100 protein-coding genes, 4 tRNA genes and 2 pseudogenes (1 of these 106 running past the window's edge) are annotated in these 115,343 nt (G+C 67.4%); 34 read left to right on the forward strand and 72 right to left on the reverse strand.

Going from position 1 to position 115,343, the window contains the following annotated elements; all coding sequences use genetic code 11:
* Positions 1–74: 74 nt before the first annotated feature.
* A complete protein-coding gene (locus GOAMR_RS12310) occupies positions 75–1,730 on the reverse strand; it encodes an AMP-binding protein (protein WP_005187905.1) in 1,656 nt (551 codons plus the stop codon).
* A 331-nt stretch (positions 1,731–2,061) separates the two neighbouring features.
* Here GOAMR_RS12310 and GOAMR_RS12315 point away from each other — a divergent pair, with 331 nt between their 5' ends.
* Positions 2,062–5,691 (forward strand): indolepyruvate ferredoxin oxidoreductase family protein, encoded by a 3,630-nt coding sequence (locus GOAMR_RS12315; protein WP_005187909.1) that lies wholly within the window; start codon positions 2,062–2,064, stop codon positions 5,689–5,691.
* Positions 5,692–5,856: 165 nt separating this feature from the next.
* Here GOAMR_RS12315 and atzF read toward each other — a convergent pair whose 3' ends face one another.
* From atzF to GOAMR_RS12340, 5 genes are read right to left on the reverse strand one after another with little or no spacing between them, the layout of a single operon-like run.
* Positions 5,857–7,563, reverse strand: coding sequence for an allophanate hydrolase (atzF, locus tag GOAMR_RS12320; RefSeq protein WP_005187910.1), 1,707 nt, complete (start codon positions 7,561–7,563; stop codon positions 5,857–5,859).
* Positions 7,560–9,608, reverse strand: coding sequence for a 5-oxoprolinase/urea amidolyase family protein (locus GOAMR_RS12325; protein WP_005187913.1), 2,049 nt, complete (start codon positions 9,606–9,608; stop codon positions 7,560–7,562). Before GOAMR_RS12325 ends, atzF begins: the two co-directional genes overlap by 4 nt.
* 2 nt (positions 9,609–9,610) lie before the next feature.
* On the reverse strand, positions 9,611–10,285 hold the full coding sequence (locus GOAMR_RS12330; RefSeq protein ID WP_005187916.1) for an urea amidolyase associated protein UAAP2: 675 nt from the start codon (positions 10,283–10,285) through the stop codon (positions 9,611–9,613).
* Positions 10,286–10,324: 39 nt separating this feature from the next.
* Positions 10,325–11,167 carry an urea amidolyase associated protein UAAP1 gene (locus GOAMR_RS12335; RefSeq protein WP_005187920.1) on the reverse strand — a complete coding sequence of 281 codons (843 nt, stop codon included), beginning with the start codon at positions 11,165–11,167 and terminating at the stop codon, positions 10,325–10,327.
* Positions 11,168–11,219: 52 nt separating this feature from the next.
* A complete protein-coding gene (locus GOAMR_RS12340; protein ID WP_040515137.1) occupies positions 11,220–12,809 on the reverse strand; it encodes an amino acid permease in 1,590 nt (529 codons plus the stop codon).
* A 181-nt stretch (positions 12,810–12,990) separates the two neighbouring features.
* Here GOAMR_RS12340 and GOAMR_RS12345 point away from each other — a divergent pair, with 181 nt between their 5' ends.
* The gene (locus GOAMR_RS12345; protein WP_005187926.1) at positions 12,991–13,629 is read left to right on the forward strand and encodes a TetR/AcrR family transcriptional regulator; all 639 of its coding nucleotides are present in this window, start codon (positions 12,991–12,993) and stop codon (positions 13,627–13,629) included.
* 20 nt (positions 13,630–13,649) lie between these two features.
* Here the strand turns inward: GOAMR_RS12345 and GOAMR_RS25360 are convergent, their stop codons facing one another.
* Positions 13,650–14,702: a DUF5336 domain-containing protein gene (locus GOAMR_RS25360; RefSeq protein ID WP_244427398.1), complete on the reverse strand. Its 1,053-nt coding sequence runs from the start codon at positions 14,700–14,702 to the stop codon at positions 13,650–13,652.
* A gap of 161 nt (positions 14,703–14,863) precedes the next feature.
* Here GOAMR_RS25360 and GOAMR_RS12355 point away from each other — a divergent pair, with 161 nt between their 5' ends.
* Positions 14,864–15,367: a MarR family transcriptional regulator gene (locus tag GOAMR_RS12355; protein WP_040515138.1), complete on the forward strand. Its 504-nt coding sequence runs from the start codon at positions 14,864–14,866 to the stop codon at positions 15,365–15,367.
* Positions 15,368–15,411: 44 nt separating this feature from the next.
* Here GOAMR_RS12355 and mmsB read toward each other — a convergent pair whose 3' ends face one another.
* The 3 genes from mmsB to GOAMR_RS12370 form a co-directional block, all read right to left on the reverse strand.
* Positions 15,412–16,281 carry a 3-hydroxyisobutyrate dehydrogenase gene (gene mmsB, locus GOAMR_RS12360; protein WP_005187934.1) on the reverse strand — a complete coding sequence of 290 codons (870 nt, stop codon included), beginning with the start codon at positions 16,279–16,281 and terminating at the stop codon, positions 15,412–15,414.
* Positions 16,282–16,494: 213 nt separating this feature from the next.
* Positions 16,495–17,664, reverse strand: a complete 1,170-nt coding sequence (locus GOAMR_RS12365; protein ID WP_005187936.1) for an acyl-CoA dehydrogenase family protein — start codon at positions 17,662–17,664, stop codon at positions 16,495–16,497.
* A 5-nt stretch (positions 17,665–17,669) separates the two neighbouring features.
* Positions 17,670–19,205 (reverse strand): CoA-acylating methylmalonate-semialdehyde dehydrogenase, encoded by a 1,536-nt coding sequence (locus tag GOAMR_RS12370; protein ID WP_005187940.1) that lies wholly within the window; start codon positions 19,203–19,205, stop codon positions 17,670–17,672.
* A gap of 238 nt (positions 19,206–19,443) precedes the next feature.
* Between GOAMR_RS12370 and GOAMR_RS12375 the strand changes: the two genes are divergently transcribed.
* From GOAMR_RS12375 to GOAMR_RS12395, 5 genes are all read left to right on the forward strand, one after another.
* On the forward strand, positions 19,444–19,899 hold the full coding sequence (locus GOAMR_RS12375) for a flavodoxin domain-containing protein (protein WP_005187942.1): 456 nt from the start codon (positions 19,444–19,446) through the stop codon (positions 19,897–19,899).
* A gap of 116 nt (positions 19,900–20,015) precedes the next feature.
* Positions 20,016–20,348, forward strand: coding sequence for a hypothetical protein (locus GOAMR_RS12380; protein WP_050942713.1), 333 nt, complete (start codon positions 20,016–20,018; stop codon positions 20,346–20,348).
* Positions 20,345–20,830 carry a SixA phosphatase family protein gene (locus GOAMR_RS12385; RefSeq protein WP_005187947.1) on the forward strand — a complete coding sequence of 162 codons (486 nt, stop codon included), beginning with the start codon at positions 20,345–20,347 and terminating at the stop codon, positions 20,828–20,830. Before GOAMR_RS12380 ends, GOAMR_RS12385 begins: the two co-directional genes overlap by 4 nt.
* Positions 20,831–21,054: 224 nt before the next feature.
* Positions 21,055–22,587, forward strand: coding sequence for a carboxylesterase/lipase family protein (locus GOAMR_RS12390; RefSeq protein WP_244427399.1), 1,533 nt, complete (start codon positions 21,055–21,057; stop codon positions 22,585–22,587).
* A complete protein-coding gene (locus tag GOAMR_RS12395; protein WP_244427400.1) occupies positions 22,584–23,096 on the forward strand; it encodes an SRPBCC family protein in 513 nt (170 codons plus the stop codon). The genes GOAMR_RS12390 and GOAMR_RS12395 overlap by 4 nt, the downstream gene beginning before the upstream one ends.
* A gap of 24 nt (positions 23,097–23,120) precedes the next feature.
* Here the strand turns inward: GOAMR_RS12395 and GOAMR_RS12400 are convergent, their stop codons facing one another.
* The 13 genes from GOAMR_RS12400 to GOAMR_RS12460 all read right to left on the reverse strand — a co-directional run bounded on the left by GOAMR_RS12400 (position 23,121) and on the right by GOAMR_RS12460 (position 36,058).
* Positions 23,121–24,071 (reverse strand): esterase/lipase family protein, encoded by a 951-nt coding sequence (locus GOAMR_RS12400; protein ID WP_005187955.1) that lies wholly within the window; start codon positions 24,069–24,071, stop codon positions 23,121–23,123.
* A 986-nt stretch (positions 24,072–25,057) separates the two neighbouring features.
* Positions 25,058–25,513, reverse strand: coding sequence for a hypothetical protein (locus GOAMR_RS12405; RefSeq protein ID WP_138943706.1), 456 nt, complete (start codon positions 25,511–25,513; stop codon positions 25,058–25,060).
* Between the two features lie 669 nt (positions 25,514–26,182).
* The gene (locus tag GOAMR_RS12410; protein WP_040515139.1) at positions 26,183–26,647 is read right to left on the reverse strand and encodes a hypothetical protein; all 465 of its coding nucleotides are present in this window, start codon (positions 26,645–26,647) and stop codon (positions 26,183–26,185) included.
* 155 nt (positions 26,648–26,802) lie between these two features.
* A complete protein-coding gene (locus GOAMR_RS12415) occupies positions 26,803–27,324 on the reverse strand; it encodes a hypothetical protein (protein WP_005187961.1) in 522 nt (173 codons plus the stop codon).
* Between the two features lie 130 nt (positions 27,325–27,454).
* On the reverse strand, positions 27,455–28,171 hold the full coding sequence (locus tag GOAMR_RS12420) for a hypothetical protein (RefSeq protein WP_005187962.1): 717 nt from the start codon (positions 28,169–28,171) through the stop codon (positions 27,455–27,457).
* Entirely contained in the window at positions 28,168–29,124 is a 957-nt protein-coding gene (locus tag GOAMR_RS12425) for an MlaD family protein (protein WP_005187963.1), read from the reverse strand. The genes GOAMR_RS12420 and GOAMR_RS12425 overlap by 4 nt, the downstream gene beginning before the upstream one ends.
* Positions 29,121–30,182 carry an MlaD family protein gene (locus GOAMR_RS12430; protein WP_005187964.1) on the reverse strand — a complete coding sequence of 354 codons (1,062 nt, stop codon included), beginning with the start codon at positions 30,180–30,182 and terminating at the stop codon, positions 29,121–29,123. The genes GOAMR_RS12425 and GOAMR_RS12430 overlap by 4 nt, the downstream gene beginning before the upstream one ends.
* Positions 30,182–31,291, reverse strand: coding sequence for an MlaD family protein (locus tag GOAMR_RS12435; protein ID WP_005187965.1), 1,110 nt, complete (start codon positions 31,289–31,291; stop codon positions 30,182–30,184). The genes GOAMR_RS12430 and GOAMR_RS12435 overlap by 1 nt, the downstream gene beginning before the upstream one ends.
* The gene (locus GOAMR_RS12440; protein ID WP_005187968.1) at positions 31,285–32,319 is read right to left on the reverse strand and encodes an MlaD family protein; all 1,035 of its coding nucleotides are present in this window, start codon (positions 32,317–32,319) and stop codon (positions 31,285–31,287) included. Before GOAMR_RS12440 ends, GOAMR_RS12435 begins: the two co-directional genes overlap by 7 nt.
* Entirely contained in the window at positions 32,307–33,362 is a 1,056-nt protein-coding gene (locus GOAMR_RS12445) for an MlaD family protein (RefSeq protein ID WP_005187973.1), read from the reverse strand. Before GOAMR_RS12445 ends, GOAMR_RS12440 begins: the two co-directional genes overlap by 13 nt.
* Positions 33,363–33,367: 5 nt before the next feature.
* Positions 33,368–34,354 (reverse strand): MlaD family protein, encoded by a 987-nt coding sequence (locus GOAMR_RS12450; RefSeq protein ID WP_244427401.1) that lies wholly within the window; start codon positions 34,352–34,354, stop codon positions 33,368–33,370.
* A gap of 68 nt (positions 34,355–34,422) precedes the next feature.
* The gene (locus GOAMR_RS12455; protein ID WP_005187981.1) at positions 34,423–35,280 is read right to left on the reverse strand and encodes an MlaE family ABC transporter permease; all 858 of its coding nucleotides are present in this window, start codon (positions 35,278–35,280) and stop codon (positions 34,423–34,425) included.
* A gap of 1 nt (position 35,281) precedes the next feature.
* On the reverse strand, positions 35,282–36,058 hold the full coding sequence (locus GOAMR_RS12460; protein ID WP_005187983.1) for an MlaE family ABC transporter permease: 777 nt from the start codon (positions 36,056–36,058) through the stop codon (positions 35,282–35,284).
* A gap of 178 nt (positions 36,059–36,236) precedes the next feature.
* On the opposite strand from GOAMR_RS12460, the gene GOAMR_RS12465 reads away from it, so the two are divergent.
* Together GOAMR_RS12465 and GOAMR_RS12470 are read left to right on the forward strand one after the other, a co-directional pair.
* Positions 36,237–36,845, forward strand: coding sequence for a TetR/AcrR family transcriptional regulator (locus GOAMR_RS12465; RefSeq protein WP_005187986.1), 609 nt, complete (start codon positions 36,237–36,239; stop codon positions 36,843–36,845).
* 148 nt (positions 36,846–36,993) lie between these two features.
* The gene (locus GOAMR_RS12470) at positions 36,994–38,085 is read left to right on the forward strand and encodes an NYN domain-containing protein (RefSeq protein ID WP_005188002.1); all 1,092 of its coding nucleotides are present in this window, start codon (positions 36,994–36,996) and stop codon (positions 38,083–38,085) included.
* A gap of 15 nt (positions 38,086–38,100) precedes the next feature.
* Here the strand turns inward: GOAMR_RS12470 and GOAMR_RS12475 are convergent, their stop codons facing one another.
* The 7 genes and pseudogenes from GOAMR_RS12475 to GOAMR_RS12500 all read right to left on the reverse strand — a co-directional run bounded on the left by GOAMR_RS12475 (position 38,101) and on the right by GOAMR_RS12500 (position 45,662).
* Complete coding sequence (locus tag GOAMR_RS12475) at positions 38,101–38,715, reverse strand: Uma2 family endonuclease (protein ID WP_050942704.1); 615 nt, start codon at positions 38,713–38,715, stop codon at positions 38,101–38,103.
* Positions 38,716–38,770: 55 nt separating this feature from the next.
* Positions 38,771–41,449, reverse strand: coding sequence for a branched-chain amino acid ABC transporter permease/ATP-binding protein (locus GOAMR_RS12480; protein ID WP_005188008.1), 2,679 nt, complete (start codon positions 41,447–41,449; stop codon positions 38,771–38,773).
* A gap of 23 nt (positions 41,450–41,472) precedes the next feature.
* The gene (locus tag GOAMR_RS12485; protein WP_050942705.1) at positions 41,473–42,552 is read right to left on the reverse strand and encodes an ABC transporter substrate-binding protein; all 1,080 of its coding nucleotides are present in this window, start codon (positions 42,550–42,552) and stop codon (positions 41,473–41,475) included.
* Positions 42,553–42,674: 122 nt separating this feature from the next.
* Positions 42,675–43,469: an SDR family NAD(P)-dependent oxidoreductase gene (locus GOAMR_RS12490; RefSeq protein ID WP_040515146.1), complete on the reverse strand. Its 795-nt coding sequence runs from the start codon at positions 43,467–43,469 to the stop codon at positions 42,675–42,677.
* Positions 43,470–43,620: 151 nt separating this feature from the next.
* Positions 43,621–44,481, reverse strand: a pseudogene (locus tag GOAMR_RS25590) (MmgE/PrpD family protein); the annotation flags it as partial.
* Positions 44,456–44,884, reverse strand: coding sequence for a carboxymuconolactone decarboxylase family protein (locus GOAMR_RS12495; RefSeq protein ID WP_005188017.1), 429 nt, complete (start codon positions 44,882–44,884; stop codon positions 44,456–44,458). The gene GOAMR_RS12495 and the pseudogene GOAMR_RS25590, both read right to left, overlap by 26 nt.
* A 61-nt stretch (positions 44,885–44,945) precedes the next feature.
* A complete protein-coding gene (locus GOAMR_RS12500) occupies positions 44,946–45,662 on the reverse strand; it encodes a cytochrome P450 (protein ID WP_005188021.1) in 717 nt (238 codons plus the stop codon).
* A 51-nt stretch (positions 45,663–45,713) separates the two neighbouring features.
* On the opposite strand from GOAMR_RS12500, the gene GOAMR_RS12505 reads away from it, so the two are divergent.
* On the forward strand, positions 45,714–46,025 hold the full coding sequence (locus GOAMR_RS12505; protein WP_005188024.1) for a hypothetical protein: 312 nt from the start codon (positions 45,714–45,716) through the stop codon (positions 46,023–46,025).
* 106 nt (positions 46,026–46,131) lie between these two features.
* Here GOAMR_RS12505 and GOAMR_RS12510 read toward each other — a convergent pair whose 3' ends face one another.
* The 15 genes from GOAMR_RS12510 to rplJ all read right to left on the reverse strand — a co-directional run bounded on the left by GOAMR_RS12510 (position 46,132) and on the right by rplJ (position 68,211).
* On the reverse strand, positions 46,132–50,088 hold the full coding sequence (locus GOAMR_RS12510; protein ID WP_005188026.1) for a DNA-directed RNA polymerase subunit beta': 3,957 nt from the start codon (positions 50,086–50,088) through the stop codon (positions 46,132–46,134).
* Between the two features lie 37 nt (positions 50,089–50,125).
* Positions 50,126–53,620 (reverse strand): DNA-directed RNA polymerase subunit beta, encoded by a 3,495-nt coding sequence (gene rpoB, locus GOAMR_RS12515; protein WP_005188028.1) that lies wholly within the window; start codon positions 53,618–53,620, stop codon positions 50,126–50,128.
* A 349-nt stretch (positions 53,621–53,969) separates the two neighbouring features.
* Positions 53,970–54,848, reverse strand: coding sequence for a hypothetical protein (locus GOAMR_RS23660; RefSeq protein WP_138943709.1), 879 nt, complete (start codon positions 54,846–54,848; stop codon positions 53,970–53,972).
* Positions 54,849–54,850: 2 nt separating this feature from the next.
* The gene (locus GOAMR_RS25365) at positions 54,851–55,843 is read right to left on the reverse strand and encodes an Rv1363c family protein (protein ID WP_005188033.1); all 993 of its coding nucleotides are present in this window, start codon (positions 55,841–55,843) and stop codon (positions 54,851–54,853) included.
* 181 nt (positions 55,844–56,024) lie between these two features.
* Positions 56,025–57,275 (reverse strand): MlaD family protein, encoded by a 1,251-nt coding sequence (locus GOAMR_RS12530; protein ID WP_005188035.1) that lies wholly within the window; start codon positions 57,273–57,275, stop codon positions 56,025–56,027.
* A complete protein-coding gene (locus GOAMR_RS12535) occupies positions 57,272–58,657 on the reverse strand; it encodes an MCE family protein (protein WP_005188038.1) in 1,386 nt (461 codons plus the stop codon). The genes GOAMR_RS12530 and GOAMR_RS12535 overlap by 4 nt, the downstream gene beginning before the upstream one ends.
* Positions 58,657–59,964: an MCE family protein gene (locus GOAMR_RS12540; protein ID WP_005188041.1), complete on the reverse strand. Its 1,308-nt coding sequence runs from the start codon at positions 59,962–59,964 to the stop codon at positions 58,657–58,659. The genes GOAMR_RS12535 and GOAMR_RS12540 overlap by 1 nt, the downstream gene beginning before the upstream one ends.
* A complete protein-coding gene (locus tag GOAMR_RS12545; RefSeq protein ID WP_040515149.1) occupies positions 59,964–61,052 on the reverse strand; it encodes an MCE family protein in 1,089 nt (362 codons plus the stop codon). Before GOAMR_RS12545 ends, GOAMR_RS12540 begins: the two co-directional genes overlap by 1 nt.
* A gap of 4 nt (positions 61,053–61,056) precedes the next feature.
* Positions 61,057–62,130 (reverse strand): MCE family protein, encoded by a 1,074-nt coding sequence (locus tag GOAMR_RS12550; RefSeq protein WP_005188046.1) that lies wholly within the window; start codon positions 62,128–62,130, stop codon positions 61,057–61,059.
* On the reverse strand, positions 62,127–63,488 hold the full coding sequence (locus GOAMR_RS12555) for an MCE family protein (RefSeq protein WP_005188048.1): 1,362 nt from the start codon (positions 63,486–63,488) through the stop codon (positions 62,127–62,129). The genes GOAMR_RS12550 and GOAMR_RS12555 overlap by 4 nt, the downstream gene beginning before the upstream one ends.
* 7 nt (positions 63,489–63,495) lie before the next feature.
* On the reverse strand, positions 63,496–64,377 hold the full coding sequence (locus tag GOAMR_RS12560; RefSeq protein WP_005188051.1) for an MlaE family ABC transporter permease: 882 nt from the start codon (positions 64,375–64,377) through the stop codon (positions 63,496–63,498).
* A gap of 4 nt (positions 64,378–64,381) precedes the next feature.
* Entirely contained in the window at positions 64,382–65,188 is an 807-nt protein-coding gene (locus tag GOAMR_RS12565; protein ID WP_005188054.1) for an MlaE family ABC transporter permease, read from the reverse strand.
* Between the two features lie 6 nt (positions 65,189–65,194).
* Complete coding sequence (locus GOAMR_RS12570; RefSeq protein ID WP_005188057.1) at positions 65,195–66,406, reverse strand: ABC transporter ATP-binding protein; 1,212 nt, start codon at positions 66,404–66,406, stop codon at positions 65,195–65,197.
* Positions 66,407–67,207: 801 nt separating this feature from the next.
* Positions 67,208–67,597 (reverse strand): 50S ribosomal protein L7/L12, encoded by a 390-nt coding sequence (rplL, locus tag GOAMR_RS12575; protein WP_005188058.1) that lies wholly within the window; start codon positions 67,595–67,597, stop codon positions 67,208–67,210.
* 89 nt (positions 67,598–67,686) lie between these two features.
* Positions 67,687–68,211, reverse strand: a complete 525-nt coding sequence (gene rplJ, locus GOAMR_RS12580; RefSeq protein WP_005188061.1) for a 50S ribosomal protein L10 — start codon at positions 68,209–68,211, stop codon at positions 67,687–67,689.
* Between the two features lie 403 nt (positions 68,212–68,614).
* Here rplJ and GOAMR_RS12585 point away from each other — a divergent pair, with 403 nt between their 5' ends.
* Together GOAMR_RS12585 and GOAMR_RS12590 are read left to right on the forward strand one after the other, a co-directional pair.
* Positions 68,615–69,835: a glycoside hydrolase family 76 protein gene (locus GOAMR_RS12585; protein WP_005188073.1), complete on the forward strand. Its 1,221-nt coding sequence runs from the start codon at positions 68,615–68,617 to the stop codon at positions 69,833–69,835.
* Positions 69,836–70,038: 203 nt separating this feature from the next.
* Entirely contained in the window at positions 70,039–72,093 is a 2,055-nt protein-coding gene (locus GOAMR_RS12590; protein ID WP_005188074.1) for a CocE/NonD family hydrolase, read from the forward strand.
* A gap of 66 nt (positions 72,094–72,159) precedes the next feature.
* On the opposite strand, the gene GOAMR_RS12595 is transcribed toward GOAMR_RS12590, so the two are convergent.
* The 3 genes from GOAMR_RS12595 to GOAMR_RS12605 form a co-directional block, all read right to left on the reverse strand.
* Positions 72,160–72,540, reverse strand: coding sequence for a hypothetical protein (locus GOAMR_RS12595; RefSeq protein ID WP_005188076.1), 381 nt, complete (start codon positions 72,538–72,540; stop codon positions 72,160–72,162).
* Positions 72,541–72,645: 105 nt separating this feature from the next.
* A complete protein-coding gene (locus GOAMR_RS12600) occupies positions 72,646–73,158 on the reverse strand; it encodes a TIGR04338 family metallohydrolase (RefSeq protein WP_005188080.1) in 513 nt (170 codons plus the stop codon).
* Between the two features lie 3 nt (positions 73,159–73,161).
* Positions 73,162–73,980, reverse strand: coding sequence for a DUF2786 domain-containing protein (locus GOAMR_RS12605; protein WP_005188083.1), 819 nt, complete (start codon positions 73,978–73,980; stop codon positions 73,162–73,164).
* Between the two features lie 243 nt (positions 73,981–74,223).
* Here GOAMR_RS12605 and GOAMR_RS12610 point away from each other — a divergent pair, with 243 nt between their 5' ends.
* Positions 74,224–74,739 (forward strand): hypothetical protein, encoded by a 516-nt coding sequence (locus tag GOAMR_RS12610; RefSeq protein WP_005188086.1) that lies wholly within the window; start codon positions 74,224–74,226, stop codon positions 74,737–74,739.
* Positions 74,740–74,771: 32 nt separating this feature from the next.
* Here GOAMR_RS12610 and GOAMR_RS12615 read toward each other — a convergent pair whose 3' ends face one another.
* Entirely contained in the window at positions 74,772–75,728 is a 957-nt protein-coding gene (locus tag GOAMR_RS12615) for an L-lactate dehydrogenase (RefSeq protein WP_005188088.1), read from the reverse strand.
* Between the two features lie 192 nt (positions 75,729–75,920).
* Between GOAMR_RS12615 and GOAMR_RS12620 the strand changes: the two genes are divergently transcribed.
* Positions 75,921–76,505 (forward strand): TetR/AcrR family transcriptional regulator, encoded by a 585-nt coding sequence (locus tag GOAMR_RS12620; RefSeq protein WP_244427402.1) that lies wholly within the window; start codon positions 75,921–75,923, stop codon positions 76,503–76,505.
* A gap of 125 nt (positions 76,506–76,630) precedes the next feature.
* Here GOAMR_RS12620 and rplA read toward each other — a convergent pair whose 3' ends face one another.
* From rplA to GOAMR_RS12675, 11 genes are all read right to left on the reverse strand, one after another.
* Complete coding sequence (rplA, locus tag GOAMR_RS12625) at positions 76,631–77,347, reverse strand: 50S ribosomal protein L1 (RefSeq protein WP_005188094.1); 717 nt, start codon at positions 77,345–77,347, stop codon at positions 76,631–76,633.
* Between the two features lie 94 nt (positions 77,348–77,441).
* Complete coding sequence (gene rplK, locus GOAMR_RS12630) at positions 77,442–77,876, reverse strand: 50S ribosomal protein L11 (RefSeq protein WP_005188097.1); 435 nt, start codon at positions 77,874–77,876, stop codon at positions 77,442–77,444.
* Between the two features lie 82 nt (positions 77,877–77,958).
* The gene (gene nusG / locus GOAMR_RS12635; RefSeq protein ID WP_005188098.1) at positions 77,959–78,780 is read right to left on the reverse strand and encodes a transcription termination/antitermination protein NusG; all 822 of its coding nucleotides are present in this window, start codon (positions 78,778–78,780) and stop codon (positions 77,959–77,961) included.
* Between the two features lie 108 nt (positions 78,781–78,888).
* Positions 78,889–79,293 carry a preprotein translocase subunit SecE gene (secE, locus tag GOAMR_RS12640; RefSeq protein ID WP_005188099.1) on the reverse strand — a complete coding sequence of 135 codons (405 nt, stop codon included), beginning with the start codon at positions 79,291–79,293 and terminating at the stop codon, positions 78,889–78,891.
* Between the two features lie 39 nt (positions 79,294–79,332).
* Positions 79,333–79,405 (reverse strand) — tRNA-Trp (locus tag GOAMR_RS12645).
* A 241-nt stretch (positions 79,406–79,646) separates the two neighbouring features.
* Complete coding sequence (locus tag GOAMR_RS12650) at positions 79,647–80,018, reverse strand: DUF4189 domain-containing protein (protein ID WP_083836945.1); 372 nt, start codon at positions 80,016–80,018, stop codon at positions 79,647–79,649.
* A 183-nt stretch (positions 80,019–80,201) separates the two neighbouring features.
* Positions 80,202–81,293 carry a fused (3R)-hydroxyacyl-ACP dehydratase subunits HadA/HadB gene (locus tag GOAMR_RS12655; RefSeq protein WP_005188101.1) on the reverse strand — a complete coding sequence of 364 codons (1,092 nt, stop codon included), beginning with the start codon at positions 81,291–81,293 and terminating at the stop codon, positions 80,202–80,204.
* Between the two features lie 107 nt (positions 81,294–81,400).
* Positions 81,401–81,568, reverse strand: a complete 168-nt coding sequence (gene rpmG / locus GOAMR_RS12660; RefSeq protein ID WP_005188102.1) for a 50S ribosomal protein L33 — start codon at positions 81,566–81,568, stop codon at positions 81,401–81,403.
* An 84-nt stretch (positions 81,569–81,652) separates the two neighbouring features.
* Positions 81,653–81,726: transfer RNA gene (locus GOAMR_RS12665), tRNA-Met, on the reverse strand.
* 23 nt (positions 81,727–81,749) lie between these two features.
* A tRNA-Thr gene (locus tag GOAMR_RS12670) sits at positions 81,750–81,822 on the reverse strand.
* A 128-nt stretch (positions 81,823–81,950) separates the two neighbouring features.
* Positions 81,951–82,031, reverse strand: a tRNA-Tyr gene (locus tag GOAMR_RS12675).
* 136 nt (positions 82,032–82,167) lie between these two features.
* Between GOAMR_RS12675 and GOAMR_RS12680 the strand changes: the two genes are divergently transcribed.
* Positions 82,168–82,659: a YajQ family cyclic di-GMP-binding protein gene (locus tag GOAMR_RS12680; protein ID WP_005188103.1), complete on the forward strand. Its 492-nt coding sequence runs from the start codon at positions 82,168–82,170 to the stop codon at positions 82,657–82,659.
* A 4-nt stretch (positions 82,660–82,663) separates the two neighbouring features.
* Here GOAMR_RS12680 and htpX read toward each other — a convergent pair whose 3' ends face one another.
* Both htpX and GOAMR_RS12690 read right to left on the reverse strand, forming a co-directional pair.
* Positions 82,664–83,512 carry a zinc metalloprotease HtpX gene (htpX, locus tag GOAMR_RS12685; protein WP_005188104.1) on the reverse strand — a complete coding sequence of 283 codons (849 nt, stop codon included), beginning with the start codon at positions 83,510–83,512 and terminating at the stop codon, positions 82,664–82,666.
* A gap of 168 nt (positions 83,513–83,680) precedes the next feature.
* Positions 83,681–84,697 (reverse strand): polyprenyl synthetase family protein, encoded by a 1,017-nt coding sequence (locus tag GOAMR_RS12690; RefSeq protein WP_040515150.1) that lies wholly within the window; start codon positions 84,695–84,697, stop codon positions 83,681–83,683.
* A gap of 101 nt (positions 84,698–84,798) precedes the next feature.
* Here GOAMR_RS12690 and GOAMR_RS12695 point away from each other — a divergent pair, with 101 nt between their 5' ends.
* Both GOAMR_RS12695 and GOAMR_RS12700 read left to right on the forward strand, forming a co-directional pair.
* Positions 84,799–86,034, forward strand: coding sequence for a geranylgeranyl reductase family protein (locus GOAMR_RS12695; protein ID WP_040515152.1), 1,236 nt, complete (start codon positions 84,799–84,801; stop codon positions 86,032–86,034).
* A 21-nt stretch (positions 86,035–86,055) separates the two neighbouring features.
* Positions 86,056–86,973 (forward strand): oxygenase MpaB family protein, encoded by a 918-nt coding sequence (locus tag GOAMR_RS12700; protein ID WP_005188109.1) that lies wholly within the window; start codon positions 86,056–86,058, stop codon positions 86,971–86,973.
* A gap of 62 nt (positions 86,974–87,035) precedes the next feature.
* On the opposite strand, the gene GOAMR_RS12705 is transcribed toward GOAMR_RS12700, so the two are convergent.
* From GOAMR_RS12705 to menD, 3 genes are read right to left on the reverse strand one after another with little or no spacing between them, the layout of a single operon-like run.
* On the reverse strand, positions 87,036–87,740 hold the full coding sequence (locus GOAMR_RS12705) for a demethylmenaquinone methyltransferase (RefSeq protein WP_005188111.1): 705 nt from the start codon (positions 87,738–87,740) through the stop codon (positions 87,036–87,038).
* A 10-nt stretch (positions 87,741–87,750) separates the two neighbouring features.
* Positions 87,751–88,251: a DUF3592 domain-containing protein gene (locus GOAMR_RS12710; RefSeq protein ID WP_005188112.1), complete on the reverse strand. Its 501-nt coding sequence runs from the start codon at positions 88,249–88,251 to the stop codon at positions 87,751–87,753.
* Positions 88,248–89,945 (reverse strand): 2-succinyl-5-enolpyruvyl-6-hydroxy-3-cyclohexene-1-carboxylic-acid synthase, encoded by a 1,698-nt coding sequence (gene menD, locus GOAMR_RS12715; RefSeq protein WP_005188116.1) that lies wholly within the window; start codon positions 89,943–89,945, stop codon positions 88,248–88,250. Before menD ends, GOAMR_RS12710 begins: the two co-directional genes overlap by 4 nt.
* A 55-nt stretch (positions 89,946–90,000) precedes the next feature.
* Here menD and GOAMR_RS12720 point away from each other — a divergent pair, with 55 nt between their 5' ends.
* A complete protein-coding gene (locus GOAMR_RS12720; RefSeq protein ID WP_005188117.1) occupies positions 90,001–91,266 on the forward strand; it encodes a saccharopine dehydrogenase family protein in 1,266 nt (421 codons plus the stop codon).
* Positions 91,267–91,426: 160 nt separating this feature from the next.
* Here the strand turns inward: GOAMR_RS12720 and GOAMR_RS24795 are convergent, their stop codons facing one another.
* Positions 91,427–91,612 carry a hypothetical protein gene (locus tag GOAMR_RS24795; protein ID WP_138943710.1) on the reverse strand — a complete coding sequence of 62 codons (186 nt, stop codon included), beginning with the start codon at positions 91,610–91,612 and terminating at the stop codon, positions 91,427–91,429.
* A gap of 223 nt (positions 91,613–91,835) precedes the next feature.
* Here GOAMR_RS24795 and GOAMR_RS25595 point away from each other — a divergent pair.
* Together GOAMR_RS25595 and GOAMR_RS12725 are read left to right on the forward strand one after the other, a co-directional pair.
* Positions 91,836–91,971 (forward strand): annotated as a pseudogene (locus tag GOAMR_RS25595) (1,4-dihydroxy-2-naphthoyl-CoA synthase); the annotation flags it as partial.
* Between the two features lie 108 nt (positions 91,972–92,079).
* Positions 92,080–93,108 (forward strand): glycosyltransferase family 4 protein, encoded by a 1,029-nt coding sequence (locus tag GOAMR_RS12725; RefSeq protein WP_005188119.1) that lies wholly within the window; start codon positions 92,080–92,082, stop codon positions 93,106–93,108.
* 26 nt (positions 93,109–93,134) lie between these two features.
* On the opposite strand, the gene GOAMR_RS12730 is transcribed toward GOAMR_RS12725, so the two are convergent.
* From GOAMR_RS12730 to GOAMR_RS12740, 3 genes are read right to left on the reverse strand one after another with little or no spacing between them, the layout of a single operon-like run.
* Positions 93,135–94,397 (reverse strand): lipase family protein, encoded by a 1,263-nt coding sequence (locus tag GOAMR_RS12730; protein WP_005188120.1) that lies wholly within the window; start codon positions 94,395–94,397, stop codon positions 93,135–93,137.
* Between the two features lie 5 nt (positions 94,398–94,402).
* Complete coding sequence (locus GOAMR_RS12735; RefSeq protein ID WP_005188121.1) at positions 94,403–95,746, reverse strand: alpha/beta hydrolase family protein; 1,344 nt, start codon at positions 95,744–95,746, stop codon at positions 94,403–94,405.
* A 3-nt stretch (positions 95,747–95,749) separates the two neighbouring features.
* Positions 95,750–97,069 carry a Wzz/FepE/Etk N-terminal domain-containing protein gene (locus GOAMR_RS12740; RefSeq protein ID WP_005188124.1) on the reverse strand — a complete coding sequence of 440 codons (1,320 nt, stop codon included), beginning with the start codon at positions 97,067–97,069 and terminating at the stop codon, positions 95,750–95,752.
* A gap of 410 nt (positions 97,070–97,479) precedes the next feature.
* Here GOAMR_RS12740 and GOAMR_RS12745 point away from each other — a divergent pair, with 410 nt between their 5' ends.
* From GOAMR_RS12745 to GOAMR_RS12800, 12 genes are all read left to right on the forward strand, one after another.
* Positions 97,480–98,466 carry a GDP-mannose 4,6-dehydratase gene (locus GOAMR_RS12745; protein WP_005188127.1) on the forward strand — a complete coding sequence of 329 codons (987 nt, stop codon included), beginning with the start codon at positions 97,480–97,482 and terminating at the stop codon, positions 98,464–98,466.
* A 9-nt stretch (positions 98,467–98,475) separates the two neighbouring features.
* Positions 98,476–99,489 carry a GDP-mannose 4,6-dehydratase gene (locus tag GOAMR_RS12750; protein ID WP_005188130.1) on the forward strand — a complete coding sequence of 338 codons (1,014 nt, stop codon included), beginning with the start codon at positions 98,476–98,478 and terminating at the stop codon, positions 99,487–99,489.
* Entirely contained in the window at positions 99,486–100,058 is a 573-nt protein-coding gene (locus GOAMR_RS12755) for an acyltransferase (protein ID WP_005188132.1), read from the forward strand. Before GOAMR_RS12750 ends, GOAMR_RS12755 begins: the two co-directional genes overlap by 4 nt.
* Positions 100,059–100,152: 94 nt before the next feature.
* The gene (locus GOAMR_RS12760) at positions 100,153–101,268 is read left to right on the forward strand and encodes a glycosyltransferase family protein (protein WP_005188134.1); all 1,116 of its coding nucleotides are present in this window, start codon (positions 100,153–100,155) and stop codon (positions 101,266–101,268) included.
* Positions 101,265–102,662 carry a lipopolysaccharide biosynthesis protein gene (locus GOAMR_RS12765; RefSeq protein ID WP_005188136.1) on the forward strand — a complete coding sequence of 466 codons (1,398 nt, stop codon included), beginning with the start codon at positions 101,265–101,267 and terminating at the stop codon, positions 102,660–102,662. The genes GOAMR_RS12760 and GOAMR_RS12765 overlap by 4 nt, the downstream gene beginning before the upstream one ends.
* The gene (locus tag GOAMR_RS12770) at positions 102,659–103,759 is read left to right on the forward strand and encodes a glycosyltransferase (RefSeq protein ID WP_005188138.1); all 1,101 of its coding nucleotides are present in this window, start codon (positions 102,659–102,661) and stop codon (positions 103,757–103,759) included. The genes GOAMR_RS12765 and GOAMR_RS12770 overlap by 4 nt, the downstream gene beginning before the upstream one ends.
* Positions 103,747–105,207 carry an O-antigen ligase family protein gene (locus GOAMR_RS12775; RefSeq protein WP_138943711.1) on the forward strand — a complete coding sequence of 487 codons (1,461 nt, stop codon included), beginning with the start codon at positions 103,747–103,749 and terminating at the stop codon, positions 105,205–105,207. Before GOAMR_RS12770 ends, GOAMR_RS12775 begins: the two co-directional genes overlap by 13 nt.
* The gene (locus GOAMR_RS12780) at positions 105,197–106,570 is read left to right on the forward strand and encodes an acyltransferase family protein (RefSeq protein ID WP_005188143.1); all 1,374 of its coding nucleotides are present in this window, start codon (positions 105,197–105,199) and stop codon (positions 106,568–106,570) included. Before GOAMR_RS12775 ends, GOAMR_RS12780 begins: the two co-directional genes overlap by 11 nt.
* Entirely contained in the window at positions 106,551–107,639 is a 1,089-nt protein-coding gene (locus tag GOAMR_RS12785; protein ID WP_005188146.1) for a glycoside hydrolase 5 family protein, read from the forward strand. Before GOAMR_RS12780 ends, GOAMR_RS12785 begins: the two co-directional genes overlap by 20 nt.
* A gap of 113 nt (positions 107,640–107,752) precedes the next feature.
* Positions 107,753–109,351, forward strand: a complete 1,599-nt coding sequence (locus GOAMR_RS12790) for a cellulase family glycosylhydrolase (protein ID WP_005188149.1) — start codon at positions 107,753–107,755, stop codon at positions 109,349–109,351.
* A gap of 271 nt (positions 109,352–109,622) precedes the next feature.
* A complete protein-coding gene (locus GOAMR_RS12795) occupies positions 109,623–111,146 on the forward strand; it encodes a sugar transferase (protein ID WP_213263248.1) in 1,524 nt (507 codons plus the stop codon).
* On the forward strand, positions 111,143–111,721 hold the full coding sequence (locus tag GOAMR_RS12800; protein WP_005188159.1) for a YdcF family protein: 579 nt from the start codon (positions 111,143–111,145) through the stop codon (positions 111,719–111,721). Before GOAMR_RS12795 ends, GOAMR_RS12800 begins: the two co-directional genes overlap by 4 nt.
* A 110-nt stretch (positions 111,722–111,831) precedes the next feature.
* Here GOAMR_RS12800 and GOAMR_RS12805 read toward each other — a convergent pair whose 3' ends face one another.
* Entirely contained in the window at positions 111,832–112,554 is a 723-nt protein-coding gene (locus GOAMR_RS12805; protein ID WP_005188163.1) for a PaaI family thioesterase, read from the reverse strand.
* 54 nt (positions 112,555–112,608) lie between these two features.
* Between GOAMR_RS12805 and GOAMR_RS12810 the strand changes: the two genes are divergently transcribed.
* Positions 112,609–113,559, forward strand: a complete 951-nt coding sequence (locus tag GOAMR_RS12810; RefSeq protein ID WP_040515159.1) for a 1,4-dihydroxy-2-naphthoyl-CoA synthase — start codon at positions 112,609–112,611, stop codon at positions 113,557–113,559.
* 38 nt (positions 113,560–113,597) lie between these two features.
* Here the strand turns inward: GOAMR_RS12810 and GOAMR_RS12815 are convergent, their stop codons facing one another.
* Positions 113,598–114,767, reverse strand: coding sequence for a GGDEF domain-containing protein (locus GOAMR_RS12815; protein ID WP_005188174.1), 1,170 nt, complete (start codon positions 114,765–114,767; stop codon positions 113,598–113,600).
* Between the two features lie 5 nt (positions 114,768–114,772).
* On the reverse strand, positions 114,773–115,343 hold the final stretch of the coding sequence (locus GOAMR_RS12820) for a glutamate-1-semialdehyde 2,1-aminomutase (protein WP_005188177.1). Its footprint extends 770 nt past the window's final position; only the last 571 of its 1,341 coding nucleotides appear in the window; the start codon falls outside the window, past its right edge; it ends in the stop codon at positions 114,773–114,775.

Consider the following 115,343-nt stretch of genomic DNA (forward strand, 5'->3'; position numbering starts at 1 on the left):
TGACCACCCCCTCGTCGCTTCGGCCTCAGGGAACAAGAAGGGTGACCACCCCCTCGTCGCTTCGGCCTCAGGGATCAAGAAGGGGGGTCGCCGAGGAGGCCCATCGATTCCTCGCGCATGGCCACCTTGCGGATCTTGCCGGTGACCGTCATCGGGAAGGCCTCGACGATGTGGACGTAGCGGGGAATCTTGTGCCGGGCGATCTTGCCGGTGGCGAACTCGCGGACCTGCTCGACGGTGAGCCCTGAGGCGCCGTCGCGCAGCCGGATCCACGCCATCAGCTCCTCGCCGTAGGAGTCGTCGGGGACGCCGATGACCTGGGCGTCGAGGATGTCGGGGTGGGTGTAGAGGAACTCCTCGATCTCACGGGGGTAGATGTTCTCGCCGCCCCGGATCACCATGTCCTTGATGCGGCCGGTGATCTCCACGTAGCCGTTCTCGCGCATCACCGCCAGGTCGCCGGTGCGCATCCAGCCGTCGGCGTCGATGGCCTCGGCGGTCTTGTCGGGCTGGTCCCAGTAGCCCTTCATCACCGAATAGCCGCGGGTACAGAACTCACCGACCCGCCCGCGCGGCACGGTCTCGCCGGTCACCGGGTCGATCATCTTGATCTCCAGGTGCGGCCCCACCCGGCCCACGGTGCCCACCCGCAGTTCCAGCGGGTCGTCGGTCCGGGTCTGCATCGAGACCGGCGAGGTCTCGGTCATGCCGTAGCAGATCGACACCTGCGACATGTGCATCTCGTCGACTACCCGGCGCATCACGGCCTCGGGGCAGGGCGAGCCGGCCATGATGCCGGTCCGCAAGGAGGACAGATCGTATGCTGCCGAACCCGCGTGATCGAGCAGGTCGAGTTCGGCGATGAACATCGTGGGCACCCCGTACAGGCTGGTGCAGCGGTGGCGTTCGACGGCCCGCAGCGTGGCCTCCGGATCGAAGGCCGGCGCCGGAATCACCATGGCCGCACCATGACTGGTGGCCGCGAGATTGCCCATCACCATGCCGAAGCAGTGATAGAACGGCACCGGCAGGCAGATCCGGTCGGTGTCGGTGTATTCGAGCAACTCCCCCACGAGATACCCGTTGTTGCCGATATTGCGGTGGCTGAGAGTGGCCCCTTTGGGGAAACCGGTTGTGCCGGAGGTGTATTGGATGTTGATCGGATCGTCTGGTGAGAGCGACGCCGCGATCTGCCCGACTCGGGCCGCCTCGTCGGGGGCCGGTTCGCTCAGCATCGCCTGCCATCCGGGCGAGTCGAACAGCACCACCTCACGCAACCCGGGACAGGCGGGTTGCGCCTGCCCGAGCATCGCGGCGTACTCCGAGTCCTTGAACCGGTCGGTGGCCAGCACGACGCTCACCCCCGCCTGGTTGAGCACGTACTCGAGTTCGGTCTGCCGGTAGGCGGGGTTGATGTTGACCAGGATCGCCCCGATCTCGGCGGTCGCGTACTGCACGATCACCCACTCGGCCCGGTTCGGCGACCACAGCCCCACCCGGTCACCCGTGTCCACCCCGATCCGCAGCAACCCAGCCGCCACGGCCCGTACGTCTCGGTGGAACTCCTCGTACGTCCAGCTGCGGTCGGCAGCCGGATCGCCCTGGCCCGCGTCGACCAGCGCCAGGTTGCCGCCATATGCCCGAGTGGTCCGGGCGAGGGTGGCACCGATTGTCTCGGTGAGCAGGGCGGGCGTGTCCTCGCCCTTGGCGTATGACGTCTCGACGGCCATGTGTCCCCTTCTCGCCTGAAAATGGGTGTTTACGCGGCAAGCTCTGCCACCACGCTACGCCCGCGCGTGTGTCGTGGAACACAGTTATCGGCAAACCCCAGCCATCCGGGCAGCCCGGGACCTGGAACCTCACACCGGGTCCGGGTAGTCCATCCGAAGCACATCGGACAACGCCTACCTGTACCGATGCGAACATTGGTGTGACAGATCACACCCGGGGCCTACGATGGCGGAGAGCCCACCACCCCCGGGCTCGACCACGACACAGTGTCTCCGGTGGCCACCACGAACCGGCCGCCGGAGTCGACGCAAGAGAAGGCCTGGTGATCCCATGACCATCGCGAACGAACGTCCAGCCCGTCTGTCGTGTACCGATACCCTCGACGACCGGTACACCCGCGAGGACGGCACCATCTACCTCCCCGGCATCGCCGCGCTCGTCCGGATGATCGCCGACCGCACCCGCATCGACCGTACGCTCGGATTGCGCACCGCGTCGTTCGTCTCCGGCTACGAAGGGTCACCGCTCGCCGGATTCGACCTCGAACTCGGCCGCCGCCGCGGACTGCTCGAACCGCTGAACGTGGTGCACCGCCCCGGTCTCAACGAGGAACTCGCCGCCACGTCCGTGATGGGTTCGCAGCTCGCGGCCGGTGTCGGCCTGCGCGCCGACTCACCCGTCGACGGGGTCGTCGGCTACTGGTATGGCAAGGCCCCGGGCCTCGACAGGGCGACCGACGCGATCCGGCACGCCAATCTCGTCGGCGCGCACCCCGACGGCGGTGCCGTGGCGATCGTCGGCGACGACCCGGGCGCCAAGAGTTCCACCGTGCCGTCGGCGTCGGAGATGGCGCTGGCAGACCTGTACCTGCCCACCCTGTACCCCGCCGATTCGCAGGACATCCTCGACTTCGGGGTGCACGCGGCGCTGATGAGCCGGGCCTCCGGCCTGTGGACGGCGCTCAAGATCTCGGCGCACGTGGCCGACGGCGCGTCGACCGCGGTGGTCCATCCCGACCGGCTCGTGCCGAAACTGATCGGCCGCAGTCCGCACGTCCCGAGCGGCCGGTTGCTCGGCGCATCGCTGATGGAGCTGGAACAAAATCAGCTCACCATCCGCATCCCGCGCGCTCTCGAATACGCGCGGCGCAACCGGATCAACCGGATCGTGGTGAGCTCGCCCGACGACCGCATCGGTATCGTCGCCGCCGGCAAGACCTACCTCGACGTACGGAACGCGTTGCGGCTGTTCGGGATCACCGATGCCGACCTGCGCCGGCTCGGTATCCGGATCCTCAAGCTGGGCATGGTCTATCCGCTGGACCGGGACATCGTGCACGAGTTCGTCGGCGACACCGCGGCCGGGCGCGGACTCGACGAGATCATCGTCGTCGAAGAGAAGCGCGACTTCATCGAAACCATGTTGCGCGACATCCTCTTCCGGCATCCGGGGGCGCCCGCGATCGTCGGCAAAGCCAACGAGGACGGCTCCACCCTGTTCTCCCGCTTCGGTGAACTCGACGTCGACGCCGTGACCCGCGCTCTGGCGGGCAGGCTGTCGCGGCATCACGACGTCCCGGCCGCCCGGTCGTGGCTGGACAACGCGGCGCGCACCCGGACCCGCATCGAGCTGCCGCTGGCGGTACGAACCCCGTACTTCTGCTCGGGTTGCCCGCATAACAGTTCCACCAAGGTCGCCGACGGCACCTTGGTGGGCGCCGGGATCGGTTGTCACGCCATGGTTCTGCTCATGGATCCGCGGCAGGTGGGTGACGTGGTGGGCACCACCCAGATGGGTGGCGAGGGTGCGCAGTGGATCGGGATGGCACCGTTCGTGTCCCAGGACCATTTCGTGCAGAACATCGGCGACGGGACGTTCGCGCATTCGGGGTCGCTCGCGCTGCGCGCCGCGGTGGCCTCGGGTGAGAACATCACCTACAAACTGCTCTACAACGGCACCGTCGCGATGACCGGCGGGCAGGAGGCGATCGGCGGCCCCGACCTCGCCGACCTGGTGACGCTTCTCGCGTCCGAGGGTGTCGCGCAGGTGGTGGTGACCTCCGATGATCCAGACCGCACCCGGAAGATGCTGCGCGGTACCGCTTCCGGCGTGAAGGTGCGGCACCGCGACGAGCTGCTCGCCGCTCAGACCGAACTCGCCGCGATCCCCGGCGTCACCGTGCTCATCCACGATCAGCAGTGCGCCGCCGACAAGCGCCGTAAACGCAAGCGCGGCAAGCAGGACACCCCCACCACCCGGGTGATGATCAACGAGCGTATCTGCGAGGGATGCGGCGACTGCGGCCGCAAATCGAACTGTCTGTCGGTGCAGCCGGTGGACACCGAGTTCGGCCGCAAGACCCGCATCGACGAGAGCTCCTGCAATCTCGACTACTCGTGCCTCGACGGCGACTGCCCGGCGTTCGTGACCGTCACCCCGGGGACGCATCGGGACCGCACACCCGTCAATGATCTCCCCCCGATGCCTGAGGTGCCCCCGTCGCTGGTTGAGGTGCGAGGTACGAGCCTCGAAACCCCGCAAGCGGACAACGTCGTCTCACCGGGTTTCGAGGCTCGTCGCCTAGCGGCTCGTCGCACCTCAACCGACAACGGGGCGAGCGGGACGTTCTCGATGCGGATCACCGGGATCGGCGGAACCGGGGTGGTGACGATCTCGCAGGTGATCGCCACAGCGGCGACACTGGACGGGCGGTCGGCCCGGACCGTCGACATGACGGGACTGGCCCAGAAGGGCGGCGCCGTGGTCAGCGACGTGAAGATCAGCGACCAGCCGGTGGAGCAGGCCGCGAAGGTGGCCGCCCGCACCTGCGACCTGTACCTGGTGTGCGATTCGCTGGTCGGCACCGATCCGGTGAATCTCAAGGTGGCAGAGGCACATCGGACGGTCGCGGTGGTGTCCACCACCAAGATGCCTACCGGCGCGATGGTCATCGACACCAAGGTCGGCTTCCCCGCCGACGCGGCCGTGCATTCGGCGATCGACGAACATGTGGCGCGGGCGGTGTACCTGGACGCGGTGGCAACCAGCGACGCCCTGTTCGGCGACGAACAGTTCGCCAACATGCTGCTGGTCGGGGCCGCCTGCCAGAGCGGGGCGTTGCCGGTGAGCGCGGCGTCGATCGAGCGGGCGATCGAACTGAACGGGGTGGCGGTGGCCACCAACGTGCAGGCGTTCCGGCGGGGCCGGCAGTCGGTGGCCGACCCGGATGCGCTTACGGCCGTGCTTGATTCCAGGTCATCGCACAACGAGGTGGAGCCGTCGCCGGATGCGCTGCGGGCGGTGCTGTCGGCGGGGATCACCGATCCCGTGGTCAGCGCGGTGACCGTCCGGCGGTACGAGGAGCTGATCGCCTACGCCGACCGCGACTACGCGCGGGCGTATCTGGCACTGGTGGCCCGTGTCGACCGCTCCGGCCTCGGCGACGGCGTCACCGAGGCCGTGGCCCGCTACCTGTACAAGCTGATGGCCTACAAGGACGAGTACGAGGTGGCCCGGCTGACCGCCGACCCGGAATTCGCCGAGACCGTCGCCCACACCTACGGCGACGACGCGTCGACCTCGGTGCGGCTGCACCCGCCGACGCTGCGGGCGGTGGGCATCGACCACAAGGTGGGCTTCGGCAAGTGGACGCGACCGGCACTGACAGGGCTGGCCCGGATGAAGCGGCTACGCGGCACCACACTGGATCCGTTCGGGCACACCGAGGTACGCCGCACCGAACGGGAGTTGATCGGTGAGTACCGGGACGTGGTCGACCGGGTGCTGCGGGCGTGGCGGGACGGCACGATCGGGGCCGCCGATGTGCCCGCGGTCATCGAGATGCTGTCCCTGCCCGACATGGTCCGCGGCTACGAGCACATCAAACTCGACAACGTGGCCCGCTACCGGGACACCCTGCGCCGCACCATGACCGAAGTTCTCGGCCCCTTCGCCGGTTGAGGTGCGAGCTCGCGAGCCTCGAAACCCCGCAAGCCGACAATGTGGCGGTTTCTAGTGGTCGTCGTCTCACCGGGTTTCGAGGCTCGTCGCTTGCGCTCCTCACACCTCAACCGGCGGGGAACGGTACCTCAACCAGCGGCGGGACAACGCAACCCGCGGGGCACCTCAACGTGGGGAAGTGGGCAGGGGCCAGCGGTCGGTGTCCAGCGGGGTGGCCGATTCGCCGGCGTCGGCGGCGCAGCCGAAGCCGACCACCCAGCGGCCGTCGTCGAGTTCGACCTTGCCCAGCGTCATCGGGTAGGGCAGTGCGGCCAGGAACTCGCCGAGGGCGTCCGGGGGCAGGTGCCAGATCTCGCCACGGATGCCGCGGCCCTCGCCGGGTTCGCGGATCAGACCGGGCTTGGGTGGCGCCGTCTCCAGCGCCACCAGCCGGTACCACGGTGCGGTGCGCACCTGGCCCACCCAGCGGGCTCCGCGCGAGGACAGTTCGTGGGTGAGCGGCCCGGTCCGCATGTGCGCACCGAACACCGCCAGCTCGACGGCGGGGGCACCGGCCCGCTCGGGCCACGCCCGCTGCTGCTCGGGCATACCCGCGAACCGTCGCGCCAGGTCGGTGATCAGTGCGTCGTGGTGGGTCCGGCCGAGGAAGGTCACACCGAATTGCGCGGTGCTGCCATCGTGTTCGTCGACGGTGCCCGCCGGGACCGCCACCGCGCACAGGTCGAAGAGGTTGCAGAAGTTGGTGTACGTGCCCATCCGGGAGTTCACCCCGACCGGATCGGCCGCGACCTCGTCGATCGTGGGATGGAAGGGGGCGGTGGGTACCAGCAGCGCATCGATGCCGTCGAGCTGCGCCGTCGCCTCGGTCCGCAGGCCGTCGAGCTTGCGGTGCGCACGCAGCAGGTCGACCGCGGAGAATCGGGCCGCCGCCGAGACGATCCCGGCTACGGTCGGGTCCACCCCGGCACGATCATCGCCGGCCCCGCCTTCGTCGACTCCGGCGAGGAAATCACCGACGGCCTCGGAGCGTTCGGCGACGAGCGCATCCCCGTACAGCAGTGTCGCGGCGGCGAGAAAGGCCGACAGGTCGACGGCTTTGACGCTCATCCCGCATGCCTGCGCACGGGTCACCGCGTCGGCGAAGGCCGCCCGCCAGGCATCATCGAGCTCGGGTAGTTCCGCCGGGATCGCGACCACCGGCTGTTCGGGAGCCGCCAGCGGGATCCGGCCCGCGGTACCGCCGAAGGCACGGGGGCCGTGGGCTGTGGCCATCACGGCCATCGCCCGGTCGGCGAGGTCGACGTCGGCGGCGAAGACGGTCACCGCGTCGTAGCTCGCGCATGCGGGCACCACCCCGCGGGTGGAGACCACGCCCAGGGTCGGTTTGATACCGACGATGCCCTGCAGGCCCGCCGGGATCCGTCCCGACCCGGCGGTATCGGTGCCGATGGCGATGTCGGCGAAGCCGAGGGCCACCGCCACCGCCGAACCGGAGCTCGAACCACCGGAGATGCGGTCGGGGCGACGCGAATCCCGCACCGCTCCATAGGGACTGCGGGTACCGACGAGGCCGGTGGCGAACTGGTCCAGGTTGGTCTTGCCGATGACCACCGCCCCCGCCGCCCGCAGCGCCGCCACCACGGGCGCGTCGGCGGTAGGCGGGTAGGCGAACCCGGGGCAGGCCGCGGTGGTGGGCAGGCCGGCGACGTCCACATTGTCCTTGACGGCCACGATGATTCCCGCCAGCGGACCGTTCGCCGCGACCGACGCCCGGTAGTCGCGTTCGACGTCGAGGGCTTCGCGCAGTGAGATGAACACCTCCGGCCGCTCGGCGGCGGCGATGGCCCGGTAGATCTCGGCGATCCTGCTCATGCGACCTTCTCCTCCCGGTCGGCCGCATCCGGTGCCGCACCAGATTCGGTTGTGCTGTCCGCGAACTCACCCTGGAGCGACCAGCGCTGCCGTTCCTCGGCGCGGGCCTGTTCCATCAGCATCCGCTGCGCGGCGATGTCGTTGGCGTTGGCGTCGAGGAAGCGCTGGTGTTCGGCGAGGGAGAACGTGGTGTCGGTGAACCGCATCGCGTCGCCCCGGCCGGCCGCGACGTCGGCACGCATGTCGAGCAGTTCGTCGGCACCCACCGGATACCACCGGATCTGGTCGAAGAACCGCAGCAGCCAGGGGTGCTGCGGATCGAATCCGGGAGTGGGCAACGGGTGCCGGTGATTCCACACCTGCGTGGTGCGGCCGACGAACTGGTATCCGCCGGGACCCTCCATCCCGTACACGCACAGGTATGCCCCGCCGATGCCGACGGCGTTCTCCGGGGTCCAGGTGCGCGCCGGATTGTACTTGGTGGTCACCAACCGGTGCCGTGGGTCGAGCGGAACCGCCACCGGCGCACCGAGATACACATCTCCCAGGCCCAGCACCAGGTAGCTCGCATCGAATACGGTGCGGTATACGGCATCGACCGAGCCCAGCCCGTTCATCCGGCGGATGAACTCGATGTTCCACGGGCACCACGGCGCATCCGACCGCACCCCGAGCATGTACCGTTCGATGGCCTCCCGGGTCGCCGGATCGTCCCACGACAGCGGCAGTTCGACGATGCGGCTGGGCACCACGAGGTCATCGGCGGCGGGCAACTGGCTCTCGCATTCGGCGAGCCAATCCAGCAGCTTGTGCTGCGGCAGCACATCGGGATTCACCTTCACCTGCAGCGACCGGATGCCTGGGGTGAGATCGAGCAGCCCGGACGGCTTCTCGGCCTCGATCCGCTCCGCGAGCGCGTGCACCCGGGCCCGCAGCGCGAGATCCAGTGTCATGTCGCCGTATTCGACAAGAATATTGTCATCGCCCGAGCGCCGGTAGGTGACGGACGTGTCGCCGTCGCGGGTGCGGCCGGTGGACAGCACACCCGCGTCCTCGTCGCCGCCGGGTGAGAGCACGTCGACGAAGTGGGCACGGCGCCCGGCGCCGGTGGTGGCCGGGGACGCGGTGTGCGCGGACCGGACCGGCACGAAACGCACTGTGTCACCGGGCTTGAGCTGCCCGATCTTCCAGCGCTGCGCGCTCACCACCGTCACCGGGCACACGAAACCGCCGAGGCTCGGGCCGTCCGGGCCGAGCAGGATCGGGGTGTCACCGGTGAAGTCGAGCGCACCCACCGAGTACGCGGTGTCGTGGATGTTCGACGGGTGCAGACCGGCCTCGCCGCCGTCGGCGCGCGCCCAGCGCGGTTGCGGCCCGATCAGCCGGATACCGGTGCGGTCGGAGTTGAAATGCACCTCGTAGGCCGTGCCCAGCAGATCGTCGATGTCGGTGTCGGTGAAGAACTCCGGCGCGCCGTGCGGGCCCATGGTCACCGCGAGCTGCCAGTCGTTGCTGAGGGCGGGCTGTTCGTCGCTCAGGATCCGGCGCGGTGCGCGTTCTGCGGTGCCTGCGCCAGAACAGCTGAGGGTGTCGCCGTCGACGAGGACGCGGCCGTCGTGCCCGCCGAACCGGCCCAGGGTGAAGGTGGCCCGGCTGCCCAGATACTCCTGTGCGCCGATGCCGCCGGCGATCGCGATGTAGACACGCATCCCCAGCTCGCCGACGGCGCCGACGTCGAGGACCTCACCCGCGGCGACGTGCAGCGGAACCCATTGCGGCACGACCCTTCCCGCGATGGTGACCCGAACCGGAGCGCCGGTCACGGCCACCACCACGGCCTCGTCGAAACGCAGCGACGGCCCGGCGAGCGTGGCCTCCAGACCGGCCGCACCTTCGGGGTTGCCGACGGCCAGGTTGGCCAGCCGGAACGACAGGTCGTCCATCGGACCCGACGGCGGCACCCCGACCTTCCAGTAACCGAGCCGCCCGGGCCAGTCCTGGACCGTCGTCATCGGGCCCGCCCGCAACACCTCACACGTCGTCACGGTTACGCAACTCCCTCGGGACGGGTGATGATCAGCCGGATCGCGGTGGGGTCGAAACCGTTGCACGGGTTGTTGATCTGTGGGCAGTTGGAGATCAGCACCAGGGTGTCGGCATCGGCACGCAACGCCAGCCGCTTACCGGGCGCCGACAGCCCGTCGACGATGCCGAGCGAACCGTCGGCATCGATGGGCACGTTCATGAAGAAGTTGACGTTGCCCACCAGGTCGGCCTTGCCCAGGCCATGCCGGCTGCCCTCGATCAGGAAGTTCTCGACGCAGGCGTGCTGATGTTTGGTGTGGTGGCCGTAGCGCAGGGTGTTGGACTCCTGCGAGCAGGCACCGCCGAGGGTGTCGTGGTTGCCCACCTCGTCGGCGACGATCGTCATCATCGGCTGCGATTCCTGGTCACGGATCACCGATCCGGCGGTGAGGAAGATGTTGCCCTGCGCGGCGATCGTCGTCTGCGCCGAGTACCGCACCGCATGGTCGGCGGCACCGTAGAAGAGGGTGTCGACGGCCTGATTCCCGTACAGGTCGACGATCGTCAGCGTGTCGCCCGCCGCCACGACGCCGGACCAGGGGGCGCGGTCGGTGACGATCACATCGGCGATGACCTCCCCTCCGGCGAGGGCGAGGTCCTGCGGTGCCGGCGAGGCGACATCCGTTGCGGTGGTCATGAATTCTCCTTGAAAGTGGTGGGTCGGTCTCACTGCGCGCTACGCGAAGTGAGCTGCTGCCCAGGCGTCTTCGCTGTTGGCCACGGCCCGGCCGTATTCGGGTTCGCGGTCGGCGGCGCCCGCGATCACGGCGTCGAGGTCGCTCTCGGCCCGCCAGGCGAGCACTTCGACGGGGCCGGTGCTGAATTCGGGTGCGGGATCGAGCGGGTGCGCGGTGTTGGCGATGGCCACGATGCACGGCAGGTGCAGGATCAACTCCACCGACGCGTCCGGTCCGGCGGTGCCCGTCGAGGTGAGCGCTCCGTCGGCACCCGCGACGACCCCGTGGAAGAACGACACCGACGGCGGTACGTCGGTGGGTGTCAGGCCGTTCTTGGCGGCCGAGAGGAGAAACAGCTCACGGCCGGCAGGGCTGGCCGAATGAACCTCTCCCGCACCATACTTCGCGGCGTTTCCAGCGAGAGTGGTGGTGCCGCAGAGCGCGTCGTGATGCCCCGAGCCGTCGGCGACGACGGTGGCCAGCACACGGCCCTGGTCGCTGAGCAGCGGATGCCCCTCACCGAGGTAGGCCTGCCACGGCACCTTCACGGTGTCGGCCACGTTGAGCCGCTCCCACGGTGCGTCGGCGCGCCAGAGCAGCACATGGGCACTCGCCCGGCCGTCGATGTCTCGCAGGCGGATCCGGGTGCCGCGGGCGAGCACCTTGGTGGTGTAGCGCCCGCCGGGCACGGTCTCGGCCCAGGTGAGGTGGGCCGCGGCGACACCCTCCGGCGACGTGGGCCAGTCCCGGGCCGGGACGACCGGCATCGAGTCGGTGATGCCTGCCGCCTGCGCGCGGGCATGGTCCCGGGCGCCCGCGGTGGTGGCGGTATCTGTGGTCACGATCTGTACTCCTGAAAGCTGTTGGGAAGAAGCGATTTTCGAAAGACCAACGCTAGCTGCCGGCTGTCACGGGCCGCGGATGTTCCTTGCCGCGCGGGTAGCAGGCGATGCCGACGACGGTGGTGGCGACGATGCAGATCGGTCCGGCCCAGCGCAGGATGGGCATATCACCGGCCGGGTCGAAGACCTCGGCGCGCGGCCAGGCGAGATTGACCACCATCAGCGCGCCATAGATCACCGCCAGCAGGTTGACGACGACGCCGAACCGGCCGAGGCTGAACAGCTTCTTGCCTTCGGCGTCCACGGCGGGGGCCGAGTCGGTCCCACGGCGCGGCCACCCCTGCAGCCGCCGGTACAGCATCGGTCCGGTGACCGCGAGGTAGGCGAGGTAGATCAGGATGATGCAGACGCTGGCGAGGGTGGTGAAGATGGCCGCGTTACCGACGTTGACCAGCAGCACCGCGATGCACAGCACCCCGATGAGGATCGACGGCGCGATGGGGGTTCCGGTGCGTTCGTTGATGTGCGAGAGCTGCTTGGAGAACGGGAGCCTGCCGTCGCGGGCCATCGAGAACATCAGCCGCGAGCAGGCGGTCTGGATCGCGAGGGTGCAGATGAGGATCGCGACCGCGACATCGCAAAGCAGTACCTTGCCCCAGAAGCTGCCGAGAACCGAGTCGAGCACGTACGGCAGGCCACCGGTCGCGAGTTCGTCGTCGAGAGTGGGTGCGGCCATCAGCGCGCCGAGCAGCATCAGTCCACCGCCGACCGCCGACACGGTGAGTGCGAGGCGGATGGTGCGCGGTGCCACGCGGCGGGGATTGTGGGTTTCCTCGGCGAGTTCACCGGCCGAGCCGAAACCGACCATGACGTAGGCGGCCATGAGGCCCGAGACGATGAACGCCCAGATGTAGCCGGGCGCCTCGCCGGGGGCACCCGTGTCGAAGACGACGTCGGGACCGCGCTTGGCGTGGGTGAACAGGGCCAGCACCACGGCGGTGACGCCGATGAGTTCACAGGTGACGCCGACACTGTTGACCCGGCTCATCCAGCGCACACCCACACAGTTGATGGTGGTCACGATCACCAGCAGCACCGACCCGAGCAGGACGGCGTTGGCCGCGCCGCTGGTGCTGGTCAGCGCACTGTCGTCGCCGATGATCTGGAAGCCAGACCAGACGGTCGGCAGCACCACCTGCAGGGCGATGGCCGCGGCGGAGGCGGTCACGATCTGCGCGATGATCATGAACCAGCCGCCGAACCAGCCGATCACCTCCCCGCCCATGCGCCGCGACCACTGGTAGATCGCACCGGAGATCGGATACCGCGCCGCGATCTCGGCGAAGCACAGCGCCACCAGGAACTGGCCGGCATAGACGATCGGCCAGGTCCAGAAGAACGCCGGACCGCCGAAGCCGAAGCCCAGCCCGAAGAGCTGGAAGATCGTGGTGAGAATCGAGACGAAAGAGAAGCCGGCGGCGAACGACGCGAACTTGCCGAGGGATCGGTGCAGTTGCTGGTGGTAGCCGAGCTCGGAGAGGTCGTCGGCGTCGGTGGCCATCGGCCTCCCTTCCGGCGATTCGCCTTCTCGTGGACCGTACGAGGGGGCCGATTCGGGTGTGGCTGTGGTGGTCATGAGCATCCTCACCGGGTCGTGAAGGCTCGTCGTCGAGCCAGGTATCTGTCGAGTGATAGATAACTCCCGACCCTTTTCTGTCAAATGACAGAAATGTTGCGGGAACACTACGGCTCGCTACGGTTGCGTTACGCGCGTCACCTCGCTCCCCGATCGGCACCGGTGCCGGTGGCCTAGGCTGGTTCACATGCCACGGCCACCAGCGACCGCCGACACCGATCGGGTTCAGGCGGGCCCGGGACGGCCGCGACTCGTCCAGCCCAAACGCTCCGGATCCACCGCGCGCGACGAGATCCTCGACGCGGCCGCGGAACTGTTCACCACTCTCGGATTCACGGCGACCTCAACCCGCAAGATAGCCGACGCCGTCGGCATCCGGCAGGCCTCGCTGTACCACTATTTCGCCACCAAGGACGACATCCTGGCCGCGCTCCTGGACACCACTGTCGCCGGATCACTCGACCAGGCCCGGCGGCTGCTCGCCGGCGACGGACCCGCCATGGACCGGCTCCTCGAACTGGCCCGACTCGACATCGAACAGCTCGTCGCAAGTCGCTGGAACCTCGGTGCGCTCTACCTGCTGCCCGAGATCTCCGCGGAACGGTTCGATGACTTCCGCCGCTCCCGGACCGATCTCGCCGCCGTCTACGCCGACCTCGCCGGTCAGGCCGTCGGCGACAAGGGCGACCCACGCACGGCGATCCCGTTCCGGGTCGTCGAGTCGGTGATCATGGTGCGCGCCGACGAGGCGCGCGGTGAGGCGGGCCCGCACACCGCCGCCGCGCTCATCGACACCCTCGTCGACGCGATCGGCCGGATTCTGTAGGGAGACACCGCCGTAGGTGGTCAGGTCCGTTCGAGGCCCTGCACGAAGGCCGCGGCCACCAGCGCCGCGGCCTGCAGGAAGCCGAAGATCAGGGCGATGATCGCGCCCGCTCCGAGGTCGACGACGCCGGGCAGCGCGAGCGCCGCCGACAGCAGCGCGAACCATCCGCCGGAGGCGAGCACGGCCAGCAACGGCAGCGCCCGCCGGTAGGCCGGCACCACCAGCAGCACCGCTGCCACCGCGAGCGCACCCATCAGGATCAGGAACTTGCCCGGGTTGAGCAGCACCTCGTAGGAGAAGAAGCCGGGGATGCCCGTCAGGTCCTCACCCCACCGGCTCAGGTCGTCCTCGGTCGTGGTGGCGTCGAACGACACCCAGTCGACGAAGCCCATCGTGTAGGTGACCAGGCCGGCGACCGCCGAGATCAGTACCAGGATGGTCGACCGGCTCAGCAGGCCCGGCCGGCGCGTCGTACACGGCGGCGGGCTGCCCGGCTGCGGGCCGACGGGCGGGAGGGCACCGGTGTGCGGGCCACCGCCCGGGGGGCCACCGAACTGGGGGCCGCCGAACTGGGGGCCGCCGGAGGCCGGGTAGCCGCCCTGATTGAAGACCGGCTGGGCGGGTCCGGGACCGTACTGCGCAGGCAACGGCTGGCTGGGCGGCTGCGCGGGAAAGGGCTGGCTCGGTGGCTGCACCGGGAACGGCCGGCTGGGCGGCTGGGCGGGGAACGGCCGGCTCTGCGGCGGGTGACCGGCCGGCTGCTGCGTCAGCGGGCCGCGCGGGGCCGGTCCACCCGGCCGGCCGGTGAAGCCGCCACCGGCGGTGGTCGGCCCGGGACCACCCGCCTGCGTGCCCGACTGCAGCGGGTCGGTGGCCGGTGGTCCGCCCGGACCCTGATCTCCGGGGATCGGCCGGAAATCGTCGACCTCCGGGGCGCGGAACCGTCCCGACTGGGGGTCATGACGCCGGACGTCGTGACGCTGGGGGTCGGTGGTCGGGGGTTCGGGCCGCGCGGCGTCCGGCCTCAAGGGGTCTGGCCTGAGGGGGTCGGGCTGGGGGCTGTGTCCGGTCACGGATTCCATCGTAGAGCCGGTAACGGCGGCTGCGAACGGCTTCGCCGGGTGCATTCGCCGACGGGCGCCTGGTGGCATACCTGGCCTTCGGCCACCGGAATCGACGGTGCGGGCGCTGAGAATCGGCCGTGCGAGCACGGGGTCCGGTTAGTCTGATCCCCATGGCCGGGCGCAGCATGAGTTTCGATCCCATCGAGGAAGCTCGGATGAATTGGACCGAAGCGGGCTGGGGCGAGGTCGCCGACGGCATGGTCGCGGTCACCTCCGTCATGCGTGCCCACCAAATCCTGCTGGCCCGGGTCGAGGCGGTACTACGACCCTACGATCTCACCTTCGCCAGGTACGAACTGCTTCGGCTGCTGGCCTTTTCACGCAGCGGCTCACTGCCCATCACCAAGGCCTCGGACCGCCTGCAGGTGCACGTCACCAGCGTCACCCACGCCATCCGCAGGCTGGAGGAGACGGGACTGGTCGGACGCCGGCCCCACCCCACCGACGGGCGCACGACGCTGGTGGAGATCAGCGACGTGGGCCGGTCCACCGCCGAGGAGGCCACCACCGCGCTCAACCGCGAGGTCTTCGGCAATGTCGGCATCCCCTCCGAACAGATCACCGGCCTCGTGGCCGCGATCAATTCGCTGCGCCACGAGGCCGGAGATTTCTGAGTTTCCGCTGTCCCGACAACTGCGCCGGAGCGTCTGGATGATCCCTAACGCAGCGTCTGGATGATCGCCGAGAAATCCAGGTCGGAATGCTGCTCGGCGAACGCCCGGTACAGCTGCGCGGCATGGGTGCCGAGCGGGGCGCGGGCGCCGGTGCTGGTCACCGCGTCCATCGCCAGGCCCAGGTCCTTGTTCATCAGGGCGGTGGCAAAGCCGGGCTTGTAGTCGTTGTTGGCCGGTGAGGTGGGCACCGGTCCGGGTACCGGGCAGTTGGTCTGCACCGCCCAGCAATTGCCGGTGGCGCCGGTGATCACGTCGTAGAGCGCCTGATCGGACAGGCCGAGCTTCTCGGCCAGCTTGAACGCCTCACCGACGGCGATCTGCTGCACGGCCAGCACCATGTTGTTGCAGACCTTGGCGGCCTGCCCGGCACCGGTGCCACCGCAGTGGATGATCTTGCCCGCCATCGGATCCAGCGTCGACCGGGCGGCGGCGAACGCCGCCTCGGTGCCCCCGACCATGAAGGCCAGCGTGCCCGCGACCGCACCCTTGACGCCACCGGACACCGGCGCGTCGACCTGGGCGAAGCCGCGATCGGTGGCCTGGGCGTTGATGCGCCGGGCGTCGTCGACCGAGATGGTCGAGGAGTCGATGAACAGCGCACCGGAGGTGGCCGCGGGCAGGATGTCGTCGTACAGGGACTTCACGATGGGTCCGCTCGGGAGCATCGTGATCACCACCTGGGCGCCCACCACTGCCTCGACCGCGGACGGAAAAGCCTTGATACCGTTGGCTTCCGCGGCCTCGACGGCGGCGGGAACGGGATCGAACCCGTGTACCGTGTGCCCGGCCGTCACCAGATTCGCGGCCATCGGGCCGCCCATATTGCCCAGTCCCAGAAAAGCTATCGTCGTCATTGGTTCATCGCTTTCACACTCGGGTTGTCGGTAACTATTGTCACGCAACGCTCGTATTCGGTATCGGGTTTGGCTCATGTGGCGGGACCGATTTCGCCGCCCGTTCTCGCCGGTTGAGGTGCGAGGTCGCCCAGCGACCGAGCCTCGAAACCCGGCGAGACGACATTGTCATCTTGCGAAGTTTCGAGGCTCGTCGCTGACGCTCCTCGCACCTCAACCGGCGGAGGTGGCCTTGGCCGCCACGGAACGGCCGACGACCACCCGCATGATCTCGTTGGTACCCTCCAGGATCCGGTGCACCCGCAGGTCTCGCAGGATCTTCTCCAGGCCGTACTCGGCGAGGTAGCCGTAGCCGCCGTGCAACTGCAGCGCCTGGTCGGCGACCGTGAAACAGGCGTCGGTCACATAGCGTTTGGCCATCGCGCACCGCTCCACCTTGTCCGGTGCGTCGTTGTCCAGGGCCCGCGCGGCGTCGTGCAGCATGAGCCGCGAGGTGTGCAGTGCGGTGGCCATGTCGGCGAGGGTGAAGCGGATCGTCGGTTCGTCGATCAGCTTGCCGCCGAACGCTTCCCGATCGGCGACATAGGCCGCGGCCCGGTCAAACGCCGCCTGCGCGCCGCCGAGGGAGGACGCCGCGATGTTGAGCCGGCCCCCGTTGAGGCCGTTCATCGCGATGCCGAAACCGATACCCTCCTGACCGCCGAGCAGCCGGGAGGCCGGCACCCGGACACCGTCGAGGATGACCTGCGCGGTGGGCTGGGCGTGCCAGCCCATCTTGCGTTCCTGCGCACCGAAACTCACCCCGGGGGCATCCCGGTCGACGATGAACGCGGAGATCCCCTTGGGGCCACTGCCGCCGGTGCGCGCCATGACCACGTACACGTCCGAGGTGCCGGCGCCGGAGATGAACTGCTTGACACCGGTCAGCACATACTCGTCACCGTCGCGCACCGCGCGGGTGGCCAGCGCCGCCGCATCCGAACCGGCGCCCGGCTCGGTGAGGCAGTAGCTGGCGACGAACTCCATCGACGCCAGCCGGGGCACGAACTCCCGCCGCTGCTCGTCGGTGCCGTACTTGTCGATCATCCAGGTGCACATGTTGTGGATGGACAGGAAGGCACCGACCGCCGGATCGGCGTGGGCGAGCTGCTCGAAGATGCGGACACCGTCGAGCCTGGTCAACCCGCTGCCGCCGACATCCTCCGAGCAGTAGATGGCCGCCATGCCGAGTTCGGCCGCCTCGCGCAGGACGTCGACCGGGAAGTGATGTCTCTCGTCCCAGTCGAGTGCGTGCGGGGCGATCTTCTTGGCTGCGAAGGCCGCCGCCGTCTCGGCGATGACGCGGGCGTCCTCGTCGAGACCGGGATCGATAGTCGCTGTCACAGTGGTCAGTCCATCGTCGGGATGACGAACTCGGCACCGTCCTTGATGCCCGACGGCCAGCGGGTGGTGACGGTCTTGGTCTTGGTGTAGAACTCGATCGACGCCGGGCCGTGCTGATTGAGATCGCCGAAGCCCGAACGCTTCCAGCCGCCGAAGGTGTAGTACGCCACGGGAACCGGGATGGGCACGTTGACGCCCACCATGCCGACCTCGACCCGCGAGGTGAAGTCGCGCGCGGCGTCGCCGTCCTGGGTGAAGATCGCGACGCCGTTGCCGTACTGGTGATCCGAGGCGAGGGCGAGGGCCTCCTCGTAGTCGGCGGCACGCACGATCGAGAGCACCGGACCGAAGATCTCGTCGGTGTAGATCGTCATCTCCTTGGAGACGTGATCGAACAGGGTGGGGCCGATGAAATAGCCGCCCGACAGGTCGTGATCGCCGAACTGCTGTTCGTCGCTGGTGCGGGTGCGGCCGTCGACCACCAGGTCGGCGCCCTCCTCCACCCCCTTGTCGATGTAGGAGCGCACGCGGGCCAGGGCCGCGCCGGTGACCAGCGGGCCGTAGTCGGCCTTGGGGTCGAGGCTGTGGCCCACCCGCAGCCCGGCGACGCGGTCGATCAGCTTGGCGCGCAGGCGTTCCGCGGTCTGCTCCCCCACCGGCACAGCGACGGAGATCGCCATGCAGCGTTCACCGGCGCTGCCGTAGCCCGCACCGATCAACGCGTCGACGACCTGATCGAGGTTGGCGTCGGGCATGATGATCATGTGGTTCTTGGCGCCGCCGAAGCACTGTGAGCGCTTCCCGTGGGCGGCGGCCGTCGAGTAGATGTACTGCGCGATGTCGGAGCTGCCGACGAAGCCGACCGCCTTGATGTCGGGGTGGGTGAGGATGGCGTCGACGGCCTCCTTGTCGCCGTGCACCACCTGGAACACACCGTCGGGCAGCCCGGCCTGGGTGAACAGTTCCGCCAGGCGCACCGGCACCGAGGGGTCGCGCTCGCTGGGCTTGAGGATGAAGGCGTTGCCGCACGCCAGCGCCGGGCCGGCCTTCCACAGCGGGATCATCGCCGGGAAGTTGAACGGGGTGATGCCCGCGACCACACCGAGCGGCTGCCGGATCGAGTGGATGTCGATGCCGGGGCCGGCACCCTCGGTGAAACCGCCCTTGAGCAGGTGCGGGATGCCGACGGAGAACTCGATGACCTCGACGCCGCGCTGGATGTCACCAAGGGCGTCGGCATGGGTCTTGCCGTGTTCGGAGCTGAGCAGGCTGGCCAGTTCGTCGGCGTTCTGATTGACCAGGTCGATGAACTTCATCAGGACACGCGCACGGCGCTGCGGATTCCAGGCCGCCCAGCCGCGCTGGGCCTCGACGGCCGTGGCGACCGCGGCCGACACCTCGTCGGCCGACGCCAGCGGCACCCGCGCCTGGACGGTGCCGGTGCTGGGATCGAGCACGTCCGCCTGCCTGCCCTCCGGGACCGTGACGGCGGCGCCGTTCAGGTAATGGGGAACACTCCGGAGTTCTGTGAGTTGCGTCATAGTCGTTCAACCTTTCGCGGTGCGCCGCACGTCCCGTCGAACGGAATGCGGCGTGACGGATTACGCCTATCGGGGCCGATGATGTGCGAATCGAGCACAGTCCCGAGACCCGGGAGTGGCCCACAAAGAACAATAGTAGGACATCCTAGTAAATTTGCCCAGCCCCGCCCACCTGCGCATAGTCGGCAGCGGGGTGCCGTTGGGGTAGCCTGCCTCACAACGAAAGGAGAGTTGCCACATGTCCGTCGTCATCCTTTACGGAACCGAGAGCGGCAACGCTGAGATCGTCGCCGATTCCGTCGCCGACGTGCTCACCAACTACGACCCGTCGATCTACGACATGAGCGATTACGCCGTAGAGGATCTCGACGCCGCCGACTTCTACGTCATCATCTGCTCCACCTACGGCGACGGCGAACTGCCGACCGGCGCCGAACCGTTCGCCGAGGAACTCGACGAGCACAAGCCGGACCTGAACGGCCTGAAGTTCGCTGTCTTCGGACTCGGTGACTCGATCTACGACGAGACGTTCAACCACGGCGGCGAGATCATGGCCAAGAAGCTCAAGGATCTCGGCGCCACCCAGGTGGGCGAGCACGGCCGGCACGACGCCGCATCCACGGTCAAGCCGACCACCCAGGCCGAGGAATGGGCCGGTGCGCTGACCGCAGTCATCGACTCCGTTTCGGCCTGATCCACATCTCCTACGGACGCACCGGCACCGGGACCAGGCACATTTAATCTCACAAAGTGAGAAATCAGGGCCTGTTGCTCTTCGTCCCCGCCGGTGCCGCCCCGTACGGTGTTCCCATGCAACATCCCGCCGGCCACAGTTGCCCCGAGTCCGCCGGTAGCGCGGACTGCGCGCACCGGACCGAGCTCGAACGGCTCGCCACGCTCGACGCCGCCACCATCGCCAGGGCCCTCGACGACCGGCGGGCGCTGTACCCCCTGATCTCGGGCGCTGTCGACCAGTACCTCGACCTCGATGACCGGGCCGACGCCGCGTTCGCCGCGGGCAACAGCGACGAGGCGATGTACCTGCACCAGGAGGCCTCCGCCTGGCGGGCGACGGTGACCGTTCTCAAGCAGATCGAGCAACACGGTCACGGGGCCGCCGCACCGATGACCGGCATCGCATGACCGCCCGCACGCTGGTGCTGATGCGCCACGGCAAGTCCGGCTACCCGCCGGGCGTGTGGGACCACGATCGGCCGCTGGCCGAGCGCGGTATCCGGGAGGCGGCGCTGGCCGGCGAGTGGATGTCCGACGACGGCGTGAGCGTCGACCTGGTGCTGTGCTCCACCGCGACCCGGACCCGGCAGACGCTCATGCGCACCGGTATCGACGCCCCCACCGAATACATCGAGGACATCTACGGCGGGGCGCCGTTCGAGATCCTCGAAGCGCTGCGCATCCACGTGCCCGACGACACCGCGACCGTGCTGGTCGTCGGCCACGAACCGGGGATGCCCGCCACCGCGCTCACCCTCGACCCGGACGGCGAGATCGACCGCTTCCCCACGTCGGCGTACGCGATCGTCGACGTGTCGGTGCCGTGGTCGCGGATCGGGTTCGAACCCGGCGGCGGGACGCTGCGCGCGATGCGGATTCCCCGGGTGTGAGGGTTCGGGGTGGTCCGGTCATGATCGCCGGGTCGCCGGACCCTTCGTGACCCTCGCTCCTTCGTCGCTTCGGCCTCAGGGATCAAGATGTACGGTCGCGTCGGGCTCAGGGATCACGATGAACCGCCGCGTCGGGCTCACGGATCACGACGGGTTGTCGCGATCGAGATGAGTGCCGCCCGATTCGGGGGCCACGCCTGTGGTGGCGTGGTGGGATGGGTGGCATGAACGATCGGCTTCTCGTCAACACCGTGCACGGACCATATCGGGGCTATCAGCGATCCGGTGCCGATGTATGGAAGGGGATCCGGTTCGCGCGGGCGCAGCGCTGGCGGCGGGCCACACCGCCCGAACCGCACACCGAGGTCATCGACGCCGTCGCCCACGGACCGGTCAGTCCGCAGCAGGTGATCCCCGGCTTCGATCTGGGCAAGGACACGAAGTTCAGCGAGGATTGCCTGTTCCTGAGCGTGTGGCGCCCGACGGTCGTCACCCCCGGGGTGTCGCTGCCGGTGATGGTGTGGGTGCACGGCGGGGCCTACGTTCTGGGTTCGGGCAGCCAGAGCCTGTACGACGCCACCAGGCTCGCCGTCGACGGGCAGGTCGTGGTGGTCAGCATCAACTACCGGCTGGGCGCGCTGGGTTTCGCCGACCTGACCGCCTTCAACGAACCCGGCCAGGAACTGTTCGAGTCGAATGCGGCGATGAGCGATGTGCTGGCGGCCCTGACATGGGTGCGCGACAACATCGCCGGCTTCGGCGGTGATCCCGCCAATGTCACCGTCTTCGGCGAATCCGCCGGCGCCGGCATCGTCACCACCCTCCTGACGATGCCCGTGGCCAAGGGCCTGTTTCATCGGGCGATCGCCGAAAGCTCACCCGCCACATCGGTATACGGCAGCCATCGCGCGGCCAAGGTGGCGGGCGCACTGCTGTCCGCACTCGATATCGGCGTGCGCGACGTCGGGCAGTTGCTCGACATCGGCGTCGACCGGCTCGTGCAGGCCACGATGGCGCTGTACGGACAGGTTCCGGTGGAATCGCCGGGAATCCTCGCGTTCGCACCCGTCGTCGACGGCGATCTGGTGCCCCGCCACCCGATGGACGTGTTCCGGTCCGGTGAGTCGATCTCGGTGCCGCTGCTGATCGGCACCAACAAGGACGAGGCGTCATTGTTCGCCCTCATGCGGCCCCCGCTGATGCCGGTCAAACTCGACGGCATCAAGCAGATGTTCGACGCGATCCTCGCCGAGGATCCGGCGGCGGCCGTTCCCACCAGGGAGTCGCTGGCGGCGGCCTACGCCGGATCCGGCACCAAGGTGGCCGGTCTGGGTATCGCGCGCGATATCGCCTTCCGGATGCCGACGGTCTGGCTGGCCGAGGTGCACAGCCGCCACGCCCCCGTCTATCTGTACCGATTCGATTGGGCCACAAGGGTGATGAAGGCGCTGCGGATGGGCGCCACGCATGCCACCGAACTCCCGTACGTGTGGGGCAATCCGCTGCTGCGCGGGCGGGTCGGTCAGGCGTTCCGGCTCGACGGACGCAAGACCGGCGACGACGTATCGCACCGGATGCGCAGGCGCTGGACGGCCTTTGCGCATCTCGGCTCACCGTCGGGCGTCGACCCGCATTGGCCCGCCTACGACGAACACGTACGCTCGACGTTGGTCATCGACGCCACCGACAGTGTTGTCGATGATCTGGACGCAACCATCCGGCAGGCATGGGGGGCCGAGACCCTGCACTTCCGGTGACAACACCACAAGGGGATTGGAGCAGCAGGGACGTGCCGACGTTGCAGCAGGGGGACCGGATCTCCGCGTCGATCGTGGTGTCAGCCTCCCCGGAGGACGTATACGCGATCGTTTCGGACATCACCCGTATCCCGGAGTGGAGTCCGGAGTGTGTCGAATGTACCTGGCTGGACAACAAGCGTTTTCGCGGCCGCAACCGCCGCCGCATCGGGCGCTGGCAGACCATCGCCCGCGTCGACGCCGACATCCCCGGCCGTGAGTTCAGCTTCATCGTCCCGTTCCGCAAGACCGACCTGACCCGGTGGAGCTACCAGGTCGAACCACACCCCGACGGGTGCCTGCTCACCGAGGAGGTCACGGTGGTCGCCGACCTCCCGTTCGTCGTCGTCGCTTTCGAACGGCTGGTTGTCGGTGTCACCGACCGCGCCGCCGATCTGCAGGTCAACCTCGACCGGTGTATCCGCACCATCAAAGGGATCGCCGAGGCGGAGAACGTCACCACGGCATGACTTCGGCGGCCGTCGGAGCGCCGCCTATCCTCCGGTGACCGGGGCGACGGGGACGCACGGAACCTTCGGCGGATGGGCCGGGTCCAGCGCGGCGAGGACCAGGGCGGCGCTGCGGCGGTTGGAGGTGATCGACATGTGGTCGGAATGGTCGGCGGCACACCCGTTCTGGACGACGATGTTACGGACGTCGGTTCCGGGCGGGCCGGCGAGCAGGCCCGCCGTGTAGGGGACGACGATCTCGTCGAACCGGGTCACGATGTTGGTGTAGCCGATACCCGGCAGGTACGGGCTCGGGGTGCGGACCGCACGGTTGAAATCGCCGCCACGGGGCGGGTTCACGCAGCCGTCGCAGCCGGCATCGGGGACCGGGCCCGGAATGCCGAGCAGCTTCTGAAATCTCGCGATAGTCGCGTTGCGGGCGTCGCCCGAGTCCGGGCCCTGGTCCCAGAACGGGGCCAGCGACACGTAGGCGGCCACCTTGTCACGGCCGCCGAAGTACTTGAGCCAGTATGTCGGGATCTCGGTGCCGAGCGAATGGCCGACGAGGTCCACGCGGCGGGCGCCCGTCGCAGCCAGCACCTTGTCGGCGAATCGCTTGATCTCCCAGGCGCTCGAACGCTTGTCGCCGAGGCCGCCCAGCGCCGACGCCGGCCACACCGGTCCCAGCGCGCCGTAGGTGAGGGCGTACACGCAGTATCCGGCGTTGACGAGCACCGGAGCCAATGTCGCCCAATTGGTTTGGCGGCCACCGCCGGCGCCGTGCACCAGGATCACCGGCTGCGGATGCTCGCGGCCCGGGCGGCACGAGAAGTCGTTGGTGCCCGGTAGCGAGCCACCCGGATTCGCCAGTTCGGATCGGGCGCCGTCGAGGAAGTTGTACGAAACCGGCAGCGCCGCATTAGGTGTCGCCGCCGCGGGCGCACCCGAAAGCATCAGCCCGGCGACCACCGCAAGTGCCCGAACCGCGATCCACATCCTCCGATCGTATCGGCATCCGATACGAAAGGCGGGCTGTCGAAAGGCCGGGCAACGAGAGAAAGGTTCCATCCCGACCTGGAAGATCCTGGCCCCCGCACGGTCAGGACCTTCCAGTTCGGGATGGAACCACTCCCCCTCCCCCCTTTTCTCGTCCTTTCCTGTCGCCCCCAAGCCGTCAAGAAAGAACACGCATGGGCCATGTGCGTGGCCGGATGATCTCGGGTACTCCCCTACCCGGTCTGTCCGGCCACGCGGCCCCTCCCCCCGGTCTGGCCCTAGCCGCCGTTACACAGCAGGTAGAGACGGTTTCCCTGGTGTGGCCCGAAGGCCGCGATCAGGTCCTCACGGGAGGACCCGATCAGTTCGGCGACAGATGTCATCCGCCGTGGCGCCGGCTGTCCGGTGGACGCACTGTCCGCATGGCGCTGCGCCGTCGTCAGCTGATTGTTCATGGCTTCCCCTCAACTGTCAGAACCATCGAAGTTGTTCTCTATCAGCAACTTTGCGGTCGGCACTGACCGCAAACGAGGTTCGTTCAGAGTGCACGCCCTACCCCTCGAAGGGCATGACACCACCGCCCGAAGCCTCACCTTCGGTGGGCACCCCGCGTTGTGCGCCCGGCTGCCAGGCCCCCCTGGTGACACACAACGCGATTCACCCGGTGCCAGATGATCGGCCCGACCGGATTCCGGCCAACCCTCTCTCCTGACTCCCCAGTAACCTTACCAACTCGTAGGTTACTAAACCGTAGGGTAATCCCGGTCACGACCGGTGTCTACCGTGTTCCAGCTCATTTGTTATCTGAAATACAGTTCGTCAACAGTGATAGCGGCGTTCCGGCCGACCACCGCTCGCACGACCGCCGTGGGCCAGGATCGTTCGCACACAAAAGGATCGGCCTCCCCGGTAGATCCCGGGGAGGCCGATCGTCGACTGCGGGCGATGTTGACGGTGGCCGGTATCGCAGACCCGGCCGACGACCGTCAGTTCCAGCCGCCGCCCCCCCACTGCTGGGTCAGATAGACCCGCTCAATGACGCGATCATCATGATGGTCGTACTCGAAACGAACCCACCTGTTGCCCGAGTAATGACCGCGGCCGGATACCTCCACCTTCAGATCCTTGTACCACGGTAGATTCCGCGCGACGTACTTGTATTCGGTCCGCTTGCCGTAGTCCTGCCGGCCGACCTGGTACGCGCTCGCCACATAGTTGCCCCACTTGGTGCGGACGGTCACCTGCGGGCCGTTCCAGCGGTCGCCGTACTTGACCACTGTGATCACGAGTATGTTCTCCTGGCTCATACCTCCTCCCGGCCCGTTGTGCGGGCCACCGTGATCGGCCACCGCCGTGGCAGCGCTGACGCTCATCACCCCCAGCGCCATCATGAGACCCAGCACCGCCAGCACCATCTTCTTGAACATTTGTTTCCCTTTCATAACTTGAGCATTCGGCGGCCCGAGCGGCCGCGGTCACGCTTCGGTGTGAATTTCGCCGGCGCTCGTGCGCTGGCATGTCACCGTGGAATTCGGGCGACGCACCTGAGATTAAGGGCTTTTCCCGCGAGGGAAACGAGTAGTCAACTACCCGAATGCTTCACAAGGTGAACCGGGCCATCGAGTAAATGCTGTTGCGAAACGTCGGCACTAGCGGCACATCGGTCAGGACCCGGTCGGCGTGATCACGCAGTTCCCCAGCAAACCCGCAACCCGGGCAGCGAGCGTGTCGGCTCCGGTCCAAAAGTGAGCAGGTAGCTCCCGGGACACAGCAGCGCACTTTTCGACCGGAGCCGACAGAGCGTCCGGCCCCAGTACCTGGCACCACAGGCGGGTGCGGTCCTGCGCGTCGACCGCGGCGCAAGTAATCGTGACGCCGAGTTCGACGGTTCGGCAGATCGTGTCAGCAACGTAGGAAGAGCCACGAAACCGCCTACTGGGCTCGCGAGAACACCAACGCACCCGCCCTACAGAACAATTGATCGGTCTCCATCAAACCCGTGACTTGACACCGCCGGGAAGGCGGATCGACGACACAACAAAACGCCCGTGGGCGAAGTGCGCGCCCACGGGCGTTTCTGGCCGCCTGGCAGACCGAGACCGGCCGTGCTGTCAGTACTGGTACAGGGTGGCCGATTGGGTGACCGTGTTGCCGGGGTAGCCGGGGTAGCCGGGGCGGGAGAAGTAGACGGCGGCGGCCGAGTAGACACCCCGTCCCTCCGCCTTGGCCGTGAGCGTGGTGTTCCACGGCAGGTTGCGGGCGGTGTATCGGTACACGGTCGATGAGCCCTGGCGATAGTTGCCGATCAAGGTCGCTGATCCCGCGTAACTGCCGGTCGAGGAAACAACTAAGTAGACGCGCGGAGCCTGCCGGCCATTGCCCCACCGGTTCTGGTTCCAACCGTTGTGACCGTTACCCCACCGGTTGAAGCCCTGCTTGGACACCACTGTGATGTCGACCCGATTCGACGGCTGGTTCCAGCTGTGCCCGGGGCCTTCCGGCCATCCACGGTTGGGATAGGCCGAGGCTTCACCGGCGACCAAGCCGGTCAGACCAGCAGCCAGCGCCAGCGCCATGAGCGCTACCATAAGCTTTCTGAACATCTGTACTTCCTTCCGTTCGACGGTCGCGCTGCACGGTATGCATACATGTCCGCCTGTCTGATGGTCCCCTCAGCGGGTTAATCGGCGCAAGGCCGGCAATCGTTTCACGATGATCCAATATATTCATGTCAGCACGGAGATCTTCGTCCGTTCGGACGACACCGCCGGCCAGTGTCTCCGGCGGGGATCGTCAGCACTCCTGCCAGGCAGGACAGGGCGAAACAGCCGAGTGTGACCCACGGCCACGGCGTCATCGACAGGGTGTCGGTGTCGACGGAGGCGTTGCCGAGAGCGTCGAGCCGGCGGCCGTCGTCGACCAGGAACCAGAAGACCGTGCCGGCCGCCGCGATCGACGCGGCAATGGTGAGGTTACCGGCCACGGCCGGACGGAATCGTGGGCTCACGCGCCACAGCACCAGCACCACCAGCAGGCAGATCACCGCCAAGATCAGCGCGCCGCCGCCACCGGTGACGCCGTTTCCGGTGAGCTTCTCCGCCATCCCTGCCCTGTCGACCTGGCGCTGGGAGATGTCGGCCGATGTCGGGACCGGTGCCCCGAGCGCCCGCACCCAGGGCGCGGCCGCGGAGACCCCGGCGAGGACCGTCGCCGCCAGGATGACCGCGGACGGCCAGGCCGGGCGGCTGGTCACGGAACCGGAGCGGGAGTGCTCGTCGGCGCCTGCTGCGGTGCGGAGGTGGTGTCCGTGGGGACGAGGTTGGGCTGACCGGTACCCGGCGAACCGTCCTGCGGTGCCCCGGCGATGCCCGCGACGTCGGTGATCAGCCAGTCACCGCCGCGTTCGAAGGTATGCTGTACGGGGTGACCGTGTTCAGGCCGCCGGGCACCTGAGTGCTGGTCATGTGTGTCGACACGAAGACCTGCACCACCATCTGGCCGCCACGGATGTCGGTGGTCTTGGCGGCGAGCAGTGTGGCGGTCTGCTTCCACTGGGTCTCCTGGATCAGCGGGGTGAGTGCCGAGACCGCTGTGTCGAAGCGGGAGGTGAGCTGTGCGGAGGTGCCCTTCTTGAGGGCCGTGGCCCAGGTGCCGAGGCCGTCGTAGCCGAAGGTGGCCGCGCCGACCGCATAGTCGCCCGCGATCCGTTCGGCTGTTGCCTTGTCCTGGTTGAGATCCCGTTCCTCGTTGAGCTCACCGGAACGGCCGGCGAGCAGGACCGCGAGCACCACCGTGGCGACGAGAGCGGCGACGCACAGCGCGGAGATGCCGGCGATCACCGGGTGCCTGCGGGGATTCAGGAACTCCTTGACTCCCCCGTCCGCGAGGTCATCGCCGCGCGCGACCCCAGCGGTCTTGGTGTCCGCAGCCGTGGAGTCAGCCGCCGTGGAGTCAGCGGCCTTGGAGTCAGCGGCCTTGGAGTCAGCGGCCTTGGAGTCTGCGGCTTTGGAGTCTGGGATCGTGCTCTCCGGGGTGCCGGGCGTCGACTCCTCTGCCGATGTATCCGTGTCCTGGTCGCGGGTGTCGGTTGCTGAGGTCATCGGGGCATCCTTACGTCGAGGCGAACACTGTCGCCGGGCATCATCAGTGCGGCCTGCCGCAGCAGCGTCGCCATGTCGAGGGTCTCGAAGATGCTGCTGCCGGTGCGGCGGGCCGCGGGCAGCAGCGCGTCGGCAAGTGTGCCGACCTTGGGCGCGAGGTCGGACACCGCGTCGGCCGACCTGGTGAGCACGGGCTTCCACCTGTCGCCGATGATCTTGCCGCCGTCGGTGAAGTCGGCAAACGGTTTGACGTGTTCGATGACCTCGGACAGGTTCTGGCCCGCCAGGATCAGCTCCGCCTTCGTGGGCCGCAGCGACGGGCCGATCCAGTCGCCGTCGCCGATCATCGTGGTGGCGTTGCCGATGATCTTCACCAGCGACGGCTGGGAGTAGATCATCGTTGCGGCCAGCACGCGGGCGGCGGGTTCGAGCCGGTCGACGGCCCGGTCGGTCCCGGCGAGCGCCGTCGACAGGGTGTCCACGAGTTCGTTCACCAGGGTCGGGTCGACCTGGTCGAGCAGGGTCTGGGTCGAGGCGAGCAGTTCGGGCACCGAGGCGGGCACCTCGACGACCGTGGCCTTGAGGTCGGCTCCGTTGCCGATCACCGGGCCGGTCGCGGGCTCGTCCGGGTTGAGGAACACCCCCGATTCCCCGAGCATCGACTGGTTCTCGATGACGATCGTGCTGCCGAGCGGGATCTTGTGCTTGGCGTCGTAGGTGATCCGCATCGTGATGTCGCCGCCGCCGTAGGAGACCTCCTGCACCGAACCGATCGGCACGCCCCGCAGCAGCACGGCCGAACCAGCGTGCAGCCCATTGGATTTGGGGGCGGTGATGGTGACGGTGGTCTGGTCTCCGGCGCGCATCTTGAGCACCCCGAACGACAGGTACAGCACGGAGGCGACGAGGACGGCCACCGTCGACAGGATGGAGATCGTGTAGCGCAGCCTCACTTGAGTGCCCCGATCATCCGCAGCACCGAGGTCACCGAGCGGGTCACGTCGGTTTGATTCCCGCCCGATCCGACGGTGATCTTCTCGACGTCGATCGCACCGTCGGTGAGGAACGGGCCGATCTTGTTCTGCGCCAGGCCGATCAGCCTCCCGGAGTTGCCATTGAACTGCGTCGACTTCTTGGAGTAGGTCCGCAGCAGCGGAATCAGTTGTTCCATATAGGGATTGAGCTGAGCCAGGCGCGGGGTGAGCCAGTTGAGTCCGAACGCGAGCCTGCTCGATCCGGCGACCAGTTTGAAGCCCTCGTTGACGGCACCGAACACCGCGTCGAGGCCTTGGCGGCCGTCGGGACCCATCGAATACGCCAGCGCCCTGGGGTCCGCGGCCATCTCGGTGGTGGCCTTGGCCAGCGAATCGATCATGAAGTCGAGTTCGGCAGTCGACCGCGACAGGTCCTCGACGTCGTAGGCGGTGATGCGCGAGGCGCGGCGCAGATCCATGTCCTTGACGTCGACGGACTTGTTGACCTTGCGCAGCGCGTCCTGCACCCGCATGATCGAGCCGCCCGCCATGAAGTCGGCGACGTTGGTGATGATGTCCTCGATCTGCGGCCCGGGATCGGTGTCCCGCAGGCCGATCACATCACCGGCGCGCAGGTACGACGCCGTCGTGGTGCCACCGTCGGGCGGGGTGAGGGCGATGTAGATGTCGCCGAGCAGCGTCGACTGCCGCAGCTCCGCCTTGGTGCCCACCGGAACCTTTGCCGTCTTGTCGATGTGCAGCTTGAGCCGTGCGGCGTCGGGTACGAGTTCGATCGAGTCGAGGCTGCCGATCTGGCTGCCGCGGGAGAGCACCCGCGCGCCGAGCGGCAGGTTCACCACCGACACGAAATCGACGTACAGGTCCCGGGAATCGGATGAGGACGTCAGCCGCGGCAGGGTGTTGGCCGGGTTGATGCCGCGGCCGGCGAACACCGTGATCAGCGCGGCGATCACCGCGCACACGCACAGGGCGGTGCTCACGCTGCCGGTGAGTTTCTTGTTCGGACGCACCGCCATCACCGGCCTCCCTGGATCGCCCCGGTCACCACGTCGGCGAGGTCGACGGCGGCCAGATCCGGCGAGCGCGGGTCACAGCTGCCCGCCTTCGCGCGGTTCAGCGCGGCACACAGCACCGCGCTGTTCGGGGTTCTGGCAACCACTTTCGGGGATCTGAACGACAACCGGAACGACCGTGACGAACGGTTCATCGCCGTCGACAGGCCGGTCGCGATACCGGGTAGTTTGTCGAAGATCGTCGCGATCTCCGGGGCCCGCGCGACCGCGAGATCGAGCACCTGCGACGCCTGGCCCGAGTATCCCAGGAGCACCGGAACCCGCTTGACCAGCAGATCGTCGAGACCCGGTCCGGCGGCGCCGAGACCGTCGAAGATGTAGACGAAGCTCTTGAACAGCGCGCCCATGAAATGGGTGAGATCGGCGGAGTTCTCGCTGATGTCGCGCAGCGCGTCCCAGTTCTGGCCGGCGACGTCGGTGAGGACGGCGAGATTGTCGAAGACGCTGCGCAGCTGCGACAGGAACTCGTCGGGGTCCGCCATGAACCCGGCGAGATTGTTCACCGACTTGTTGATGTCCTCGCCGGTGCCGGCGAACTGCGACTGTGCCGCCGAGATCAGCTGCGACACCGGCTTTTCCGCGTCGTCACCGGGACCGCCGAGCTGGTCGAACATGGTGGTGAACGACTGGAAGGCGGTGCTGACCGAGATCGGGGTGAAGGAGCGGCTGCGCGGGACGCAGGAGGTGGACCGGGCGCGGGCCGCGGCGCCGCCACCCTCGGTGCCGATGAGTTCGATACGCCGGTCGGCGAGCACCGAGTTGTTGACCGCGAGCACCGACAGCGCCGGGTTGACCGGCCGGTCCGAAATCTCCATCGTCACCTTGACGGCCCCGTCCGCGGCCGAGATCCCGCTGACCTTACCGACTTTCACACCGCGGATGTTGACCGCGTTCCCCGCGTACAGGCCGGCCGAGTCGGGCAGGTAGGCGCACAGGGTGCGTTTGTCGTCGCCGGAACGGGTGATGTACAGGACCCCGCCCGCCACCAGCGCGGCCACCACGAGCGTGGCCAGCGCGACGGCCCAGCGGCCGGAGAACACCTTGCTCAGCATGAGCGCCCCGCGATCGGGATGCAGACGATGCGGTCGTCGATCACCTGCTGCGAGAAGTCGAGCTTCACCCCGCCCGGGTAGACGATGGCCGAGAGCTTGTCGACGATCTGCTTGAGCGCGGTGATCGCGGTGTCCATCCGGGCGATCGTCTTCTGCGTCTTCTCCGCGGAGGCGGTGTCGGTCAGCATGTCGAGCTGCGGTTTGATCTCCGTCATGTACGGCTTGCCCAGCACGTCACCGACGTACAGCACAAGGTCGCCGAGCGAGTTGTAGGTGAGGATGCCGCGGTCCTTGTAGCCGACCATCACCGGCAGCACCGCGCGGATTCGGCGGATCATCTCCACCAGCACCTTCTTCTGGTCGGCGAGCTTGGTGGTGTACTCCTCACCGATATCGGCGAGCGACCGGATCTGGTTCTGCTGCTGGTTGACCAGGCCGGTCAGCTTCTCCACGTCGGACAGGATTCCGCGGACCGCGCCGGGTGCCGAGTCAAGCGCGTCGGTCATGGTGACCGCCACCTTGCGCAGCTTGGGGGTGTCGATCTCGGGGACAAGTTTCGCCGCGTCGTCGATGACCTCGGCGGTGGAGTACGGGACGGTGGTGCGTTCGGCGGGGATCACCGACGTGCCCAGGGGGCGTTCACCTGCCGGGAGCAGGGCGACATAGGCACCGCCGACGACGGTGAGCATCCGCACCTGCAGCGATGTCTGGTCGCCGACGAACACGGTGTCGTCGACGGCCATCGTGACGTTGACCTTGCCCTCGTCCTTGCCCGCACCGAGGGTGACCTCACGGACCTTACCGATGGGCACGCCGGCCACCCGTACCTCCGTGCCGGCGGCGATCCCGCCGGACTCGGTCATCTGGGCCCGGTACTCGACCTGTCCGGTGGGATGGATGTAGAGGATCGCGATCACCGCCACCAGCGCCGCGACCACCGCCAATGCCACTATGGCCCAGAATGTTTCGGCCTTGCCGTCGACCTCGTCGCGGACGACGAAGTTCTGGAACGTCTTCACGCCTTGCACAGCGTCAGCCTCCCTCCGGCGAGCAGGACATCACCCAGCGCGGGCAGTTCGACCTTGCCGCGGGAGCAGTTGCGGTCCAGGCCCAGCTGATCCATCGACGTGTTGAGGGTGGTCAGCAGCGTCGGCACCACCTCGAGTGTGTTCGCGAGATTCTTGGGGTCGGGGATCACATCCATCAGCCGCGTCGACACGTCGTCGTGCCCACCGAGGGTGAGATCGAGGGTGTGCGTGAGGATCTCGGCCGTCGGCGGGAACACCCGGGCACCCTCGCCGAACGCGCCCTTGAGCAGTTCGAGATTGACCTCGAGGGTGTCGAACAGCATCTCCATGTTCTTCATGAGCGAGGTGATCATCTCGGAGCGACCCTGGAGCGACTCGGAGATCACGCCGAGATTGTTCACGATCACCCGGATCAGGGCGCGTTTATCGGTGGCGAAATTCGTCAGCTTCTCCACGTCGGTGAGCACGTCGCCGATGCCCACCCCGTGCTCGCCCTGGATGAGATCGAGCATGTGCGTGGCGAATTGGTTGAACACCGCCGGGTCGGCGCCGGTCAGGATCGGGCGCATCCCGTTGAACAGAGCGGTGATGTCGAAGGAACCGGTGGTCTCGCTCGCGGGGATCACTTTGCCCGGATCGAGCGGCGCACCGGCCGCTCCGCCGGCACCGGTGGCGGTGGTGCCCTGTGCTGCGCCTGCGGCGGTGTTCCTGCCGCCCTTGGTGATCGACAGATACCGCTGCCCGACGAGGTTCTGGAAGCGGATCGCGAGCTGGTCGGTGTCGGTGAGTTTTTCGCCGTTCAGGACGGTGAACTCGACCCGCGCCACGCCCGAGCGCTGCAGCGAGATGTCGACGACCTTGCCCACCTGCACGCCGCGGATGCGGACGTCGGCGTTCTTGTGCAGACCGAAGGCGTCCGTGAAATCGGCCTTGTACGTCTGGGTGTCACCGTTCACCGGCCGGGTGATGGCCGCGGTGATCACGTACAGCGCCAGGATCACCACGGCGGCCACCAGGAGCAGCCGCCGGACGGCCGAACTCATACTTCTCATCGGATCCCCCGCCCGCTGAGCAGCACGCCGAGCGGTCCCGCGACGCCCGGTGCCACATCGAGATTCGCGCTGACCCGCACCACCGTCTTGCCCGTCGCCGGGTCCTTGTGGAAGACGTTGCCGAAGCGGTCGATGAGGCCGGCGATCTGATCGGCGGTGACGTTACGCAGCGACACCGACATCGGCGTGGTGAACGCGGTGATCACATCCATCGTCGCACCCAGATCGCTCATTCCGCTGAACAGTGCCCCGAGGTCGCTGAACAGCGCGCCGATGTCACCGATCATCGACTGCACCCGCGCGGTGTACTCGTGGTCGGCGAGCAACGGGGTGGTCAGGATGGTCTCGAGCGACTTGATGCCGCCCGCGCCCGCCTCGCCCACACCGTCGATCGCGTCGGCGGCGGTCGGCATCAGCGGCCGCAACCTGGTGATGGTCTTGCCCGTGGTCTGGCCGCGGTCGAGGGTCTGCAGCGTCAGCGCCGCCGAGGTGAGGAACGGGGACAGCCGGACCGTGGTGTCGCTGACCTTGGTGAGCAGCCGGCTCAGATCGGGGGTGAGCACCGGCAGCGTGAACGAACCGGCGCTGCGGACCGTGGCGGTCATCGTGTTGTCGGCGGGCGCGGCCGCGAGGCTGATGACGCTGCCGGTGCGGACCCGGTTGCCGGTGGCCGTCGGAACCAGTCTCAGTGCGTCCGAACCGAACAGGTTGCGGGAGGCGTAGCTGACCGCCACGTCGTCGGTGATCTCACCGGCCTGCGACTGCTTGACACACACCTTCACCCGCGCCGCATCCGGGCGGGAGATATCGAGACCGCACACCGTGCCGACGGTTTCGCCGCGGATGTCGACGGGGATGCCTTTCTGGATGCCGTCGGGCAGCGACGGTGCGGCGATCGTGAAGTCGACCGTCTTCTCCTCCCCCGAGAACGGCCGGATGACGATCAGCGCGACGACGGCGGCCGCGATCACCACGGTGATCATCCCGCGCAGACGCAATGTCGACGATGAGGGACCTCTGCCGCCTGTCCTGGACGACCTCCGACCGGCGCTCATGCGAAATTCAATCCCGAGTTCAGGCCCCAGAAGAGCAGGGACATCGCCATGTCGGCGGTGACGATGAGGACAAGGCTGGCGCGGATCGCCCGTCCGGACGCGATACCCACGCCCTCGGGTCCGCCGCTGGCGAAGAAACCGTAGTAGGTGTGCGCGATGATGACGACGACCGCGAACACCACCACCTTGAGGGTCGAATAGACCACGTCGACGGGTTCGACGAAGGCCCCGATGTAGTGGTCGTAGGCGCCGCCCGACTGTCCGTAGGCGAGCGTGACCACCAGACGTGAGGCCAGGTAGGCCAGGCACAGCGACACCAGGTAGAACGGCACGATCGCCAGCACACCGGCGACCACACGGGTGCCGACGACGAACGGGATGGGCCGGATCGCCTGCGCCTCGAGGGCGTCGATCTCCTCGGAGATGCGCATCGACCCGATCTCGGCGGTCATCCGGCAGCCGGCCTGCGCGGCGAAACCGACAGCCGCGATGATCGGCGCCATCTCGCGGGTGGCGGCGTAGCCGGTCATCAGACCCGACATCGGCGCCAGGTTGAGCGATTGCAGGCTGGTGACGCCGAGGATGCCGATCATGCCGCCGACGGCCAGACCGAGGATCGCCAGCACACTCGCGATACCACCGCCCACCATGATCGAGCCGTTGCCCCAGGTGGTTTCGGCGAACGCGGCGAGGGTCTGTCTGCGGTAGGCGCGCACCGTGTGCGGCAGACCGGCGAGCACGTCGAGCACGAACGTGGTCTGCTTGCCGATCGACTCGAACGGGCGCCCGGCGATGTCGCCGGCCTTGGTCAGCGCCGGACGGCGGGTACTGGGCAGCTGTGCGTGCGTCGACATCTCAGATCACCTGAATCGGGATGAACAGTGCGGTGATCTGGGTGATCACCACGTTGACGACCATGCACACCACCACGCCGAGCACCACGGAGGCGTTGACGGCGTCGGCCACACCGCGCGAACCGCCTGCGGCCTCCAGGCCGCGCCGCGCGGCGATCACCACCACCACGAAGCCGAAGATGACGGATTTGAGCAGGCAGATCCACAGGTCGGTGAGCGAGGCGTAACTGCCGAACGACTGCCAGTAAGAGCCGGCGACCACGCCCTGGCCGACGATCGAGACGACAAAGCTGGACGCGACGGCGATCACGATGATCAGCACCGACAGCACCGGCGCCACCAGGATCATCGCCACCATGCGCGGGGCCACGAGCCTGCGGGTGGGGTCGATGCCGAGCACCCGCATCGCGTCGATCTCCTCCCGGACGGTGCGGGCGCCGAGGTCGGCGGTGATCGCCGAGGCACCCGCGCCACCGAGCAGCAGCGACGCGGCCATCGGGGCGCCCTGCTGGATCACGCCCATGCCGCCCACCGCGCCTGCCATCGAGCTGGCGCCGAGGTTGTTGGTGAGGCCACCGATCTGCACGGCGATGATCACGCCGAACGGGACGGCCATCAGCAGGGCGGGCAGCACGGTGATGCTGAGCAGGAACCAGGCCTGCACGATCGCCTCGCGGTACGGGAAACGTCCGCCGATCATGTCGACGACCGCGATCACCGGGGTGCGGGCACCCAGGCGCACCGTGCGCCCGAAGCTCTGCACAGCAGCAAGCGGCATGTGAGACTCCCGTCTGATATTTGGTGCACGACGGCGGCGGAGAAATGCGATTGATTGAGGTTTCTGACACGACACGCCCTCAGCTGTGTCACTTTCGAGTCGGTAACGTACCATACCGACAGTGCCCCGCATCACACCAGATGGAATTTTCGACAGTGCAGCACAGGAGTGATTCGACTTGACCCAGGTCACCTATCGGGGCACCCGCCGGAGCGATGCTCAGGAACAGCAGACCCACGCCATCATCCGCGCGGCAGTCGATGAGTTCACCCGCGCCGGCATCCGGCAGGCCAGCATGGAGTCGATCGCCGCCGACGCCGGCGTCAGCCGCAGCACCGTCTACCGGCGTTTCCCCAGCAAGGACGAGTTGCTCGCGCAGGTCGTCCGGCACCTCCAGATGCGGTTCGTCACCGAGATCGGCCAGCGGGTGGCCGGCCTCGATCCGCGCGCCACCGTCGTCGAGGCGTTCAGTCTCGCGGTCACCGGGGTGCGCCAGAACCGGCTCATCACCCAGATCCTCGCCGACGGCGCGGAAAGCACCGGCATCCTGCTCGGCCAGCAAGGCGGTGGGCTCACCGAACTCGTCGACACCTTCAGCGGCGGTATCGTCACCACGCTGCGCGCGGCGGGCGCCTGCATGCCCGACGATGAGATCAAACAGGCCGCCGAGATCCAGTTCCGGCTCGTCGTGTCGCTGCTGATGAGCGAGTCGACCACCGTCGACGTCCACGACGACGCGTCGGTGCGGGCGTTCGCGGAGAAGTTCCTGGCGCCCATGATCTGGTGATGTCACAGTTCTGGTGATGTCACAGTTCTGGTGATGTCACAGATCTGGTGATGTCACAGTTCTGGTGAGGTCACAGTTATGGTGACGGTTGGGGGCGCGCCGCCGGACGTTTAATCACGCGCACAGAATCCGGTGACATAATCCGCGCATGCGCTCCACGAACTGTGTCTACGTCGACGCCGGCTACCTCCTCGCCTCCGCGGCCACCCGGGCGACCGGCACATCGTTGCGCAGCGGCATCAACGTCGACGACGCCGCGCTGATCTCCACCCTCGTCAACACCGCGTCGCGGCTGTCCGGGCTGCCCACGCTGCGCGTGCACTGGTACGACTCGGCGCACAACGGTGTCCCCGACCCGCGGCAGGAACGCATCGGTGAACTGCCGAAGGTGAAACTGCGGCTCGGCCGGTTCGGGGTGGGCGGCGAACAGAAGGGTGTGGATCTGCGGATCGGGCTCGACCTGGTCACCCACGCCCGCAACAACGCCTCCGACGTGTTCTTCCTCGTCTCCGGCGACGACGACCTCACCGAGGCCGTCGAGGAGGCGCAGGTGCACGGTGTGCAGGTAGTGGTGCTGGCCGTCCCCAACGCAGCGGGCAAACCGCACGGCATCAGCAGGCACCTGCTGCGGGCCGTCGACGACATGCAGGTCATCGACGGTGCGGCCGTCGACGCGGCGGTGATCAAGATCGACCGCAAGGTGCCCGAGACCGCGGCCCCGGCACCCACCGAACCCGCCCGCCCCGGACCGAAACCCGGCCCGCATCCAGCACACCTGGCGGCCCCGCATCCGGCGGCGCCACACCCCGCCCAGCATCCGGCCTCACAACATCCGGTGGCCCCCAAACCCGCCGTGGAACCCCGCAAGGCCTCACCGGCGACCGTCGCCGCCTCCACTCAGATCCCGGTGGTGAAACCCCGGCAGACCAGTACCCTCGCCTACAGCTCGAAGAGCGGCGAGATCGGTCACGTAATGCCCGGCTACGACGCACCCGACATCGACAACGACGGAGCCGCGATCGAGGCCGTCGCCGAACGCGTCCTGTCCTCATTCCTCGACACCGCCTCGGCCGACGAGGTGCGCCGGCTCGCCGCGTCGCGGCCGTCGATCCCCCAGGACCTCGACCGGGCCATGCTCATGGACGCCTCCGACGCTCTCACGGTCGGCGACATCCCCGAGCCTGTCCGCTACCGCCTGCGTGAGGTGTTCTGGCAGAAGTTCAACGCACGCCGTCCGTGAGCGCGATCCGCTGCGTCAGGACCAGGTGACAGCGGGTAATTGCATGTCGACAGGGAACGGCTTGTCGACAATGAGCCGACCGCGGTGGACACCGGTCGGGGCGTACACGCCACCTTCAGGGAGCAGTTCGAAGGAGTAGACGACCATCGCGTCTTCCTCGTTCTCCACCCGCCAGTAACACTCGATACCCGCGTCGGCGTACTGAGCGGGACGGAATCGGCGGTCCTTGGTCTTGGTGCTGGGGGAAACAACCTCGACAGCCAGGCACACATCGGTGGGCGAAAAAGCGATATCGGAGGCAACCACCTCGCCGACGGATACCGCGACCAGATCGGGAATCGGCACACTCGATCCCAGGTCAACGCCCGCTTCACGGGCGATGATCGTCCCTTCCGGTGCGACAGATCGCAACGCGAACCACAGCAGGTTGATCGCCTGGTTATGCCAGTGCGTGGCGGGCGCCATCATCACGATGTCACCGTCCAGCAGTTCGAAACGCCCATCGATGACCCCCGCGAGTTTCGGCAGATCCGCCACGGTGAACCCTCCGGGCGGCACGACCGGCAGCCGCACCTGACGAGTCGGGAACGACTCGTCGTCAGCATCGTCGTAACGCTCGGCCGCGGTCATGACTTCAGGGTAGCCGGACGATGCCGCCCGTGAGCTGTCGCTCATAACCGGCGGGCTAGGCCGGGACAGGGGTACCGAGGTAGGCGCCGACGACGGCCGGGTTGTTGCGGATGTCGTCGGGGGTGCCGGTGGCGATGACCTTGCCGAGGTCCAGGACGATGATGCGGTCACAGATGGAGAGCACCAGGTCCATGTCGTGGTCGACGAGGAGCATCGTGACACCGCTGTCGCGGGCGGCGCGCAACCGCTCACCGAGCCAACGGCTTTCCGACGAGTCGAGGCCGGCTGCCGGTTCGTCGAGCAGCGCCAGGCGTGGGGCGCCGGCCAGAATGCGCGCCACCGACACCAGTTGCCGTTGGCCCTGCGACAGGTCCGACGCGGGCACCTGCGCCAGGTCGGCTATGCCGAGCCGGGCCAGTACGCCGGTGTCGCTGCCACCGACCATCACGTTCTCGGCCACGGTGAGCTCGTCATACAGTTCGATGTCCTGGAACGTGCGGCCCAGACCGGCCCGGGCTCGGCGGTGTGGCGGCAGGCCACCGATCCCGATTCCGTCGAGCCGGATGTCGCCGGTGGCCGGGGTGAAGCCGCTGATCGCGTCCATCAGCGTGGTCTTGCCCGCACCGTTGGGACCGATCAGTCCGACGATCTCGCCCTCGCGCACATCGAAACCGGCATCATCGACGGCGGTGACGGCACCGTAGCGCACCCCCACTCGGTCGACCTCCAGGATCACCTCTCCGATGGCCCGCCCACCCCGGACGGGGGCGAAGGCCTGCACCGGTTCGTCACCGGAGATATCGGCCGGAGACCTTGGCGCGGAATGACGTTCGTGGATGTACCGGGCGAGGCCGTCGGGATTGGCCATCACGGTCACCACCAGCAGGACCCCGGACACGAGCAGATACCACTCGCCGAAGTGCAGATACCTGTCCATCAGGTAGAACAGCAGCCCGCCCGAGGCCATGAGTCCGGCGAGCAGACCACTGGAGATCGAGGTGACGCCGGCGATGTAGCAGATCGCGAACAGCCCGACACCCGCGAACACACCGTACGACGATTCGCTGGCCATATGCTGCTGGTAGCCGATGAGCGAACCGCCGAGCCCGGCGATGAACGCCGAGATCCCGAACGCCGTCAGCTTCACCACTCCCACATTGATTCCCGACGCCGCCGCCGAACGTTCGTTGGCACGCACCGCCAGCATCGATGTCCCAAGTCTCGAATTAGGCAGCCAGGCCACCCCGAGGAGGACGATCGTCAGGAACACCAGAGACACGATCCCGAAACCGAATCGTGGATAGTGTTCACCCGCACCGATTCCCAGGTCGATTCCGAAGATGGACGGTTCGGCTACAGGCGACCCGTTCAGCCCGCCGTTGAACGACGGATTGCGGAACCAGAACGCCTCCAGGAACACCGCCAGCGCCAGCGTCACCGCCATCAGCGGCAGCCCGCGCACCCGCAACGCGGGCAACCCGACGACCACACCCACCGCGAGCGCGGCCAGCGCCGCCAGGACGGGGGCGAACGGGAACGGGACACCGAGGTCGGTGGTGATCCGGCTCAGGCTGAACGCACCCACCCCGGCCAGGGTCAGCTGCGCCAGCGAGGCCTGTCCGGCATAGCCGCTGATGACCACCTGCGACAGTGCGACGATGGCCAGGATGATCGAGGTGACCACCGCATTGCCCAACTGCCCCGAGGTCACCGCCAGGGCGAGCGCGACCACCGGCACACCGATGGCCACCGGCCGCCACACGTTCCGGGGTCGCGGGCAGCGCCCGAGATCACCGCGGGTCACCGCGCCGCGACCGGGCAGCGGCTGCCCACGCAGCAACAGGAATCCGATGATCAGGACCAGCGGAATCGCCTCGGCCACACCGACGTCGGGAAACCACGAGATGCTTGTCTGCAGGTTGGTCGCCTCCGACTGCAGCATCCCGATCGCGATACCCGCACCGACGGTGACCCCGATCGAGGAAAAATTGCCGACGAGGGCAGCGGCGAGGGCAGGCACGATGAACATCGTGTACCCCACCGGGCTGAGTGCGACGATCGGCGCGATCACGATGCCGCCGACTGCCGCCGTCGCCGACGACAGCGCCCAGTTGCTGATCGCGATCTTCTCCGGCGACAACCCGCTGAGCAGCGCCCCCTTCTCCGATTCCGCCGCAGCCCGCGTCGCCAACCCGAAACGGGTGTAGCGCAGCACAAGTCCGGAGGCCAATGCCATCAGCACGACGACCCCGGCCAGCCACAGCCGGTCGACCGGTACCGCACCGTCCCCCACCCCGACGGTGTCCTTGGGGAAGATCGCCGCGACCGCCGGGGTGTCGGCACCCACCCGCAGGGCGATGAGCGCCTGCACCACCAGCATCAGACCGATCGACACGACCGCCTTGGCGAGCACCTGCGCGGACCGCATCCAGCGGAACACCAGCAGGTAGAGCAGCACGCCGAGCACCGCCGAGATCGACACGGCTATCACCGTTGCCGCGGCGACCCCGAGTTCCTGTCCGAGGTCGATGCGCGCGGGCAGACCCGGAATGGGGTTGAGCAACTCTCCTTTTCGCAGGAACGCATACGTGTACGCGGCGTACAGCGCGATCGCGCCGGTGGCGAAGTTGACCACCCCGGAACTCTTGTAGGTCATCACAAGGGCGAGGCCGAGTGCGGCGAACACCGCCCCGTTGCCCAATCCCAGTGCGAGAAAAACCAGATGGTCGGCCATCGAATCGCCTGTCGCGGTGTCGATCAGGCGCCGACCACGCGGTCGCCACTCCAGCGTCCGTCGGCGTCGACATCGCTGACCACCGTCTTCAGTGAGCACAGCGCCGACAGCAGCGGGAATGCCTTGCCGTCACAGGTGAAGGTGAGTCCACCCGCCGACGGAAGCGGCACGTCCTTGGTCGCCGTCATCGCCTGCTTGACACCGGCCGGGGTGAAATCGGTGACGGCCGACTTGTTCAGCGCCTCCGCGAAACCCATCACCGCCTGGTATCCGCCGTAGCCGATACCGGCCGGATCGACATCGGGTGCGTACGCACCGAGGATCTGCCGGTACAGGGCCGATTCGGGCTCATCGGAATACGCGGTGTTCGATCCGAACAGCTTGGCTCCCTTGACCGCATCCCCGCCGACCGCTTCGAGCACCGTCTTGTCCAGGCACGGACCGAGAACGTACGGGGTGGTGTCGGCCGATGCCGCGGGCAGTGTCTTCAGCAGAGCCGTGCACAGCCGTCCGTCACCCAGTACGCCGACCGCGCCGGGCTTACCCTTGAGCGCTGCGGTGATCTGTGGGGTCGGGTCGGGGGTGTCGAGGGGAATTCCGATGAACTCGGCCTCGACACCGGCCTTCGTGAAGAACCGGCCACCGATCTGTTTGAGCAGACTCGCCGAATCCGGTCCGGTGCCGGCGATCACGGCGATCTTCTTGATGCCATCCCCGGCCGCCGTCTGCGCCATGCCGTTGAGAATGGCGACGGTACCGCCGGTGAGTGAGAATGCGCCGGTCGTGGCGCACGCGGTGGCCGTGGCCGGGGTTTCTTCCTGTTTGCACACCACCAACTCGATCTTGTGACCCTTGATGCCTCCGGCGTTGTCGTTCAGGTAGCGGGTCGCGGCTTCGGCCGACTGCCGGACACTGGTCAGCGCCGTCCCGATGGCGCCGCCCTCACTGGAGACGAAACCGATCTTGATGGGGGCACCGGTGGCCGGTTCGGCCGGAAACGATGCCGATGTGTTCGCAGCGGTGTCGTCACCGTCGTCGCCGCAGGCGGTCAGGCCACTCAGCGCGAGTACGCCGATCGACACCGCCAGCAGCGCCGAACGCACGTGCCTCACCTGAGAAGAAAATGAATACATAAGTCTTCCTTTGTCATTGGTGATCCCCGACCACCGGGCGACCCGACTGTCGGGCACCCGCTCCTGAACGAACCCGCCACGCTCGTGCCGGCCTACTGTGCCACGTAGCCCCCGTCGATCGGCAGCAGCACCCCGGTGATGTTCTTCGCCTCGTCCGAGGCCAGATACACCGCCGCCGCGGCGCAGTCCTCGGCGGTGATGATCCGGCCCAGCGGATGGATCGAGGCGACGATGTCGACGAAATCCTGTGCCACCGGCTCGAACTTCTTGTCGTCGGCCGCCGAGAAGTTGGTCAGCGGCATCGCGGCCGGACAGATCGCGTTGACCCGGATATCGTCCTTGGCGCATTCGACCGCCAGCCCCTTGGTGAGCTGGTTCACCGCGCCCTTGGTGGATCCGTAGAGCACGCTTCCGAAACCGACCATGCCCGCGACGGAACCGGTGTTCAGGATGACCCCACCGGCACCCTGCTGCTTGAACCGGCGGATCGCGTACTTGGAGCCGTAGAACACCCCGCTGACGTTGATGTCCCACAGCCTGCGCCATTCGGCCTCGGTGTAGTCCTCGGTGGTGGCGCCGGCCTTGAGTCCGGTGATCCCGGCGTTGTTGTGCATCACGTCGAGCGTGCCGAACTGGTCGACGGTCGCGTCGACGAGCCGCTCCAGATCTGCCTCGACGGTCACATCGCACCGCACCCCGATCACCGAATCATCAGCACCCGAACCACTTTGGCCACCCCCGGCCAGTTCGACCGTTTCCTCCAGCCAGTCCTGGCGGACATCCGCGCACACCACCTTGGCCCCCTCGGCGAGGAAACGCAGGGTGGTGGCCCGCCCGACACCCGACCCGGCGCCGGTGATGACCGCGACCTTGTCCTTGAGCCGCATCAGCTGTTCCGCTTTCCGACCCGGGTGTAGGTGAGAATGTCCATGAGTTCGAAGATGTCGCGCTGTACTTCTTGATGCAGGCGCGGTTGATCCGGTACGGCGCCTGCCCCAGATCGGCGTCGATCTTGGTGAGGTCGATCTCCCCGTTGGCCACCAGCGGGGCGTAGATGCCGTTCTTGATATCGAGGACGCCCAACTCGGCGGTGGCACCCAGGCGGGCCAGGAATGCCGACTGCACACCCATTTTCGCTGTGTGCCCGGACTCCAGGAAGTGAGTGTCGCAGCCGGCCTGGCCGAGGCCCGACGACCACGACCCCGCCATCGACAACGCGTGTTCGGTGCGCCCGGCGTCGAGCTTCAGCAGTTTGGCGGTGCCGACGGCCACCCCGAGCGGCCCGAACCACGACGGCGGACAGATGTGGGTGGACATCAGCGCCTCACCGGGGCCGGCCGAGCTGTAGCGCGAGGCCACCTCCCAGGTGACGATGGCCGCGGTGATCAGGTCCTTTCCGCTGGCCGTCTGCTTCTCGGCGACCGGGAACAGCGCCGGCAGCATCCAGTACGCGCTGGTGAAGTTCGGCATCTCGTTGTCCTCGAGCTCCGAGGAGTGGGCGAACGTGGCGTTGGCGTAGGCCGCGTTCTCCACGGTGCTGCGGTATCCGGCGCCCACCAGACCCACCTCGGGGCTGCCGCCCTGTTCGGCGAAGTAGGTGGTGAGGATGCGGGCGGCCGGTTCGCGGCTGCCGGCGATCATGCCCGCGATCGTCTTGAGCAGCAACGCCTTCGTGAATTCGACGGTCTCGGCGGGAAAGTCCTTGTAGTCGGCACCCACGGCCCATTCGCACACGCGTTGCGCGCGCCGCTTGGGCGGTTCGGGGGCGGGAGCCGGTGCGGCGGCTTCTTCGACGACGGCTTCCTCGACGACGGGCGGTTCAATGGTCTGTGTCATGGTTATGTCCTTGTCCGGAAAGAGTTTGCGCTGGTGGTCAGTTGGCTTCGGCGGCCGCGACATCGCGCTCGAACAGCTCTTTGAAGGTGGCGCCGGCGACCTTCAACGCCTGCATCGACTTCGGGACACCGATGTACGGAATGAAATTGAGGACGATCTCGAAGATCTCCTCGTGCGTCCAGCCGTTGGCCAGCGCCGCCTCGACGTGCATCTTGAACTCCTCGTGCGATCCCCGGGTCGCCAGGATCGACAGGCAGATCGCGCTGCGGGTCTTGTAGTCGAGGGTGTCGCGCGACCACACGTCGGCGTAGCAGGACTCCACGGCGATGCGCTGGAAGTCGTCGACCGCCTTGAATCCGGTCTCCTTCTGCTTCTCGCGCCAGGCAGGCCCGAAGATGCTGTCGAGCACCTGTGCGGCCTGGTCGTAGCGGGAGAGGGTGTCGGCGGCTTGCGCTGTGTCGGTCATCGTTGTTCTCCTCAAATCGGTTACGGGTGGCGCGGACCGGTGGCCGGCGCCGGGACAGCGGTCAGATGTGGTCCCAGAGGACCGGCAACGCGGTCGGTCCGCGTTCGTAGAGTCCGGTGATGCGCGGCGCTTCGGCGGCCGGGTCCAGGCGCAGCCCGGGCAGCCTGGTCACGAGTGCGCCAATCGCCTCCCGGATCTCGGCGCGGGCGACGTGCTGGCCGAGGCAGACATGCGATCCGGCACCGAAACCCATGTGCGGCAGTTGTTTGCGTTCCGGGTCGAAATCGTCGGGCCGTTCCCAGCGGTCCGGGTCACGGTTGGCCGAGGCGAAGCACAGGTGAACGACGGACCCTGCCGGGATGTCCACGCCGTGCAGGGACGTGTCCTGCGTGGCGAACCGCGAGAAGAAGGGGTCGGTGGGCATCCATCGCATCGTCTCCTCGATGAACGCTCCCAGGAAGTCCGGATCGTCTTTGACCCGGTCGAGCCACCGGGGATCACGCAGCAGCATCAGCATGATGATGCCGAGTTGCTTCCAGGTGGTGCCCGATCCGGCGGCCAGGAGCAGGAACGAGAAGATGAACACCTCGTCGTCGGTGAGGCGATGCGTCTGTCCGGTCTCGTCGTCGGCGAGCTCGGCCTGCACCAGCACGCTGATCAGGTCGTTGCGCGGTTCGGCCCGCCGCTGCGCGATGATCGGCTTCACCAGTCTGTCGACGGCGACGATCCCGGCGTGCTCGGCGAGGACCCCGCGCCGTATCTCCATCGCGTCGGCCACGCCGACCCCGAAACTCCGGCAGATCGTCAGCAGCGGGATCGCGGCCGCGTGATGTCCGACTTCGCGCTCACCCCCGACGACGCGCCCACCCGCAGAACGCGGGACGAATTGGCCGGCGAGCTGAGCCACAGCGAATACCTGGCCACCGACCTCGACCCCGACGCCGAGATGAGCCTGGTCCAGGTGTCGGCGCCGGTATTCAGCGACGACGGCGAGGCCGCGGCGACCATCATGATCCTGGGACCCGTACACCCGATCAGCGGCACCGAGGTCGACGCGCTCGGCCGCAAGGCCGTCGACGCAGCAGCGGCGGCCACCGTCGGGGCCCGCGAGATCCGGCTCGGGGGCGCCGTCGGCTACTGACGGCTCTCGCGGAGCCGGATTTGATGAGCGATTCAGCCGTAGAGACGACTGTGGCCCCCGCACTCGAAAGTGCGGGGGCCACAGGGGGTTTCAGGCTATCGGGTGACTAGCGGTAGTCGCCCGAGAAACCGTAGTCGTCGAGCGGGACCGCGGCACCGGACGGGGCACCGAAGGTGCCGTCCGGGCTGTAGTAGGTGTCGTCGTAGGACGGCACCGCGTACGCGGCGGCCCGCGCCTCCTCGGTCGGCTGCACCTGGATGTTGCGGTACCGGTTGATACCGGTGCCGGCCGGGATGAGCTTACCGATGATCACGTTCTCCTTGAGACCGATCAGCTTGTCGCTGCGGCTGTTGATGGCCGCATCGGTGAGCACGCGGGTGGTCTCCTGGAACGACGCCGCCGACAGCCACGAATCGGTGGCCAACGATGCCTTGGTGATACCCATCAGCACCGGACGGCCCGCGGCGGGCTCGCCGCCCTCGGTGACCTGCTTGCGGTTGGCGGCCTCGAACTCGGCGCGCTCGGTGAGCGAACCGGGCAGGAACTCCGTCGAACCCGAGTCGATGATCGTGACCCGGCGCAGCATCTGCCGCACGATGGTCTCGATGTGCTTGTCGTGGATCGACACACCCTGGCTCCGGTACACCTCCTGGACCTCGTTGACCAGGTGGATCTGCACCTGGCGCGGGCCCATCACGCGAAGCACCTCGTGCGGGTTGGCCGAGCCCTCCATGAGCTGCTGGCCCACCATCACGTGGTCACCGTCGGACAGCAGACGCTCGGAACCATCGTCGTGCTTGAACACACGCAGCCGCTGCCGCTTCGAGATCTTGTCGTAGACCACCTCTTCCGAACCGTCGTCCGGGGTGATGGTGATCTTGTAGAAGCGGTCGTCGTCCTCCAGGCGCACCCGGCCCGAGACCTCGGCGATCGGGGCGACACCCTTGGGGACACGCGCCTCGAACAGCTCCTGGACACGGGGCAGACCGCCGGTGATGTCGTCACCGACACCACCCTGGTGGAAGGTACGCATCGTCAGCTGGGTACCGGGCTCACCGATCGACTGGGCGGCGATGATGCCCACGGCCTCGCCGATGTCGACGAGCTTGCCGGTGGCCATCGAACGGCCGTAGCAGTGCGCGCACACACCGGTGCCGGTGCCACAGGTGAGCACCGAACGCACCTTGACCTCGGTGATGCCGGCGGCCAGCAGTGCCTCGATGGCCGGGTCGCCCAGGTCGTGACCACGCTCGACGACGACGTTGCCGTCGGCGTCGACCGCGTCGGCCGCCAGGGTGCGGGCGTACGCGGAGGTCTCCACGTGCGCGTCGCGGATGATCGAACCGTCGGGCTGCTTCTCGCCGAGCGCGACGAGGATGCCGCGTTCGGTGCCGCAGTCGGTCTCCCGGACGATGACGTCCTGCGACACGTCCACCAGACGACGGGTCAGGTAGCCCGAGTCGGCGGTACGCAGCGCGGTGTCGGCCAGACCCTTACGGGCACCGTGGGTGTTGATGAAGTACTCCAGCACCGTCAGGCCCTCGCGGAACGAGGACTTGATCGGACGCGGGATGAACTCACCCTTCGGGTTGGTCACCAGACCCTTCATGCCCGACAGGTTACGAACCTGCGTCAGGTTACCGGTGGCACCCGACTTCGGGATCATGATGATCGGGTTGTCCTCGGGGTAGTACTCCTCCATGGCCTTACCGACCTCTTCGGTGGCCTGCTTCCAGATCTCCACCAGCGCATCCCGACGCTCGTCCGGGGTCAGCGCACCACGCTGGAACTTGCGTTCGATCCCGTCGGCACGCTCCTCGTAACGTTCGAGGATCTGCGCCTTCTGCGGCGGCACCAGCACGTCGGCCATGGACACCGTGACACCCGAGCGAGTGGCCCAGTAGAAGCCCACGTCCTTGAGCTTGTCGACGGTCTGCGCGACGACGATCATCGGGTAACGCTCGGCGAGATCGTTGATGATCGCGGCCTGACGCTTCTTCGGCATCTGCTCGTCGACGAACGGGTACTCCACCGGCAGCAGCTCGTTGAACAGCACCCGGCCCAGCGTGGTGATGGTGGTCCACGGCTGTCCGTAACGCCAGCCCTCGGGGAACAGTTCATGCTCCACGTCGGCGGGCGGACGCTGACCGGTCAGCCGCACCTTGATGCGCGACTGCACGGTGAGCGCACCGCGGTCGACGGCCATCTGCGCCTCGGCCGGACTCGAGTAGACACCCTCCTCCGCGCTGTCATCGGTGGCCTCCTGGTACGAACCGACCGCGCCCTCCTTGAGGGTGGTCAGGTAGAACAGGCCGGTCACCATGTCCAGACGCGGCATGGCCAGCGGGCGGCCCGACGCCGGCGACAGGATGTTGTTCGACGACAGCATCAGGATGCGGGCCTCGGCCTGCGCCTCCGCCGACAGCGGCAGGTGCACGGCCATCTGGTCACCGTCGAAGTCGGCGTTGAACGCCTCACACACCAGCGGATGCAGCTGAATGGCCTTGCCCTCGACGAGCTGCGGCTCGAACGCCTGGATACCGAGACGGTGCAGGGTGGGCGCACGGTTCAGCAGCACCGGATGCTCGTTGATGACCTCTTCGAGAACGTCCCACACGGCGGGGCGCTGACGCTCCACCATGCGCTTGGCCGACTTGATGTTCTGGGCCTGGTTCAGGTCCACCAGACGCTTCATCACGAACGGCTTGAACAGCTCGAGCGCCATCAGCTTCGGCAGACCGCACTGGTGCAGCTTGAGCTGCGGGCCGACGACGATGACCGAACGGCCCGAGTAGTCGACGCGCTTACCGAGCAGGTTCTGGCGGAACCGGCCCTGCTTGCCCTTGAGCAGATCGCTCAGCGACTTCAGCGGGCGGTTGCCCGGACCGGTGACCGGTCGGCCGCGACGGCCGTTGTCGAACAGCGCGTCCACCGACTCCTGCAGCATCCGCTTCTCGTTGTTGACGATGATCTCGGGTGCACCCAGATCGATCAGTCGCTTGAGGCGGTTGTTGCGGTTGATGACCCGGCGGTACAGGTCGTTCAGGTCGGAGGTGGCGAACCGGCCACCGTCGAGCTGCACCATCGGGCGCAGCTCCGGCGGGATCACCGGCACCGCGTCCAGGACCATGCCCAGCGGCGAGTTGCCCGACTGCTGGAAGGCGGCAACCACCTTCAGGCGCTTGAGCGCGCGCAGCTTCTTCTGGCCCTTACCGCTGCGGATGGTCTCGCGCAGCGACTCGGCCTCGGCGTCGATGTCGAAGATCTCCAGGAGCTTCTTGATCGCCTCGGCACCCATCGCGCCGGTGAAGTACTCACCGAAACGCTCGTCGAGCTGCCGGTACAGCTTCTCGTCGATGATGAGTTCGCCGGGACTCAGCTTGGTGAACTTGTCCCAGATCTCCACCAGCTCATCGATCTGGCGCTGCACCGAATCACGCATGCGGCGCATCTCGCGCTCGGCGCCGTCCTTGACCTTGCGGCGCACGTCGGCCTTGGCACCCTCGGCCTCCAGCTCGGCCAGGTCCTGCTCCAGCTTCTGCTGGCGCTCGTTCAGATCGACATCGCGCTGATCGGCAAGGGCCTTCTTCTCGACCTCGATCTCGGCCTCACGGGTCGAGAGCTCCGCATGGCGCAGCTCGTCGTCGACAGAGGTGATCACGTAGGCGGCGAAGTAGATGATCTTTTCCAGATCCTTCGGCGCCAGGTCGAGCAGATAGCCCAGCCGGCTCGGCACACCCTTGAAGTACCAGATGTGGGTGACCGGTGCGGCCAGCTCGATGTGGCCCATCCGCTCACGGCGCACCTTGGCCTTGGTGACCTCGACACCGCAGCGCTCGCAGATGATGCCCTTGAACCGGACGCGCTTGTACTTACCGCAGTAGCACTCCCAGTCGCGGGTCGGTCCGAAGATCTTCTCGCAGAACAGGCCGTCCTTCTCGGGCTTGAGCGTGCGGTAGTTGATCGTTTCCGGCTTCTTGACCTCACCGTACGACCAGTTGTGGATGTCGTCGGCCGTGGCCAGGCCGATCTTCAGTTCGTCGAAAAAGTTGACGTCGAGCACTAGTTGCCTTTCAGTAGCTCAGTCAATGGGGTGAGGGTCAGTTGGCCAGGTCGTCGACGGTGGCCGACTCGTTGCGCGAGAGGTTGATGCCCAGGTTGGCCGCGGCGCGCTCGAGGTCCTCGTCGTCGGTGTCGGCCATCTCGATGGCCGCGCCGTCCGAGGACAGCACCTCCACGTTCAGGCACAACGACTGCAGCTCCTTGAGGAGCACCTTGAACGACTCGGGGATACCGGGCTCAGGGATGTTCTCGCCCTTGACGATGGCCTCATACACCTTCACGCGGCCGACCACGTCGTCGGACTTGATGGTGAGCAGCTCCTGCAGGGTGTAGGCGGCGCCGTAGGCCTGCATCGCCCAGCACTCCATCTCACCGAAGCGCTGGCCACCGAACTGGGCCTTACCGCCGAGCGGCTGCTGGGTGATCATCGAGTACGGACCGGTCGAACGCGCGTGGATCTTGTCGTCGACGAGGTGGTGCAGCTTGATGATGTACATGTAGCCGACCGACACCGGGTACGGGAACGGCTCGCCGGAGCGGCCGTCGAACAGCATCGCCTTGCCGTCGCCGTTGACCATGACCTCGCCGTCGCGGTTGGGCAGGGTGCTGCCGAGCAGACCCGTCAGCTCCTCCTCGCGCGCACCGTCGAACACCGGGGTGGCGGTGTTGGTGTCGGGTGCCGAGTAGTACATGTCCTCGGGCAGCTTCGACGCCCAGTCCGGAACCCCGTTCGCCACGTCGATGTTCCAGCCGGCCTTGGCGATCCAGCCCAGATGGGTCTCCAGGATCTGGCCGATGTTCATACGACGGGGCACACCGTGGGTGTTCAGGATGATGTCGACGGGAGTGCCGTCGGGCAGGAACGGCATGTCCTCCTGCGGAAGGATCTTGCCGATGACGCCCTTGTTGCCGTGCCGGCCGGCGAGCTTGTCGCCGTCCTGGATCTTGCGCTTCTGCGCCACGTACACGCGGACCAGCTCGTTGACGCCGGGCGCGAGATCGTCGTCGTCGTCGCGGCTGAACACGCGCACACCGATGACCTTGCCGGTCTCGCCGTGCGGCACCTTCAGCGAGGTGTCGCGCACCTCGCGGGCCTTCTCGCCGAAGATGGCGCGCAGCAGGCGCTCCTCCGGGGTCAGCTCGGTCTCACCCTTCGGGGTGACCTTGCCGACCAGGATGTCGCCGTCACGGACCTCGGCACCGATACGCACGATGCCGCGCTCGTCGAGATCGGCGAGCACCTCGTCAGAGACGTTCGGGATGTCCCGGGTGATCTCCTCGGCACCGAGCTTGGTGTCGCGGGCGTCGATCTCGTGCTCCTCGATGTGGATCGAGGTGAGCACGTCCTCCTCCACGAGCCGCTGGCTCAGGATGATCGCGTCCTCGTAGTTGTGACCCTCCCACGGCATGATCGCCACGAGCAGGTTCTTGCCGAGCGCCATCTCACCGTTCTGGGTGCACGGGCCGTCGGCGAGCACCTGACCGGCCTCCACGCGCTGCCCCTCGTCAACGATCGGGCGCTGGTTGGCGCACGTGCCGTGGTTGGAGCGGGCGAACTTGTTGAGACGGTAGGTCTTGCGGCTGCCGTCGTCACCCATGACCGTGATGTAGTCGGCCGAGACCTCCTCGATCACACCGGTCAGCTCGGAGACGATCACGTCGCCGGCGTCGACCGCGGCACGCAGTTCCATACCGGTGCCCACCAGCGGCGACTCGTTGCGCACCAGCGGCACGGCCTGACGCTGCATGTTGGCACCCATCAGGGCGCGGTTGGCGTCGTCGTGCTCGAGGAACGGGATCATCGCGGTGGCGACGGAGACCATCTGGCGCGGCGAGACGTCGAGGTACTGGACGGCGTCGGCACCGACGAACTCCACCTCGGAGCCCTTCTTACGCACCAGGATGCGCTCGTCGGTGATGCGGCCGTCGAGGTCGTAGGCGGTGTTGGCCTGGCCGATGAGGTAGCGGTCCTCCTCGTCGGCGGTCATGTACTCGATGGTGTCGGTGACATGACCGTTCTCGACCTTGCGGTACGGGGTCTCGATGAAGCCGAACGGGTTGACCCGCGCGTACACCGACAGCGAACCGATCAGGCCGATGTTCGGACCCTCAGGGGTCTCGATCGGGCACATCCGGCCGTAGTGCGAGGGGTGCACGTCGCGGACCTCGAGGCCGGCGCGCTCACGCGACAGACCGCCCGGACCCAGCGCCGACAGCCGGCGCTTGTGGGTCAGACCCGACAGCGGGTTGTTCTGGTCCATGAACTGCGAGAGCTGGCTGGTACCGAAGAACTCCTTGATCGCCGCCACCACGGGACGGATGTTGATCAGGGTCTGCGGGGTGATCGCCTCGACGTCCTGGGTGGTCATGCGCTCACGCACGACACGCTCCATACGCGAGAGGCCCACGCGGATCTGGTTCTGGATCAGCTCGCCGACGGTACGCAGACGACGGTTGCCGAAGTGGTCGATGTCGTCGACCTCGATGGGCACCTCGATGCCCTCGGGGCCGGTGACCGACGAGAAGGTGACCGTGTGCGGGTCGGCCTCGTGCAGACGCACCAGGTACTCGACGGTGGCCGCGATGTCCTCACGGGTGAGGGTGGACTCGCCGACCATCGGGTTGGCGGTCAGGCCCAGCTTCTTGTTGACCTTGTAGCGGCCCACGCTGGCCAGGTCGTAACGCTTCTCCTTGAAGAACAGGTTCTCCAGCAGCGACTCGGCCGACTCCTTGGTCGGCGGCTCGCCCGGGCGCAGCTTGCGGTAGACCTCGAGCAGCGCCTCGTCCTGGTTGGAGGTGGAGTCCTTCTCCAGGGTCGACATCATGATCTCGGAGAAACCGAAACGCTCGGTGATCTCCTCGGTGGTCCAGCCGAGCGCCTTGAGCAGCACGGTGACCGGCTGACGGCGCTTGCGGTCGATACGCACGCCGACGGTGTCACGCTTGTCGACGTCGAACTCCAGCCACGCGCCGCGGCCCGGGATCACCTTGACGGTGTGCAGGGTCTTCTCGGTGGCCTTGTCGATGGCGGCGTCGAAGTACACGCCGGGGCTACGCACCAGCTGGCTCACCACGACACGCTCGGTGCCGTTGATGATGAAGCTGCCCTTGTCGGTCATGATCGGGAAGTCGCCCATGAAGACGGTCTGCGACTTGATCTCGCCGGTGTTGTTGTTGATGAACTCGGCGGTGACGAACAGCGGCTTCGCGTAGGTCATGTCCTTGTCCTTGCACTCCTCCACCGAGGCCTTGGCCTCGTCGAAGTGCGGATCGGAGAACGACAGCGACATCGAACCCGAGAAGTCCTCGATCGGGGACAGCTCGTGCAGGATGCCCTCAAGCCCGCCCGTGGGGTTCTCGACGCCCCGGGCCAGCGCCTTGGCCCGCCACTCCGGCGAACCTTGGAGCCATTCGAAGGAGTCGAGCTGCAGATCGAGGAGGCCGGGGACCTCCAGCGGCTCGCTGATCTTTGCGAATGAAGCGCGATGCGGCGCTCCGGGGATGGTTGAGGTGGACTGGCGGTTGATTGCCAAGATGCGTCCTTCCAACACGAAGTGTGAACCTAGCTAGCGGTGCTCGCCCTTGATGGGCCGTTCGCTGGAGACACACCTGTGTTGGCATCAACCACGGGTTCATATGACGCACGACGCGTCATATGTGGCCTGGGGAAGAATCAAAGATGGACAGGAGGCAGCCAGCGCAACGTCCAACTGTATCAGAAAATAGGCGCGGTTTGTCAACTCACGCCTGGAACGATCTCACCCAGACGGATAGAGATCTGTCGCCGATGGCTGCCTGCTCATCTTTCACTGGTCACAGAGTGGCCCGAGATCGGCTCCGCGTCAAGCGAAACACCCAGATTCGCGAAAGATGAGCAGGTCTTCACGAGACCGCGCGGATCTCGTCCAGTTGTTCGATGAGCCAGGCGTCGCCCTTGCGGACCATGTGCAGATCGACTGCGGGAGCACCGCTGTTGGCGGCCTGCCCCGCCAGCGACTGGCTGATGACCAGGTTCATGATCACGTGCGCCTTGGCGCCGTCACCGCTGCCCGTCAGCTCCATCACGCCCACACCGTCGACCTTGCAGTCGGCGACCGCCTTGGTCTGCTCGATGAGCTGCTTCTGCGTCGGCAGGTACTCGTTGAACTCCTTGAGCGGTCTACCCGTCAGCGCCGACCGCGCCTTGGCCGCCCACTTGTCGAAGTCCGTGCCGTTGTAGGCCAGGACGTCGCACGCCTTCTGCCCGGCCTGCCCGGTCAGCTCGGTGGTCGCCTTCTCGTCGATGAACGCCTTGTCCGAGCCGATGCTCGCACCCGGATGCAGGGCGCCGATGATCGCGACAACCGCGAACACCGCGGCCGCGATACCGAGGCCGATCGCGAGCTTCCAGGGCGACGAACTCTTCGAGCCGGTCTTCGTCGCGGTGCCGCCGGTTTTCGTCGCGACGGCAAGCGGTCGGGTGATCGCGGTCTGGGTGACGGCGAACCGCGGGTCCGAGCCGGCAGACGGCGCGGTCTTCGCTGCGGCCTCTGCCTTCGCCGTGGTCTTCTCGGCCTTCTCCGTGGCGGTGGCCGCGGCTGCCTCCGTCTTCTCCGTTGCCGGGGTGGCCGTGTCCTCAGTCGGCTCCGAGACCTTGGTCAGCTTCGGCGCTTCGGTCACTGACTCCTCGGCCGTGTCGGTGGTGGCCGCGATCGGCTTGCCCTCACGGTCGAGTCCGGCGACGCGGGGCCGGGCCTTCTTGGAACGTGGATTGGTGGCCATCATCAGTTGCCTGCCCCCTGGGTCGGATTCGGCGCAGGTGCCGGGGTCTGGGTCGGTGCCGGGGTCTGGGTCTGGGTCCCCTGCGTTTGGGTGCCGGTCTGGTTACCGGCATTGGTCATGTCGGTCTCCAGTGCCAGCGAGTCGAGCGAGGTGATGCTCGACGCCTTCCACAGGTCACCCTTCTTGGTCATGCCGACCATGAAGCCCATCGACCGCTTCACACCCGCCTCGTTCTGCCGCTTCGAGGTGGCCTCCACGTAGACGAGCACGCGAGCGGTACCGTCCTCGGCATTCACCTCGACGGGTGCGCTGCGCAGCACGCGGCTGGACAACTTGGCCACCTTGTCGGTGCCCGCCGCCGTGATCTGCTGCGTGAGCTTCTTGAAGTCGTCGGGGGTGATCTGGCTGCGCGCGTCGCCGGTGAGCGACGAATCGATGCGGCGCTGCCAGTCCTTGGTGTTCGTCGGGTCGATGGTGGTGATGTTGATGATCGCGTTCTCCGCGCTCACCGTCGCGTCCTCGCGGGCGCTCTGCGTCGGCTTGTCCTCTGTGTAGACCTTGTAGCCACTGATCCCGAAGATGATCGCGCAGACCAGCGCCGCGATCGCCGCGACACCCGCCAGGGCCGTCACCAGCAGACGGGTCTGCTGCGACGGGCCCGGAGCCGCGGTCGCAGCACCGACGGACGCGACATCGGTAGCTACTCCTGGCTTCGCTTTCGCCTTGCCGTCCTTCTTGTCGCCGTCCTTCTTGTCGCCGTCCTTCTTGTCGCCGTCCTTCTTGCCGCCGTCCTTCTTGCCGCCGTCCTCCTTGCCGAGGACGACCGTCGCCGTGTCGTCCCCTGCCGTCACCGGCGTCGCCTCGTCGGCGGGAGTGCTCTCGGCGCCGGCGTCGCTGCTCGTCGTGTCGTCCGCGGTCTGTGGGGATTCGGTTTCCGCCGGGTCCGGCGTACCCGAGGCAGCCTCGTCCGCCGAATGTGAACTGTCGTCGGTCATTTCATCCTTGAGTCGATGGACTTCTCCGCTATGTCGGGCTCGTCCGGTAGGGCCGGCACCTCGCCCGCATCACGCACCGGTGAGATCGCGCTCACCTGTCGGCCGACGGCCACTCTAGCGCCTGACACTGAGAAAACCCATGCCGTCGCGTCCGCGCGAACGACATGGGTTCCCTCGATGACTACTTGGCGTGGATGCCGAGCAGGCTCGCGAGCTGCGTCGCGATCGGGTTGAGATTCAGCTTGTCCGGATCCTTCTTGGGCTTGTTGTCCCAGGGCTGCGGGATCGTCGGATTCGCCAGGTCGGCACGGGAGGCGCTGCGGACACCGGTCGCGTTGCCCACCGGAGCCTTGCACTCGGCCTGGGTGTTGAACGGGAACTCGTCGTAGTTGATGTCGAAGTTCGGGTTCCGCTTCTTCATCTCGTCGATGATCGTCTGCGTGCTCTCGTAGCCCTTGGTGCAGGCCGGCGGGTTGTTGGTCTCGAGCACGATGCCGAAGTGGATCTGGCCGTCACCGGGAACCACGCTCTTGGCACCGGCCGACAGCGCCGACAGCATCGCGAAGATGGTGTTGGTGGCGTAGCCGGTGGGGCCGATCGTCCGGATCGTGTTGCCGAGATCCTTCATCACCTTGGTCATGTCGCCGCCGTGCTTCTGGATCAGCTCGGACAGCTCGGTCGCCGTGCCCGGCCCGTTCTTCAGGATCCGCCGGATATCGGGATCGGACGACTTGAGCGTCTCGGCGATCGAGTCGAGATCGCGCGACCAGCTCAGGATCTCGTCCTTCTGCGCCGACTGCGTCGCCAGGACGACGTTCGAGTTCTCGATCAGCGAGACCGTCTCGGGGAGCGATTTCACCCCCGCCTTGGCCAGCACGCCGAGCGAGTCGACGAGCTTCTCCAGGTTCTCGCTCTGCCCGCTGAGTGCCTTACCGAGCTCGGTGATCACCGTGTGGAAATCGTCGAGCGGCACCTCCTCGGTGAACTTGATCGCCGAGTTGAGGATGTTCTCGATCGGCGCCGGGATCGACGTCCGGTCCTTCGGGATGACCGAGCCGTCCTTCAGGTAGGGACCCGTCGTTGACGTCGGTTGCAGGTCGACGTACTGCTCACCGACCGCCGACCGGTTGGCGATCACCGCGTGGGCGGTGGCCGGCACCTTCGGCGCGCTCTTGTTGAGCTTGAGGATGACGTCGACGCCGTCCTTGGTCAGCTTCAGGTCGCCGACCGACCCGACCGGTGTGCCCTGGTAGGTGACCTCGGCGTTCTTGAAGATGCCGCCCGAGGACTCCGCCATCTGCACGGTCACGTCGTACTGGCCGAACCCGGACAGCTTGTCCAGGCGCGCGTACTTGGCGCCCGCGTAGACGATGGCGATGATGCCGACGATCGCGAACGCGATCAGCTGCACCTTGGCTAGTTTGCTGATCACTTGTCTCCCCCGATCATCGAGAGCGGGCCGTCGATGAACCGCTGGTCCGCCGTGGCCGGAGCGGGCATCACCGAGTACTGCGTCTTCGGCTTGGCCTTGTCATCCGACCTGGCCTTGTCATCCGACTTGGCCTTGGCGGTCGACTTCTTCTTCTTGGCCGAGTACTTGCCACCGGACGGCGGGGTGTTCGGACCGGGCTGCGACCCCGGAGCGGGGTTGATCAGGCTGACCGTCGGCCAGCCCGAACGCGAACCGTTGCCGTTGACGTACGGGTTGCTCGGGTCGACCGGGTACGGGTTCACCTTGACCGGCGAATGCTTCGGCGTGCCCTGACCCACACCGAGCGCCTCGATCTGGTTGAGGATGCGCAGGTCCAGGGTCATGAACAGGTTGGTCGAGTCGCCGTGCACGGCCGGGAGGATCTCGTCCGGGAACGGCAGCGTCGGGAACAGCGGAGCCGAGGTGATCAGGTCCGGTGCGGCCTTGGTGAGTTCGCTGAGCACCGGACGCAGCGCGCGCAGATCGGTGATGAGCGCTTCCCGCGACTTGGTGAGGATCCCGGTGCCCACATCGCCCAGCGTGTCGAGCTTGGTGAGCAGGTCCACGAACTGCGGACGCTGATCTTCGAGCACCTTGACCGCCTCGGGCAGCTCGCCCAGGATGCGGTCGATCTGCTCGGTCTGCGCGTTCGTCCGCACCGACAGGCGGTTGAGGCCTTCGATCGCGCTGACGATGTCGTCACGCTGCCGGTTCAGGCCGCCGATCAGTGTCTGCGTCGTTTCCAGCAGGGAGCGCAGCTCCGTGCCGTCGTTCCCGAGCGCCTTGTTGAGCTCGTTGACGATCGGGGTCAGCTGGCTCAGCCCACCACCGTTGAGCAGCATCGACAGCGCACCGAGCACCTGCTCGATGTCGGTGGCCGTGCGCGTGCGCTGCTTGCCGACCGAGTTGCGGATCAGCTGCTTGGGGTCCTGCCGCGGCACGTTCTCGGAACCCTCAGGTTCCGACAACGCCACGAACTTCTCACCGAGCAGAGCGGTCTGCTGGATCTCGACGTGCGCATTCTCCGACAGGTTGACGTCGTTCTTGACCTGGATCTTGACATTCGCCTGCCACGAGTCCTTGGGCACCTTGATCGACAGGATCTTGCCGACGTTGATGCCGTCCTTCTTCACCTGGGACTGCGGCACCAGATCGAGCACGTTGTCGAACTGGATGGTGTACTCCCGCGGGTGGCTGCCGGTGTCGGTACCGCCGGGCAGCGGCATCTGCTTCATGTCGATGCCGCAGCCCGCGATCGCGACGGTCGTCGCCACCAGAGCCGCACCGATGCCGGCCGCGCGGCCCGAACGCCGGGCGCGCCGGTTATTGCCGATACTTGTCATCAGTTGCCCCCACGCTGCGACGGCGGTGTCTGCTTGAGCTGCGGATCCGAGTTGCCGGGGGTGGTCCCGGGCGCCGGCTTCTGCTGCAGTTTGTCGTTGCTCATGATGCCGAACGGGAGGATCGGCAGGGTCGGCTCCAGAACACCCTTGGTGATCTGCTTGGCCACCTTGGAGCAGTTCTGGACGAGCGGGCGCATGGTGGCGCTCCACTGCTTCGCGGCCGGGTCACCTGGCATCAGCTTGCCGAGGTCCAGCGTCGAGCAGCCGGCCCCGAGCAGATCCTGCAGCTGCGGGATCGTCAGCCGCATGTCCAGGGTTCCCGATTCGGCGTTGTAGGCGTTGATCAGGTTGCTGATCGTCAGCGGCAGCACCGTCAGGACTTCCTTCAGGTTGTCCTTCTGGTCGGCCAGTGCCTTGGTGGTGGGCTGCAGATCGCGGACGGTCTTGCCGAGCTTCTGCTCGTTGTCGTCGAGGAAGGTCGCGACATCACCGAGGGCGTACGACAGCTTGTTGAGTGCCTGCCCGAGCTGCTCGCGCTCACCGACCATGTACTTGGAGAACGTGGCCATCTGCGAGTTGAACTGGCGGACCTGCGTGTCGTTCTCGCGCAGCGCGCCCACGAACAAGTCGAGGTTCTTGATGGTGGAGACGATGTCGCCGCTGGATCCGGCGAGCGTCTGCGAGGCCTCCGACAGCTTCTCGATGGTCTCGCCGAGCTTGGCGCCGTTGCCTTCGAGGTTGTCGGCACCGATGCGGGCGAGCTTGGTCAGCGCGCCCTCCTGCTCACCGGTGCCGGGCTTGTTGGCCCCGTTCGGTCCGAGCGCGTCGGTCAGGTTCTGGATGCCGCGGTAGAGCTCGTCGACCTCCACCGGGACCATCGTCTGCTGCTTGTCGACGCTCAGGCTGAACGACTTGGGCGCCTTCGCCATACCCTTGGTGAAGACCGGCGTCAGCTGCACGTACCGGTCGGCCACGATCGACGGCACGACCTGCACCGCCTTGACATCCTTGGGCAGATCAATGCCGCGATCGACCGACATCTTGACCTCGACCTTGTCGCCCTTCGGGGTCACCTCGTCGACTTCGCCGACCTTCACTCCGAGAACCCGGACGTCGGTGCCCTTGTAGATACCGACAGTGCGCGCGAACGTCGCATCGATCTTGGTCTTGCCCATCGAGGTGAACACCCACCACAGGGCACCCGCCACGATCAGCGCCAGGATCAGCGCGAACACCGTCATCACGATGGCGCGCGGGGTGAACCAGCGGCCCGGGCCCGATGTCTGGGTCATATCGGGAACCGTCATCAGCCGGCCTCCGTTCCGCCGTTGTTCTGATTGGCCGTCTTGTTGGGCGGCCGGGTCGTGTTCTGCTGCGGCAGGGCCGGCGGCAGGATGTTGGTGACCACCGATTCGAGCCACCGGCCGTTACCGAGGACGTTCGTGTACAGCCGGTAGAACGGCGCCATGTACTTGATCGTGTCGCGGATGTTCTGGTTCTGCTTCTGCAGCAGCTTGTTGACATCGGCGAGGGCGTCGAGCGCCGGCCCGATCTGCTTCTCGTTGTCCCGGACCAGGCCGGTCAGCGAGGTACTGAGAGTGGTGGTGGTCGAGAGCAGCTTGGAGATCGACTTCTGCCGGTTGTTCAGCTCCTGCAGCAGCTCGCCCGCACCGGCGATGAGCCGGGTGAACTCCTCGTTGCGGTTGGCCAGGATGCCGGTGGTGGACTTGGTGGCCTTGAGCAGGCGCTTGACCTCCGAGTCGCGGCTGGCGATGGTCTCGGACAACCGGGACAGACCGTCGAGTGTAGGGGCGAAGTTGCCCGCCGTACCCGACAGCGAGTTGCTCAGCGCATCGAACGCCTGTGCCAGCTGCTGCGAATCGATGCCGGCCTCGCCGGTGTTCGGGTCGTCGGTCAGCTGCGTCGACGCATCCGAAAACGCCTCGATGACGTCGTACGGCGACACCGTCCGATCCAGCGGGATCGGCTTGTCCGGGTCGGCGAGCTTGTCACCGAGCGGGGTCAGCGCGAGGTACTTCTGGCCCAGCACCGTCTTGATCTGGATGGACGCCTCGGTGCGGTCACCGATCCACGTGTTGTTGGCGCGGAAGGTCACCTTGACACGATCACCGTCGAGCTCGACGTTGTCGACCTCGCCGACCTTGATGCCCGCGACACGGACCTCGTTGCCCTTCTTCAGGCCCGCGGCCTCGCTGAACTCCGCGGAGTAGCGCGCTCCGGCGCCCACCAGCGGCAGCTCGTTGAGGAAGAACGCGGACACCGCGACCATCAGCACCACCAGGATGCCGATACCGCCGATGCTCACCGGACTTCTCCTACCCGCGAAACGCCTGCTCTTCGGCTTGTCCGGCGCGGGAGTGGTTTGGTCAGTCATTCAGTCACCCCCGGGGCCGTTGGTTGTCGCGCCAGCAGCGGGTGGCCGCGCTGGTGTACAGCACATGATTGATGTCGGGCAGCGAGACCAGCGGTTTGGTCAGCAAGGTGGACTTGCCGTTGCCGGCCACGATGTCGATGCCGCACAGATAGAACTGGAACCAGGAACCGAACGTCGCCGCCCGGCCCACCTTCTGCAGCTTGACCGGCAGGTTGGTCAGAATCTGCTCGACATCGCCCTGCCGTTTGGTGACCTGTTCCGAGAGCGACTTGAGGCCCGCGATGTCGCCCTGGATGGACGGACGGGTCTTGGTCAGGATGTCGGAGGTGACCGCGGTCAGGTTGGACACCGAGGTGATGGCCGAGCCCACCGAGTTCCGCTGCGCGGCGAGGCCGCTGACCAGTTGCGAGGTGTTCACCAGCAGCGAGTCGAACTCGTCGTTGTGCTTGTTGACCGTGTCCATGACCTTGGTCAGGTTGGTGATCAGCTCACCGATCACCTTGTCCTTGTCGGCGAGGGCGGTGGTCAGGTCCGCGGTATCCGAGAGCAGGCTGGTCATGACCTCGCCCTGGCCGGTGAAGACGTTGATGATCTTCTTGCTGAGCTTGTTGACCTCGGTCGGGCTCAGTTCCTTGAACAGCGGCTTGAAACCGTTGAACAGTTCGGTCAGGTTGACCGCGGGCGACGTCGAGTCGGTGCCGAAGACATGACCGGGCTTGTAGGTGACCGACTGGTCGCCCGCGCCGCGTTCGAGGGCCAGGTACCGCAGGCCGGTGAGGTTGCGGTACTTGATCGCCACATGCGTGCCCTCGGGCAGCCTGTCGCGGTCGGCACTGAAGGAGACCAGCGCCTGGTTGCGGTTGTGGATCTTCACGTCGGTGACCTGGCCGACGCGCACACCCGCGATGCGGACGTCGTCGCCGGCGTTGAGCATCGCGGCGTCGTCGAAGACTGCCTTGTACTCCGCCTTGCCGTTGCCGCCGACGTTACCGATCGTCAGCGCCAGTATCGACGTCGTGATCACGGTGATCACCGCGAACACGATGAGCTTGATCAGGGGTCCGGTGATGGATTTCATTTGATGTTGACCTGCGCTCCCTTAAGCGAGGCTCCGCCGATCATGGTGACCCAGGTGGGAACCTGCTCCGGGTTGTTCCCGGTGGTGCTGCCGTAGACGACCTTCAACTGATTGACGTACTCCGCGTTGTCATAGGGGTTGGCCGCAATGGTCCCGGCCGGAACCACGCTGTTCTGGCTCGGCGGGCTGATCGGCCAGTCCTCGCTGAGCGTCGGGATGTCCCTCGGCCCGGCATTGCGTGAGGGCGGCTGGTACGAGCCCTCGCCGAGGCCACCACCCGGGTACTGCGGGAACGGACGGCCGTTGGTCGGCGTGTCGTAGCAGATGGCCGGACGGTTGTAGTCGAAGAACCGGGGCTCGTCCTGGTTGGGCAGGTAACGCCCACGCGGGTTGACGAACTGCAGGTTCACGCGGGGACCCGGGTTGGGAGTGCCCTTGCCGGTGACCTTGTTGGCCTCGGGGATGGTGCTGGCGAAGTTCTTGAACGTGCAGGTGAACGTCGGCGACTGCCGTGCCGCACCCCGCATGAACGGCTCGCCCTTGATGATGACGTCGAGCAGATCCTGGCGGTTGGTCTGCAGCCAGCCGGTGGTGTCGGTGGCCGCGGTGCCCAGCGTCGAGATCAGATTCCGCAGGTCGGACTGCTTCTCCACGACGGTGTTGCCGGTGGTCCGCAGGTTGTCGAGGCCGTCGATGATGTTCGGGAGCGCCTCGGAGTAGGTCTGCGAGAAGTCCGACAGACCGCGCAGCGTGCCCTCGAGATCGGGCAGCACCTTGTTGATGCCGCTGAAGACCTTGTTGAGGTCGGAGATGGTGGTGCGCAGTTCGTCGCCGCGACCCTCGAGCGCCTTCGACAGCGCCGTCAGGGTGATGTTCAGATCCTGCGGCGGGACGGCCTGGAGGACCGGCAGGAGCTTGTCGAACATCTCCTGGATCTCCTTGGCGTTGCCGCTCTGGTCGGTCAGGATCGTCGCGTTCTTGACACTCGCAAGCGTGGGACCGCCTGAGCTGTCAGGCACCCTGAGGTCGACGAAGCGTTCACCGAAGAGGGTCTTGGGCAGGATGCGTGCGGTCGTGTCGGCCGGCAGCTTCTTAGCCATGTCGGGTTTGAGGCCGAGGGTGACCACAACCTTGCCGGCGGTCGTCGGCTTGATCTCGCGGACCTCGCCCACGAGCACGCCGCGCGCCTTGACGTCGGCCTGGTTGGGCAGCGCGTTGCCCGCCGAGTCGGTGGTGAACTTGACGGTGGTGAACGAGGTGAACGCCTTGTTGAACTGCAGGATTGTGAAGGCCAGGAAGCCGACGCAGACCAGCAGGAAGACGAGGCCGAGCAGTCGTTGACGAACTGTTGAGGACATCGGGCGCCTAGCCTCCCACTCGAACGGTTGTCGTCGTACCCCAGATGGCGAGGCCGAGGAAGAAGTCCAGCAGCGCGATCAGCACGAGCGCCGCACGCACCGCGTGACCCACGGCCACGCCCACACCGGCGGGTCCGCCGCTGGCGAAGTAGCCGTAGTAGCAGTGCACCAAGATGATCACGAACGCGAATACCAGCACCTTGCCGAACGACCACAACACGTCTTCAGGTGGCAGGAACAGATTGAAGTAGTGGTCGTATGAGCCGGTGGACTGACCGTTGAACACGGTGGTGACCGTGCGGGACGCGAAGTAGGCCGAGATCAGGCCGAGCACATACAGCGGGATGACCGCGATGAAGCCGGCGATGACACGGGTGGACACCAGGTACGGCACCGACGGGACGGCCATGACCTCCATGGCGTCGACCTCTTCGGAGATCCGCATGGCGCCGAGCTGGGCGGTGAAGCCGCAGCCGACCGTCGCCGACAGCGCGAGCGCGGCGACCAGCGGCGCCACCTCACGGGTGTTGACATAGGCCGACAGGAAGCCGGTCAGGGCCTGCGATCCGAGCTGGTCGAGGGCCGCGTAGCCCTGCATGCCGACCACGACGCCGGTGAAGCCCGACATCATGATCATGACGCCGACGGTGCCCAGGACGACGGCGAGGCCGCCGGTGCCGAAGGCGACCTCGGCGAGCAGACGCAGCACCTCGCGCCGGTAGTGCACGAAGGTCTTCGGGATCCAGGCCAGCGTGCGTCCGTAGAAGGACATCTGCTCGCCCGCACCGTCGAGGATCTTCAGCGGCTTGTTGAGCTGCTTGCGCGCCTCGTAGGCGTAGTACTCGGCGCGCGACTTGGTGATTGTGACGCCGCCACCTTGATCAGACATCGCGTCAGCTTCCCTTCGCCGGAACGATCTGCAGGTAGACCGCGGTGATGATCAGGTTGGCAAGGAACAGCAGCAGGAACGTGATGACGACGCTCTGGTTGACCGCGTCACCCACGCCCTTCGGGCCGCCCTTGGGGTTGAGTCCCTTGTAGGCGGCGACGACGCCGGCGATGACACCGAAGATGGCCGCCTTGATGGTGGAGATATAGAGGTCCGGAAGCTGCGCCAGTGCGCTGAACGAGGCCAGATACGCGCCCGGCGTACCGTTCTGCAGGACGACGTTGAAGACGTAACCACCGCCGATGCCGATGACGGCGACGAGGCCGTTGAGCAGCATGGCGACCAGGATCATGGCCAGCACCCGGGGCACCACGAGACGCTGGATCGGGTTGATGCCCAGTACCTCCATCGCGTCGATCTCCTCACGGATGGTCCGCGAGCCGATGTCCGCCGCGACGGCCGATCCCGCCGCACCAGCGACGAGCAGCGAGGTCACCAGCGGTGAACCCTGCTGGATGACCACCAGGACGCTGGCGGCGCCGGTATAGGACTCGGCACCGATCTGCTTGATCAGCGAGCCGGTCTGCAGCGAGACGATCGCGCCGAACGGGATCGCGATGAGCGCCGTCGGCAAGATGGTCACGCTGGCGATGAACCATGCCTGCTGGATGAACTCTCGCCACTGGAACGGGCGCACAAGGGACTGGCGTGCGACATCGACGAATAGCTGCACGATATTGCCGGACTGTGCGAGCGCACCGTTTCCGGCTTTGGCTATCCGATCAATGCCACGCGTGGTGGCACTGGCCATGAAAATTTAGCTCCGGTTGTCGGGGATTTCGGTGGAGCTGTGCCGCCCACCCTCGTTCGGGACTTCGTATTCCTCGGTCGGGCCGTCGACCAGGCCCGGGGCCACCGCCCAGCTCTGGGTGACCGCGTCGTCGCCGGCGTAGTCGGGTGCCGACTTGCCCAGGGCGACCGCGGGAGCGGCGACCGTCGCGGCGTGCGCCTGGGCCATCTCGCCCCGGTTCTGCGCCTTGATCTCATCTTCCTGCGCGATCGAACGCAGGATCGCGTCCTGCACGTTCGGCGTGAACGTCGGCAGCATCTCCAGCACCCGCTCACGGTGACGGACGGAGGCCTTGCGCTCGGGCATGCCCGGGTTGGGCTGCACCTGCGGGATGATCTCGGTGAAGTCGTCCTTGGTACCACCGCCGGAGATACCCGCGGCCTGCATCGCCGCCTCCGCGGCCGCGACAGCCTCGTCCTTCTCCTCGGACATACCGATCGGACCGAACCGGTCACCGGACAGGAACTGCTTGACCACCGGCTGCTCGGAGGTCAGCAGCTGCTCACGGGGACCGAACATCACCAGTTCCTTACGGAACAGCATGCCGATGTTGTCCGGAATCGTGCGGGCGATGTTGATGTTGTGCGTCACGATCAGGATCGTCGCGTCGATCGTGGCGTTGATATCGATCAGCAACTGCGAGATGTAGGCGGTACGCACCGGATCCAGACCCGAGTCCGGCTCGTCACACAGAATGATCTGGGGATCCAGCACGAGTGCGCGGGCCAGGCCGGCACGCTTGCGCATACCACCGGAGATCTCACCGGGCAGCTTGTCCTCGGCGCCGAGAAGACCGACCATCTCGACCTTCTCCATCACGATGCGCCGGACCTCGTCCTCCTTCTTCTTGGTGTGCTCACGAAGCGGGAAGGCGATGTTGTCATACAGCGACATCGAGCCGAACAGCGCGCCGTCCTGGAACAGCACGCCGAACAGCTTGCGGATCTCGTAGAGCTCCTTGGCCGAACACAGCGTGATATCGGTGCCGTCGATGATGACCGAACCCTGCTCCGGGTGCAGCAGGCCGATCAGCGTCTTCAAGAACACCGACTTACCGGTACCCGACGGACCGAGGAGCGCGTTGACCTCGCCCGACGGGAGCGTGAACGTCACATCACGCCAAATATTCTGCGACCCGAACGACTTGGTAAGCCCCTCGACACTGACCTCTACGCCCACTGCTTCCTCCAGACATGTGGCGCCCCCCACTTATGCGACGGCCGATGTGACCCGATCGCCCAGGAGGCAGTTGTGGTTGGGGTCACTGTAGCAGACACCCCCGTGTGACCACACAGCGTTGTTTGAGACCGGCGCACGGGTGGTATCACGATCCTGTCCAGACCGAATCCCACCCGCTTCTCCTTACTCGTCGGTAACCCATGCCGTGCGAGCAGAGTAGCGCACGCCACCCGCGTTGCAAAAGTGCGTCGCCAATCACAGTGGCAAAGTACCCCTCTTACATCGTGAAGGCGAATACTTCGCCGAAGCGAGTCGTCGGCGACACCCGACGAGCCGAAACACCCGGCCTGCGCCCCAGAACCCCCGGTTCCCCCCGAAAGTCTGAGAAGCAGCTTAGCGCGTCCTACGACAAACCTGAACAGTCGACCCACTCCGACGAACCGCCATGTGCGGTGGGTCGCCCAGATCGCCGCAGGCTCCCGTTCTCGCCAATTCGGCACCCCACTGTAGGTCCGACCACAAAACGCGTCACAGAGCATCTCAGGCGGCAGCGCGTCGAGACGGCCCGGAACCGCGGGACTCACCCACCAAGCGCCCCCGCCAAAGGACGGGTTTCCGGCGCCGAGGCCACCGAACCGTTCGGTACGGAACCCCCTGGTCACAGACACGAAGAAGCCCGGGAGCAGGAGCTCCCGGGCTTCGTTCGTTATGCGCAGTTCGTTATGCGCGCGGTGCGCGGATCTGAGATGTACGGACCCGCACGTCCCGGTCTACGGGACCACCGCGGTGGCGGTGACCGTCTTACTTGACGGCGACCTTGGCGCCGGCCTCTTCGAGCTTGGCCTTGGCAGCCTCGGCGGCTTCCTTGTCGACCTTCTCCAGGAGAGCCTTGGGGGCGCTCTCGACGAGCTCCTTGGCTTCCTTCAGGCCCAGGCCGGAGACGATCTCGCGGACCACCTTGATGACCTGGATCTTCTTGTCGCCGGCGCCCTCGAGCACGACGTCGAACTCGTCCTGCTCGGCAGCGGCCTCGGCGCCACCGGCAGCCGGAGCACCGGCAGCGGCGACGGCGACCGGAGCAGCCGCGGTGACCTCGAAGACCTCTTCGAACTTCTTCACGAAATCGCTGAGCTCCAGCAGGGTCAGTTCCTTGAACTGATCGATGAGCTCGTCAGCGGTGAGCTTCGCCATGGTTGGCGTCCTTCCTTATTATCTCTGTACCGTTCAGACCGGTACGGAGTGAGTCGGTGTTCCCGGACGGATCCGCCGGGTGCGGCGAACTATTCGCCGGCTTCGGTTTTCTTCTCCTGCAGGGCCGCGGCAAGACGCGCGACCTGCGAAGCCGGCTGGTTGAACAGTCCGGCAGCCTTTGCCAAGTTGCCCTTCATGGCACCGGCGAGCTTGGCCAACAGCACCTCGCGGGTCTCAAGGTCGGCGATCGCTTCGATCTCGGCCACGGACAGCGCTTTGCCGTCCATGTACCCGCCCTTGATGACGAGAGCCTTGTTGTCCTTGGCGAACGTCTTGATCGCCTTGGCGGCCACCACCGGCTCACCTTCGATGAAGGCGATCGCGGTCGGGCCGGTGAACAGCTCGTCGAGCCCCTCGACGCCCGCCTCGACAGCGGCGCGCTTCACCAGGGTGTTCTTGGCGACGGAGTAGGTTGCGCCCTCACCGAGGGAACGACGCAGCTCGGTGATCTGCTTGACGGACAGGCCACGGTATTCCGTGACGACCGTCGCCGTCGATCCCTTGAACTGCTCTGCGATCTCCGCAACCGCGGACACCTTCTCTGACTTGGCCATACTTCGCCTCCTCTCTCCTCACTAGAGTGCGGATCTGAATCCGCACGGGAATCTGGTTCACGTATCGGAACCGCCGGCGAGGGGAGAGTCACGGCGTACGCCGAAAATGACGAACGCCCCGGCACGCAGAAGGCACGGGGCGCGAATATCCTTGTCTCCGCGGCGAGGCCGGGTGACAGGTGGATCTGTCCTCGTTCATCCTGCGTGGGCCGGCGAGATTACTCGCGCCTTCGATCGGGATCGCTCCCGGTGACCGACGGTCTCTGGTTGAACCGATACGACGCACACCTGCGCATCACATCGCGGTACAGAGTAATGGGTACGGGCCCGCCGCACCAAATCGGCGAGACGCGGCTCACGTGCGCGGCCTGCGCCGAGACATCGACACTATCCTCTGCAGAACATGGAGGATGCACGGGAGATCGCTCACCGGGCCGCGACGTCCGCGTCGGCCACACCCAACGACAGAGCCGCCGAGGCCGCCGACGCCGTGGCCGCCAGACACCTGCGTAAGCTGCTGCGCCTCCCGGGCACTCGGATCGCCGATGTCGCCTGGCCCAAGCGCAGGTCCGGGAGCTGGCACTACTGGTGGCACGCACATTTCGTCGACACGCTGATCGATGCGGCGGTCCACCGCCCGTCCGGCAGCGGGAGCGGCGATCGGTCGTACGATCCGATCGTCGCCGGGGCGACGGGCCTGCTGCTGCGTGGCATCCGGCTGCGGAACCGGGGCAAGTGGATCAACAACTACTACGACGACATGGCCTGGCTGGGGCTGGCCGTCGAGCGTGCCGACCGCAAGCTGGAGATGTCACACCCGCGGGCACTGGAGGCGCTGACCGGGCAGATGCTCGCACCGTGGGCGCCGGAGGCCGGCGGCGGAATCCCGTGGCGTAATAAGAAGGCCTCGAACGAGCAGGACCCCTTCTTCAACGCGCCCGCCAACGGCCCGGCCGCCATCCTGCTGGCGCGGACCGGGCACGTGGAGCGGGCCGCGGCGATGTGCGACTGGATCGACGCGACGCTCGTCGATCCCGAATCGAAGCTGATCATCGACGGCGTCCGCCCCCGCCCGGAGGGCACCACACGGGTCACGGCCATCTATACCTATTGCCAAGGCGTCGTCCTCGGGGCCGAGACCGAGCTGCTGCGACTGACCGGCGATGCCGTGCACGCCGAGCGCATCGACCGGCTGCTGGGCGCGGTCGAGCGCAACCTCGCACCCGACAAGATCATCAAGGCGGCTCCGTTCGGCGGTGGCGGAGACGGCGGCCTGTTCTCGGGCATCCTGGCCCGCTATCTGGCGCTGATCGTCACCGATCTACCGGCGGCGGCGCCCGGTGCCGACGAGTTGCGGCGGCGGGCAGCGGCCGTCGTCGTCGCCAGCGCCGAGGCCGCGTGGGCCAACCGGCTCGACGTCAGCGGGTCGCCGGTGTTCGGGCACGATTGGCGGGTCCCGGCCCGCATGCCGGTCACCGGTGCCGCGGCCGGAAAAACGGTGGATGGTGCTACGCAATCCTCCGCAATGCCCGAACAGGACCTGTCCGTTCAGCTGTCCGGATGGATGGTTCTGGAGGCGGCGGCCGCCGTTGACCTGGGCCTTTCCGAGCATGTATCAAATTGAGTCCCCCCGGTTGTGCGACCGATACAAAACCTGAGATAGTCTTACGTGGACCGCGAACGTGACATACAACACAGCTAGACTTTGTTATATGCAATGTTCGCATTGACACGACGAGGTGCCGGTAGGCCTCTGGAAACACTTCAGAGACACCGCATTCCCACCAGGGCGACACATCGTCACGCGCGGGAAGCAGGTGATGCACCATGACGTATCAGCTTGATCCGGTTCGTGGCCGTCTCGGAACAGCCAGAGACATCAGCACGGCCCCGGAGACCCCCTTCGCCGACGGCCTGCCGCTGCGGCGGGGCGACCACTTCGGCACGCTCCCTCTCGGTGATCCGACCGGCGGCGCCGACGGCATTCGCTGGCGTGAGCAGGTTGACGGCAAGCAGATCTACCCGCGCGTGTCCATCGACCGCGACGTCACCATCAAGATGAGCGACGGCGTCAGGCTGCGGGCCACCGTGATCCGGCCGGCCAACCGCTTCGGCCAGACCGCGCTCACCCCCTACCCCGCGATCGTCAACATCAACCCGTACAACCGGGCCGCCATCGACTTCATCGACCACGCACTTCATGTGCCCGTCGTCAGCAAGGCGATGAAGACCGCCGCCGGGTCCGTCGACGCCACCGGCACCGCCTTCGAAGGGCTGACCAAACTCACCCAGACCCTCGCGGGCGGCGTGTTCGACGTCTTCGGGATCAACCGCACGCTGGTGCGCTCGGGCTACGTGCAGATCATCGTCGACGTCCGCGGCACCGGCGCGAGCCACGGCAAGTGGGAGATCCTCGGCGCCCGCGAACAGCAGGACTCGGTGGAGATCCTGGACTGGGTCCGCGAGCAGGAGTGGTGCGACGGCAAGCTCGGCCTGGCCGGCTGGTCGTACTCGGCCATCAATTCGCTGCAGGGCGCCGACAAGCGGCCCGAGGGCCTGGGCGCGGTGTTCGCCGTCGAGGGCTGCGACGACATCGTCCGCGACATCTACATCACCGGCGGCATGCCGTCGGCGTTCATCCCGGCCTGGCTGTCGGTGGTCAACGTACTCAAGTGGTTGCCCAATCCGTCGACGATGCTGCGCGACATGGTGCGCGGTGACACCCTGCGCTGGGCGTCGTCGCGGGTCAAGTCCCCGGCCACCGAGATGGGATCGATCGGCTGGGGCTTCCTGACCGCCCGCGACCCGCGCATCCACGACGATCCGTACTTCGACGAGCGCGACCCGGAGATCGACCGCATCGAGGTGCCCACCTTCACCGTCGGCGCCTGGCACGACCTGTTCAGCCACAGCGCCACCGGTATCTACGAGCGCCTCGACATGGAACCGGGCCGCAAGCAGATGGTGGTCGGCGACGGCTACCACTTCGACGCCGGATCCGGCTACGGCGGCGACGCCGCTCCCCCGCGCCTGGACGTGCTCGAACGCGCCTGGTTCGACCGCTGGCTCAAGGGCCACCGCAACGGCGTCGAGTACTACGGACCGGTCACCATGCTGCAGCAGGGCGGTTCGTGGACGTCGGGACCGAGCTTCCCGCGGCCCGGCATGGAACATCAGCGGCTGTACCTGTCCGACGCCCCGTCGGGCAGCGCCGCGCACGCCGTCCACGACGGTACCCTCAGCTCGGCACCCGGCCTGCACACATCGTCGCTGAAGGTCAAGCGCGACCTGCGTGGCATGATCTCCCGCGACATGACGCAGGTGACGGCCGGCGCGACGATGGCGCTCGGCCCGCACTTCAACACCGACGCCCGGTTCCAGGAGAAGGGCGGCCTGTCGTTCACCTCCGACGCGGTGATCGAACGCGTCCGCCTGAGCGGTGCGCTCAACCTGCGGCTCAATGTGGCCACCACCGGCCACGAGGCCGTGTGGGCGATCACCATCAACGATGTCGCCCCCGACGGCCGTTCGACGGTGCTCACCAGCGGCGCGCTGTCCACGGCCAACCGGGCGCTCGATCATTCCAAGACCCGGTACACCGCCGAGGGCGCGGTGGCCAAGGCCTACCACCAGCTCACGCGCCACCATAAGCTGCCGGTGCCCGCCGACGAACCGGTGCGCATCGACGTCGCGCTCACCCCCACCGACGCGGTCCTCGAACCGGGTCACCGGCTGCGCGTGGACATCTACGCGGCCAGCTACCCGCGCTATCTGAACGTGGTCCCCGACCTGCTCAAGCTGCGCGGCCACCACCAGCGGCTGGTGATCGACCCGAAGCATCCGAGCTATCTGACCTTCGAGGCCGACCTGCCGATCATCTAGCCGCACGCACGAGAAGGACCTCCCCGGAATCCGGGGAGGTCCTTCTACTGTCCTGGGTATCCGGTGTCAGCCCAGGCCCAGTCGCGAGGTGAGGCTGCGGCCCGCCGACTCGATCATGCCGATGGGTTTGAGTGCCGCCTCGGCGATCCCGACGATCACCTCGACCCGCGACACGATTTTCTCCAGCCGAAGGGTGATGTCACCGAGGGCGACAACGGCCTGGTCGACGTTGTCTAGGGTCGCGGAGAACCTCGCCAGCGTGGGGTTCAGGTCGTCGATAGCGCCGTCGAGTTTGCCGATCGTCTTGTCCATGTCGCCCAGCGTGGTGCCCAGCCCGCCGAGGATCTCGTTGACCTGATCGACCGTGGCGTCGGCGTTGAGCGCGGCCTGCGCCAGCTTCTTGAGGCGTTGCCGTTCGGCAGGCGGGCGCGGGTCGTTGAATGCCATGCGCCGATTATCGCCCACCCGGGGCCCGAATCGGCGGATTCCGGCTGCCCGTCGGGAGAACCCTGCTCGTCGGAGAACCCTGCTCGTCGGGAGCACAATGGCCCCTCACCGCTGCCGTGACAGTACCCCGGAGTCGGTGAACACCACGCGGTAGACGAATTCGGCCTCGGGCCCGAGCACCAGCCCGACGAGCGTGATCAGCGTGTGCACGAATCCGGGGCCGTGCGCCGGCCCGCCGGAATCGTCGAGATGGTGGGCCAGTTCGTGCAGGACGACGAGTTCGCGCAGTGCCCACCGGCCTTCGCGCGAGTCGGGGATCGCGATCTCGTGGCCGCCGCCGGAGCGGCGACGATACTCGGCGGACCGGTGCCCACCCCGCGCCACCACGTCGACGGGCACCCCGGCGCCACCGAAATACTCTGCGACGGAGTCCATCCCCAGAACCCGGCCGACGTGGTCACGCACCGAGTCCACCGAGGCGAACCTGGCCTCGGGCGGCAGGGTGATCGTTGTGCCGGCGAGCTGGACGAGCCGCGACGACGAGGCCCTGTCGAAGATGCCGTGTACGAGGCGTTCGGCCTCGTACACCTGCGCCCGCCGCGAGTCCCGACCGCTCACCGACTATCCTTCCAAAGCACCTCGTGGAGCGCCGAATTCGCGATCCGGACCGATTTTCGCACGGCGCCCGGCGCGATCACCCGCCCGGCGTGCGGCCTCAGAGTATCCCGCCGCCGCCGATGTCGGCCGCCACGATCCGCGGGCCTTCGACTCCCTCCGGTAGAAGCCGCTCACCTCGACCTCCTTGTTGCGCAACGCGATCGCCGTCGACGCCGCCCGGTCGCCCGCGCTCTCGGCCGCGAGGGCCTCGGCCTGGGCCGCGTCGCGGGCCTCGGTAAGCCGCGCTCCGATGCGCGCGGCGAACGCGGACTGGAAGTTGAGCCGGGCGGTGATGCCCGACAACGGTTTCTGCTCGACGATCCGCCGCCCACCACCGCGCGAGACCACCCGCGCCGACACCTGTCCCCGGTGCCCGCCCGACCGCAGATAGGCGTCCGAGGCGGCCACCATCTGCACGACGAGCGAGGTGTACAGCGCCTCACACGTGTCGATGTCGGATTCGAATCCGTAGGCGATGACGAACGTCGAGTTGCCGGCCACGTCGACGGTCACATCGTTGGCCCGGGCGATGACCACGAACAGTTGCACATACGTCTTGAGTCCGCGCTTGCCCGCCTCCCCGATCGCGATCTGCCGGGTGATCGGCGCCGTCCGCTTGCGCGCGGCCGGGTCGTGCGAGCGGGCCACCGCCAGATCGATCGACGAGGCCGTCGCCAGTCGTTGGGCGGCCTGCATAAACGTCTCGGCCTCATGCTCGTTGTCGGTGTTCTCGGCCTGCCGCAGCAGCGCCGCGATCCGGGTCAGCAGCTTGTCGTCGCGCATGTCTCCAGCCTATTGGCGATCCGCCGATCTCCGGCTGAACGTTTGCCGCCTGTGGACAACCTCTCACCAAGTCCGGGGTACGTCGTCCGCCGGCCCTTCCTGATTCACGCCACGCCCGATACGTGCGCCGCACTTCGGGGCACCCGCCGCGCGGGATCGCGCCCACAGATGCCACCATGATGGACCGGCCATCTTCACCGCCCGGAATGACTGAGCCACCACCCCACCCGAGGAGACCCCCGTATGCGCGCACCCGGTGCCGGCGTTCGCCGCCACACGACGATCGCCGTCACCGGCGTGGTGATAGCCGTGACCACGCTGGCCGCCGGTTCCGCCGGGGCCTGGGTGAGCACCCCCGCGCATTCGGCGTCCGGGCAGACCGTGGCGGGCACGGCACGCATCATCTACACCAATCCGCTCGACCGGACGATCAACTGCACCACGCGGATCTACCCGGCCGGCAAGATCACGACCCTGAGGCAGGCCGCCTACCTGCGTAACCAGGCGGACAAGCAGCGTTCCCAGCACAAGACATCCGAGGCCAGGACGTCGACGGCCCGCGCGAACGCCAAGACCGCGGCGGCGGGACGCCCCCTGTACGAATCCCGCATGCCCACAAAGGTTTCCCCTGGAACCACCCGCGTCGTGTACTGGTCCCCCAGCAGGAGCCAGGCGAGATCGTATTCGGCACTCACCGACTGCCGCACCGGAACCCAGGCCGACACCACGGCAGTCCCACTCCGCGCGATCGACGTGTAAGCCCGGGGCGGCCCGGGCAGCGGGTCAGCGGCTCACAGACCGAAGCGGGACTGCATGTCGCGCAGGGTCTGCGCCGAGGCCAGCAGGCCCGCGCGCTCCTCGTCGGACAGTTTGACGTCCAGGCGCCGTCCGCAGCCGGTGCGGCCGACAACCGCCGGCAACGACAGGCACACGTCATCGAGACCGGCGAAACCCTGGGCGACGGTCGATACCGGCAGGATTCGGTGCTCGTCCTTGAGGATCGCCTCGACGATACGGGTGGCGGCCAGGCCGATCGCGTAGTTCGTGGCGCCCTTGCCCTCGATGATCTGGTACGCGGCGTGCACCACGTCATGGTGGATGGACCTGCGGGCCTCCTCGTCGAGAGGTGGATAGCCGGGCAGCGCCTGCCATTCGAGCAGCGGCACCGCACCGATCGTCGCCGACTCCCACAACGGGATCTCGCTGTCGCCGTGCTCACCCGCGATGTAGGCGTGCACATTCTGCGGCGCCACCCCGGTGTACTGCGACAGCAGGAACCGCAGTCGCGACGAATCAAGCACCGTGCCCGACCCGAACAGCTGATTGCGGGGCAGACCACTGAATTTCAGCGCCGCGTAGGTCACGATATCGACCGGGTTGGTCACCATCACGTAGATGGCGTCCGGGGCCACCTCCAGCAGGCCCGGGAGGATCTTCTTGGTCAATCCGATTGTGGCCTCAGCTAATTCGAGGCGCGACTGGCCGGGCTTCTGTTTGGCGCCCGCGGTGAACACCACGACGTCGGCACCCGCGCACACCGCCACGTCGTCGTCGCCGATGATGTCGGCCCGCGGAATGAATTCGAGTCCGTGCGAGAGGTCGAGCACCTCCGCGGTGACCTTCGCCTTGTTGATGTCGAGCAGCGCCACGGTGCGGGCCACCCCGCGGATGAGCGACGAATACGCGACGGCGGTGCCGACCGCACCCGCCCCCACGATCGCCAGTTTGGTCTGCCGAGCTTCCACCATTCGATCGCCTCCAGCGTCGACACGGATGTACCTGAGGACCCACTGTGGAGAGTATGCGACCGGACAGCCTCTCGCCGCACGACCGTGAGGACCTTTGGTTCTGGCTGTCGGACCCGGTGCCACCTCTCCATGCTTTATGTCATAAGCCTGGTTACGATGGTGTTCCTGCCCTGACAACCGCCGAGGACCTCCGTGCCCGACAGACAATCCGCCCGTGACCGGATGCTCGCGAGCGCCACCGCGGTGCTCGCCGAGTCCGGCCCCAGCGGGGTGACGATCGACCGGGTACTGTCCGACAGCGGCGCCCCGCGCGGCTCGGTCTATCACCACTTTCCCGGCGGCCGCACCGAGATCATCACCCGCGCAGGACAATCGGCCGCCGAGAAGGCTATCGGCCGCTATCGCGAACTCGCCGCGGACAACGACACTGCGGGCCTGGTCGACGCCCTCGTCGACCGGTGGAAACGGAACCTGATCGACCACGACTTCCGGCGGGGCTGCCCGATCCTCGCGCTCGCCGTCGACGATCTGTCCGCTGTCCCCGAACTCGACGGGGATATCGCCGACACCTTCGTCACCTGGCGCACCATCGCTGCGCGGGTCCTCGAACGCGACGGGGTGCCCGCACCCCGCTCGGAACGCCTGGCCACGCTGATCGTCACCGCAGTCGAAGGCGCGGTCGCCATGTGCCGCAGCACCCGCAGCATCGTCCCCCTCGACGACGTCGCCGCCGAACTCCGCGCACTTGTCGAGACTGCCCTCCACCGCCCCGACTGACCCACACCCGCCGCCTGATAGTCGTCGCCTGATAGTCGCTTCTGTCGACCACATGCCCGGGTCGACGAAAAAGCCCGGCGAGCACATTTGTGCTCGCCGGGCTCTGCTGTTCGCGGGTGCCTGTATCAGGCCTCGGCCTCGAGGGCGAAGTTACGCGAGACGGCCGGATCGACCGGGATGCCGGGGCCGTTGGTGGTGGTGACGGTGACCTTCTTCAGGTACCGGCCTTTGGCGGCTGACGGCTTGGCCCGCAGGATCTCGTCGTAGGCGGCGCCGTAGTTCTCGGCCAGCTTGGCCGGGTCGAACGATGCCTTGCCGATCACAAAGTGCAGGTTGGCTGCCTTGTCGACGCGGAAGTTGATCTTGCCGCCCTTGATGTCGTTGACGGCCTTGGTGACGTCGACGGTGACGGTGCCGGTCTTCGGGTTCGGCATCAGACCGCGCGGGCCCAGGACACGCGCGATGCGGCCGACCTTGGCCATCTGGTCCGGGGTGGCGATGGCGGCGTCGAAGTCCAGCCAGCCGCCCTGGATCTTCTCGATCAGATCCTCGGCGCCCACCTCGTCGGCACCGGCGGCGGTGGCCTCGGCGGCCTTGTCGCCGGCGGCGAACACGATGACGCGGGCGGTCTTACCCGTTCCGTGGGGCAGATTGACGGTGCCTCGAACCATCTGGTCTGCCTTGCGGGGGTCGACACCGAGGCGGATGGCCACCTCGACGGTCGCGTCGGTGTTCTTGGACGAGGTGTCCTTGGCGAGCTTCACAGCCTCCAGCGGGCTGTACAGCTTGGACTTGTCGACCTTGGCCGATGCTTCGGCGTAGGCCTTGCTCTTCTTGCTCATGTGCTCTGTTCTTTCTCCGCTGCGATGTGCGCGGGTGTGTGGTGCGGACCGAGCCGGCCCTCCCACGAGTAACTACAGATGGGGATGTCGGCTCTTAGCCTTCGACGGTGATGCCCATGGAACGGGCGGTGCCGGCGATGATCTTCGCGGCCTGATCGATGTCGTTGGCGTTGAGGTCTTCCTGCTTGGTCTTGGCGATCTCGCGGACCTGATCCAGGGTGACCTTGCCGACCTTCTTGGTGTGCGGCTCGCCAGAGCCCTTTTGCAGGCCTGCGGCCTTGAGCAGCAGCTTCGCGGCGGGCGGCGTCTTCAGCTTGAAGTCGAACGAACGATCTTCGTACACGAAGATCTCGACGGGGATGACGTTGCCGCGCTGCGACTCGGTGGCCGCGTTGTACGCCTTGCAGAACTCCATGATGTTGACGCCGTGCTGGCCCAGTGCGGGGCCGACGGGCGGTGCCGGGTTGGCGGCACCTGCCTGGATCTGGAGCTTGATGATCCCGGCAAGCTTCTTCTTCTTGGGAGGCATTCTTGTTCCTTGTTTGTTTCTTGCAAATCCACGTCCGCTGGAGGCGTGGAAGTCTGTGACCGTTCCCTTCCGGGAACGCGCGTCAGATCTTTTCGACCTGGTTGAAGTTCAGTTCGACCGGGGTCTCGCGACCGAAGATCGACACCAGGACCTTGACCTTGCGCTGCTCGGCGTTGACCTCGCTGATGGAGGCGGGCAGCGTCGCGAATGGGCCGTCCATAACGGTGACCGACTCGCCGACCTCGAAGTCGACCTCGATGACCGCGGTGGCGGCGGCAGCGGCGGCCTCGACACTCTCGTCGGCCGCCTTGGTGGCCGACGGCTTCTTGGCCGCGGCGGGCGGCGCGAGGAACTTGAGCACCTCGTCGATGGTCAGCGGCGACGGACGCGAGGTCAGGCCGACGAACCCGGTGACGCCCGGTGTGTTGCGGACCGCGCCCCACGACTCGTCGTTGAGTTCCATGCGCACCAGGATGTAACCGGGCAGCACCTTGCGGTTGACCTTCTTGGTCTGGCCGTTCTTGATCTCGGTGACCTCTTCGGTGGGCACCTCGACCTGGAAGATGTAGTCGCCGACGTCCAGGTTCTGCACGCGGGTCTCGAGATTGGCCTTCACCTTGTTCTCGTAACCGGCGTAGCTGTGGATGACATACCAGTCACCGGGCGCGCGGCGCAGTTGCTTGCGCAGTTCCTCGACCGGATCGACCTCGGCGGGCTCTTCTGTGACGCCTTCCTCTGCGACTTCTTCCCCAACAGCCTCGTCGGCGGTGGGTGTCTCGTCCGCATCGGCGTCGGCCGGGTCAGCCTCGGTGGTGTCGGCAATGTCGACGTCAGCAGCGTCCACCGCATCGGCGTCCGGGGTCAGGACCTCGGTCGCTTCGATCTCGTTCTCGGGGGTGCTCACTGCAGCCCACGCTCCTCTTTCACTTGCTGGTCGTCAGCAGCGGCGCTGCCGGCCGGTGTCATCGGATAGCAACCCGATGCGGTCTTGTCCGGCGTGAACGGCCCGGTGTCAGCCGAACAGCCAGAGGACGCCCTTGCCGAAGGCGAGGTCGATGCCCGAGATGAAGGCGGTCATGAGCACCACGAACACCAGCACGACGATCGTGTAGGTGATCATCTCGCGGCGCGTCGGCCAGATGACCTTCTTCAGTTCGGCGACGACCTCTTTGAGGAACGTCCAGATCCGGACAAACGGATTGGCACTGCGCGACTCGGGGATGTCCTTCTTGCGCTCGGCGACGGCGACCGGGGATGCCCCGTCTCCGGAGGGACGGCGTCCCCGTGCCGAACGCTTGCCCTGGGGGCGAAGTTCCGCGTCGTCGTCGGACGAGAGATCGGCATCGAGGTCGTCGACCACCGAGTCGGTGGCTTCGGGGGCACCTTTGGCCCGGGCAGCGCGGTCTCGCTTGCTCACCTTCGAGGTTCCTCTCGTCAACGTGTGCCCTCTCCAGGGCAGGGGCGACAGGACTTGAACCTGCAACCTGCGGTTTTGGAGACCGCTGCTCTGCCAGTTGAGCTACGCCCCTTTGCGGCCACCGAGGTGGCCACTCATCGATTGTGCCTGACGGCTTCCGTGCTTCCCAGCATGCCCCGGATCGGACCGGAGACCAAACTGCGTCCTACAGAATCAACGCGCCACCCTGAGGGCAGCGCGCAAGTCAATTCAATCGACAGTTCAGTGTAGATCACGACCGGCCCCGAACCCAAAACGGGCCGGTAACCTCACGTGTGCCCGGCCGGATCGGCCGGGCACACGTGCGGGGGTTATCAGGCCGGACGCGTGGTGCACGCCCAGGCCGCGACATAGCCGCGGCGCGGCAGCTGGCGCAGGGCCCGCGCACGCGCACCGCCGGCGGTCTTGTAGCCCCACGACCGGCCGACATGGCTCAGATTGCGGGTGTAGGCGACGGCTCCACACGAGTTGTAGAAGCTGAAGTAACCGCAGTGCCGGCCGCACCGGCGGACGACTGCGTTGACGGCGCCCTGGCTGGAGGCCCGGTCGACGACGGCGGCCGTGTTCCCGTTCCAGTCCCAGGCGATGGCGCCCCAGTTGTAGGTGTAGGCATCGGCCTGCGGTGCAGGTGCTGCCAAGCTACCCCCGGCGACGACACCCAGCGCGATTCCTGCTGTGGCAATCATGCGACGAATTTTCACAGCTGAAAACTTACCGATCCTCAGCTTCCTCTTACCAATCCGGGCGGCAAGATTCACCTACTCAACCGACACCCATTCCGGAGTGGCATGGTGTTCTGGACCGAGGAGTGCGAGGGAAGAACACGACTCCCGGCCCGCAGGACCCGCGATCCGCGGAGCGGGCGCCAACTAGTTGAACTGTATGACCGCTTGGGCGCGGCCGAAGATGCGGCGGTTGCCCTGCTTGGCGACGATCGCGATGGTGCCGCGGCGGGTCTGGGGGTCGAGCGATTTGATCTTGCCGCTGAAGTCGACGGCGGCGCTGTCATCCTCGGGCACGTACACCATGCTGGTGAAGCGCACGTTGTACTCGCAGAAGGCGGCCGGGTCGCCGATGAACTCGGAGATGTAGCTCGATCCGAGGCCCATCGTCTGCATGCCGTGGGCGACCACACCTTCCATGCCGGCCGCCTTGACGACGTGGTCGGAGAAGTGGATGGGGTTCGGGTCGCCGGCCACGCCGGCGTAGTTGGCGAGGTTGCCACGGGTGAGCAGGAAGCGCTTGTCGGGCAGTTCCTGGCCGACGCTGAGGGTGTCGAAGTCGATCGCACCGAAGGCGGGCGGCAGTTCGGTCGGGTCGGGACGGCGTTCCCAGTTGTCGGTGTCGACGGTCTTGCCGGGGTCGGGGACGGTGCCGACCTTCATCATCACGTGGTCGAGCGACTCGATCAGCGCGGGGTCGATGTCGAGACCGGGCCGGGCGGCGAGCGAGGTCCAGGTGGTCATCACCGGTTCGCCGTGCTGATTCCAGATGACGTTCTTGGTGACCATCAGGTCGACGATCTCGGGGCTGGTGACGTGGCGGAACGAGTCAAGGGTCACATCACTGACGAGCTGATCGCCCACCCGGACGGGGCGGTGGTACATGAGACGCTGGTCGGTCTGCAGGACGGACCACAGGTCGTAACCCACCACGACCTCCTCGAACAGCCTGCGCTGAGCGACCACGCCGATGAGCGAGACGAAGGTCGGTGCGGCGATCAGGGTGTCGTGACCGAGTTCACGTGCCTTGGCCTCGTTCCAGTGGACGGGGTGGGCGTCCTGCACGGCCTGCGCGTGCCGGCGGACGTCCTCGCGGCCGACCTCGAAGTAGTCGTCCACCGTGTAGTGGTAGCCCACGAGCTCCGCCGTCCGGGCCGCGAGCTCCTCGGGCGAGGGCTTCTCCCCGCGCCGGAACGCCGCCGCGCGCTGCTGCAACTCTTCGACAGACACCTGGCTCATAAGGTGGTCTCCTTCATCGGACGGGCCACAGAACACCGAAGGGCCGCCTCTTTCGAGGCAGCCCGCGGTGTTGCGCTATGGGATCAAGATCGGTGGACGAACAGGCGTCAGCGCGACTCTTTGTGCGCCTGATGGGTTCCGCAGTTGGGGCAGAACTTCTTGATCTCCAGGCGGTCGGGATCGTTGCGACGGTTCTTCTTCGTGATGTAGTTGCGGTGCTTGCACACCTCGCATGCCAAGGTGATCTTGGGGCGAACATCGGTTGAGGAGGCCACTGCAATCTTCTTTCGGGTGTATGTTCTTCGATCGGCGCACGACGTGTTCAGGGAACCGAACTCGTCGCGATGCACCGTTGTGTGTAGCGGTGGAGGGACTCGATCCCTCGACCTCACGATTATGAGTCGTGCGCTCTAACCAGCTGAGCTACACCGCCCTGCGGACTGGTCTGGTCCTGCGAGCCCCCTGACGGAATCGAACCGTCGACCTTTTCCTTACCATGGAAACGCTCTGCCGACTGAGCTAAGGGGGCATACCCGGGCTGCCCTTGTGGGGCTTCCCGAGAGCCTTTACGAGGTTACACACCGAGTCCGGCACGTTCCAAATCGCCTGTTCGCCGGGCGATGTGGGCGCGCTCGTCGTCGACGAGAAACCACGTTGTGGCAGGTATAGGATTCGAACCTATGTAGCTTGCGCGACGGATTTACAGTCCGCTCCCTTTGGCCGCTCGGGCAACCTGCCGTGCCGTTCCGGGTCGGCGTGAGCCGATCAGAACAACGCGGTGAAGAATACAACGAACCATGCCCCCCTGCGCAAATCGCCAGGTCGCGGGGCCTCGGTGACGGGTGCCCGGACGCCTGCCGTTACCCTGTCAGCCATGGCTGATTCATCGTTCGACGTGGTGAGCAAGGTCGACCGCCAGGAGGTCGACAACGCCCTCAACCAGGCCGCCAAGGAGCTGTCGCAGCGCTACGACTTCCGCGGTACCAACACCACCATCGCGTGGTCCGGCGAGGAGGGCATCGTGATCACCTCCGACGCCGAGGAGCGGGCCCAGGCCGGCCTGGAGGTGTTCAAGGAGAAGCTGATCCGGCGGGATATCTCACTCAAGGCGTTCGACGCCGGTGAGGTCACCTCCTCGGGCAGGACCTACAAGATCGCCGGCAGCCTCGTGCAGGGCATCGACTCCGAGCACGCCAAGAAGATCTCCAAGAAGATCCGCGACGAGGGCCCCAAAGGTGTCAAAGCGCAGATCCAGGGGGACGAGCTGCGGGTGTCGAGCAAGAAGCGTGACGATCTGCAGGCCGTGATCGCGCTGCTCAAGGGCGAGGATTTCGGTATCGCCCTGCAGTTCGTCAACTACCGGTAGTCCACTACCGCCCGCGCCGGGCCATCTCCTGCAGGCGGGCGATCCGTTCCGCGGTCGGCGGGTGGGTGGAGAACATCCTGGACATCCCGCCGCCACGGAAGGGGTTCTCGATCATCAGGTGAGACTGCGACTGGATCGCGGGTTCGGGGGCCAGGGGTGCCCGGTCGACGCCACCGGAGATCTTGGCCAGCGCCGACGCGAGGGCCAGCGGGTCGCCGGTGAGTTCGGCGCCGGACTCGTCGGCCTGGAACTCCCGGGACCGGGACACCGACATCTTGATCAGGCTCGCGGCGAGCGGACCGAGCAGCGAGATCGCCATCACGCCGATGATGCCGGGGCCGTTCTCGCGGTTCCCGCCGAGCATGAACGCGAAGTTGGCGATGCCGGTGATCACCGACGCCATCGCACCGGCCACCGACGAGATCAGGATGTCGCGGTTGTAGACGTGCGACAGTTCGTGCCCGAGCACGGCCCGCAGCTCCCGTTCGTCGAGCAGTTGCAGGATTCCGGCAGTGCAGCAGACGGCGGCGTGCTGCGGGTTGCGGCCGGTGGCGAACGCGTTCGGCGACTCGGTGGGGCTGATGTACAGCGCCGGCATCGGCTGGTGCGCGGTGGTGGCCAGCTCACGCACGATCCGGTACAGCACGGGTGCCTGCACCTCGGTCACCGGCTGTGCCCGCATCGACCGCAGGGCCATCTTGGCGCTGTTGAAGTACACGTAGCCGTTCATGCCGACGGCGAAGACAATCGCCACCACCAGGATCACCGGGCTCTTGAACATGGCGCCGATTCCCACGATGATCGCCGACATCAGGCCGAGCAGCAGTGCCGTCTTGAGCCCGTTGAAATGCATGCGCACCCACCTTCCGAACGTCGACACCGGCAGCAAGCCGATTCACTATGCCAAACGTACGTCAGGTGCCGTGGGTTTCCGGTGCGCCACAATTTTCTGGCGATATAGCGATTCTCGGCGGCATAGTGCCGCCGGGCGGGGATTGGCTATACCTCCAGAAATTTTCCGCTAGCCGGTGCGGTCGATGGTGTAGCGGACCAGGGAGGAGAGGGCGCCGTTGGCGGGGCTGTCGGGAAGCTGGGCCAGTTCGGCCAGTGCCTCGTCGGCGAAGGACTGCAGTTTGGCGTTCGCCTGGGCCATACCGGGTGAGGCGTTGAGCAGTTCCAGGGCCTCGGTGACCTCGGCGTCGACGGTCAGCGGGCGCGGGTTCCCGGCGTCGTCGAGCAGCAGTCCCCGCAGCCGGGCCGACGACGGTTCGTCACCGCGCAGCGCGTACAGCACCGGCAGGGTGTGCACACCCTCCCGCAGGTCGGTGCCCGGGGTCTTGCCGGAGTCGCCGGTGGCCGAGGAGATGTCGATGATGTCGTCGGACACCTGGAAGGCGATGCCGATGATGTCGCCGATCCTGGCGAGCCGCTCGATGCGCTCGGCGTCGGCGCCCGCGGCCATCGACCCGAACCGGGCGGCGGCCGCGATCAGCGAACCGGTCTTCTCCCACACCACCTTGAGGTAGTGGTCGATCGGGTCGACGCCCTCACCCGCGCCCACCGTTTCGCGCATCTGGCCGGTGACCAGTTCGGCGAAGGTCTCGGCGATGATCCGCACCGCCTCGGGGCCGAGCGTCGACACCAGCCGGGAGGCCCGGGCGAACAGGAAGTCTCCGGACAGGATCGCGATGCTGTTGGTCCAGCGCGAGTTGGCCGACTGGGCGCCGCGCCGCATCGGGGCCTCGTCCATGACGTCGTCGTGATACAGCGTGGCCAGGTGGATCATCTCCACGACCGTCGCCGAGGTGATCACGTCGCGGCTGCCCGGGTCGGTGCCGAACTGGGCGGCCAGGATCGCGAACATCGGGCGGAACCGCTTGCCGCCCGCCTTCGCCAGGTGGGTGGCGGCCTCGGTCATGATCTGGTCGCCCGACGACAGTTCGGTGATCAGCAGGTCCTCGACGTCTGCCAGCGCCGACCGCACCACCTCCGCGAACTCGTCGGTGCCCAGGTCAAGTCCGGCGAAAGTCGACTTCACGTCCCGTGCCGCCCCATCTCGTTGCTCTCCCGCGACGGCCACCGATGACCGCCGCACTGCCTGTGAGCGTAACCGCTGCGCCGTGCCGACATACTGATCGGGTGAGTAACCTCCCCAAGAGCACGGACGTTTTGGTCGTGGGCGCGGGCCCGGGCGGGTCGGCCGCGGCCGCGCACGCGGTGGCCGCCGGTCGCGAGGTGACGCTCGTCGACGGGGCCGCCTTCCCGCGGGACAAGACGTGCGGCGACGGACTGACCCCGCGGGCCGTGGCCGAGCTCGACGCGCTCGGTCTCGGCGGACTGCTCGAGGGCAGGCCGCGGATCGACGGCCTGCGGCTGGCCGGCTGGGGCGCCACCCGCGAGGTGCCGTGGCCGTCGGGACGCTTTCCCGCGTACGGCAGCGCGGTGGCCCGCACCGAACTCGACGAAGAGATCCGCGCGTACGCGGTGGCGCGGGGTGTGACGATGCTGCAGGGCACCAAGGCCGTGGATGTGGTGATGGCCGGTGACCGTATCGAGGCGGTCACCCTCGCCGGACCGGACGGGACGTCGACCCTGCGGGTCCGGGATGTGATCGTCGCCGACGGGGTGCGATCCACCCTGGGCAAGAAGCTGGGCCGCGAGTGGCACCGGGACACCGCGTACGGTGTCGCGGCGCGGGCCTACGTGTCGTCGGAGCGGGCCGAGGAGCGGTGGATGGGTTCGCATCTGGAGTTGCGCGGACCCGACAGCGCGCTGCTGCCCGGGTACGGGTGGGTGTTCCCGCTCGGGAATGACCTGCTCAATCTGGGTGTCGGGGCGCTGGCGACGGCAAAACGGCCCGCGAGCATGCAGTTGCGGCCGATCCTGGAGCACTACGCGGACTTCGTCCGCGACGAGTGGCGGATCAGCGGGTCCCCGATGCGGGTGGCGTCGGCACTGCTGCCGATGGGCGGCGCGGTCTCCGGGGTGGCCGGGCGCAACTGGATGCTGATCGGCGACGCCGCGGCCTGCGTCAACCCGCTCAACGGCGAGGGCATCGACTACGCGATGGAAACCGGGCGCCTGGCCGTGGAGTTGCTCGGCGCCGACGACTACACCACCCGCTGGCGTGATGTGCTCACCGAGCACTACGGGCTCGCCTTCTCCGCGGCGCGCAGGCTGGCGGGGGTGCTCACGGTGCCGCAGGCGGTGCCGGCGCTCGGGCGACCGGGGATCCGGTCGGCGCGGCTGATGTCGATGGTGGTGCGGGTGATGGGCAACCTCATCACCCCCGACGACGCCGACCTGGTGGCCCGCGCCTGGCGCACCGCCGGGCTCCTGTCCACCCGCGTCGACGACCGTCCGCCGTTCCGCTGAGCGCGGGGTAACCTACGTCACATGACGACAGCCACGTCTCTGCCCGCGAGACTTCGCGCGCGGCGCACGAGGAGATTCGCCCTGCGCGACGACCTCGCCGGCAGGGATACCGCCGACTTCGAGACCATCGTGCGTGAGCTGGTGACGCGGGAGTTCCCGTGGGGCAACACGCAGGCGCTGAGTTTCGCGTTGTTCCGTACGTACGCGGTGCCGTCGATCGGCGATTTGCTGTGCGACACCGGCGAGTTCACCGAACGCACCCAGAAGCGCTACGACGACACCGTGTTGCTGCTCGACGCACCTATCGAGCACGGGGTGTCATCGACCTTGGGCCGCACCGGGATCCGGCGCATCAACGAGATGCACGGCATGTACGACATCCCCAACGACGACCTGCTGTATGTGCTGGCGACGTTCGTGGTGTGCCCGGTGGAGTGGATCAACACCTACGAGTGGCGCACGCTCTCCGACGCTGAGGTCATCGCACTCACCGACTATTACCGGCTACTCGGAAAACGCATGGGCATCAAGGGGATTCCCGAGACGTACGCCGGTTTCGCCACGTTGCTCGACGAGTACGAGACCGCCCATTTCGCCTACTCCCCCAAGGCGGTGGCGGTGGCCGACGCGACGCTGGATCTGCTCGGTACGTTCCCGCCGTTCCATCTGCTGCCGCGGGCCGCGGTGCGGCGGATCTCGTTCGCGCTCATGGATGATCGGTTGCGGGCCGCGTTCCACTACCCGACGCCGAGCCGGGTGGAGCGGGCCGTGGTGCGCGGCGGCCTCAAGGCGCGTGGGCTGGCGATCCGGCTGCTGTTCCCACCGCGCCGCGAACCGATGTTCGGCCGGCAGACCCCGCAGGTGCGTTGCTACCCGAACGGGTACCGGGTCGAGGAGCTGGGCACCTTCACGCCCGGATGTCCGGTGCCGCACGTGTGAGGTGGTCCGGTCAGGGGTCGAAGGGTCAGGTGAGGTGAGGCTCCCAAGCCGGGTACGGGGAGTCAGCGGACCGCGGAGTGGATGGCGGCGATGCCGCCGGTGAGGTTCTGCCAGCGGACCGAGGTGAAACCGGCGTCGCGGATGAGCTCACCGAGGTCGAACTGGTCGGGCCACGCCCGGATCGATTCTGCGAGATACACATACGCGTCGGGATTGCTCGACACCCTGGTGGCCACCGCGGGCAGCGCCTTCATCAGGTACTCCATGTACGCGGTGCGGAAGGGCCGGAGCGTGGGGTGGGAGAATTCGCAGATCACCAGGCGGCCACCGGGTTTGAGGACTCGATGGAACTCACTCAACGCCTTGGGCACATCGTTGACGTTGCGCAGGCCGAAGGAAATGGTGGCGGCGTCGAAGGATTGGTCGGCGAACGGCAGGCACAGGGCGTCGGCGGCCACCTTGGGCACCGGCCGGCCGGCACCGGCCTTGAGCATGCCGAGGGAGAAGTCGGCGGCGATGCAACGCGCCCCCGACTTGGCCAGTTCCACCGTCGACACGGCGGTGCCGGCGGCCAGGTCGAGCACCACGTCGGAAGGCTTCAGGGCCAGCGCCTTGCGGGTGGCCGAACGCCAGCGCCGGTCCTGCGCGAACGAGAGCACAGTGTTGGTGATGTCGTAGCGTTTGGCGACGCCGTCGAACATCTGGGCGACCTCAGCCGGATCCTTGTCGAGTGTCGCCCGGGTCTGGGGCCCTGCAGTGTCAGCCATGACGACAACGCTACTGGGTCGGCGCCGCCGCTCCTTGCGGGGCGTCGGCGGAAGCACGGGACTCCTCGTGACCGGCCCGGTCCTGCGCACGTGTGGTCAGCCTGCGGTTGGTTTCGGCGAGGCCGACGACGAGGCCGCCGACGATCAGCCACAGCAGCGCCACCACCGACAGGGCGGGGACGATCGACAGGCTTGCGTCGCGGCCTGCGGGACGGGCCAGGTCGGGGTTGGTGGCGTCGTATTCGACGCTGATCCGCTGCCCCTGGGTGAGTTCGGTGGGATAGAGCAGGCCCAGGCGGGGACTGTGCAGCTGGCCGTCGGGGGTCTGGAAGCTGACGTCGGCGCGCAGGCTCCCCGCGGAGATCACGTCGGCCATCACCGTCACCTTGTGGGCCTCGATCTGGCTGTCGTTGCGGAAACAGGCGATCACCAGCACCGCCCCCATCACGGTGCCGACGAGCCCGACCAGCAGCAGGCCTTTCTGCACCCGCCGCAGCAGCGTCGGGTTCATGACGTCGCCCGGTAGCGGGCGCCGATCGCCGCGTGGAGTTCGCGCAGGCGTGTCCTGTCGGTGCTGACCTCCACCACCTCCAGGCCGCCGGGGACGTCGGTCTGCAGGTAGCCGGCCAGTGCGGCGAGGTCGACCCGGCGGTGGGCGATGTGGAATCCGGCGCACAGGGACGCCAGGCCGGTGCGGTGCGGGGTGCCGAACACCCGCTCGTAAGCACCCGCGTAGGGGCCGGTGTTGAACCGGGGGTCGCCCTGTTCGAGGAGGCCGAAGATGCCGCCGCCGTCGTCGTTGGCGACCACGATCCGCAGGTTCGACGGCCGCGGCTCACCGGGCCCGATGAGCAGGCCGGTGGCGTCGTGTACAAACGTCAGATCACCCATGAGGGCGACGGTGCGGGCGCCCGGGTCACGGGACTGCAGGTGCAGGGCGGCGCCGATGGCGGTGGAGTTGGTGCCGTCGATACCGGCCACACCCCGGTTGGACAGCACCCGCACCTCGGGGCTGACCCGGCCGGCGAGCGCGACGTCGCGGATCGGGTTGCTGGCCCCCACCACCAGCTGGTCGCCGGGCCGCAGCGCCGCCGACACCACGCGCGCCACGTGCAGGCCGGTGGTGCTGCCGGGGGCGTCGAGTTCGGCGTCGACGGCCGACACGACGCGGTGCTGGGTGGCGGCGCAGTGTTTGAGCCATGCCTCGCCGGGGGTGCCGGTGGCCTCGGCGCGGGTGCCGGTGGCGTACACATTTCCCGACACGTCGGGCCAGCGCGGTCCGGTGGTGAGCGCGTACACCCGCACGTTCGGGTCGGCGAGCAGCCGCGACACCCCGCGATGCAGGGTGGGCCTGCCGCAGATGATGGCCTGCCGCGGCGAGATCAGGTCGAGCGCCAGCGGATGCAGCGGGGTCTGGGGGGCGGGGGCCGTCGGCTCGGCGACGGTGGGTATCACGGCCAGTTCGGGGTGCACGCCGGCCCCGTGCCCGGAGACGACGACGGTGTCCAGGCCCAGGTCGATCGGCAGCGGCACGTCGAGCCTACCGACGGGGGCCTGCGTCCACGGCAGCCCGTCGGGCCGTCCGGCGAACCTCCCCAGTTCCCATGGGTCCTGGTCGGACTCGCCACCGAGGTCCGCGGGGACCAACGGTTCCCGCAGCGGGATGTCGAACTGGACCGGGCCGGCGTTGCCGGTGCGGGCGCCGCGGGCGGCGGCGAGCACCCGGCCGACCGCCGAACGCCACTGCGAGTTGGTGTCCAGATCCTGCTCGGCCAGGCCGAGGCTGATCGCGGCGCGCACCTGGGTGCCGAAGATGCCGAACTGTTCGATGGTCTGGTTGGCACCCGAGCCGAGCAACTCATACGGCCGGTTCGCCGACACCACCACCAGCGGTACGCGGGCGTAGTTGGCCTCGAACACCGCGGGCGACATGTTGGCGACGGCGGTGCCGCTGGTCATGATGATCGGCACCGGCTGCCGGGACGCCGCGGCCAGGCCGAGTGCCAGGAAACCGGCCGCCCGTTCGTCGATCCGCACGTGCAGCCGCAACCGGCCGACGGTGTCGGCGGCGTGCAGCGCGAACGCGAGCGGCGCGTTCCGCGAACCCGGGCACAGCACCGCCTCGCGTACCCCGCCGCGGATCAGTTCGTCGACGATGACCCGCGCCTGCAGGGTCGACGGGTACTCGGTTCGTGCGTCGTGCATCCTCCCACCCTAGAGGCACCCTGCGCGGGGGCCGGGGACCGCTAGAGTCGGACACATGACTTCAGACGCAGCCACCGGAGCCCGCGAGTTCGACGTGGTCGTGTTCGGGACCACGGGATTCGTCGGGGAACTGACGGCGCGGTATCTCGCCGAACACGCGCCGGCGGGCACGAGGATCGCCCTCGCGGGGCGTTCGGAGGCCAAGCTGCTCGCGGTCCGCGAACGGATCGGTGGGCCCGCCGCCGCGTGGCCGGTGATCGTCGCCGACGTGGACTCCCCGGCATCGCTGGATGCGATGGTGGCCCGTACCCGGGTGGTGTGCACCACTGTCGGCCCGTACCTCAAGTACGGGGAATCACTCGTGGTGGCGGCCGCCACCGCAGGCACCGACTACGTCGACCTGACCGGCGAGGTGCCGTTCGTGCGGTTCTCCATCGACAAGGCGCACGACCTCGCGGCCGCATCTGGTGCGCGCATCGTGCATTCGTGCGGCTTCGATTCGATCCCGTCGGATCTGTCGGTGTGGGCGCTGTACCGCAAGATCTCCGACGACGATGCCGGGCAGCTCACCGACACCACCTTCGTGTTGCAGTCCTTCCGGGGCGGGGTGTCGGGCGGAACGGTCGACTCGGTGCGGGTGATCGCCGAGCAGGCCAAGGATGCGCAGGTGCGCAGGCTGATGCTGAACCCGCAGGCGCTGTCGTCGGGGCCGGGCGCCCCGCCGCGCGCCGGGATCGGTTCGGAACCCAGCGATCTCAACATCGTCTCGGCCCGCAAGGTGGATCCGTCGCTGTCGGGGACGCTGGCCCCGTTCTTCATGGCCTCACACAACACCCGGATCGTCCGTCGCTCGAATATCCTGCTGCACAACGCCTATGGTGAGGACTTCCACTACGGGGAGACGATGAACGTCGGCGACATCCCGGTGGTGTCGGCGGTGACCGCGGGCCTGGTGGGAGTGGGCACCAGCGCCTTCCTGGGCGCCATGAGCTTCGGTCCCACCCGCAGACTGCTCGACCGGATCCTGCCCGCGCCCGGCGAGGGACCGACGCAGACGGCCAGGGACAAAGGACATTTCACCGCAGAGGCATTCACCACCAGCACCTCCGGGCGGCGCTACCGGTCCCGGTTCCGGGCCTGGGGCGATCCCGGCTACAAAGCGACGGCGGTGATGCTCGGCGAGAGCGCCCTGGCCCTCGCCCTCGACCGGGACAAGCTGCCCGACCACCACGGCGTGCTCACCCCGGCGGTCGCGATGGGCGACGCGCTCACCGAACGCCTCAACGGCGCCGGCTTCAGCATCGGTGCCGTCGCCCTCTGAGCAATAGCCGACTCATCGCCGATCGCCGAGATGTGACGAGCCTTCACTATCCGGGCTATGGAGTGAGTAGGCCGAGACGTTTCGCGGCCAGTTCCAGATCATGCTTGAACTGGTCGAGAGTCGACACGATCCGCCCAGGCCCGCATCCAGTAGAACGCGTTCAGCGGCGGGCACCGCGGCTCCCTCCGGATGGTCGCCCCCCGGACCTGCCGGTGTCCCGGGCGGGGGGCAGCTCCTCGACCTGACGGTCGCGGCGCCGGATCACACCCACCACGAGCAACGCCAGGGGTACCGACACCGCGATCCACACGGCGACGACGATCCCGACGATCATCCACACAGACATACCCCACAGCATGCCCCAGAAATGGGGGGCGACGTGACTCGCTCGGTCAATCGCGCTCCCGCGGAATCACACTCCCGGGAATCGCACTCCCAGAGTGCCTGAGTGGCACCGCCCCTACGAGAGGATCCACCTGCCCCGGGTACCGCAAACCAGGGTGAGCGATCATGAGCACGTCACCCGCATACACCCCATTCGATCCCACCGGGCATTTCCCCCTTCACCCTCCTCGCGTGAGCACGCCCGGTTCAAGCAGACCGACGCCGACGTGGGCTCGTTCGACGCCGGCTACGGCAGCGCCTACCCTGGCCAAGCAGGTCGGCCAGAAGTTTGCCCGGGAGCTCATTTTCTTCGGCGAGGCTGAGATAACAGCCGAACAGCGATTACGATAAAGAAACCCGATACCCGTCAGACACCGTTGTCCGACCTGTGGAATACCCTGACCGGAATAACCAGAACGAGGAATCTCGATGCGAATCGCTCATGTTTCCGAGGCATTCGGCGGCGGCGTGCAGACTGCCATCGTCAACTACATCACCGCGACACCCGAACACGATCATCACCTGCTGATACGTTCCCGCCCCGGACACGGCACCATTGGAATTCCGGAGAATGTGGGCGTGTCCGGATATTCGGGATCGATCCTCGGATATCTGCGTCATGCCCGGCGACAGGTCGTCGACGGTGATTTCGACATAGTTCACCTGCATTCCAGCTTCGCCGGTGTACTGCGTGCCGTATTGCCCGCCCGAATCGACATCGCCTACTCGCCACACTGCTATGCGACCGAGACCGGCTCCCGACCCGCCCTCCGGCTCGCCTATCACGCCGCCGAGAAGGCGCTGAGTCTGCGGCCGCAGATACTGGTGGCCGTGAGCCCGCGGGAACGACAGATCGGGTACGCTCTCAATCCCCGGATGCCGGCGACGATCGTGCCCAACTGCGCGACCGCCGCGGCTCCGGAGACCGCACCCGAGAAGGCCCAGGAGAGAACCGATCTCCGGCCTACCGTCGCCATGACCGGCAGGATCTGCGCGCAAAAGGATCCCAGATTCTTCGCAGAGGTTGCAAACATACTGCACAACAATGGATTCCGGTTTATCTGGATCGGCGAGGGCGACGACGGCGCCGACGGGCTGCGAGCCGCCGGGGTCGAGATCACCGGATGGCTGACCCCCGCGGAGAGCCGGGGCATCCTGCGCCACGCGGATCTGTACCTGCACACCGCGGCGTGGGAGGGAGGCCCCCTTGCACCGCTGGAGGCCGCCGCCGCGGGCTGCCCGGTCCTGTCCAGGACGATCGGATCGATGTCGTCGCTGGGCTACCGGGTCGTCGGCAACACACCCGCACAGGCCGCAACTGCGGTCAACGAGTTCTTCAGCTCCGATGATTTCCGGAAACAAGCGGAGAATTCGACGGCTGCGGTACTCCGATACCATTCCTTAGCAAATATGTCCGAGGCCCTCAAGGAGGCCTACCGCATGACGATCCGAGGCTAGTTCTGAAAACGGGTCGGTTCGGTTGTTCAACAGTCATTGTCGACCCGGTTTCCGGCCATTCTCCGGCCGAGCCAGTCGACGTACGTCGAACCATCGATGCTTCCATGCGTTGCATCCGGCTGGTAGACCGATTCGATCACCGATCCCAGGCGGCACGATCGCGTGATCGCCGCCCGCGTCCACTCGGGATCAAAGAATTCATCCTTTCCCGCGTAGTAGATCAGCATCGGCGCGCTGGCCCGTCGATGAGCGACCCCCATACCGGAGAAGATCTCCTTCAGGCGGGCCGCCGCCGCCGGCGTGGCGGGGACCAGGTCCGCGGCCGGAATCCGCGCGACGACCCGGTTGCGCCGGGAACCTTCCGGTCCGGCACAGGCGGAGAGCACATCCCAATTCCGCGCCGCCATCCCGCGCCGGTACAGGTCGATGTCGAAGCCGGGACGGGAACGCTGTGCACCGATCAGCAGCCAGGTGTACGCGGCCAGCTGGTCAGCGCCCAGGCGCCGCCGGGCTGCGAGGTCCACCAGCCCGGAGAAGTCCGCGGCCGGAACCAGGCTGACCGTGCCCAACAGATTCCGGCCCGCCCCCCGCTCGGCGGCGAGTTCATTGGCCGCCCACGTCGCCGCGCCACCCTGGGAACCGCCGAAGGCCGCCCACCGCGGCCCCGCGTCGGGAAACACGATCCGCGCCGCACGCACCGCATCGATCACGTTGTACCCGGCGGTCGCCGAATCCAGGTAGGGATGCACCCCTGGGGCGCCGAGCCCCTGATAGTCGGGGACCGACACCACGAATCCCATCTTCAGGTAGGAGACGACGACCCCGGCGAGGCCGGCCAGGTCGGGGGTCCGGGACGGCGCGCAGCCCTCGTCGATACCGGTGGTTCCGTGCGCGAGAACCATGATCGGCCAGCCTCCGGCCGGCGGCGCCTCGGCGGGACCGACGACGGTCCCCGACACCTCGGTCCCGGAGCCGTCGATCCCGGAGGTGGACCGGTAGATCACGTGTGCGACGCGCGCGCCGGTGTCACGGATCGCGCTGTCGATGCCCGGAACCGACGTGGCCCTGACCACCGACCCCGGACCCGTCTCCGTGACACTCACGCCAGTCAAGTCCGCGGCCTGCCGGGTCGGTGCTCCGGCGGTCTGGGTACACGCGGTGGTCAGCGACGCCACGATCGCCCCGACCACCGCAATCGACGCCGCGGCGCGACGGAGCTGCGCCCGGCCGGGTGCCCGCGCATGACTGACCCCTGACTGTCGCCGGTGACCGCCGCGGCTTTGACCCATCACCCTCACCTGCTTTCCACCTGGTTCGCGGCGCAGTTGTCGCTCGCCGCATCCCCCGCGAACCGGGTACGCAGCCACGAGAACACCCAGGACGCGTCCACGTTGTCATGTCCCTGACCGGCATGCTTCTGCCAGGCGATCACCGAACCGGCCGCACAGGACCTGTGTATCGCCTGTTCGATCCAGTCGAAGTCGACGATCTTGTCGGCCCCTCCGTAGACCACGACCATCGGCACCTTCAGCCGGGCCGGCGGCAGGAGCGAGCGCAGCAGGCGGCGCATGACGGTGGCCGCCCGCGCGTCCGCCGGGAGCAGATCCGATGCCGGCGCCCGCGTGATGACCTCGACCGCCTCGGGCAGCCGGGGTCCGGTACACAGCCGCAGGAGCTCGCGGTTCCGGTACATCGATCCGTGAATATAGTCGGAGACAACGATTTCCGGATGTGTGGTGGCCTTGAGCTGCATCACCGCCAGGAAGTAGAGGTGGCGCTGTTCGGTGGTCAGGGTCCCCGCCAGCGCCTTGTCCACGAGTTCTTCTACATTCACCACCGGCGCCCACGCCGCCGCCGCGACCAGATCCCCTGCCACGTCGTCGGGCCCGGCTGCTCCGGACTCGGCGAGCACCGCGTTGGTGCCCCATGTCGCCGCCCCGCCGAGCGATCCGCCGGCCACCGCCCACCGACGTCCCACCGCAGAGCTGAGTCCGCGGGCCGCCCGCACGGCGTTGACCACATCCCGTCCCATCGCGGACGTGTCGAGGAAAGCCAGCCCTGGAGAGGCGGGATCCCCCGTCATGCCTCCGTAATCGCTTGCGACCACCACGAATCCGTTCTTCACAAACGCCGCGATCGACACCGTCTGGTTCAGCAGGTCGTCGTACAGGCTCGGCGCGCAGTCGAAGTTGACGCCGGTGTTGCCGTGGTTGAACGCCATCACCGGGAATCCGCCCGCCGGCGCGGCTCCGCCGGGAATCGCGACCAGCGCCGTCACCCGGTCCGCACCCGGTACCCACGATGCCTCGGAGAGGTAGGTGATGATCCACGTCGACGCCCCGGTCTCGGCCAGCATGCGGGGCACCTTCGTGGCCCGCCGCACCGATACGAGTGCACCGGGCCCGGTGCCGCCGGTCTCAGGGAAACCCTCGGGCAGCCGTCCGGTGTCGGCGGGGGTGGGCAGCGCGGTGTCCACCCTGATCGGGGTCACCGGCGAGTAGTCCACGGCCCCTTGACAACCGGTGACCCCAAGGCATCCGGTGACAAGTGCGAGCACCGACAGGAGTGCGCGCGTGGGCGTGGCGGCGCCGGCCCGGCCCTTGTTTCTTCCGGTCTCACCGGCTGCTGCGGAGCGCACGCGTCAGACCACCACTCGGGCCGGCGCACCGGCGGCCACCGTGCCGAGCACCCGCAGCTCGGCGGTCCGCAGCCTGCCCGCCGCCTGCGCCACGTCCGTCGTGGTCGTCGCACCGGGCACGCCGACGAGAACCGCACCGTCGGTGACCGCGCGCAGCACCGCGACGTCGGGACGGTCGAGTACACCTGCCCCCGCGACCACGACGTACCGGAATCGCAGACCCAGCTCTTTGAGTACCGCGTCCATGTCGGCCGAACCGAGCACTCCGGCGCCCGCGCCGCCCGCCCGGCCGGCAGGCACCACGTACGCGCCCTCATCCGTGACCAGTACGTCGGCGAGCGTGTCCCGGCCCGCGAGCACGTCGAACAGACCCGGGCGGACCTGCTGTCGTGGCGATCGTGCCGCCGCCGGGGAATCGTGACCGGCGACCGCATCATCCTGGGGGACCGTCTCGACGACGACCGCGGGATCGCCCAGTGCCGTCATCGCCACCGCCAGCCCCCGGGCCACGGCCGGCACGGCACCCGACTCGGCGTCGGCGGGACCGCAGACAACCAACCGGGCCACCCCCGCACCACCCACTCCGAGCAACTGGTTGTACACGGCCATGAAGTCCGAATCCGACCCGGGCGCACCGGCTCCGGGGCTGACCCTAAGAGTGCGCACCGCGCCCAGCGTCTCGGTGCCCGCAGCCGCCGCCAGCTCCGCATCCGAGCGCACCTTCGTGTCGGTGCGGTCGCGGGCGAACGCTCCGACGAGACCCACCGCCAGCCCGGCCAGCAGCCCGAGCAGCAGATTGCGGACCCAGCTCGGTGATGACGGTGAGCCCGGTGCGACCGCGGCCTCCATGATCGACCCCGATGCGGTGGGTTCACCGCCGCGGGCCGAGGTCTCCACCGACTTGATCACCACCGCGGTCTGGCTCGCCGCCACATTCGCGATGTCCCGGGACAGCTCGGCGTCGCCTGTGACCGCGGTGATGTCCAGGATCACCGAGTCGCGCAGAGGCGTCGCGGTGATCGTCGCGCGCACATCGTCCGGGCTCATCGGCAAACCCAGTTCCCGGACCACGCCCTCGGCTACCCGCCGTCCCGTGGCGATCTCGGCGTATGAGGTGATCCGCTTCTCCGAGAAGAGGTTCCCCTCGTAGGCGTCCGACGCCGAGGACGCTCCGGCGGCGCTGATGAACAGCCTCGAGGTGGCGCTGTACTCAGGGGTGATGAACGCAGTCGCCGCGGCCGCACAACCCAGCGCGAGGAGGGCGGCCACCACAATCAGCACCCAGCGGCGCCGGAACGCGGCGAGGTAATCAGAAATATCCACTGACGGTCTCCAGTACTCGTGCTCTGCGGGGCACCACCGCTGCCGCCGCGGTCGACATTGACAACGGAAGTATGGGTATCCACAGATGTTGCCGTATTAGCCCGAACGGTTGAACTATCACTATTCGACGATCCGGCGATGCGGCCGGCAGACCCGGCAGCACGGAAGCGACTCTAACCGAAATCGATGAATTCGCACCGGGAAGCAGGCCAGATGCCACCATCCCAGTGACCCGCGTCATTGATTCGGAATCAGGCGAAACATTTGGTGATCCCTCGTTAACACGGGACCGTCAAGACCCTGCGGACCAGTAGTGATCGCGGAATATCTTGACAATGCGCTCCATCGGACACTGCGGTAGCGTCTGCGTCCATCGAACCAAGTGATTCTTTACCTCCAGGGGAAATATCATGCCAACTGCTCTGATCACCGGAATCACCGGCCAGGATGGTCTTTACCTGAGCGAACTACTTAGTTCCAAAGGCTACCGGGTATACGGTCTGGTACGCGGCCAAAACAATCCCAAGGCAGCGGCGCTTGCGGTGACCCACCCTTTTGTCGAGATACTGACCGGCAATCTGCTCGATCTGTCCAGCCTGGTCCGGGCAATCAACGCAGCGGCACCGGATGAGGTCTACAACCTCGGCGCGGTGTCGTTTGTCGCGTACTCCTGGCAGAACGCCCGCCTGACCACCGACGTCACCGGCGGCGGCGTGCTCAACATTCTGGAAGCCGTACGGTTCTACCAGGACAGCACCGGCAAGCAGGTCCGCTTCTACCAGGCGTCGAGTTCGGAGATGTTCGGCAAGGTGCAGGAGGTGCCGCAACGCGAGAACACGCTGCTGTGGCCCCGTTCCCCTTACGGCGTGGCCAAGGTCTACGGGCACTATATGACCGTCAACTATCGCGAGTCCTACGGGATGCACGCGAGTTCGGGGATTCTGTTCAACCACGAATCACCTCGTCGCGGACCGGAATTCGTCACCAGGAAGGTCACCCAGGCGGTTGCGCGGATCAGCCTCGGCATCCAGAAGGACATCGCGCTGGGCAACCTCGACGCGCAACGTGACTGGGGTTTTGCCGGAGATTACGTCGAAGCGATGTGGTTGATGCTCCAGCAGCCCGGGGCCGACGACTACGTCATCTCCACCGGCACCACCCAGTCCATCCGGTCACTGCTCGACATCGCCTTCGACGAGGTCGGCATCGACGACTGGGAGCCTCACGTGCGGATCGACCCCCAATTCTTCCGACCCGCGGAAGTCGATCTGCTGGTGGGTGATTCGACGAAGGCCGCCACCGTGCTGGGCTGGAAGCCGAAAGTGGGCTTCGACGAACTGATCCGGATGATGGTGCGCAACGACGTGGACCAGCAATCCAAGCTCGCGGCGGGTTAGCCGGTGGCGATGACCGGGCAACCCACCGCTCTGATCACCGGCGCGGGCGGGCAGGACGGGACCCTGCTCGTCGCCGAACTCGCACGCCGCGGGTGGCGCACCGTCGCCGTGTACGGCCCGGGAACAACCGCACCTGAACCGCCACGTCCCGAATCAGTCTCCCTCACCTGCGATCTGAGTGACATTCCGGCCGCGGGACAGCTCATCGACGAGTACGCGCCGACGCACGTGTTCCACCTGGCCGCCATCTCGTCGGTGGCCGCCTCCTGGGCCGACCCGGTGGGCACCGCGCACCTCAACGGGGTGCTCTCCGTCGCGCTGGCGGACAGGTGTCTGCGGCAACCGCGACCGCCGCGCTTCGTCAACGCGTCGAGCGGCGAGATCTTCGCGGCCGCACGGCGCACTCCGCAGGACGAGTCGACCCCCCTGGCCCCGAACTCGCCGTACGGGGCCGCGAAGGCGTTCGCGCACTCCATGGTCGTCGTCTTCCGGGCGCGTGGGCTCTGGGCCAGCAACGCGATTCTGTACAATCACGAATCTCCCTGCCGTCCTACGACATTCGTCACACGCAAGATCACATCGGGAGTGGCTGCGATCGCCGCGGGCAGCGCGCAGCGGCTGACCCTGGGCAATCTCGACGCCCGGCGCGACTGGGGCTGGGCGCCCGACTACGTGGAGGCGATGATCCGTATCGCCGAACACGACACCCCCGATGACTTCGTGCTGGCGACCGGCACCGCGCGTTCGGTTCGTGACTTCGTCCACGAGGCCTTCGCAGCCGTCGGCATCACCGACTGGCGGCACCTGGTGGACACCAGCGAGCAGTTCACCCGCCCGGCCGACGCGACAGCGCTGATCGGCGACAGCACGCACGCCCGCCGGACCCTCCGGTGGTCACCCACCATGAGCTTTCCGGAGATCGTCCGCGCCATGGTGCGCCATGATCTGGACCTGATCGGCGCCGGCCACCACGACACCGGAGCCGGGACCAACCACGACGACAAACAGGAGGCCGCGCTATGACACAGCTACCGATACAGCACGACCGGACCGAGGTCATCCCCAGCCCCAAGGCCATCCAGCTGGGCGAGCGTGTCTACAACTACCTCATCACCTGGCTGCCGTCCCACCATGTGCGGCAACTCTTCCTGCGCCTGCTGGGGGTGTCGATCGGCCGGAGAAGCTCGATCATGATGGGCACCACCATCCTCGGAGCCCGCTTCCTGACCATCGGTGATGCCGTGTCCATCGGCGGACGGTGCCTGCTCGACGCGCGCGGCGGCATCACCATCGACGACGACGTGGTGATCGCCTCCGACGTCCAGATCATCACGGGCAAGCACCTGGTTAACTCCCCCGACTTCGACATCCGGCTCGGGCCGGTCCGCATCAAACACCACGCCTGGGTGGCCAGCCGGTCAATGGTGTTGCAGGAGCTCACCATCGGGGTGGGCGGCGTGGTGGCCGCCTGCTCAATGGTGACCCAGGACGTCGCCGATATGCAGATCGTCGGCGGGGCACCCGCCAAGCCGATCGGCACCCGCGAGTCGACCCTCGACTACCACCCGGTGTTCCGCCCGATCCTCACCTGACCCCGATCCCCACATTGTTGCCTGACCGGGGCAACAGATCACCCGCCCGTCCATCCCGGACACCAACGCACAGCCGACACGATTCGAGGTAACCATGACCGATCTGGCGCAGGTTCGTCTGGTCTACGTGGCGCCGGCACACGGCCGGAGCGGGGTGGGCGACTACGCGACCGACTTCATCGACGCGATCCGGCCACACGTCCTGGAGGTGATCGAGTACCGCATCGACACCGAGGGCAGTGAACGGCTTTCCGAGGTCGTGCGGCACATGCGCGGGGTCCGTGCCGCGGTCCGCAAGGCCGGCGACAGCGGTCCGGTCATCGCGCATTTCGAGCAGAGCGCCGGATCCCTGTCGACGTTCTGGGCGGCCGCCCTACCCGCCGTGGTTCCGGTGACCGCCACTATTCACGATGCTCCGCGCCCGGTGTGGTGGCCCTTCAAGACCGAACTCCTCACCCGGCACCGGCTGTTGCACCACGCCGTGCACTACCCCCTGCGACCGCTGTCGGATGCGGTGCAGCGCAGGGTGAGCCGGAACCGGACAGTGTTCACGCTCACCACCATCGGTGCGGACCGGACTCGGCAGTTGCTGCGCTCGTCGCGAGTGGTGCCCACCCGGATCTTCGTTCCCGACCGCGACGACACGATCGCGGTCACCGACCGCCCGCCGGCAGTCGGCCTGTTCGGCCACGTCTACAAGGGCAAGGGATTCGACCTCATCGACCGGCTTCGCGCCGGGCTCGACGACGGCATCGACATCGTCGTGGCCGGCCGTGGCACCGAGAACCTCCCGCCTACACCGGGAGTGCGGATACTCGGCGAGGTCAACGGCGCCGACGAGGATGCGTTCTTCACCGGCATCAGATTTCTCGTCGTGCCCTACTCCAAGGACAACAAATACGGCAAGGTGTGGGCCGCATCGAGTGCTGTGGCGCGGTCCTTCGCGTACGGCACACCGATCGTCTGCATCCTCGACGGCTCCCTCGCCGAGACCGCGGCCGAGGGCGGGGCGGTCGGGGTGGACTCGGCCGGCCCCGGCAGCGGAATCGATGCCATCGCGGCGGCCGTCAACGCCGCCATCGGCGACCCTGCCCGCATGGCGGCTCTCGCCGCACAGGTGCAGGCGCTGCGGGTGGCGCGGTCGGGCGGCGAATGCGCCCGACCGGTCCTGGACGCCTGGCGGGAGATCGCGGGCGGCCTGCGCTCGTGAACACCACCACAGGCCATCTGATCCGCGCGGCGACCGCCGCGGGGTGGAGTTACGGTGGCCGTCTGGTCGGACTCGCCTGGACGGCGCTGCTCATCTCCCGGCTCGGAATCGGTGACTACGGGCACTACGCGCTGGCCGTCGCGATCGCCGCGGTGATCAACGCCGCCGCCGACAATGCCTACTTCGTCCGGTCGCTCCGGGTCGACGAGGACCATTTCGTCCAGGAACGTTCGGCCCGAACGCTGTTCGGCCTCGCCATGCTGGCCGTCGGCTGCGCGGTGTTCATCGAGTGGTTCGTCGCGGGCTTCGCGGTGACCATGGCGGCCGGTGAGTTGCTCTTCAACACCCGCAAGAGCCGCGACATGCGTGACGGACGGCCAGATCGCACCATGCGGCTCGACACCGTCCGGCAGTTGACCAGCATCGGACTCGCCGGGGGGTACATCCTGACCGCCCAGTCCCCGGCCCTGCACCTCGCGGGCATCCTCTACCTGCTGCCCTATCTGCTCATCGGCGCCGTCTGCGTCCCGTACGTCACCACCGTGCGGCACGGATTCCCGGGCACGGCGCGTGGGGCCGCCCTCCTGTCCGCCGAAGCCCTTGCCGCCGCGGTCTATTCACAGGCGCCGCTGATCGCCGTCGGCCTGGTGGCCGGCAGCGAGGTGGCCGGGTACTACTCCGTGGCGCAGGTGACCGCGCTCGCGATCGCCATGTTCGGCCAGCATTTCGCCAATACCTATGTCGCAGGACTCCGCACGGCGACAGGCGATGTCCGGTCCGCACCCGACCCCCGCGCCATCGTCCGGATGGCGGTGGCCACCGGCGCCGCGATGGCGGTGCTCGGGGCCGGGATCGCCCTGTGGGGCGGGGCCGGGCCGGTGGGTGCGGCGATGCTCATCCTGTCGGTGTTCGTCTTCGCCCGCTCGGTCAATTTCGTGTTCACCGTGATTCTCTTCCTGCAGCATCGCGACCGGCTCCGGGTCCGGGCGACCGTCACCCTGGCACTCGGCCAGTTGCCGGTGCTGGTGGTGACGGCGCACCTGTGCGGGGTGTACGGCACGGCCGTCACCGGCACGCTGTGCGAGCTGGTGCTGCTGCTGGTGTATCGCCGTGCGATCTATGCCGGCGGTCCCGGTTGTTCGCCGGTGGCGCATACCGGCGGCACGGGGACGACTTCGGCCCCCGCCCGCACGCGTGTGATCAACCACCCCGCGTTGGAGAGCACAGTACCCATTCCGGTCGTTCCGGCTCTGCCCACCACCGCCGCCCTGCAGCACTCCGGGCCCATGGCGACCTTTCCCGCCACCAGGTATCGCCGCCGGAACCCCGGCTGCCACAACGGATCACCGGTTCAGTTCCGGCCGGTGCCGAGCCGAGAGACAACACCGGTATGAAAACCACATTCATTCTGAGCAAAGACCCGCGGTTCGAATCGACGGGCGACCTGACGATGGCGCAGTTGGTGATGGACCTGGCCAGGGAGGCCCATCAGGTGCAGGTGCTGTGCCTGTCAGCCCATCCTGATGCCACCGACGGCGGATACCGGCGCGTGGCCAAACCCCACCCCCGCGCGATACCGATAGTCGCCGGCAGCCTCCTCCGGCGGCGCAGTCTGGTGCACACCCGCTTCCTGTCCGGCGAACTCGTCGATGCGGTGCGCGCGACCAGCACCGACCTGTTCGTAGCCGACCACAGCTACATGGCCGAGTGCGTACTCGCCGCATTCGGTTCCGGGGCAAAGGATTTCCTCGCGGTCAACACTGTGGTACCGGAGTCGCTGATCTGGACCGGCACCCGGGGCCTGGCCGGGCGGATCGACTCACCACGGATCATCCGCGACGAGACGCGGGTGGCGCTGGCCGCACGCAGCGTCGCCTCCTACGACAAGCAGGAGGCCGATCACTATCGAAGCCTGGGCATTGAACGGTCGTACTGGCTCGATCTGACCCTGCCGCCGGCCCGGCGGGTCCCGGTCGAGGCGACACCGCCGCGGCTGCTGTTCCTGGGCGATCGCCGCTGGGCACCGAACCAGGAGGCATTTCTCCAACTGCTGCAGTGGTGGCCGCGCATCGCCGACGGTATCGCGGGTGCCGAACTGTGCATCGTCGGTGCCGCCGATCCCGACCAGCCCGCCCCCCGCCTGCCCGCCGGTGTCCGCGAACTGGGTTTTGTCGAGGATCTCGACGGGTTCCTCGCCGGCTGCCGGGCACTGGCCGCCCCGATCCGCACCGGCGGTGGGGTTCGGGTGAAGATCCTCGACGCGGTCTCACGCGGCCTCCCCGTCATCGGGACCGGGCCCGCGGTGGGTTCGCTCGGCGAATTGCTCGGCATCGCATCGATCGACGACCCGGGGGAGTTCATCGACCGATGCAGGAACTACCTGCTCGACCGCGGCGCGGCCGCCGGGTACGGCGCCCGCCTCTATGAGATCGGAGCCGACCGCTGGCAGAACAGGTTGCCACACAAGACCGTCGACGAGTGGCTGCGATGACGGTGCGGCCCGCCCCGGTACGGGGCGGAAACCAGACCGGCGCCCCCGCCCCGCCGCGAATCCGGCGCGTCCGCGTGGGTTCGGTCCCTGCCGCCGCACCGCTGCTCGCCGCGGTGGCGGCCGGACTGCTCGCCGGGATGCCCGATCCGCGCGGTGCGCTTGCCGCCGTCGCCGTCCCGATACTGGCGGCGGCGGTGGTGGTGGTCGTTTTCGCACCCAGAATCATCTATGGCACAACCGCTTTCATGCTCGGTGCAGCCCCGGTGATGGTGGTTCCCGGCGTTCCGCTGCCCTTCGTCCTGGCCATGGTCTTCGCCGTGTGGGGCACAGTCTGGTTCCACGGTCCCGCGCGGAACCGGGTGAGCGGGACCGAGATCGCCGTCGCGGCCCTGATCGTGGCCTCAACAGCGGGCCTGGTAATGACCGCCGACGGTCCCGAGCACATCCTCGAATACGTGAAATGGGTACTGGCAACCTCTCTCGTCTTCGCCCTGATCCGCCTTCCCCGTCCGGACCTGCGCCTGTTCGGCCGGACATTCGTCTACGGCGGCGCCACCGGTACGGCACTCGCGCTCGCCCTGCTGGCCTTCGACAAGTCGGGCACCTTCCTCAACAAGCTGTCCCCGATCGGGTACGGCAACACCGGAACCATCGGCACGCACCTGCGGTTCTACGAATCGTCCATGGGCAGCGTGGTCCGCCTCACCGGTACCTACGTCGACCCGAACATCGCGGGCATCATCATCTTCGTCGCCGCGATCGCCGCGATCGCCATGTTCCGCGGTGCCCCGCGATTGCTGCTGGCCTCGATCCTGCTGGCCGGTCTGGTGATGACGCTGAGCCGGGCCGCGATCTTCTCGTTCGTCCTGGCGGTGGTGGTGCTCGCGGCATTCGGGGCGATGAGCCCGCGGCTACGGGCGGCGATCGCAGGGGGCGCGGTGACAGCGGCGGTGGCCGCCGCGGGTGTCCCGTCCATCGCCGAACGGATCTTCTCGTCCTTCTCCTCCGACGACAAGGGCAGTGCGGACCGCTCCGCCGCCATCGCCGACTACACCTCGACGATGACGGGCCGGTGGTGGTTCGGTCACGGCTTCGGAGCACCCGAGTTCACCGACGAGGTCATCGGCTTCCACACCAACTATGTCGCCAACAGCCCGCTCCTGACGATCTACCGCGGCGGGCTGCTCGCGGGCGCCGCGTTCGTGGCGATCCTCGTCGTCGGCGCGGTCACCGCCTACCGCGCCCTGCGCCGGCCGCCCTGGGAAGCGGGGGTGATCGGCGCCGGCTTCATCGGCTTCGCCGTTGTCGCACTGCAACTCGACTTTCCGGTGGTGACCAATCCGCCGGTCACCATGGCGTTCAGCGTGCTGGTGGCGTTGCTGATCACCGACCCGTTCGAGGCTGATCACCAACCGTTCGAGCAGAAGGACCACCCCGATGAGAGCTGAGCACGATCGGTACCGGGCCGCGCCTGCGCCGGGTCGCTACCGGCCAAGGCATGCCGCACCCGAACCCGGCCGGCCACCGGAGGCCACATCGCCCGCGCCGCAACCGGGCCCGAGGCCTAAGGCACGACTGGCCGGGCTCGAAGGCCCGCGCGGAATCGGTTGTCTGTGTGTCATCGCGGTCCATGTGGCCGTCCATTTCACGCCGGACGTCCTGGCCGCCACCCGGATCGACTTCCTCGGCCAGGCACTGACCTTTTTCTTCGTGTTGTCCGGTTTCCTGTTGTATCTCCCCTACGTCAAACGGCTGGCGGCCGGTGGCCCGCGCCCGGAGACGCCGACCTACCTCATCCACCGGTTCCGCCGGATCTTTCCCGCGTATCTGCTCATCTTCCTGGTCGTCAACTTCGTTCTGCGCGCGAGCTATGTGGTCAACCCGGTGACCGTCTCGTGGGACAGCGCCGATGCCGGCACCGGGACGATCACCGATCCGCTCGCGCTGCTCGCGCAGCTGACCCTCGCCCAGTCGTACTTCCCGTCGACGCTGCAGACCGGCATCAATCCGGCGTGGTCACTGAGCACCGAGTTCGGCTTCTATCTGACCCTTCCGGTCCTCGCCTGGGCACTGTTCGCCGCCGCCCGGCGATTGCCGGGTGTCCCCCCGCTGCGCCTGGCGCTGGTGCCCGGGATCGTCCTGGTCGCCACCGGGATCATCTGCAACACCATCGTGGCCGTTCTGCAGCACAGCGACCCGGCGTACTCGGGTCTCATGGGATATTGGGGGCCGAACTGGGTTGCCGTGCTGTCCCGCAGTTTTCCGGCCCTCGCCGACACCTTCGGGTTCGGGATGCTGGCCGCGGTGGGGTACGTCGCACTCACCAGGAGCGCGGCGAAAGGGGTGCGCACCCTGCACCTGCAGCTCGCCGCGGCCGGTGCCATGCTCATCCTGACCGCGGCCTCGCTCGTGGTGTTCATCGTGCGGCCGCACAACCTGGCCACGGTATTCGCGACAGCCTCGGCGATGCTGATCGTATTCGTCACCGCCGCGCTCGCCCGCGGCGAGCGCTCGGCGATCGCCGCGGTCACCGACTGGCGGCCGATCAGGTATGTCGGCATCGTCTCCCTGTCGACCTACCTGTGGCACTACCCGGTACTGATCCTGCTGGAACGGACCGGCATCGAGATCCCCGATTCACCGGCCGGGCTGCTGGCGGGATTCCTGCTCGTCGGCGTGTTCAGTGTGCTGCTCGGTTCGCTCACCTACCGGTTCGTGGAGCGGCCTGCCATGGAGCAGTCGAGCCCCGGCGTACTCCGGTCCGCGTTCTCCCGATCGAAAGGTACTGCCCGTGCACCCGAACTCGGCTGATCACGCCCGGACCGACCGGGCCCAGCCCGCCCGTACCCGGGCCGCCGCGCTCGCCGGCGCACTGTGCGTGGCCGTCGCCGCGCTCCTGACCGCACCCGTCCCGGCACCCGCGGCACCCGCCCATGTCGTCGGATTCGCAGAAGGTGGAACACTTCTCACCAAGAGCCCGGCCACGCTCGACCGCGATTTCGCCGCCGCGCGCCGGCTGGGGATGACGTGGGTTCGGGTCGAGATCAACTGGCGGATCGTGGAGAACCGCCGGGGAAGGTACGACTGGCGCAACGTGGACAAGGTCGTCGGTTCGGCCCGGCGCCACGGCCTGTCGGTCCTCGGTCTGGTCACCTTCGCACCGCCGTGGGCGGCCGATCCGGCGGGGGCGTTCCTGCCGGGGAGCAGGCCGAAGGACACGGCGGCGTTCGGGCGGTTCGCCGGGATCGCGGCGGGCAGGTACGCACGGTCGATCAGCACCTGGGAGGTGTGGAACGAGCCCAATCTGCCACTGTTCTTCTCCCCGCGCCCGGACACCGGCATCTACGGGCGGGTGCTGCGTGCCGCCTACCCCGCGATCAAGGCGGCGCGGCCCGGTGCCACGGTCCTGTCCGCGGGACTCTCGGTCGCCAATGACACGGCCGCCACGATTGCCCCGCGTACCTTCGTACGACGCCTCTACGACCAGGGGCTGCGCCGCTACTTCGACGGGATCGCCTTGCATCCCTATACCTTTCCGTACACGCCGGCCACCGATCCGAACGGCAACTGGGCCGACATCACCGAGGTCCGCTCGGTGATGCTCGCGCGCGGTGACGCCGGCAAGAAGATCTGGATCACCGAATTCGGCGCACCGACCGGCACCGCCGCGGATGCGGTGAGCCCGGCCCGGCAGGCGGTGATCCTGCGTGAGGCGATCACCACGGCCCGGCGGCTTCCGTATGTCGCACAACCGTTCTTCGTCTACACCATCCGCGACACCGGACCGAACGCGGCGAACCGGGAGGACAACTTCGGGCTGCTGCGTGCGAACGGTAGTCAGAAGCCCGCTGCCGCCCAGGTCCGGCGGCTCACCCGGTAACCGCTGAGTTAACTCATCCAGGAATCCGATACAGCAGGGACAAAGAAGATTCAATGAGGCTAATGTGATCAGAGTTATCTGTCGGGCCGGGGATAGTCCACCAGGAGCCACGCATGGGCACAGCGCGCCCACCCATCGATCCCTCCGCGTCCACATCCGGATCCTCCACCCGATCCAGACGAATACTACTGTCGCGCACCTGGACTCGCAGGCAGGTCATCGGCGCCGGGGCCTTCGGGGCGGCCGCGGCAGCCGGTGGATCCTGGCTGGCGGCCTCCGCCCCGGAGCAGCCGCGGCGAGCGCGGACCCCCGTCGCCCTCACCGCGTCCCCTCTCTCGGCCGGATTCGCCGCCGGCTCGGCCATCCTCTACATGAGTACCGCGGACCGGCGGCAGACCCTCGATCTCGTGACGGCCACCGGAATCGGCTGGATCAGGTTCGACGTACCATGGAACTTCGTCTCCCCGCAGGCGGGAAGCTACCAGTGGACATTCGTCGACAACGTCGTCAACGACTGCCGCGCAAGAGGTCTGACGATTCTCCTGTCGGTGGTCAATTCGCCGTCATGGGCAGCCGCGGTACCGGGAAACCCCCAGTCGCGGCCGGCATCGGCCACCACCTACGCGAACTTCTGCGGCAAGGTGGCCACCCGCTACCGGGACTCCGTCAGCGCCATGGAGATCTGGAACGAACCCAACGGCCGGATGTTCTTCGCCCCCGATCCCGACCCCGCGTTCTACACGCAGATGGTCCGCGCCGCCTACCCCGTCATCAAGGCCAAGGCACCGGCGATGACAGTGATCGCGGGCGCGCTGGGCGCCGTGGACACCGCCGACGGACTCGTACACGCGGTGGACTTCCTCAGGGCCGCATACCAGAACGGCCTCGCGGGCCGGTCCGACGCGATCTCCTTCCATCCGTACGACTACTCCAACCCGCTGGCCACGGGCGCCCTCTACGACAACGCCCCGATGCGCAATATGATCGACATGTACCGGTCGATGAGCAGCAACGGCGACGGCGGAAAGAAGATCTGGATCACCGAATATGGCGCACCGACAACAGGTTCCATCAGCCAGACCGACCAGGCCGAGCTGATCTCGAACTCCATCGGACAGTGGCGGGAGGTCTCCTACGCGGGACCGTTCATGATCCATACCATCCGCGACGCGGCCACCGGTTCGACCGATCCCGAGGACAACTTCGGCGTCGCGACCACCGCTTTCGTCCCCAAACAGTCGATGGTCGCCGTGACGGCTCTGAGTCAGGCAGGATTTCCGCTGCGGCCCGAGTATCAACTGCTCCAGGTCAATCCGGACCCGACTCTGGGCCAACCGGTCAGTCCCGTCTACCCGCTGCAACGCGGATTCGGCTATGAATTCACCGAGGGCGCCCGCTACGCGACAAACAATGGGTTCTTCAGTTCCCCGACCGAGGTGGCGACAATTGCGCGACGCTTCCGGGTGGTGCCCCTGGGAACCTTTGCCTACGATCGTCAGGATTTTGATGTCGACGGCGGATTCCGTGTATTCAGCCGCCCCGATACGACCGGAACCCATGCCGTATACGGGGCGATACTCGCCGCGTGGTCCCCCGCCATCGGCTTTCCCACAGGTACTCTTACCTCGACGAACGGTGTGACCACCCAACAATTCGAGAATGGTGCCATAACCTGGTCGGCCTTGGGGGGAACACATGTCGACTATTCGTGAGAATACCGAAGAATCAGCCGCCTCCGGACAACCGGAAAGCACCGGACAGCAGAATTTATTGTCGCCCGTGAAATACTTCGACGACGGTGGCAGCCCGGTGCGATAAGTCACATCAGCAGGGCAACCGGATTACCTTTTCCTTGGTAGAGTCAAGCCATTCATCCGAGCCCTGTCAACGTCGACCGGCAGCCCTCGACACCGCTCGCACCACTCGTACAGCTCACAGCCCGACGCAGCGGGGAAAGCCGGGTCATCTCCCATGCAAGCCGACATGCACCGTAGGACAAGCGCTCTCGACTCGACCGCCGCGTACCGCGCGCGCCGCCCGGGACCCGTCCTGCGGATTCTGCCCGCGCCGACGATGTGGCTGAGGCGGTACGCGCGCGCCGTCGTGATCACCGATCTCGCCGTCGTGCTGGCGGCATTACTGCTCGCGCAATCGATCCGGTTCGGATTCGGTATCGACGGCCTGCTCGTCGGTGTCGGCCGTTTCGGCTTTCCCGGCATCGTCACGGTTCTCGCCGTGGCCGTGCTCTGGACGGTGGCACTGGTCACCGCACAGGCACATGACCGGCGCGTCTTGGGCGCGGGCACCGCCGAGTACACCCGCGTGCTGCGCGCCGGATTCGGTGCCGCCGGTGCCGTCGCCGCCATCAACCTCGTCGCCGAGACCTGGATCTCACGGGGCTTTCTGCTCTTCGGATTCGGGATCGGTGTCCCCGCCTTGATGCTCTCGCGCTGGCTCTGGCGCCAGTGCATCGTCGCCGAACGTAAGCGCGGACGCTGCCTGAACCGCGTCCTCGTCCTCGGCGACACCGCGTCGTCGGTGCCGCTGATCAGGAGACTGGCCGCCCGGCCCGAACTCGGCTACCAGGTGGCAGCCATCTGCGTGCCCGCCCACTCCGCCGCCGCCGCGACAGCACAGCTGGAGGTCGACGGAACCCAGATTCCCGTCCTGGGCGACTTCGGTGACGCCCGGGCGGCGGTGGCCCGGTGTGGGGCCGCTGTCGTGGCGGTCACCTCCGGGGACGCTCTCGGCCCCGATGCGATGCGCGAGTTGTCCTGGGACCTGGAGGGACTCGACGTCGAGATGCTCGTGGCACCGGCGGTGATCGATGTGTCGGGCCCGCGTATCACCATGCGTCCGGAGTCCGGGCTCGCGCTGCTCCACATCGACAAGCCCCGGTACCGCGGCGCCAACCGCTTCCTCAAATCGGCCTTCGACAGGACGTTCGCGGCCCTGCTGCTGGTGCTGATCGCCCCCGTCCTGATCGCCTGCGCGCTGGCCGTCAAGATCGGCTCACCCGGCCCCGTCCTGTATGGCGGGGAGCGGATCGGTCTGGACAACAGGCCCTTCCGGATGTGGAAGTTCCGTTCCATGGTCGTCGGGGCGGACCGGCAGAAGGCCGCACTCGCCGGTACCGACGACGGCAACGGCATACTGTTCAAGATGAGGGACGACCCGCGGGTCACTGCGACGGGACGGTACCTGCGGCGGTTCAGCCTCGATGAGCTGCCTCAGCTGTTCAATGTGCTGTCGGGTTCGATGAGCCTGGTGGGCCCCCGGCCGCCATTGCGCGAGGAGGTGGACCGTTACGACGAGCACGTCACCCGCCGGATGCTCGTGCGTCCCGGGATCACCGGCCTGTGGCAGGTGTCCGGACGCAGCGACCTCACCTGGGAGGAGTCCGTGCGGCTCGATCTGTCGTATGTGGAGAACTGGTCGGTGGCCCTCGACATCGTCATCCTGTGCCGCACCGTGCGGGCGATGCTGAACAGGTCGGGCGCATATTGAGCCGGTCTCACCGGATCAATACCCGCACGGCGGTGGTGGCGGGCCTGGTCGCGGTGCTGGCGGGCGCGTCCGTTTTCGGCGGGCTCGGCTTCCGCCTGTTCACGGTCGACCATTCCGATACCCTGCGCAAGGCCGACGCCATCGTCGTGCTGGGCGGCGAACACGACGGCCGCGAGGATTACGGCCTCGCCCTGGCCCGTGCCGGCTATGCCGATACCGTCCTGATCTCCGACCCCTACTGGCCCCGGACACCGGAGGACGCACTGATGGACCGGGTGTGCGGCGACCCCCCGCCCGGTATCGAGGTGCGGTGTCTGCGCCCGGCTCCCTCGACCACCCGCGGAGAGGCGATGATCACCGCCCGGCTCGCCGCCGAACGCGGCTGGTCGCGGATCATCGTCGTCAGCTGGCGGTTCCACCTCGTGCGGGCCCGTTACATCTTCCGGCAGTGCTTCGGCGGCGAGCTGGTGCTGCGCAGCGTGCCGAGGGCCTACGACTTCTCCCCGCCGCTGTGGGCGTTCACGTACGCCTATCAGTACGCGGGCATCGCCAAGGCCGCTGTGCTGCGCTGCTGACGTGCGGGGCGGCGTTGGCGGGCCGGATTCAGCATCGGCGCCATCGCGCTGTAGACCCCGCGCCGATTCAGGTGCCCCCTCGCCGGTTGAGGTCCCTACATCGAAAGACGTTAGGGCTGGCCGGGATTGAGGCGGATGAACAGGCCGTCGAGTTCGGCGCACAGGCGATCGCCGTCGTGCATGGTGCCCTTGATGAACGCCTTGCGGCCATCGACGCGGTCGGCCCAGGCGCGCACCTTGAGCGGGGTGTTCAGCGGGGTGACCGAGCGGTAGTCGACCTTGAGGTAGCCGGTGCGGCAGATGCCGTTGGTGGCCACCGCCGAGGCGTAACCGCCGATGTCGTCGAAGGCGACGGCGACCTGCCCGCCGTGGGCGGCGTTGTTGCCGCCGAGATGATAGTTGGTGAAGGTGACCGTCATATCCACCGCACCCGCATCCTTGTCGACGTTGTCGACGGTGAACGGCGGGAGGGTGATGTTGCCGCGGGCCGGCAGGTCGATGCGGGTGCCCGCCGGGGTGTGCCACTCGTCGATCTGCACCGAGGCCAGCTTGGCGTTGAGGTCCTTGAGGGTGTCGATGAGGTCGTCGCCCATCTCGGGGGTGGGGCAGGCCAGCCGCACGTTGTCCATGAACAGCCGCACCTGCTCGATGAACTCGCCATAGCGCGGGCCACCCCGGTCTCCGACGGCCGGGTCGATGGGCCGGAAGCCGCCCCGGTGCGAATTGTCGTCGGAAGCGGTCGCGGTGGAGGCGGCGGCCCGCTCGTCCTCGGTGGTCGCGATGAAGTCGGCCTCGTTCATCCCCTCACCGTAGTAGAACGTGTTCACCCCCACGCATCGAACCTCCCACCAACCGGTCCGGGCTTACCGGGCACACCACTAGGGTTGATGACCATGAGCACCCCCTTCGATCCCGCCCAGTGGGCCACCGTCCCCGGATTCGATGACCTCACCGACATCACCTACCACCGGCACACCGGCGAGGGCCGGGCCAACGGCATCGTGCGCATTGCCTTCGACCGGCCGGAGGTGCGCAACGCGTTCCGGCCGCACACCGTCGACGAGCTGTACCGCACCCTCGATCACGCGCGCCGCTCCCCCGACGTGGGCACGGTGCTGCTCACCGGCAACGGCCCGAGCCCCAAGGACGGCGGCTGGGCCTTCTGCAGCGGCGGCGACCAGCGCATCCGCGGCCGCTCCGGCTACCAGTACGCCACCAGCCACGACACCGATGTGACCGGGGCTGGCGCCGAAGGGGTCGACGAGGCGCGGGTGAAGGCCGAAGGCGGCCGGCTGCACATCCTGGAGGTGCAGCGACTGATCCGCACCATGCCCAAGGTGGTGATCGCGGTGGTCAACGGCTGGGCCGCCGGCGGCGGGCATTCGCTGCACGTGGTGGCCGACCTGACGCTGGCCTCGCGCGAACACGCCCGGTTCAAGCAGACCGACGCCGACGTGGGCTCCTTCGACGCCGGCTACGGCAGCGCGTACCTGGCCAAGCAGGTGGGCCAGAAGTTCGCCCGGGAGATCTTCTTCCTCGGCGAGGCCTACGACGCCGAGACCATGCACAAGATGGGTGCGGTCAACCGCGTCGTCGACCACGCCGAGCTGGAGAACACGGCGATCGAGTGGGCGCGCACCATCAACGGCAAGTCACCGACGGCACAGCGGATGCTCAAGTTCGCGTTCAACCTCACCGACGACGGACTGATGGGCCAACAGGTGTTCGCCGGTGAAGCCACTCGTCTGGCGTACATGACCGACGAGGCCGTCGAGGGCCGCGACGCGTTCCTGGAGAAGCGCAGCCCCGACTGGGACACGTTCCCGTACTACTACTGAGAAGTCCTGACCACTGGGAGGTCCTGACTACTGGGAGGTCACACCGACCGGCCGGGCCGCTGCTCGGGGGCGGGTCCGGTCAGGACGTCCGACCAGGTGAGCGACACCTGGTTACGCCCGTTGCGCTTGGCCGCGTACATCTCCTGGTCGGCGATCCTGAGCAGTTCGTCGATCACCGCCTGCGCCGGACGGTGCTGCGCCCGTGGCCAGTCGGCCGGCAGGGGTGCGTAAACGGCTCCGATGCTCACCGTGACCGAGGTGTGGGTGCCCACCCAGTGCCGCACCTCGTCGCAGAATTCGGCGAACGCGCCCGCCGACTCCGCGGCGTAGGCGATCACGAACTCCTCGCCGCCAGTACGGGCCACCAAACCCCGGTCGCCGGTGACGAATTGGAGGATCTGCGCCACCTCGATGAGAACGGTGTCACCGGCGGAGTGCCCGAGCCGGTCATTGAGGTTCTTGAAGAAGTCGATGTCGGCCTCGACGAACCCGATGGCCCTCCCGAGTCCGGGGACCGGGTGTGAGCGGCCGGCCAGTCGGTCCCACCGGGTCACCAGACCGCGCCGGTTCAGTACGCGGGTGAGCGGATCCGTCTCGCTGAGCGCCGACTGCCGGGCCAGCGCCGCCTCCAGCGACATCCGCAGGGAGTACACCAAATAGGCCGGAACAAAGATCGCGATCACGATGGCCCCGCCGCCGATGACCTGGCCCGGGATCGTCGCGGCCCTGTCCACCACCGATACCAGCCCCAGAATCGAGCCGGCCACCACGAATCCGACGACGGTACGGGCCGGCGACTGCAGCGCCGCCAACGCCGGGCCCGCGGCCAGGAAGGGCAGCACGAGATGTGAGGTGCCCGGGTCGGCGACCAGCGCCGCCGCGATCACCACCCCGATCATGCCGCCCCCGGTGACGACCGTGAACTGCCTGTCGGTCAGGGTGCCCGCGGTGATGGTCACGACCAGCACCGCCACCGCGTAGACGGTGAGCCCGGCCAGCCCCCACATGCCGCCGGGGATGAGGAAGTCCGGGGTGAACAGCGCGACGACGATCAGCGGCACCGCTCCCAACTGCCCGATGAGGGTGCCCAGTGTCCGTTGATCGAACCGGTCTCGGAATCGCCGAGCACCGAGCACCGGCGCGCCGTCACGCCACGCGACGCCGCGCACCGGGCGCGGACGGTGGGTGCTACGGTCCTCCCCCGCCATCAGGGTCAACGCAGTCGTCGGGGCTCGGCCAGGCGGCGCAGCGCCGGTGCGACGGGCCGTCCGCGCAGGAAGCCGGCGACGCTGCCCGCCGACAGCGCGTCGCGGTACACGCCCAGCGAGGCGCGGACAGCGTCGACGGTGTGCGCGATGTCGTCGGCGGTGTGTGCGGCGGAGGTGACGAACGACTGTCCGAGCACCCCCCGCCCGACGATCTCCTGCAGGAACAGCGTCCGGTACTCCTGCGACGGCTGCCCGGCCGGATCGCGGGTGACGAATACCAGGCACGACGGCCGGCCGACGACCGTGAGGTGGTCGGCGATCCCGTACTCGGCCGCGGCCGCGTTCACCCCCTCGGCCAGCGCCCGTCCGGCGTTCTCCATCGCGGCGACGGGGTCGGTGGTGCGGTAGGCCTCGACGACGGCCCGGAACGCTGCCAGCGACGCGGTCTCGGGTCCGTGCGTCGTCGACAGCAGGAACACCCTGTCGTGGTCGGTGTTCAGGCCGCCGAGTTCCATGTACTCGCGTTTGCCGGCGAGCGCGGAGATCGGGAAGCCGTTGCCCATTGCCTTGCCCCAG

The organism is Gordonia amarae NBRC 15530 (assembly GCF_000241345.1).
Lineage (GTDB): Bacteria > Actinomycetota > Actinomycetes > Mycobacteriales > Mycobacteriaceae > Gordonia > Gordonia amarae.

Bases quoted from the DNA above. Each gene is read 5' to 3' on its own strand.
- GOAMR_RS12310 (WP_005187905.1), bottom strand. From the start codon at position 1,730: ATGGCCGTCGAGACGTCATACGCCAAGGGCGAGGACACGCCCGCCCTG.
- GOAMR_RS12315 (WP_005187909.1), top strand. From the start codon at position 2,062: ATGACCATCGCGAACGAACGTCCAGCCCGTCTGTCGTGTACCGATACC.
- atzF (WP_005187910.1), bottom strand. From the start codon at position 7,563: ATGAGCAGGATCGCCGAGATCTACCGGGCCATCGCCGCCGCCGAGCGG.
- GOAMR_RS12330 (WP_005187916.1), bottom strand. From the start codon at position 10,285: ATGACCACCGCAACGGATGTCGCCTCGCCGGCACCGCAGGACCTCGCC.
- GOAMR_RS12340 (WP_040515137.1), bottom strand. From the start codon at position 12,809: ATGCTCATGACCACCACAGCCACACCCGAATCGGCCCCCTCGTACGGT.
- GOAMR_RS12345 (WP_005187926.1), top strand. From the start codon at position 12,991: ATGCCACGGCCACCAGCGACCGCCGACACCGATCGGGTTCAGGCGGGC.
- GOAMR_RS12355 (WP_040515138.1), top strand. From the start codon at position 14,864: ATGGCCGGGCGCAGCATGAGTTTCGATCCCATCGAGGAAGCTCGGATG.
- mmsB (WP_005187934.1), bottom strand. From the start codon at position 16,281: ATGACGACGATAGCTTTTCTGGGACTGGGCAATATGGGCGGCCCGATG.
- GOAMR_RS12370 (WP_005187940.1), bottom strand. From the start codon at position 19,205: ATGACGCAACTCACAGAACTCCGGAGTGTTCCCCATTACCTGAACGGC.
- GOAMR_RS12375 (WP_005187942.1), top strand. From the start codon at position 19,444: ATGTCCGTCGTCATCCTTTACGGAACCGAGAGCGGCAACGCTGAGATC.
- GOAMR_RS12380 (WP_050942713.1), top strand. From the start codon at position 20,016: ATGCAACATCCCGCCGGCCACAGTTGCCCCGAGTCCGCCGGTAGCGCG.
- GOAMR_RS12385 (WP_005187947.1), top strand. From the start codon at position 20,345: ATGACCGCCCGCACGCTGGTGCTGATGCGCCACGGCAAGTCCGGCTAC.
- GOAMR_RS12390 (WP_244427399.1), top strand. From the start codon at position 21,055: ATGAACGATCGGCTTCTCGTCAACACCGTGCACGGACCATATCGGGGC.
- GOAMR_RS12400 (WP_005187955.1), bottom strand. From the start codon at position 24,071: ATGTGGATCGCGGTTCGGGCACTTGCGGTGGTCGCCGGGCTGATGCTT.
- GOAMR_RS12405 (WP_138943706.1), bottom strand. From the start codon at position 25,513: ATGAAAGGGAAACAAATGTTCAAGAAGATGGTGCTGGCGGTGCTGGGT.
- GOAMR_RS12410 (WP_040515139.1), bottom strand. From the start codon at position 26,647: ATGGCGCTGGCGCTGGCTGCTGGTCTGACCGGCTTGGTCGCCGGTGAA.
- GOAMR_RS12420 (WP_005187962.1), bottom strand. From the start codon at position 28,171: ATGACCTCAGCAACCGACACCCGCGACCAGGACACGGATACATCGGCA.
- GOAMR_RS12430 (WP_005187964.1), bottom strand. From the start codon at position 30,182: ATGGCGGTGCGTCCGAACAAGAAACTCACCGGCAGCGTGAGCACCGCC.
- GOAMR_RS12435 (WP_005187965.1), bottom strand. From the start codon at position 31,291: ATGCTGAGCAAGGTGTTCTCCGGCCGCTGGGCCGTCGCGCTGGCCACG.
- GOAMR_RS12445 (WP_005187973.1), bottom strand. From the start codon at position 33,362: ATGAGTTCGGCCGTCCGGCGGCTGCTCCTGGTGGCCGCCGTGGTGATC.
- GOAMR_RS12450 (WP_244427401.1), bottom strand. From the start codon at position 34,354: ATGATCACCGTGGTGATCGCGGCCGCCGTCGTCGCGCTGATCGTCATC.
- GOAMR_RS12455 (WP_005187981.1), bottom strand. From the start codon at position 35,280: ATGTCGACGCACGCACAGCTGCCCAGTACCCGCCGTCCGGCGCTGACC.
- GOAMR_RS12460 (WP_005187983.1), bottom strand. From the start codon at position 36,058: ATGCCGCTTGCTGCTGTGCAGAGCTTCGGGCGCACGGTGCGCCTGGGT.
- GOAMR_RS12470 (WP_005188002.1), top strand. From the start codon at position 36,994: ATGCGCTCCACGAACTGTGTCTACGTCGACGCCGGCTACCTCCTCGCC.
- GOAMR_RS12475 (WP_050942704.1), bottom strand. From the start codon at position 38,715: ATGACCGCGGCCGAGCGTTACGACGATGCTGACGACGAGTCGTTCCCG.
- GOAMR_RS12480 (WP_005188008.1), bottom strand. From the start codon at position 41,449: ATGGCCGACCATCTGGTTTTTCTCGCACTGGGATTGGGCAACGGGGCG.
- GOAMR_RS12490 (WP_040515146.1), bottom strand. From the start codon at position 43,469: ATGCGGCTCAAGGACAAGGTCGCGGTCATCACCGGCGCCGGGTCGGGT.
- GOAMR_RS12495 (WP_005188017.1), bottom strand. From the start codon at position 44,884: ATGACCGACACAGCGCAAGCCGCCGACACCCTCTCCCGCTACGACCAG.
- GOAMR_RS12505 (WP_005188024.1), top strand. From the start codon at position 45,714: ATGTCCGACTTCGCGCTCACCCCCGACGACGCGCCCACCCGCAGAACG.
- GOAMR_RS23660 (WP_138943709.1), bottom strand. From the start codon at position 54,848: ATGGCCACCAATCCACGTTCCAAGAAGGCCCGGCCCCGCGTCGCCGGA.
- GOAMR_RS25365 (WP_005188033.1), bottom strand. From the start codon at position 55,843: ATGACCGACGACAGTTCACATTCGGCGGACGAGGCTGCCTCGGGTACG.
- GOAMR_RS12535 (WP_005188038.1), bottom strand. From the start codon at position 58,657: ATGACAAGTATCGGCAATAACCGGCGCGCCCGGCGTTCGGGCCGCGCG.
- GOAMR_RS12540 (WP_005188041.1), bottom strand. From the start codon at position 59,964: ATGACGGTTCCCGATATGACCCAGACATCGGGCCCGGGCCGCTGGTTC.
- GOAMR_RS12545 (WP_040515149.1), bottom strand. From the start codon at position 61,052: ATGACTGACCAAACCACTCCCGCGCCGGACAAGCCGAAGAGCAGGCGT.
- GOAMR_RS12550 (WP_005188046.1), bottom strand. From the start codon at position 62,130: ATGAAATCCATCACCGGACCCCTGATCAAGCTCATCGTGTTCGCGGTG.
- GOAMR_RS12555 (WP_005188048.1), bottom strand. From the start codon at position 63,488: ATGTCCTCAACAGTTCGTCAACGACTGCTCGGCCTCGTCTTCCTGCTG.
- GOAMR_RS12560 (WP_005188051.1), bottom strand. From the start codon at position 64,377: ATGTCTGATCAAGGTGGCGGCGTCACAATCACCAAGTCGCGCGCCGAG.
- GOAMR_RS12565 (WP_005188054.1), bottom strand. From the start codon at position 65,188: ATGGCCAGTGCCACCACGCGTGGCATTGATCGGATAGCCAAAGCCGGA.
- rplL (WP_005188058.1), bottom strand. From the start codon at position 67,597: ATGGCGAAGCTCACCGCTGACGAGCTCATCGATCAGTTCAAGGAACTG.
- rplJ (WP_005188061.1), bottom strand. From the start codon at position 68,211: ATGGCCAAGTCAGAGAAGGTGTCCGCGGTTGCGGAGATCGCAGAGCAG.
- GOAMR_RS12585 (WP_005188073.1), top strand. From the start codon at position 68,615: ATGGAGGATGCACGGGAGATCGCTCACCGGGCCGCGACGTCCGCGTCG.
- GOAMR_RS12590 (WP_005188074.1), top strand. From the start codon at position 70,039: ATGACGTATCAGCTTGATCCGGTTCGTGGCCGTCTCGGAACAGCCAGA.
- GOAMR_RS12595 (WP_005188076.1), bottom strand. From the start codon at position 72,540: ATGGCATTCAACGACCCGCGCCCGCCTGCCGAACGGCAACGCCTCAAG.
- GOAMR_RS12605 (WP_005188083.1), bottom strand. From the start codon at position 73,980: ATGCGCGACGACAAGCTGCTGACCCGGATCGCGGCGCTGCTGCGGCAG.
- GOAMR_RS12610 (WP_005188086.1), top strand. From the start codon at position 74,224: ATGCGCGCACCCGGTGCCGGCGTTCGCCGCCACACGACGATCGCCGTC.
- GOAMR_RS12615 (WP_005188088.1), bottom strand. From the start codon at position 75,728: ATGGTGGAAGCTCGGCAGACCAAACTGGCGATCGTGGGGGCGGGTGCG.
- rplA (WP_005188094.1), bottom strand. From the start codon at position 77,347: ATGAGCAAGAAGAGCAAGGCCTACGCCGAAGCATCGGCCAAGGTCGAC.
- rplK (WP_005188097.1), bottom strand. From the start codon at position 77,876: ATGCCTCCCAAGAAGAAGAAGCTTGCCGGGATCATCAAGCTCCAGATC.
- GOAMR_RS12650 (WP_083836945.1), bottom strand. From the start codon at position 80,018: ATGATTGCCACAGCAGGAATCGCGCTGGGTGTCGTCGCCGGGGGTAGC.
- GOAMR_RS12655 (WP_005188101.1), bottom strand. From the start codon at position 81,293: ATGAGCCAGGTGTCTGTCGAAGAGTTGCAGCAGCGCGCGGCGGCGTTC.
- GOAMR_RS12680 (WP_005188103.1), top strand. From the start codon at position 82,168: ATGGCTGATTCATCGTTCGACGTGGTGAGCAAGGTCGACCGCCAGGAG.
- htpX (WP_005188104.1), bottom strand. From the start codon at position 83,512: ATGCATTTCAACGGGCTCAAGACGGCACTGCTGCTCGGCCTGATGTCG.
- GOAMR_RS12700 (WP_005188109.1), top strand. From the start codon at position 86,056: ATGACGACAGCCACGTCTCTGCCCGCGAGACTTCGCGCGCGGCGCACG.
- GOAMR_RS12705 (WP_005188111.1), bottom strand. From the start codon at position 87,740: ATGGCTGACACTGCAGGGCCCCAGACCCGGGCGACACTCGACAAGGAT.
- GOAMR_RS12710 (WP_005188112.1), bottom strand. From the start codon at position 88,251: ATGAACCCGACGCTGCTGCGGCGGGTGCAGAAAGGCCTGCTGCTGGTC.
- menD (WP_005188116.1), bottom strand. From the start codon at position 89,945: ATGCACGACGCACGAACCGAGTACCCGTCGACCCTGCAGGCGCGGGTC.
- GOAMR_RS12720 (WP_005188117.1), top strand. From the start codon at position 90,001: ATGACTTCAGACGCAGCCACCGGAGCCCGCGAGTTCGACGTGGTCGTG.
- GOAMR_RS24795 (WP_138943710.1), bottom strand. From the start codon at position 91,612: ATGTCTGTGTGGATGATCGTCGGGATCGTCGTCGCCGTGTGGATCGCG.
- GOAMR_RS12725 (WP_005188119.1), top strand. From the start codon at position 92,080: ATGCGAATCGCTCATGTTTCCGAGGCATTCGGCGGCGGCGTGCAGACT.
- GOAMR_RS12730 (WP_005188120.1), bottom strand. From the start codon at position 94,397: ATGGGTCAAAGCCGCGGCGGTCACCGGCGACAGTCAGGGGTCAGTCAT.
- GOAMR_RS12745 (WP_005188127.1), top strand. From the start codon at position 97,480: ATGCCAACTGCTCTGATCACCGGAATCACCGGCCAGGATGGTCTTTAC.
- GOAMR_RS12750 (WP_005188130.1), top strand. From the start codon at position 98,476: ATGACCGGGCAACCCACCGCTCTGATCACCGGCGCGGGCGGGCAGGAC.
- GOAMR_RS12755 (WP_005188132.1), top strand. From the start codon at position 99,486: ATGACACAGCTACCGATACAGCACGACCGGACCGAGGTCATCCCCAGC.
- GOAMR_RS12760 (WP_005188134.1), top strand. From the start codon at position 100,153: ATGACCGATCTGGCGCAGGTTCGTCTGGTCTACGTGGCGCCGGCACAC.
- GOAMR_RS12770 (WP_005188138.1), top strand. From the start codon at position 102,659: ATGAAAACCACATTCATTCTGAGCAAAGACCCGCGGTTCGAATCGACG.
- GOAMR_RS12780 (WP_005188143.1), top strand. From the start codon at position 105,197: ATGAGAGCTGAGCACGATCGGTACCGGGCCGCGCCTGCGCCGGGTCGC.
- GOAMR_RS12790 (WP_005188149.1), top strand. From the start codon at position 107,753: ATGGGCACAGCGCGCCCACCCATCGATCCCTCCGCGTCCACATCCGGA.
- GOAMR_RS12795 (WP_213263248.1), top strand. From the start codon at position 109,623: ATGCACCGTAGGACAAGCGCTCTCGACTCGACCGCCGCGTACCGCGCG.
- GOAMR_RS12810 (WP_040515159.1), top strand. From the start codon at position 112,609: ATGACCATGAGCACCCCCTTCGATCCCGCCCAGTGGGCCACCGTCCCC.
- GOAMR_RS12815 (WP_005188174.1), bottom strand. From the start codon at position 114,767: ATGGCGGGGGAGGACCGTAGCACCCACCGTCCGCGCCCGGTGCGCGGC.